General features: G+C 37.4%; 89 protein-coding genes. 38 read left to right on the top strand and 51 right to left on the bottom strand.

Translation table 11 applies throughout. The annotated features are described in order from the left end of the window. Window positions 1-178 precede the first annotated feature (178 nt). The 6 genes from AAOP42_RS23765 to AAOP42_RS07630 form a co-directional block, all read right to left on the bottom strand. A complete protein-coding gene (locus tag AAOP42_RS23765) occupies window positions 179-364 on the bottom strand; it encodes a permease prefix domain 2-containing transporter (protein ID WP_502947649.1) in 186 nt (61 codons plus the stop codon). Further along, on the bottom strand, window positions 357-3020 hold the full coding sequence (locus AAOP42_RS07650; RefSeq protein ID WP_349527894.1) for an ABC transporter permease: 2664 nt from the start codon (window positions 3018-3020) through the stop codon (window positions 357-359). The genes AAOP42_RS23765 and AAOP42_RS07650 overlap by 8 nt, the downstream gene beginning before the upstream one ends. Then, entirely contained in the window at window positions 3013-5637 is a 2625-nt protein-coding gene (locus AAOP42_RS07645) for an ABC transporter permease (RefSeq protein ID WP_349527893.1), read from the bottom strand. The genes AAOP42_RS07650 and AAOP42_RS07645 overlap by 8 nt, the downstream gene beginning before the upstream one ends. Before the next feature lie 101 nt (window positions 5638-5738). After that, window positions 5739-6167: an endonuclease domain-containing protein gene (locus AAOP42_RS07640; RefSeq protein ID WP_349527892.1), complete on the bottom strand. Its 429-nt coding sequence runs from the start codon at window positions 6165-6167 to the stop codon at window positions 5739-5741. Window positions 6168-6309: 142 nt separating this feature from the next. Then, window positions 6310-6651: a PadR family transcriptional regulator gene (locus AAOP42_RS07635; protein WP_349527891.1), complete on the bottom strand. Its 342-nt coding sequence runs from the start codon at window positions 6649-6651 to the stop codon at window positions 6310-6312. 169 nt (window positions 6652-6820) lie between these two features. Continuing rightward, entirely contained in the window at window positions 6821-7936 is a 1116-nt protein-coding gene (locus tag AAOP42_RS07630) for an ABC transporter permease (protein ID WP_349527890.1), read from the bottom strand. Window positions 7937-8342: 406 nt separating this feature from the next. Between AAOP42_RS07630 and AAOP42_RS07625 the strand changes: the two genes are divergently transcribed. Next, window positions 8343-11282 carry a glycosyltransferase family 117 protein gene (locus tag AAOP42_RS07625; RefSeq protein ID WP_349527889.1) on the top strand — a complete coding sequence of 980 codons (2940 nt, stop codon included), beginning with the start codon at window positions 8343-8345 and terminating at the stop codon, window positions 11280-11282. A 3-nt stretch (window positions 11283-11285) separates the two neighbouring features. On the opposite strand, the gene AAOP42_RS07620 is transcribed toward AAOP42_RS07625, so the two are convergent. The 20 genes from AAOP42_RS07620 to AAOP42_RS07525 form a co-directional block, all read right to left on the bottom strand. Further along, window positions 11286-11735: an RES family NAD+ phosphorylase gene (locus tag AAOP42_RS07620; RefSeq protein WP_349527888.1), complete on the bottom strand. Its 450-nt coding sequence runs from the start codon at window positions 11733-11735 to the stop codon at window positions 11286-11288. Then, complete coding sequence (locus tag AAOP42_RS07615; RefSeq protein ID WP_349527887.1) at window positions 11735-12130, bottom strand: Xre family toxin-antitoxin system antitoxin; 396 nt, start codon at window positions 12128-12130, stop codon at window positions 11735-11737. Before AAOP42_RS07615 ends, AAOP42_RS07620 begins: the two co-directional genes overlap by 1 nt. 114 nt (window positions 12131-12244) lie before the next feature. Beyond that, window positions 12245-14257 (bottom strand): alpha amylase C-terminal domain-containing protein, encoded by a 2013-nt coding sequence (locus AAOP42_RS07610; RefSeq protein ID WP_349527886.1) that lies wholly within the window; start codon window positions 14255-14257, stop codon window positions 12245-12247. 144 nt (window positions 14258-14401) lie between these two features. Then, the gene (gene ftsY / locus AAOP42_RS07605; protein ID WP_349527885.1) at window positions 14402-15358 is read right to left on the bottom strand and encodes a signal recognition particle-docking protein FtsY; all 957 of its coding nucleotides are present in this window, start codon (window positions 15356-15358) and stop codon (window positions 14402-14404) included. Window positions 15359-15433: 75 nt separating this feature from the next. Beyond that, the gene (locus AAOP42_RS07600; protein WP_349527884.1) at window positions 15434-15589 is read right to left on the bottom strand and encodes a DUF4295 domain-containing protein; all 156 of its coding nucleotides are present in this window, start codon (window positions 15587-15589) and stop codon (window positions 15434-15436) included. 3 nt (window positions 15590-15592) lie between these two features. Next, window positions 15593-15775 carry a 50S ribosomal protein L33 gene (rpmG, locus tag AAOP42_RS07595; protein ID WP_349527883.1) on the bottom strand — a complete coding sequence of 61 codons (183 nt, stop codon included), beginning with the start codon at window positions 15773-15775 and terminating at the stop codon, window positions 15593-15595. Window positions 15776-15794: 19 nt separating this feature from the next. Continuing rightward, the gene (gene rpmB, locus AAOP42_RS07590; protein ID WP_349527882.1) at window positions 15795-16034 is read right to left on the bottom strand and encodes a 50S ribosomal protein L28; all 240 of its coding nucleotides are present in this window, start codon (window positions 16032-16034) and stop codon (window positions 15795-15797) included. 204 nt (window positions 16035-16238) lie between these two features. Then, window positions 16239-19352: a PQQ-dependent sugar dehydrogenase gene (locus tag AAOP42_RS07585; protein WP_349527881.1), complete on the bottom strand. Its 3114-nt coding sequence runs from the start codon at window positions 19350-19352 to the stop codon at window positions 16239-16241. 175 nt (window positions 19353-19527) lie between these two features. Continuing rightward, the gene (locus tag AAOP42_RS07580; protein ID WP_349527880.1) at window positions 19528-20208 is read right to left on the bottom strand and encodes a TonB-dependent receptor plug domain-containing protein; all 681 of its coding nucleotides are present in this window, start codon (window positions 20206-20208) and stop codon (window positions 19528-19530) included. A gap of 133 nt (window positions 20209-20341) precedes the next feature. Further along, window positions 20342-22189 carry a SusD/RagB family nutrient-binding outer membrane lipoprotein gene (locus AAOP42_RS07575; RefSeq protein WP_349527879.1) on the bottom strand — a complete coding sequence of 616 codons (1848 nt, stop codon included), beginning with the start codon at window positions 22187-22189 and terminating at the stop codon, window positions 20342-20344. 18 nt (window positions 22190-22207) lie between these two features. Continuing rightward, entirely contained in the window at window positions 22208-25882 is a 3675-nt protein-coding gene (locus AAOP42_RS07570; protein WP_349527878.1) for a SusC/RagA family TonB-linked outer membrane protein, read from the bottom strand. A gap of 206 nt (window positions 25883-26088) precedes the next feature. Continuing rightward, entirely contained in the window at window positions 26089-27120 is a 1032-nt protein-coding gene (locus AAOP42_RS07565) for a FecR family protein (protein ID WP_349527877.1), read from the bottom strand. A 145-nt stretch (window positions 27121-27265) separates the two neighbouring features. After that, the gene (locus AAOP42_RS07560; RefSeq protein ID WP_349527876.1) at window positions 27266-27826 is read right to left on the bottom strand and encodes an RNA polymerase sigma factor; all 561 of its coding nucleotides are present in this window, start codon (window positions 27824-27826) and stop codon (window positions 27266-27268) included. 218 nt (window positions 27827-28044) lie between these two features. Then, window positions 28045-28866, bottom strand: coding sequence for a PfkB family carbohydrate kinase (locus tag AAOP42_RS07555; RefSeq protein WP_349527875.1), 822 nt, complete (start codon window positions 28864-28866; stop codon window positions 28045-28047). A gap of 100 nt (window positions 28867-28966) precedes the next feature. Beyond that, window positions 28967-31003: a protein-disulfide reductase DsbD family protein gene (locus AAOP42_RS07550; RefSeq protein ID WP_349527874.1), complete on the bottom strand. Its 2037-nt coding sequence runs from the start codon at window positions 31001-31003 to the stop codon at window positions 28967-28969. Between the two features lie 205 nt (window positions 31004-31208). After that, window positions 31209-32777 (bottom strand): SusD/RagB family nutrient-binding outer membrane lipoprotein, encoded by a 1569-nt coding sequence (locus tag AAOP42_RS07545; protein ID WP_349527873.1) that lies wholly within the window; start codon window positions 32775-32777, stop codon window positions 31209-31211. Window positions 32778-32809: 32 nt separating this feature from the next. Continuing rightward, the gene (locus AAOP42_RS07540) at window positions 32810-36433 is read right to left on the bottom strand and encodes a SusC/RagA family TonB-linked outer membrane protein (protein ID WP_349527872.1); all 3624 of its coding nucleotides are present in this window, start codon (window positions 36431-36433) and stop codon (window positions 32810-32812) included. Window positions 36434-36629: 196 nt separating this feature from the next. Further along, complete coding sequence (locus AAOP42_RS07535) at window positions 36630-37679, bottom strand: FecR family protein (RefSeq protein WP_349527871.1); 1050 nt, start codon at window positions 37677-37679, stop codon at window positions 36630-36632. Between the two features lie 203 nt (window positions 37680-37882). Further along, complete coding sequence (locus tag AAOP42_RS07530) at window positions 37883-38485, bottom strand: RNA polymerase sigma factor (RefSeq protein WP_349527870.1); 603 nt, start codon at window positions 38483-38485, stop codon at window positions 37883-37885. 558 nt (window positions 38486-39043) lie between these two features. Then, on the bottom strand, window positions 39044-40171 hold the full coding sequence (locus AAOP42_RS07525; protein WP_349527869.1) for a DUF6563 family protein: 1128 nt from the start codon (window positions 40169-40171) through the stop codon (window positions 39044-39046). Window positions 40172-40390: 219 nt separating this feature from the next. Here AAOP42_RS07525 and AAOP42_RS07520 point away from each other — a divergent pair, with 219 nt between their 5' ends. From AAOP42_RS07520 to AAOP42_RS07505, 4 genes are all read left to right on the top strand, one after another. Continuing rightward, window positions 40391-41413: a hypothetical protein gene (locus AAOP42_RS07520; RefSeq protein ID WP_349527868.1), complete on the top strand. Its 1023-nt coding sequence runs from the start codon at window positions 40391-40393 to the stop codon at window positions 41411-41413. A 277-nt stretch (window positions 41414-41690) separates the two neighbouring features. After that, on the top strand, window positions 41691-42098 hold the full coding sequence (locus AAOP42_RS07515) for a 6-pyruvoyl trahydropterin synthase family protein (protein ID WP_349527867.1): 408 nt from the start codon (window positions 41691-41693) through the stop codon (window positions 42096-42098). Then, entirely contained in the window at window positions 42061-42756 is a 696-nt protein-coding gene (gene folE / locus AAOP42_RS07510) for a GTP cyclohydrolase I FolE (RefSeq protein WP_349527866.1), read from the top strand. The genes AAOP42_RS07515 and folE overlap by 38 nt, the downstream gene beginning before the upstream one ends. Before the next feature lie 12 nt (window positions 42757-42768). Beyond that, complete coding sequence (locus tag AAOP42_RS07505) at window positions 42769-43221, top strand: DUF1572 family protein (protein ID WP_349527865.1); 453 nt, start codon at window positions 42769-42771, stop codon at window positions 43219-43221. 240 nt (window positions 43222-43461) lie between these two features. Here AAOP42_RS07505 and AAOP42_RS07500 read toward each other — a convergent pair whose 3' ends face one another. The 7 genes from AAOP42_RS07500 to AAOP42_RS07470 form a co-directional block, all read right to left on the bottom strand. Continuing rightward, on the bottom strand, window positions 43462-44172 hold the full coding sequence (locus tag AAOP42_RS07500) for a gluconate 2-dehydrogenase subunit 3 family protein (protein ID WP_349527864.1): 711 nt from the start codon (window positions 44170-44172) through the stop codon (window positions 43462-43464). Between the two features lie 21 nt (window positions 44173-44193). Continuing rightward, on the bottom strand, window positions 44194-45912 hold the full coding sequence (locus tag AAOP42_RS07495) for a GMC family oxidoreductase (RefSeq protein WP_349527863.1): 1719 nt from the start codon (window positions 45910-45912) through the stop codon (window positions 44194-44196). Between the two features lie 612 nt (window positions 45913-46524). Next, window positions 46525-48396 (bottom strand): hypothetical protein, encoded by a 1872-nt coding sequence (locus AAOP42_RS07490; RefSeq protein ID WP_349527862.1) that lies wholly within the window; start codon window positions 48394-48396, stop codon window positions 46525-46527. A 715-nt stretch (window positions 48397-49111) separates the two neighbouring features. Next, window positions 49112-50509: a TolC family protein gene (locus tag AAOP42_RS07485; protein WP_349527861.1), complete on the bottom strand. Its 1398-nt coding sequence runs from the start codon at window positions 50507-50509 to the stop codon at window positions 49112-49114. Then, complete coding sequence (locus AAOP42_RS07480; protein ID WP_349527860.1) at window positions 50506-51861, bottom strand: HlyD family secretion protein; 1356 nt, start codon at window positions 51859-51861, stop codon at window positions 50506-50508. The genes AAOP42_RS07485 and AAOP42_RS07480 overlap by 4 nt, the downstream gene beginning before the upstream one ends. A gap of 4 nt (window positions 51862-51865) precedes the next feature. Next, complete coding sequence (locus AAOP42_RS07475; RefSeq protein ID WP_349527859.1) at window positions 51866-53611, bottom strand: peptidase domain-containing ABC transporter; 1746 nt, start codon at window positions 53609-53611, stop codon at window positions 51866-51868. Between the two features lie 14 nt (window positions 53612-53625). Next, a complete protein-coding gene (locus AAOP42_RS07470) occupies window positions 53626-54309 on the bottom strand; it encodes a TetR/AcrR family transcriptional regulator (protein WP_349527858.1) in 684 nt (227 codons plus the stop codon). A 396-nt stretch (window positions 54310-54705) separates the two neighbouring features. Here AAOP42_RS07470 and AAOP42_RS07465 point away from each other — a divergent pair, with 396 nt between their 5' ends. Next, entirely contained in the window at window positions 54706-55659 is a 954-nt protein-coding gene (locus tag AAOP42_RS07465; RefSeq protein WP_349527857.1) for a CPBP family intramembrane glutamic endopeptidase, read from the top strand. Between the two features lie 67 nt (window positions 55660-55726). Continuing rightward, entirely contained in the window at window positions 55727-55945 is a 219-nt protein-coding gene (locus AAOP42_RS07460; protein WP_349527856.1) for a hypothetical protein, read from the top strand. 13 nt (window positions 55946-55958) lie between these two features. Here the strand turns inward: AAOP42_RS07460 and AAOP42_RS07455 are convergent, their stop codons facing one another. Beyond that, window positions 55959-56747, bottom strand: coding sequence for an XRE family transcriptional regulator (locus tag AAOP42_RS07455; RefSeq protein WP_349527855.1), 789 nt, complete (start codon window positions 56745-56747; stop codon window positions 55959-55961). A gap of 235 nt (window positions 56748-56982) precedes the next feature. Between AAOP42_RS07455 and AAOP42_RS07450 the strand changes: the two genes are divergently transcribed. The 12 genes from AAOP42_RS07450 to AAOP42_RS07395 all read left to right on the top strand — a co-directional run bounded on the left by AAOP42_RS07450 (window position 56983) and on the right by AAOP42_RS07395 (window position 69527). Beyond that, entirely contained in the window at window positions 56983-57378 is a 396-nt protein-coding gene (locus AAOP42_RS07450) for a CesT family type III secretion system chaperone (RefSeq protein ID WP_349527854.1), read from the top strand. Between the two features lie 13 nt (window positions 57379-57391). Beyond that, a complete protein-coding gene (locus AAOP42_RS07445) occupies window positions 57392-58108 on the top strand; it encodes a PspA/IM30 family protein (protein WP_349527853.1) in 717 nt (238 codons plus the stop codon). 220 nt (window positions 58109-58328) lie between these two features. Continuing rightward, entirely contained in the window at window positions 58329-58880 is a 552-nt protein-coding gene (locus AAOP42_RS07440; RefSeq protein WP_349527852.1) for a DUF4178 domain-containing protein, read from the top strand. Between the two features lie 130 nt (window positions 58881-59010). Next, window positions 59011-59736 carry a hypothetical protein gene (locus tag AAOP42_RS07435; protein WP_349527851.1) on the top strand — a complete coding sequence of 242 codons (726 nt, stop codon included), beginning with the start codon at window positions 59011-59013 and terminating at the stop codon, window positions 59734-59736. A 47-nt stretch (window positions 59737-59783) separates the two neighbouring features. Beyond that, window positions 59784-60647 carry a DUF350 domain-containing protein gene (locus AAOP42_RS07430; protein WP_349527850.1) on the top strand — a complete coding sequence of 288 codons (864 nt, stop codon included), beginning with the start codon at window positions 59784-59786 and terminating at the stop codon, window positions 60645-60647. 119 nt (window positions 60648-60766) lie between these two features. Further along, window positions 60767-62314, top strand: a complete 1548-nt coding sequence (locus AAOP42_RS07425; RefSeq protein ID WP_349527849.1) for a polyamine aminopropyltransferase — start codon at window positions 60767-60769, stop codon at window positions 62312-62314. Between the two features lie 64 nt (window positions 62315-62378). Beyond that, window positions 62379-62900, top strand: coding sequence for an NfeD family protein (locus AAOP42_RS07420; RefSeq protein WP_349527848.1), 522 nt, complete (start codon window positions 62379-62381; stop codon window positions 62898-62900). 1 nt (window position 62901) lies between these two features. Further along, entirely contained in the window at window positions 62902-64530 is a 1629-nt protein-coding gene (locus AAOP42_RS07415; protein ID WP_349527847.1) for a flotillin family protein, read from the top strand. 377 nt (window positions 64531-64907) lie between these two features. After that, window positions 64908-67478: a DUF5686 and carboxypeptidase-like regulatory domain-containing protein gene (locus AAOP42_RS07410; protein ID WP_349527846.1), complete on the top strand. Its 2571-nt coding sequence runs from the start codon at window positions 64908-64910 to the stop codon at window positions 67476-67478. A 20-nt stretch (window positions 67479-67498) separates the two neighbouring features. Next, window positions 67499-68212, top strand: a complete 714-nt coding sequence (locus tag AAOP42_RS07405) for a CDP-alcohol phosphatidyltransferase family protein (protein WP_349527845.1) — start codon at window positions 67499-67501, stop codon at window positions 68210-68212. Window positions 68213-68226: 14 nt separating this feature from the next. Then, window positions 68227-68802 carry a DUF4833 domain-containing protein gene (locus tag AAOP42_RS07400; protein ID WP_349527844.1) on the top strand — a complete coding sequence of 192 codons (576 nt, stop codon included), beginning with the start codon at window positions 68227-68229 and terminating at the stop codon, window positions 68800-68802. A gap of 80 nt (window positions 68803-68882) precedes the next feature. After that, window positions 68883-69527, top strand: a complete 645-nt coding sequence (locus tag AAOP42_RS07395; protein ID WP_349527843.1) for a sterol desaturase family protein — start codon at window positions 68883-68885, stop codon at window positions 69525-69527. A 349-nt stretch (window positions 69528-69876) separates the two neighbouring features. Here AAOP42_RS07395 and AAOP42_RS07390 read toward each other — a convergent pair whose 3' ends face one another. After that, a complete protein-coding gene (locus AAOP42_RS07390; RefSeq protein WP_349527842.1) occupies window positions 69877-70644 on the bottom strand; it encodes a hydroxypyruvate isomerase family protein in 768 nt (255 codons plus the stop codon). Between the two features lie 260 nt (window positions 70645-70904). Between AAOP42_RS07390 and AAOP42_RS07385 the strand changes: the two genes are divergently transcribed. Next, the gene (locus AAOP42_RS07385) at window positions 70905-71822 is read left to right on the top strand and encodes a hypothetical protein (RefSeq protein WP_349527841.1); all 918 of its coding nucleotides are present in this window, start codon (window positions 70905-70907) and stop codon (window positions 71820-71822) included. Between the two features lie 74 nt (window positions 71823-71896). Here the strand turns inward: AAOP42_RS07385 and AAOP42_RS07380 are convergent, their stop codons facing one another. Further along, a complete protein-coding gene (locus tag AAOP42_RS07380) occupies window positions 71897-72478 on the bottom strand; it encodes an FISUMP domain-containing protein (protein WP_349527840.1) in 582 nt (193 codons plus the stop codon). A 176-nt stretch (window positions 72479-72654) separates the two neighbouring features. Between AAOP42_RS07380 and AAOP42_RS07375 the strand changes: the two genes are divergently transcribed. The 9 genes from AAOP42_RS07375 to rodA all read left to right on the top strand — a co-directional run bounded on the left by AAOP42_RS07375 (window position 72655) and on the right by rodA (window position 82227). Continuing rightward, window positions 72655-73371 (top strand): hypothetical protein, encoded by a 717-nt coding sequence (locus AAOP42_RS07375; protein WP_349527839.1) that lies wholly within the window; start codon window positions 72655-72657, stop codon window positions 73369-73371. 108 nt (window positions 73372-73479) lie between these two features. After that, window positions 73480-74349, top strand: a complete 870-nt coding sequence (locus AAOP42_RS07370; protein WP_349527838.1) for a geranylgeranylglycerol-phosphate geranylgeranyltransferase — start codon at window positions 73480-73482, stop codon at window positions 74347-74349. Between the two features lie 6 nt (window positions 74350-74355). Beyond that, window positions 74356-74934 (top strand): phosphoribosylglycinamide formyltransferase, encoded by a 579-nt coding sequence (gene purN / locus AAOP42_RS07365; protein ID WP_349527837.1) that lies wholly within the window; start codon window positions 74356-74358, stop codon window positions 74932-74934. A 190-nt stretch (window positions 74935-75124) separates the two neighbouring features. Then, entirely contained in the window at window positions 75125-76645 is a 1521-nt protein-coding gene (gene purH, locus AAOP42_RS07360; protein ID WP_349527836.1) for a bifunctional phosphoribosylaminoimidazolecarboxamide formyltransferase/IMP cyclohydrolase, read from the top strand. 78 nt (window positions 76646-76723) lie between these two features. Further along, entirely contained in the window at window positions 76724-77752 is a 1029-nt protein-coding gene (locus AAOP42_RS07355) for a rod shape-determining protein (RefSeq protein ID WP_349527835.1), read from the top strand. Between the two features lie 5 nt (window positions 77753-77757). Beyond that, entirely contained in the window at window positions 77758-78591 is an 834-nt protein-coding gene (gene mreC, locus AAOP42_RS07350; RefSeq protein WP_349527834.1) for a rod shape-determining protein MreC, read from the top strand. Then, window positions 78584-79099 (top strand): Rod shape-determining protein MreD, encoded by a 516-nt coding sequence (locus AAOP42_RS07345; protein ID WP_349527833.1) that lies wholly within the window; start codon window positions 78584-78586, stop codon window positions 79097-79099. Before mreC ends, AAOP42_RS07345 begins: the two co-directional genes overlap by 8 nt. A 51-nt stretch (window positions 79100-79150) precedes the next feature. Further along, window positions 79151-80962: a peptidoglycan D,D-transpeptidase FtsI family protein gene (locus AAOP42_RS07340; RefSeq protein ID WP_349527832.1), complete on the top strand. Its 1812-nt coding sequence runs from the start codon at window positions 79151-79153 to the stop codon at window positions 80960-80962. Then, window positions 80920-82227, top strand: a complete 1308-nt coding sequence (gene rodA, locus AAOP42_RS07335) for a rod shape-determining protein RodA (RefSeq protein WP_349527831.1) — start codon at window positions 80920-80922, stop codon at window positions 82225-82227. The genes AAOP42_RS07340 and rodA overlap by 43 nt, the downstream gene beginning before the upstream one ends. A 14-nt stretch (window positions 82228-82241) precedes the next feature. On the opposite strand, the gene AAOP42_RS07330 is transcribed toward rodA, so the two are convergent. The 7 genes from AAOP42_RS07330 to AAOP42_RS07300 form a co-directional block, all read right to left on the bottom strand. Continuing rightward, the gene (locus AAOP42_RS07330) at window positions 82242-83045 is read right to left on the bottom strand and encodes an MOSC domain-containing protein (protein ID WP_349527830.1); all 804 of its coding nucleotides are present in this window, start codon (window positions 83043-83045) and stop codon (window positions 82242-82244) included. 6 nt (window positions 83046-83051) lie between these two features. After that, window positions 83052-83675 (bottom strand): lipoprotein signal peptidase, encoded by a 624-nt coding sequence (locus AAOP42_RS07325; RefSeq protein ID WP_349527829.1) that lies wholly within the window; start codon window positions 83673-83675, stop codon window positions 83052-83054. 51 nt (window positions 83676-83726) lie between these two features. Beyond that, a complete protein-coding gene (ileS, locus tag AAOP42_RS07320) occupies window positions 83727-87101 on the bottom strand; it encodes an isoleucine--tRNA ligase (protein ID WP_349527828.1) in 3375 nt (1124 codons plus the stop codon). A 37-nt stretch (window positions 87102-87138) separates the two neighbouring features. Then, the gene (locus AAOP42_RS07315; RefSeq protein WP_349527827.1) at window positions 87139-89514 is read right to left on the bottom strand and encodes an efflux RND transporter permease subunit; all 2376 of its coding nucleotides are present in this window, start codon (window positions 89512-89514) and stop codon (window positions 87139-87141) included. A gap of 220 nt (window positions 89515-89734) precedes the next feature. Then, a complete protein-coding gene (locus AAOP42_RS07310; RefSeq protein WP_349527826.1) occupies window positions 89735-90106 on the bottom strand; it encodes a TerB family tellurite resistance protein in 372 nt (123 codons plus the stop codon). Between the two features lie 69 nt (window positions 90107-90175). Beyond that, window positions 90176-90589, bottom strand: a complete 414-nt coding sequence (locus tag AAOP42_RS07305; RefSeq protein WP_349527825.1) for a tellurite resistance TerB family protein — start codon at window positions 90587-90589, stop codon at window positions 90176-90178. Between the two features lie 138 nt (window positions 90590-90727). Beyond that, the gene (locus AAOP42_RS07300; RefSeq protein WP_349527824.1) at window positions 90728-91147 is read right to left on the bottom strand and encodes a TerB family tellurite resistance protein; all 420 of its coding nucleotides are present in this window, start codon (window positions 91145-91147) and stop codon (window positions 90728-90730) included. A 453-nt stretch (window positions 91148-91600) separates the two neighbouring features. Here AAOP42_RS07300 and AAOP42_RS07295 point away from each other — a divergent pair, with 453 nt between their 5' ends. Next, window positions 91601-92812, top strand: coding sequence for a sodium:calcium antiporter (locus AAOP42_RS07295; protein WP_349527823.1), 1212 nt, complete (start codon window positions 91601-91603; stop codon window positions 92810-92812). A 60-nt stretch (window positions 92813-92872) separates the two neighbouring features. Here the strand turns inward: AAOP42_RS07295 and AAOP42_RS07290 are convergent, their stop codons facing one another. The 3 genes from AAOP42_RS07290 to AAOP42_RS07280 form a co-directional block, all read right to left on the bottom strand. Beyond that, a complete protein-coding gene (locus AAOP42_RS07290; RefSeq protein WP_349527822.1) occupies window positions 92873-93538 on the bottom strand; it encodes an energy transducer TonB in 666 nt (221 codons plus the stop codon). Between the two features lie 95 nt (window positions 93539-93633). After that, window positions 93634-93891 (bottom strand): hypothetical protein, encoded by a 258-nt coding sequence (locus AAOP42_RS07285; RefSeq protein ID WP_349527821.1) that lies wholly within the window; start codon window positions 93889-93891, stop codon window positions 93634-93636. Beyond that, window positions 93888-94460 carry an RNA polymerase sigma factor gene (locus AAOP42_RS07280; RefSeq protein WP_349527820.1) on the bottom strand — a complete coding sequence of 191 codons (573 nt, stop codon included), beginning with the start codon at window positions 94458-94460 and terminating at the stop codon, window positions 93888-93890. The genes AAOP42_RS07285 and AAOP42_RS07280 overlap by 4 nt, the downstream gene beginning before the upstream one ends. Before the next feature lie 76 nt (window positions 94461-94536). Here AAOP42_RS07280 and AAOP42_RS07275 point away from each other — a divergent pair, with 76 nt between their 5' ends. Continuing rightward, window positions 94537-95172, top strand: a complete 636-nt coding sequence (locus tag AAOP42_RS07275) for a 5-formyltetrahydrofolate cyclo-ligase (RefSeq protein WP_349527819.1) — start codon at window positions 94537-94539, stop codon at window positions 95170-95172. Between the two features lie 4 nt (window positions 95173-95176). Further along, the gene (locus AAOP42_RS07270) at window positions 95177-96142 is read left to right on the top strand and encodes a YpdA family putative bacillithiol disulfide reductase (protein ID WP_349527818.1); all 966 of its coding nucleotides are present in this window, start codon (window positions 95177-95179) and stop codon (window positions 96140-96142) included. Between the two features lie 11 nt (window positions 96143-96153). On the opposite strand, the gene AAOP42_RS07265 is transcribed toward AAOP42_RS07270, so the two are convergent. Beyond that, the gene (locus AAOP42_RS07265; RefSeq protein ID WP_349527817.1) at window positions 96154-96849 is read right to left on the bottom strand and encodes a 3-keto-disaccharide hydrolase; all 696 of its coding nucleotides are present in this window, start codon (window positions 96847-96849) and stop codon (window positions 96154-96156) included. A gap of 185 nt (window positions 96850-97034) precedes the next feature. On the opposite strand from AAOP42_RS07265, the gene AAOP42_RS07260 reads away from it, so the two are divergent. From AAOP42_RS07260 to AAOP42_RS07235, 6 genes are all read left to right on the top strand, one after another. Further along, a complete protein-coding gene (locus AAOP42_RS07260) occupies window positions 97035-98072 on the top strand; it encodes a hypothetical protein (RefSeq protein ID WP_349527816.1) in 1038 nt (345 codons plus the stop codon). A 74-nt stretch (window positions 98073-98146) separates the two neighbouring features. Continuing rightward, entirely contained in the window at window positions 98147-98650 is a 504-nt protein-coding gene (locus AAOP42_RS07255) for a metallophosphoesterase family protein (protein ID WP_349527815.1), read from the top strand. A gap of 72 nt (window positions 98651-98722) precedes the next feature. Next, window positions 98723-99511 (top strand): SDR family oxidoreductase, encoded by a 789-nt coding sequence (locus tag AAOP42_RS07250; RefSeq protein WP_349527814.1) that lies wholly within the window; start codon window positions 98723-98725, stop codon window positions 99509-99511. A 58-nt stretch (window positions 99512-99569) separates the two neighbouring features. Next, complete coding sequence (locus AAOP42_RS07245) at window positions 99570-99950, top strand: hypothetical protein (RefSeq protein WP_349527813.1); 381 nt, start codon at window positions 99570-99572, stop codon at window positions 99948-99950. An 89-nt stretch (window positions 99951-100039) separates the two neighbouring features. Beyond that, window positions 100040-100840, top strand: coding sequence for a transporter family protein (locus tag AAOP42_RS07240; protein ID WP_349527812.1), 801 nt, complete (start codon window positions 100040-100042; stop codon window positions 100838-100840). Further along, window positions 100801-101109: a hypothetical protein gene (locus tag AAOP42_RS07235; protein ID WP_349527811.1), complete on the top strand. Its 309-nt coding sequence runs from the start codon at window positions 100801-100803 to the stop codon at window positions 101107-101109. Before AAOP42_RS07240 ends, AAOP42_RS07235 begins: the two co-directional genes overlap by 40 nt. 106 nt (window positions 101110-101215) lie before the next feature. On the opposite strand, the gene porY is transcribed toward AAOP42_RS07235, so the two are convergent. The 4 genes from porY to AAOP42_RS07215 all read right to left on the bottom strand — a co-directional run. After that, window positions 101216-102478: a PorY family sensor histidine kinase gene (gene porY, locus AAOP42_RS07230; protein WP_349527810.1), complete on the bottom strand. Its 1263-nt coding sequence runs from the start codon at window positions 102476-102478 to the stop codon at window positions 101216-101218. Next, entirely contained in the window at window positions 102475-103152 is a 678-nt protein-coding gene (locus tag AAOP42_RS07225) for a response regulator transcription factor (protein WP_349527809.1), read from the bottom strand. The genes porY and AAOP42_RS07225 overlap by 4 nt, the downstream gene beginning before the upstream one ends. A gap of 51 nt (window positions 103153-103203) precedes the next feature. After that, window positions 103204-103947 (bottom strand): hypothetical protein, encoded by a 744-nt coding sequence (locus AAOP42_RS07220; RefSeq protein WP_349527808.1) that lies wholly within the window; start codon window positions 103945-103947, stop codon window positions 103204-103206. Further along, a partial coding sequence (locus AAOP42_RS07215; RefSeq protein WP_349527807.1) for a hypothetical protein occupies window positions 103931-104171 on the bottom strand: 241 nt, incomplete at its 5' end. The genes AAOP42_RS07215 and AAOP42_RS07220, both read right to left, overlap by 17 nt.

Here is a 104171-nt window from a genome sequence, read left to right as displayed (position 1 = left end):
GATAAGTTGGTAACTTTAGTCATGATGTTTTATGTTTAGTCACTTCAAACATCGTCAAATTGGAGGAGGGTAACCTCTTCCAATTGTACTTTTCTTAGATAGTACGCCTCTAACCCATTTTTAGTCGTTTACTAGTAATTTTTAAACATACCAAATTGATTTAGTCTATAACTTCCTTCTACTGGTCGTATGATAGAAGGTCTGAAAAGCTTGATAACATCCCAGAAAAAAAGCCATTTGGCTGACCGCTGGTCGCTGTGCGCTCATTAAACAGCTCCATCAGATCACCCTCGATCGAAGGCAACAAATCCGGATGGCAAAACCAACGAAAGAAGGACATTATGTACTTTGGAGGGTTATTCATCTCTGAGGGAATCTGCTGGATTGGCAGAAGCAGCTTTAAAGGTGATCAATGAAATTGATCCAACAGCGAGTGCTAAAATAATGCCTCCTGCCAGCAGAAACACTTGAGGTCCCAAGGATATACGGGAAGCAAAGCCTTCAAGGTATTGTGACATGAGTTGATACATGAGTGGCCAGGTTACTATATTGGCTATCAACAGAAGCCAGGCTGTTTCCTTGTTCAGTAGAATCAATATGCTTTCTATACTGGCACCAAAAGTTTTGCGGATTCCAATTTCTTTCACCCTAATTGTAGTATTGTGGGAAGCTAAACCAATTAACCCCAAACAGGCAATAACAATGGCAAGACCAGAAAATAGAAGAATTGTCATACCCAGTTTTTCCTCGTTTAGATATTGACGATTGTAGTGTTCGTCCAGAAAAAAGAAATCGAAAGGATCGCAAGGAAACATTTCCGCCAACAGAGCCTCTGACTTTTCTATTACCTCCATGTGACGACCCGAATAGCTAACCACGTAGTAATGAACGTAATCTGTGTCACAGTAAAAGATAAGTGGAGAAATTGGATTCCCTGATGAAAGTTGATTGAAGTTCTTTACGATTCCAATAACCTTGAGATCATACTTATCATTGAGTACCAATGTTTTGTTAAGCATCGAGTCTGGAATTTGATAACCTAAAAGTTTGACAGCTGATTCATTTAAAATAACTGAAAGGTCAATATCCGAACTCATGCTAAAAGGTCTTCCTGCAATCAATTTCATTCCAAAGGTTTTGAAAAAATTCATCCCCACGCTGATTACGTCAAAAGCCTGTCCTTCTTGATTGGCATCCCCATCTTTATTGCGAATGCCGACAGGCTCTACAACTGCTTCTCCCGGCACCTTGTTGGCGGTGGTAACACTTTTTACATACGAGTTTTTGGACATCTCATCAATGAACCTTTTGTGCTTCACTTGAAAGATTGAATCTGAATCCTCGTCAACCTGATTCGGCCCCCTGATCACCAACTTATTGTACATTTCAAAGCCAGAATCCTTAGCCCGCATAAATTCGAGTTGCCTATAAATACTAATTGATCCAATGATCAAGGCAATGGATACTGAAAACTGAAAAACAACCAAGCCCCGAAGCAACCAGCTTTTAGAACCTTTAGCTGTCACTTGAGACTTTAATCCATAGATAAGTTTGAGTTTGGCAAGTACCCAGGCAGGATAAACTCCGATGAATAAAGAAGCCACTGCAATACCAATGAAGAATTTGAAATCAACGAGAAGTCGGAGTAAAATTTCCATCGTAAACTTAAACCCAATGATGTCTTCAAGATATGGACTACCAAGAACCAGAAGTACAATTGCCATAAAAAAGGCTGTCAGATGAATAAACAGGGATTCCATCACGAATAGTCCCATTAGTTGTAGCTGGTGTGCCCCTAAAGTCTTTCTAATTTCCACCTCTGCCGAACGCCTAAAGGATCGCACTGTGGCCATGTTGATATAATTGATCCAAGCAATGGCCAAAATGAACCAGCCCACCAGCGAAATAATTTGTATTATAGATGAATTAACATTCTCAGCATTGTCGATTTCGCTCTCTAGGTTCTTGGTAAAATGAACTTCACTGATGGGTTGTAATGAAAAGTTTTCCTCAAAGTTTTTCGACCTATTGTATTCGCCTCGTTCGGTGACGTATAATTCATTGATTTTCTTTTCAACAACATCAACATCAGATCTGGGATTAAGCAATAAGTAGCTATAGAATTCATGGTTTGTCCAATGGTTTTCTGCCTCTCCTTCGTACCACCAATTGAGTGTTTTATAACTAATCAACAGATCGAATTGAAGGTGGGAATTTTTTGGAGGGTCTTGCAAAACAGCAGTGACAGTATAGGGCTCTCCTGCTCCATCAACGGCCAATGTCTGGCCGATTGGATTCTCCTCTCCAAAATATCTTTTAGCCGTGGATTCTGTCATCACCATTGTCCTCAATTCGCTGAGACAAGAAACCTTATCACCTTTGATTACAGAAAAAGAAAAAATGTTGAGAAAAGCAGGTTCAACAAAAAACACTCTTGATTCTCGGAATTTTTTGGCACCATTGGAGAGTGTTAAATCCCCATGTCCAGCACTATGGTAGTCATCTATGCGGGTATAGTTTTCTATCTCGGGAACATTAGCTGCGGCATAGGTAGCGAGTCTGGGTGGAGTGGTAGCAAGATATCTCCTAGCCTGGTCTTCTATGACGAACGAAGAAGTGATTCGGTAAATATTATCTTTCTTTTGATGAAAGCTATCGAAACTCTTTTCGTAGGTCACATATTGAAAAATAGCTAGGAATGAAGCTATTCCCAGAGCCAACCCAAAAGTGTTAATTACCGAATAAATGCGATCTTTTCTGATCACTCTTAGCGTTATCAGCATATTGTGCCTTATCATCCCATAATGATTCAATCGATATGTACCTTCAACAGGTCTAATGATCGACGGCCTGAAAAGCTTTACTACATCCCATACAAAAAGCCATTTGGCTGACCGCTGGTCGCTATTCGCTGTGCGCTCATTAAACAGCTCCATCAGATCACCCTCGATGTATTTCACCAAATCCGGATGGCAGAACCAGCGGAAGAAGGACATTATGTACTTTGGAGGGTTATTCATTGCGTAGAGTTTTAGCTGGATTTATAAGGGACACTTTGAGAGAATGAAAACCAATGGTCAGGATTGATATGGCTACAACCAACAACGAAGGAATGATCAACTCCCAAGAATTGATCGATATTCTGTTGCTATAATGATCCAGCCAGGAGTCCATCAAAAGATAAGCTATTGGGATTCCGATGACAACAGATACAAGCATTTGTCCAAGGTGTTTCTTGATGAAAAAGAAGATTACCTGAACGATAGAAGCTCCGAATACTTTTCGGATGCCTACTTCCTTTTGTTTTTTCTGTGCCATAAATAAGGATAATCCAAACAGACCCAAACACGCAATAAAAACAGAAATTCCAGTGAAAACACCGAACAATTCCCTAAACCTGATGTCACTTTGGTATTGTGTATTGAACCGCTCATCCAAAAAGAAATAGTCAAATGCTTGATCAGAATAAACCTCATTCCATACATTTTCTATCATTGCAATGGATTGTTGTAGTTCTCCTATGTTGGAGTAATTAGCAGAATCAATTTTAATAGAAATATGGCCTCTGAATTGATTGAATTCAAAAACCATAGGCTGCATTTTTTCCTTCACTGACCTTTGGTGAAAGTCATCAACTACGCCAAGTATGGTATAAGATTGATTTGTAAACGGGTTAACTATTTTTTGATTCACTGCATCCTCCAGACTTGCATATCCCATGCCCAAGGCGGTTGATTTGTTGATGAGAATACCTCTCCTGTTGTTCCAGATACGCTCAGTAGAAAAGTCTTGCCCTGCTATTATTTTGACCCCATAAAAGTGCATAAAATCAGGGTACACACTTATGAGGTTTGTGGCAACAGTTTCTTTGCTGCCGTCTATCCTAAAATTGACCTCTTGCCCATACCCCATTCCCGGTACTTGACTAGAAGAGGTTACATTCTGTACAAAAGACAGATGAGAAATTTTATTTCTCAAAGTACTAAGTCTTACCCTTTTTTCATCCCACACACCAGAGTCTTTTGGTGATTTTAATATTAGGGTTTGATTCAAGTTGATTCCCAAATCCTTATTTCTCATGTACTTCATTTGATCGGAAATAACAAATACCCCAATAATCAAAATGACAGATATACTAAATTGTACAACCACTAAAGCCTTTCGGAACGATTCACCAGTCAATTGACCCATCACCTGTCCTTTGATAGAGCTGACAGGTTGAAGGCCAGATAGTATTGCTGCCGGATAGGCAGACGATAACAGAGCTCCAAATAAAAACAGGCCAAGAAAGATCCAATTGATAGGTGTCGAATCGGCAAAAAGAGGCAAAATACGCTGATCGGCGAATACAGAAATAAAAGGATACAACATCCAAACGAGACCAACTGAAAGTACCAATGCAGTGCAATTGATCACCATGCCTTCAAAAACAAACTGCTTTACGATTTCACTTTTTCCAGAACCCAATACTTTTCGAATTCCAGTTTCTTTGCTTCTACTCAGGGATTTGGCACTAGTCAGGTTTATGAAATTGATCCAAGTAATCAGAAGTGTAAATAATCCCACCAATGCCAGCATAATTTCAGTATCAGAAATTAGTGCTTTGCTGATTGAAACAAGCTCAATGTCAACACTACGTTGATCGGATTTTAGTTCTTCCTGATTGTTTATGTCAAATGCTAGCTTAGATGTCAGTAGTTCAGGATCGGTATTTTCATCAAGTAGGAGATAGGTAATACTGGTGGGATACTCCCAGTAGTCTTCTGGTTGAAATCCAACAGATGACTTTAAAAAATCAAATTGAAATCTGGAAAAGACAGGTACATCTTCAATAACTCCGGTGATTTGAAGTATATGTTCCTCCCCCCACGAAACCCTTGTGTTCAAAAATTTTCCCAAGGCAGATTCATCTTTGAAATATTTAGCAGCAATTGACTTTGTAATGACAACAGAGTTAGGCTGAGACAATGCCGTGGCAGGGTCTCCCGATATAAAATCAAAGGAAAAGATTTCCAGAAAATCCGGATCGACCGATTTGATATTTTCTTCATTGAATTTCAGTATCTCCCCATCTTCGTTATTTACAGTAACAAGGGTTTCCACATTATAACCATAGTGGCTTGATTTCAATACTTCGGGGTAAAGCTCTTTCGCCACCGATCCACTCTGCCAGTAGGTGTTTTTTCCATTGTCTATGGCTACTCCATTTTTTTTCTCTTCCTGATGAATCATGAATATCTGCTCCTTCTTTTCATGAAACTGATCGTACTTTAAAACAAAACCGACATATTTGGCAATAATCAGGGCTGCAGCCATGCCTATAACAAGACCGGAAATATTGATTACTGAAAATGCTTTGTTTCTGATGATGTTTCTACACGCAACTTTGAAGTAATTCTTTAACATACCGAATCGATTTAGTCTATAACTTCCTTCTACTGGCCGTATGATAGAAGGTCTAAAAAGCTTGATCACATCCCAGACAAAAAGCCATTTGGCTGACCGCTGGTCGCTATTCGCTGTGCGCTCATTAAACAGCTCCATCAGATCACCCTCGATCGAAGGCAACAAATCCGGATGGCAAAACCAGCGGAAGAAGCTGAGGGGAAATCTTGGAGGGCTGGTTTTTGTTTTCATGATTCAAGTATTCTAATTACTCTTTTAGCCTATGTCAGATAAAATTTGACTTTGTAGTAGCAGATAACATGAGAAAATAGAATCAATTCTTAACCCCTACCCTAAAGGGAGGAATTGACTCTATTTTCTTCCAGTTCGTTAGCTCTATTCACACAACATTCCTTTAACCTCTTTACTACCTCACCTAATGTCAACTGAACTTCTTCGTTTTGAAATCTTATAACCTTAATCCCAAAACCTGCTAATTCAACAGTCCTTCCTATATCATATTCCTTTTGGCTTTTTTCCTTATGAACTCCTCCATCAATCTCAATTACCAACTTCAGTTTGTGACAGTAAAAATCAGCTATAAATATATCTATTGGGTGCTGAGGCTTAAATCGCAACTTTAATATTTGATTTCCTTTCAATTCATTCCATAATATTTTTTCTGTAGCTGTCATATTTTCTCTGAGCCATTTGGCTTTTTCAAATATTGCAGGTTTCGCTCCAAAGAACATGTTCATCACTTTTTCATTTTTGTGGTACATTCATGGATGAAAATTTCTTGGTTCCCTTTAGGGCTGGGGTAAAACGAGAAATTTTCAAACCCAAATCAAAAAAAAACAACTTTCCGGATGGTAAAACCAGCGGAAGAAGCTGAGGGGAAATCTTGGAGGAGAATTTTTCATTCTAATTCATGTATTTTAGATCCCATGCCATTTTGGGAATCGACTCATAAAGCTTGTTGCGTACCTCTTTGGTTTCTTCAATGGTCTTTTTCCCCAGAGCAGTGATTTCAAAATAACGCTTGGGGCGACCACCACGCTCGCTGGTAGTTTCTCCTTCTTTGGAAGAAAGATATCCCTTGTCTTCCAGCCGTTTCAGAGCAGACTGAAGTGCTCCCACACTGACCTTCCTTTTTAGTCTTTGTTCTATATCCTTTTTAATGGACACTCCATAAGCATTGCCATAGAGTACTCCGACTGTCAGCATTACAATTTCCTCAAATTCTCCTAATTGATATTTGCCCATAGTTATTTCCTAATTGTAGTTTTGTAAATAAAGGAAGAAAATTAGTATTTTCCTAATTGTAGTATTGGAAATTTATATTGACCATCTGGCTTTACTAAACTTCAAAAGTTTAGTAAAGCTGGCGCAACATTCTGACTGGGAAGAAAAATTTGTTTGAAAAGGGATAAGTTTACATCTTCAGCTTAGAAAACCTGGACTTGTGAAGTCTTTCATCTCCACTGTTTCCTTTTTTAAACTGATTTTGCTCATTTAACAGAATGGAAAAACCTATAAATAAAGCAACACTGAATGCCGAAACTATAAAGATAGTATCCAGATTCAAACCCATTCCTTTTGATGTAAGTCCACCCATCATAAAAGAGATACCCCAAATAATTAAAACTGCTACTGGCAATGAAATAGTGGTCACCAATACCAATTCTCCTATATACTGAAAGACCAGTTGCCTTCGAGACTCAAAAATCTTTTTAAGATCTGCCTCTCTCTCTCTCATAAAAGACTTTACCATAGATAAATTTATAAAGTTGATGCAGGCAATAATCACAATACATACAGCTATTGCCAGTATGATTTTTATATAATCTGGTTGTTTAACAAACTGATAACCATTGTCTGAATATGGTTTGAGAAAAAAATCTGCATCTGTCCATTTATCTTTTGACCTTATGAAATTGGAAATTTTATCATTCAGCCGACCAACATTAGCTCCTTCATTTAATACCACAAAGGTAGAAGAAGTATAGTTGCTCCAATTCAAGAGCCATTGATTCTTCTCCAGGTAATTTTCATAAGAAAACAATAAGTCTATCGGAACGGAAGGACTAGTAGGAGTGGAGAAAAAAACGCCCGAAATTGTATATTGACCACTTAACTGTTCATCTTTCCATTGCACCGTTTTTCCTAAGACATCTTCTGTAGAATTGAACAATTTCAAGGCTAGTTTTTCCGATATAAAAACTGAGTTCTTCTCAAAAATTACTGCATTTTGGAGCAGGTCATAGGGGAATACATCAAAAAAATCATCACTGACATAATGTGGTGCAACCAAAATACCATTATCTTCTCCTGTGGTAGAAACAACCCCCCGACCCCACGAGTTGTTCAAACTTGGCTCTACCGTTACGGCATATTCTACCTCTGGAAATTGAGTAACCAGCGACTCAGCCAAAAGCCCTGGAGTAGAGTGGTCAATGACAATCTCATTCCCAATGAGACCACTTCTGGTTATTTGATAAAACTGACTCTCTTTTTTGGTGAGTCCTTGATAACAAAATTTGTCTTTCATCCAGGTATAAGTCAATACGCCGCATACCATACAAGCTGAAAGTCCAATCAAATGAATGCAGAATAAATACCTATTTTGCTTGATTTGACGATAAGCCTGAAAAAAATTGAATCGCAACATATTACTCATGAATTTATTTATAGACAACTGGTAAGGGTTAAAAGTTGCACGAAATCCTATTCATTCAATAAATATGCCATGTGGGATTTTAGACTCAATTGTTAATTTTTATTTATTGATTGTTCAATAATGAACTCTTTTTGTACGAATATGTGCATCCTCATATCTTTCAATAAAGCAGAAAGTATCTACTAAATTGGTACGCCTGAAATTCTATAGTTTTAGTGAATCCTTAACCATTGCTCAAAAATCTCCGTAGATGTTGAGATCAAACCTCTCTCGCTTTATGAAAAACTACTACTCTCTGCACTCTTTGATCGGTTGGTGCCTTTTTATTATTGCCCTTATTGTTTACACACTCACCCTCGAACCCACTGTTTCCTTCTGGGATAGTGGTGAGTTTATAGCATCATCTTATAAGCTTCAAATCCCTCATCCCCCTGGTGCCCCGTTGTTTCTATTGATCGCCAGGATGTTTTCATTGCTTGCTCTGGGAAACCTCGAAAGCATTGGATTTTGGGTGAATATGGTCAGTGCTGTAAGTAGTGCTGCAACCGTTACGTTTCTATATTGGATAATAGTAATGTTAGGCCGTAAGACTATTTATTCAAAAAATGAAGCATTACTTAGCACAGCAGGTATCATTGGCTCCCTGTCATTTGCCTTTTCAGATTCATTCTGGTTTTCTGCTTCCGAAACTGAAGTATATGCTTTATCCACTTTTTTCATTTCAATAGTAGTATGGGCTATTTTGAAAATGGATAACGAAACTGATTTGAAAATTGAATCAAAATGGATTTTGCTCATAGCATATTTAATGGGTTTGTCCATTGGAGTACATCCCATGAGTTTGCTTGCTATTCCTACTTTGGTTTACACTATGTACTTCAAAAGAAAACCTTTTTCAATAAAAGGATTAGCCATCTCTTCCTGTATAGGACTCGGTTTGACCCTTTTCATGATGTATGGATTTAGACTCGGACTAATTGGTATGATCAAGAAATTTGAACTTTTGTTTATCAATGGATTTGGCCTTCCATTCTATACAGGATTTGTATTTTTCACAATAGCTTTTACACTGATCATAGGTTACGGAATAGTTTATTCGGTCAAAAGAAACAACCATAGTTTAAATGTGGCTCTGTTATCAATTTGTTTTGTTGTAATCGGATATTCCAGCTATACCACTATAGTGATACGGTCTGTTTACAATCCACCTATAGACCAAAACAACCCAGAAGATATTCCCAATCTAATCAACTATCTTGACATGCTCCAATATGGAACGAGACCTCTGGTATATGGCGAAAACTTTACTTCTAAAATAGTTGACTACAAACAAGGAGCTCCTATTTATAGAAAAACCAAAGATAAATATGAAGTGGCAGATCATGTGCTGGAGTACAAATACAACCCCTCAGACTTAGGATTTTTCCCAAGGATGTATAGCCAGTCTGCACACCATATTGAAGGATATCAGCAATGGACAGGATTGAAAAAAGGACAATCTCCAACCTTTATAGACAATATGAAATTCCTAATGGCCTATCAGGTTGGACACATGTATCTGAGGTATTTCTTCTGGAATTTTGTTGGACGAGAAGGAGATTTTCAAGATGCAGGATGGCTCTCTTTTTGGGAAGATGCTTCTATTCTTCCCAAAAGCCTAACCAAGAACAAAGCCCTCAACAATTTTCTATTTCTACCACTTCTATTGGGTATACTGGGATTTTTTTATCACTATAAAAACAACTTTAAATCGTTCACAGGTGTCTTTGCTTTATTTATAATTACCGGATTGGGTCTGGTCATTTATCTTAATTCTCCTGCACCAGAACCCAGAGAAAGAGACTATATTTTCATTGGCTCATTTTATGCGTTTAGTATCTGGGTCGGCTTGGGAGTTCTGGCTATTTTTAGTGCACTATCAAAGACACTTTCAAAAAGATATGTCCTTCCTATTACTGCTATAGTTACACTCATTGTCCCTACAATTATGATAAGCGAAGGATGGGACGATCATGACAGATCCAACAGGTTTCTTACTTCAGACATTGCCAGAAACCACCTGGCCTCATGTGCTAAAAATGCCATTTTATTTACCGGAGGAGACAATGACACTTACCCACTATGGTATGCGCAGGAAGTAGAAGGATTTAGGACTGACATTCGAGCTATCGTGCTTAGTTATTTCAATGCAGAATGGTATATCGAGCAAATGACAAGGCAAGCTTACCAATCAAAACCACTACCCTTTTCTTTGGTAAATGAAAATTTTAAACGTGGTGGGTTAAATGAATACATTCCATTTGTAGAAAGGAATAATTTAAAAAATGCATCAATTGATCTCAAACAATATCTAAAACTGATAAAGGATTCACATCCAGCCTTGCAAGTAGGAACAAAAAACGGTGAAAAAATAAATTCCCTGCCATCTAAAAAATTGACATTATCTATTGATACAGATATGATAAAAGAAAAACAAATTATTCCAGATACCATTTTACCATTCCTGACAAATCAATTAAAAATATCCGTAAAAGGTAATGCACTACATAAAAACGACCTGATGGTGTTGGATCTAATCTCCTCAAACAATTGGGAGCGCCCTGTTTACTTCACATATACAGCACTGCACAGTTTAAGTTTTGACATCAGCAATATGGTTGTACAAGAGGGCTTTACATACAGGTTACTTCCCATTCAGAATCCCAATCCTGAACAAATACTTGTGAATTCTGACGCAATGTATGAAAACCTTATCACAAATTTTCAATGGAGAGAAACTACAAACCCAAATGTATATTTCAGTGACTTTCACAAAAACATGATGACACATACCCGGTCAAATTACAATCAACTGGCTACTACGCTTATTGAAGAAGGTGAGCTTGAAAAAGCCAAAAAAACGCTTTACAGTAGCCTGGAAACCGTACCTGATGATACCATTCCATACGATGTGGCTTCTATTAATACAGCCAGGCTCCTTACTCAGGTCGGTGAAAAGGAAAAAAGCCTATCCATCACCAAAACTATGGTCGATCGTGTAGATGAAGAATTGAAGTACTACACAGAGCACAAAAAAAATGACCTGCCCAACATGCAAAGAAATTTCACTCTATTGAACATGCTGTCTCAGGTAATCAGGGAGTCAGGTTATCTGGATGAAGCAAGTAAAGCTGAGAATAAATTGAAAGTTTATTACGACAGGATAAATGAAATTTAGAAATTACTTCACCAACCTCTGATCTAAAATCAATGGGCGGACATCCACTACTTTTATTTCATGAAAATCCTTGTGCAAAGGATTGAGAAGGTAATTATGTTCTGTTGGGATAATGGCACTTGGTACTTTCAGGCATAATCCACCATTTTTAAAAAAATCTGTACCAAAAACAACACTTCCTGAAGTGTAAGGAAATGCATTCCAGCCTTCCGGAAGTTGTTGAGCTAATGTGATTTCTAAACCCTCTGCAAAATCAATTTCTATACAATACAAATTCACACCAAGCTGGCTGGAATTTATATTGGCAATAATTTCCAAAGCAGCTAAGGAAAGGCTTTCAGAAGTATAAAGCATTCGAATGCCCCTCCTATTCCACCTACCACCATACAACATGGCACCTGTTCCAGAGAGGTCATTTGCATACGCCTTGGTAGTAATCCTGTGTAAAATCATCAGGAATAAACCCCATGCTCAATTCTACCAAGCAAATCTCTTACTATAGAAATTCCAGTATCATTATTCATCAAACTGACAGGCTTCTTGCCACCCAATGCTATAAGTGAAGTATGGAGCCATGCTTGAAATGATGCAGCATCTTCAAAAACATCCGTACCATATTGAAACAACGTTCCAATTTGTAACACCCTGTCACTAACCTGTGGACTCAACAACTCCTGATCCTTCACCTTTTCTATGGTTCTTTTACTTACAGGAAGCAAAGAAGAAAACTCAGTAAGATTCATCCCGGTCATAGCAGCAATTGACAGAAAATCTGCTTTGGTAATACCATCATTGGCTTTATGATATCGAACGGCCGGTTCGTTAACTATAGAATCAAATTCATCCATGTCAAAATACTCTTTAAAATTGCGTATAATTTCGCATAAAATTACGAAATATTTCTCGTTATTAAAAATATAACTTCCAAAAGTATTTCAAACCAGACATGCCAAATAAAAAAGTTAATCAACCATTTTCAATACCAAGGCAGTTCTGCTTGTCATATAAACTCTAAGTTTGTGAGACCTATCTTCAGCTTGTCTGGTAACATAAAATACCTCTGGATCTATTCTGCCATGTCCACCATACTTGCGATCATCCGAAATCAGAATTGCTTCATATTTCCCTGGCTTAGGTACAGAAAATTCGTAATTGGGAATAGAACTATCCACATGAAAATTGAATAGAAAAAGCAAATTATTCCGTTCGAATACAATGACATTATTCTCTGTGTCCATATTCAATTGTTGGGCAGGCAAAGCACTCAGAATATGGTTTTGAGACAATATTTTGACCATAGATCCTTCAAAATCATTCAGGAATTTATACTTCAACCCTTTATTGTCAGCAAGGCTCCATTGTCTTCTCGCATATTTATAGCTCCAGTGGTTTCCTAAACGAGGAAAATCAATCCACTCCGGATGTCCAAATTCGTTTCCGATAAAGTTTAAGTACCCTTCACCTCCCAGAGAAGCTGTTAGCAATTTTATCATTTTCAATAGAGCAATTCCCCGCTCTATCACCATATTGTCATCATCAGCTGACATGTGCCAGTACATTTCTTTGTCCATCAGCCAAAAAGCCAATGTCTTATCTCCTACCAGCGCCTGATCATGTGACTCGGCATAAGCTATGGTTTTTTCCTTGTATCTTCTATTAGACAAAACTCCCCAGATTTGGTAAATGTCCCAGTCTTCATCTCTGGTGTGTTTAAGTAATTTTATCCAATAATCCGGAATACCCATACCCAATCGATAGTCGAAACCAACACCTCCATCTGTTACTTTCCGGCTAATCCCAGGCATACCACTCATGTCTTCAGCAATAGAAATAGCACCCGGTTTGATTTCATGGATTAAAGTATTTGCCAATTGTAAAAAACAAATAGCATCCCAATCCACCTGATCTTTAAAATATTTATCATAATGATCGAAAGATACATGGTCTCCGTGATGCTCGTACAACATCGAAGTAACTCCATCGAATCTAAATCCATCGAAGTGAAACTCCTCCAGCCAATACCTTACATTTGTCAGCAAAAACTGCAAAACTTCTGTTTTTCCATAATTGAACAACTTAGAATCCCACCCTGTATGGTATCCTTTTCCTCCGCCATGAAAATACTGATGACCAGAGCCATCAAATTCATTCAACCCTTCCGCCATATTTTTTACAGAATGTGAATAAACAGCATCCATGATCACTGCTATACCCATTTCGTGAGCTGTATTGATCAGTTGTTTTAAATCTTCCGGTGTGCCAAATCTGGATGAAGGTGCAAAATAGTTGGAAACATGATAACCAAATGAACCATAATACGGATGCTCTTTAATGGCCATTAACTGTATGCAGTTGAAGCCTAGCTTTTTTATTCTGGGCAGAATATTTTCAGCAAACTCTAAATAGGTACCGATACCTTCCTTTTCCTGAGCCATTCCAACATGACACTCATATATAATCGGTTCCTTTATCTTATTGACATCAAAGTCATTATCAGTCCATTTAAATTCTTTAGAAGAATTCCATATTTGGCCACTGAAATCATAAGTTTCAGGATCCTGAACTGTACGTTTAATATATGCCGGAATCCTGTCTCTGGATTCTCCATTGGCATTCACTATCACTTTAACTTTAGACTCGTGTTTTAATCTGTCTTGCTTAGGGTCTTTTAAAAACAATTCCCATACTCCATTGTCCAACTTTTTTAGGGGAATGCCTTCCTCCCATTTGTTGAAATCACCAAACAAATACAATCCATCTGCAGCAGGAGCCCACTCTCTATACCACCAACCTCCTTTTTCTTCATCAAAATTGAAGCCTAAATAGGAATCGGCGGAAGCAAACTCCTTGAGAGAAGAAAAGTCCTTTTTAATAGACTTTAATTTATCAGTAAAATAATTGAAACGTTGATTTATATCATGCTCATAAGGCTCTAACCATGGGTCGTCCTTAACCAGTCCTAACATTTTTCCCATATTTCAACAACCAGTTTAGTTCAATAAAAAGTAATATACAAAGTGAAATATTTAGAATGAAATCCCTGAGAAGGAATAAATATCAGACTAAAAATATGTCAGCAAAAACCTGGTAATAGAGGATATCAAAGAATACTAAATAAACTAGCTCTTTCTGAAAAAAGAATCAACAAATTCATACTTGTTAAAAACCTGAAGATCATCTATTTTCTCCCCAACACCTATATACTTAACAGGTATTTTAAATTGGTCTGAGATACCAATTACAACTCCACCCTTTGCGGTACCATCCAGCTTAGTGATGGCCAAAGCAGATACTTCAGTGGCTTTGGTAAACTCTTGAGCCTGAATAGATGCATTTTGACCAGTACTTCCATCCAATACCAGCAATACGTCATGTGGCGCATCGGCTATGAACTTTTTGATCACGTTTTTGATCTTGGTCAGTTCATTCATCAGGTTCACTTTGGTGTGTAATCTTCCGGCGGTATCAATGATCACTACATCGGCATTGGTTTCAACAGCTTGTTTCACCGCATCGAATGCGACAGAAGCCGGATCAGTATTCATTCCGTGCGATACAACAGGCACACCTACACGCTCACCCCAAAGTTTCAGCTGATCTACTGCTGCTGCACGAAAAGTATCCGCAGCACCAAGTACTACAGATTTTCCTTTCTTTTTGTATTGAGCAGCCAGCTTGCCTATGGTCGTAGTTTTTCCTACTCCATTGACACCTACTACTAAAATGATATAAGGCTTTTTTCCTTCAGGGATAATAAAATCTTCCAAATCGGAAGTATTGTTTTCTTCCAGTAAAGCCGCTATTTCGTCTCTCAATATTTGGTTCAATTCCGATGTTCCCAGGTATTTATCTTTGGCTACCCTTGCCTCAATTCGCTCAATTATCTTTACGGTAGTATCTACACCTACATCCGAGGTAATCAAAACCTCTTCCAATTCATCGAGTACAGTATCATCTACTGTCGATCGACCAGCAACAGCTTTTCCTAATTTAGAAAAAAAGTTGTCTTTAGATTTTTCCAAACCTTTATCAAGGGACTCCTTTTTACCCTTTGAGAAAACATTAAATAAACCCATGATCGTAAAGTAATTTAAAAACAAAAAAAGTCCCGATACTGGGACTTTTTAAAATCTTAATATTTTCATAAAGACTTATTTAGAAGACAAAACTTCTTTTACTCTATCTTCAGTTACCATCTCTTCTTTGAAAGTATAAGCACCTGTTTTTTCAGATCTTACAGCTCTTATCACTTTGGCGTATTTCACACCACCTTTTTGTTTTAGCGTTGCAACAACTTTCTTAGCCATGACTTATTTAATTTCCTTGTGAACAGTATATTTCTTTAAAATTGGATTGTATTTTTTCAATTCCAACCTATCAGGTGTGTTTTTCCTGTTTTTGGTACTAATATACCTTGAAGTGCCGGGCTTACCAGTAGTCTTGTGCTCTGTGCACTCCAGTATTACTTGTACCCTATTTCCTTTTTTTGCCATCTTATTCTGTGATAATTAATTATACAAGAACGTTTCCGTTTTGCCTAGCTTTTTTCAATACTGCATCAATACCATTTTTATTGATGGTTCTCAATGCTGTAGAAGAAACTTTCAAAGTAACCCATTTGTCTTCTTCCGGAAGATAAAATCTCTTCTTGAAAAGATTAGGATAAAATTTCCTTTTCGTCTTATTATGTGCGTGGGAAACATTGTTTCCAGATCTTGGTCTCTTTCCTGTTATTTGGCAAACTCTTGACATCTCTTTTAACCTTTATTTAGTCCCTTTTTAAGGGGATTTTGAAAATCGGAGTGCAAATATCGCCAATATTATTTTAATTACAAATATTGAGTTAAGAATAAACAACTATTCTTTCAAAGAATTTCTAAAACGATTATTCTCCTCTTCTTTTCAAAAAAATACAATTGGTTAAACTCATTTGAAACGGTACAAACTTGGTCTTCATTATTCATTTCCAAATTCTATCCAATCCAACTGCAACAACTGTTTATCTACATCTTTGTTTTCAAAATAAATAAATAGGTCATGCACCCCATTTGTAGGTTTTATTGATGATGAAATTTGATGATAGCTCTTATTATCTTTTTCCTGACCTGGTATCTCAACTTCGCTTATAATTGATCCCTTAGGACTATCAATTCTCAAAGATGTTTTTGTGCCATTTTCCATGGCTCTCACATTGTAAGTAACTGCTTTTAATCCTTCCAAATCAATTCCTCTAAACATAATATAAGAGCCTGACTTCACTCCTTGAATATAGCTAAATGCCCCTCCTCTGGGGCGAACTCTTGCCACATTGTTAAAATCGTCATAATCTTCAGCCTGGAGTCTTGGGTTTCTTATGATAAGATTTTTTTGTTTAGTTAATGATGGCATGCCGTTAGCACCCTTGTCTTTGTACTTGACCGTCAATATATAGCTTGCCTGATCATTGTCTAATGAATGTTTATCAAAAGACAACTCTCCAGATGTGGAAGCAAGGCCTGAAGAAGAATTAGTATCTTCGTCAAGAGATAATATAAACTTCACCATTTCCTGTGTTTCGGTCAAACTGTGCTGAGGATGAGCAGCCATCAAACTGTGTCCCCAGACTCCATTACCTCCATCTATTACTTTCTGCCCTAATTTTTTAATGGTTTCAGTGCCAGACGTATATCGCTCGGCTATGGCGGTGTAACTTGGCCCAATAGAGGTTTTATTCACATCATGGCATGATTTACAATCACTTTCCCTGATCATAACCTCTCCTTTTGCAAAAGGGTTAAAGGCAATATTTTTTTCACCCAAAACCGCCAAATCTTTACCTTGAGGGATGTAATGAAATTGGATTGTAACATCCTGATTACTAATGGTTCCTTTAGACAAGCTGCCATCTTCCTTATCTGACACCTCTACATTGTATTTGACAGAATTGTGCCCAAAGTAGAAAGACTGATTGCCTTCAAAGGCAATCTCAATTTCCGGTGGTGCATTGCCAACGGTTACTGTCTTCTCTACTACTGATGTAGCCCCATCCTGATCTTTTACAATCAATTTGGGGTGATAAATCCCAGGTTTGTCAAAAGTAAAAGCGACCCGATCGCCATTAGCTTTATTGTCATCCGGAAATTCCCATTCAAACTCCAAAAGATCGTTTTCATCATAATCATAAGAAGCAAGTGCTGAAAAATTAACAGTCAATGGAGCTGCTCCTACTGATTTGTCCATTTCAAACACAGCTATTGGATTTCGGTTGCCTTCAGCAAATTCTATTCTTGACAACCTGGCATCTTCATTATTGGTAAAGTAGTTGGAACCATATTCTAGCATATACATTGCCCCATCATACCCAAATTCAATATCGATCGGCTTTACAATTTTAAAATCCGGCAAGAAAGGTTCTATGTCATAAACATCACCATTGTCATCAAAGGTCACAACACTCACCCAGCTTCTCGACCACTCATAAATAAACCATTTACCATCATAGTAGGAAGGAAAATTTTTACCTGAATAGGCGTACATATCAGAATAATAAACAGGACCTCCCATGGCACTTCTTGAACCCTTTCCTAACACAGGCCAGATTTCTGAAGTGGAATATGGATAGAAAATCATTGCCGGTTGTGCCGGAGGCAGTTCTCTTGATCCCGTATTGTTTGGTGAGTCATTTATAGGTTGCTCAGGATTAAAAAACTGGCCAGGAGTATCTGTAACAAAGTCCCAATCCGGATAAGCTATATTATTAGCCTGAAAATAGGGCCAACCATAATTACCCGCTTCCTTAGCCCGATTGAATTCATCATAACTCTGCGATCCCTGAATACCATCTTTGCCCGAGTCAGGCCCTACATCACCCCAATAAACATGGTTGCGTTTGCCATCTATTGAAATCCTAAATGGATTTCTGGCTCCCATTACAAATATCTCCGGCCTTCCCTTGGAACCATCCTTTGGAAATAAGTTGCCATCAGGAATATCGTAGCTTCCATCTTTATTTACTTTGATTCTCAAAATTTTTCCGCGTAGGTCATTGGTATTGCCCGAAGATTTCTGAGCGTCAAACGGCCCACGCCCAGGCCTTTCATCAATTGGAGAATAGCCATTGGATTCTTTAGAACTGGTATTGTCTCCTGTGGATAGATACAGCAACCCATCAGGCCCAAACTCGACAGAACCTCCGGAGTGACAACAAGTTTCAATTTGAACTTCTACGTCAATTATCTTTCTTTCTGACTGCAAAAGCAATGAGTCATAAGAAAGGAAAAACCTGGACAGCCGCTGGATATTTGTATTCGGGACGGAATAATAGAAATACACCCAGCCATTCTTCTTGTGATCCGGATCTAAAGCAACCCCCTGCAAACCATCTTCATAGTTTCCTTCTGTTCTCACATCAAATTTTGCCAGAACCTTGGTTTTATTCTCTTTGGGCAAATAGATTTTAGCTAACCCAAGACGCTCAGTAAACACGATTCGCCCATCGTAGGTGATATCCAATTCCATCGGTTCATCAATTTTATCATCAAGCACTACCTGCACATATCTGTTGCTGGCGGGCCTCAGTAAAGTAGTCGCCCTTTCATAATCTAATGGGTTACTAGCTGCAAAAGCTGTGAACTGCTCATCTAAATCGGTGATTTTCTCATTCTCAATTTCTATTATCCGACCTCCGTCAAACTCATATTGCTCTCTATGTCCTGGCTTATAACTTCCGGTAAACTTGTCAAACCAAGGCCAGCGATACTCAGATTCTAAATCTGTGTTTATTAGTGCTATAAGTCCACCTGCCTGACAAAACCGTTCTAAATATGACTGTTGATCCTGAGTCAGTCTATGGTTTGATTTTCCAGCGAAAACTACAGTATTGTATTGCTTCAAGGTATCTTCATGCATTTGAGAAATGTCTGTAGATTTGTCAACAACTATGTCACCGGCTGCTGCGGCATTGATCTTGGCTTGAATCTGCTCTGATAAAGTAGCATCCGAGCTATAAATAAGGACTTTATTTTCTTTGAAAAAAGAGCTACATGAAGTGAAACAATAAAGGAGGATAAGAAAACAGAATAAATTACGCATCAAAAAGAATATTTTTCCCAAAAGACGTAGAAATTACTGCCATTGAGAGTTAGGAATATTAAACCAGCTTTTTTAGGAGGTGCAAAATGGAGTCAAAAAACTAAGATTCCAAAAAACTTACTAACGAATGATGACACTTACTGTCTGGTCAACTTTAGCAAGTTCACGGTTATAGTTATTCATTAGACTTTGTCGTAACTTCTACAACACCACCCATTCCTCTTGAACCATAAAATGAAGAAGCCGCTGCGCTTTTAATGAATTTAATTGACTTAAGCTCGATAGGCGGTATCTGAACAAAAACGGGAAATTCCACAATAGTACCATCAACTACTAATAATGCCGGTACAGGCCCTGAGTTTAAACTTGTATTCCCACGAATGACAATAGAATTCCCGGAAATGGATACTCCAGTTACTCGGCCTTGGATAGCCTCCAATATATTGGTATATCTACTGTAGTCATTACTATCATCCAAATGCTTAATGGCATAATTTAGATCGTTCTCTTTGATGTGCTGACTTTTTGTTGCTAAATCAAAGTTTTTTTTATTGTTATTAAATTTAAGATCAACAAACAAAGAATCGCCTTTTGATAAGTTTAAAATTTTTATTTTTCTTGACACAAAACCCTGAGCACTAACCGTTACTTTTTCATCTTCATCACAGATAAATGAAAAATTTCCTTTAGAATCACTGAAGACTTCTCTTTTTGTACTTTTAAGCAGAAATGACACTTTACTGAGAGGGATTTCTTGAAAAGTAGTAACATTCCCATTAATTGTTCGGTCCTGAGCGTTAGCTGTTTGAAAGAGTAAAACAAAAAAACTAAAAAGCAGAGAAAATATAAAATTCATAATTAAAGGAATTATAAGATATAATTATTCAACGTAAAATTAAGGGAGTCAAGAACGTGTAATAACATAAAAAGAAAAACCGCTGAACATAAAGATCAGCGGTTTTTTCTAATAGATTAGTTAAAATCTATTCTTATGGTTTTGGGCCAGCTCCATAATCCGGATTGTTTTTATCGAACCACAAACGTTCTGAGCTTAAAACAGAAGGAGTATTATTATTGGTAGTAAAGCCCGCAGAATTAAAATAGGTCGTATATTTTTCATACATCAAACTTGATTCATCAGGTGAATTTACCACTATCCTTCTTGGGATATTGCTCACGCCAAAATCTTCCCAGGCAAAGTAAGCACTTCCAGTTTTAGGTATTCCACCTCTTCTAACAGTTGTCCAAAGGTCTCCAGGTGTATTGATATTATGAACATACTGCTGAATGTAAACTTTTTCAAGGTCATCAGTACCATTTAACTGATAAGCTTCTTGTAGAAGTAAGTCGTCAATTTCACCTGACTTAAGTTTAGTAGCCCCTTCAGCAGGATCAGCCAACACAGGATCACCATCATAATATGGGTTCTCGTGTCTCATAGCCAGATCATCAAATCTGGAAATCGACAATCTCACTCCCTGCTGGAAATACTCATTAGCCGATTTTGTAAGATTAGCTCCCAAGAGTTTAAATTCAGCCAGGTACAAATTAGTCTCAGCTGCACTTCCTAAAAGTGTATAGAATGGAACTTCATTTCCTACAACTTGAAGAACAGCTCCTCCTGGTTTTGTTGGGTAAGTATGGGTGTAGGCAGTACGTCTGTTTTTTTCCTCCAAGACAGAAGACCATGTATAGGTTTTTCTACTTCCACCATTATCGTCGGTAGCATAGAATAGATTTGCTTGCTGAAAATATTGATTTTGTGTTTGAGCTGCTGTAGATAAGGGAACACCCCAATATCTTCCCCATGGCTCTTCATGACCTGCTTTCCAGCTATCAAATTTTCCTTCAATATTCAGGTTTATAATGTCCTGAATCTGATCAGGTAAACCACTCACACCATTGGTTTCTATAATAGCATCAATAACCTCAGGACTGTAATCATTTTTCCTGAAAATAAAGCGCAAACGAGGATCTCTATTGGTCTTAAGGAAATTAACGAGATTTTGTCCGGCATAACCAATCCATCCATCGCCAACACTGTTTCCACCACCATTGCTATTCACTCCACTATTGTAAAGAAAATCGTCAGCTAAATCATCCATGTATGTTGAAGCACCAACTTCTTCAGCAATCTGAATTGCCCTGGCTCTATTTGCATTTACCAAACGAGCAGCTATTCTTAGCTTTAAAAGGTTGCAGAACTTTAGCCACTTTTCATAATCACCCTTGTAAAAAAGATCCTGATTACCCAATGAAAATTGGTTGTCCATTCCCAACATAGTAATAGAATTATCTAACTCACTCAACCAGGTGTTAAAAAGTTCTTCCTCGGTATCAATTTTTGGAGTTAAAAGTGCTGGCGTAGTATAACGAGCCATTCCAGCTTCGGTATAAGCCATCCCTCCTCTGTAATCCAATACGGACATAGCAAGGTGAATTTGTACAGCGTAAGTTACTGCTTTCATTGCTTGACTGGAGTTCTTTTCATCTTCAGGCAATTGGTCGATTCTCATACGAGCATCTAGGCCTGGATTGAGTCCACTCATCAAACTTTGCAGTCCTGTTAATCCTCCATCATTAAATGTAGTACCATTGCCCCCGGTAGTTTCGGTAACCACCTGAGAATATGGAAACACATAATCATTGTATGTATAGAAATACAAGGTGTAATTGTTATTGTGCATATTCTGCAATGCGCTGGAAATAAGAAACCTTGAATCCGGATCTGAAACCACAGAAGGATCTGAGTTTAATTCGGCAAATTTATCATCGCAACTTTGTGTACTAAACAATATTGCAATACAAGCTGTTATTATAAATATATATTTATTCATTGTATTAACTATTTAGTTCTAAAATGTGAATTGAAGGCCCAAAGTATAAGTTCTTTGGTATGGCATTAGAGTACGGATAAATGCTGACTGAGCACTACCTGTTCCTCTACCAGATTCAGGGTGTAAATTACTTGGAGATGAGTTATGTAGGTACCCTGCATTCCTCACATTCAAACTTACATTTAGATTCTGAATATTAAGCTTGGGTAACTTTACATTATATCCTACAGAAATATTTCTTACCGAAATATAACTTAGACTGTACAGCCAGTTAGGATTGACAACACTAGTACCCCATGAACTGTGCCAGTAGGCCCATTGACCTTCATCAACTGCGTCATCTACTATTCCTGCTGCTGCAGCTTCTTTCCAAGTCATTCCACTTACATCCCTACTTACTCCATCAGGATCTGTAATAGTAGTTCCATTATCAAACACACCAGCCGGAATTACCCCATTGGTATAAACAACACCACTCTCAGAAGCACGTTTACTTGTCCAGGTAACACCTTTCTCTATCAAGTTTTCATCCGCTGTAAGTCCTGCGTTCAACGAAGTTTCCAATACACCATAAGCTGTACCATATTTCGCCGGGAAACTCACTACATCGCCACCAAAACGCATGTCAAGTAATACTCCTAAAGTGAAATTCTTATAACGGAATTCATTGTTCCATGAGCCTTCAAAGTCAGGCTGTATTTTTCCAACCTCTTCTCGTTCACCTGATCTCTTATAATATGCCGCTTTCACACCGTCATGCCATGTCATCAGGTTATTACCATTGTCATCCTGTGCAATTTTAGAATCACTATACAATACACCATATTCTCCACCTTCAAATGCAACAGCACCAACCCTATAGTTACCATAAGCAACATCACCATAGAGACTTTTATATTCACCTGTTAATTCGTGTAACTCCTCTACAGTGGTTGTATTTCTCCAGTAATTGAATGTTGAAGTCCAGTTATAATCAGTATTTTTAATAATATCCCCTGATAGAGTAAGTTCTATACCACCATTTCTCAATGTCCCTACGTTTGTAAGCATATTATTAAAGCCACTTTCCCCTGGCAATGGAATTGTTGATATCTGATTTTTTACTAAATCATCATAATATGCAACATCCACAGTCAACCTGTTTTGCATGAAACTTACATTAAGACCTACCTCAATAGAAGTTTTCTTTTCTGGTTTCAACAAAGGATCTACTACAGTAGTGGAACCACTATTGGTAATAATATTTCCATTGGCATGATCAATATTGCCAGTAGAATAACCTTTATTGATATCAAACGGGTTGGTGTCGTTACCAACCTGAGCCCAAGAAGCTCTCAGTTTACCAAAACTCAACCAAGAGGGCATGTTATCGGCAAAAGTTTCAGAGAAAACCCATGAAGAAGTAACAGATGGGTAGTAGTATGAATAATTACCAGTTCCATCGGTAAAAGTTAACGCAGAAGACCAGTCGTTACGCCCGGTAATATCAACATATAGTTGATCTTTCCATCCTACACTATACTTAAACAACAGCGAATTTATTTGTTTTGTACCATATACATTGGTAGTACTTAATGATGGCGTGTTTTTGGAGTTAGTGATAAAGTACTGACCAGGTACAATTAAGCCACCGCTAGTACTAGCACCACTCTGGGTTTTTCTTTGATCCCAAGTCTCTGCATGCAACAACAGATTATGAGAAAAATCACCCGTTTCTTTGTCCATGATAAAAGATAGTTTACCAGTTTTAGAAACATCCGTCTTATGCCCCAGGCTATATGAACCTCCCTCATTCTGATATCCCTGTCCAAGCACTTTCGATTCAGAATTTATATTATAAAAGTTCACATTACCCTCAACAGCAACCTGCAACCAATCTGTAACATTAGCAGTAAGCCTAACAACTGGCCGTACTACTGTCTCTTTTCTTATATTTTCATTCATATAAGTGCTGAACCAGGTGCCATTACCAGGTACATTTCCATACTCATCGCCTAAGTTGGTGTTTGGTGTACCCCCATGTGGTGCTTGCCATACTTCTTGTTTTCTCCACTTGTCAGCATCATACATAGGACCCCAGGTAAGATTCGTAATAAGGGATTCGCCATGGTTCACAGGAGGGTTTCCAGATTCACTTTCTGTAACTGATACCGATGAGTTGATCACCAAAAAATCAGACAGTTTCCTTGTACCTGAAAGAAAAACAGATGCTTTTTCAAAAACGTTGTTTGGGGTAGTGCCGTTACGCTTAGTATAGTTTGTAGAAAGATAGAAATTGCCATTTTCATCACCACCTCTCATTGAAATGTTAGTATTGGTTCCAACACCCAGGTCATACATTTTAACAAAGTGGTCTTCTACAGGTACATAAGGTATCATCTGTCCATCATAGTCCTGTATCATTACATTAGCATCATATTCCGGACCAAACAATCTGGTTTGCCCTCCAATTAAAGTGGGAACAGATTGTCCACCAACAGTAGTGGTAGTAAATCCCTGGCCATAAGGATCACCTGTATAAGAACGGTTACCATAATAGTTACCTGGCCCTTTTGTATAATTGAAATCAGGTTGTCCATATACATGGTCAATTGAAGTAGATTGTGAAAAAGTAACACCAAGGCCTTTGGCTCCTTTACCGTCTTTGCTTTTAATTACAATTGCTCCGTGAATACCTCTGGAGCCATAAAGTGCTGTCGCTGCAGCACCTTTTAGTACGTTAATTGACTCATAGTCATCAACATTAAGGTTTTTAAGCATGTTACCAAAGTCGTTGGCATCTCCATTCCAGTCATGGCTTCCAACACTGCCAATTGCATTTTCAAGAATTACCCCATCAACAACAAAAATAGGCTGATTGTTTTGAGAATTCAAGGATGAAACTCCACGGATTTCAATTTTAGTAGAACCAAACAGACCACCATCACTACCAGAAATACTAAGCCCTGCTGCTTTACCTTGTAAGGCTGCAATTGGGTTCACTGTATTGGCCTGAACTAAATCCTTACCTTTAACCTGAGTTGCGGCATAGCCCAATGCTCTCGAATCCCGCTCAATTCCCAAAGCTGTCACTACAATTTCTGCTAACTGAGAAGCGTCAAGTTCCATACTGAAATTGTAAGTAGTTCTGGCATCCAGAGTGATTTCCTGAGTGACGTAACCTACATAAGAGACATTGATCGTAGAATTTTCAGGAACGCTCAATTTGAAGTTGCCATCAAGATCGGTAGTAGTACCGTTAGATGTTTCCTTAACAAGTACTGAAGCACCTGGCAGACCTTGTCCATTTTCATCAGTTACCTTTCCTGAAATATCAACATCGGCTAAAGCGATTTCAACCATCTCTTGATCCTTCAATGTATTAATGTTAATACTATTGTTTATCTGCTTAAATTTCAAGCCTGATTGTTCTGAAATATCCATTAGCACAGCTGCTACAGACCTTTGAGCAGCCGGTAATTCTAACTTCACATTCTTTTTGTTCTTGTAAAGTTTATTTTGATAAACGAATTTATAATCCGTAAGCGATTCGATTCGCTTGATGACTTCTCCAAGATTGGTGTTTTCTAATCCAACCTCAACGTAGGTATCTTTTACACTCTTGAATTTTTGGGCATTGCCCTCTGAAGCGAGAAGCAAGTTAAATCCAATGCACTGTATGATCATACCGAATATAGTATACTTTCCTAGCATAAGACTTAGTCGTAGTAATTTACATTTCATATATTTGTATGTTTTAATGAAAGAATATTTTGTTAAAATGAATTGATCTCGATAATAGAGGTGAGATTTTGGCGATGACAACCTCAAAATCGAGAAATGACAAACGGACCGTTAATTATCCAATTGACGGTCTGCTTTTTTAAGAAGAATTGTGTAGTTTTTTTATCATACTTTCTTTATTTGTTTTGAAAATTTATTTTTACTTTATCTTTTGAAATTGAATAATCAAGTGGGGTAGTGAAATGAATACTGCTAAGTACGTTATCCAAAGATTCTTTTTCAAATGCTCCATTAATTCTCCAGGAAGGTTCTGGATTGCCATTCACTTCAATGTCAACCCCATACCATCTTTCTAATAATCGCTTTACTTCCTGAAAATCTGATTTCTCAAATACAATAGTTCCATGTTTCCATGCAAGCGCATTTTCCGGATTAAAATCTTCAAAGGATAAACTTTGATCATCTTTATGAAAACCAGCTCGACTTCCAGGCTCTAGTGTTAACTTGGTACATTTATCGTTTCCTAATGTTTTTACTTCTACTTTTCCTGTAGATAGATACACCTGTGTCACCATGTCTTCCGGATAAGCCCTTACATTAAATGAGGTTCCTAATGCCATGGTACTAATATTTTCAGTATAAACAGTAAAAGGTCTGGAAGCATCTCTGGAAACTTCAAAAAAAGCTTCCCCTCTCAAATAAACATTTCGTTTGTTGTCAACCTCTTCATATTTAAAATAACTGTCTGCGTTTAGTTTTACCCGAGAGCCATCTGGCAGCATCACTTTCGATTTGCGCCCTTTAGGATTGGACTTTTCCAAAACTGTAATTTCCTTTTTACCATATTCTTGCGAAGAAAAATACGACATGCCATACCCCAATCCTAAAAAGAGCAAAATACTGGCTGCCACTTTCCAGAAAAAATCCAAATTCTTAACAATAGAAATGTGTTTACTTTCTTTCTTGTCAGAAATAGCTTTTTGAAGTCTTGACAGATCATGATTGTACTTTTCAACATCTATATCTAATCCTTTAATTGAAAAGCTAAGCAATATATTTCTAGCAATTTCTGCTTCTTTTTGTTTTTGAGGGTTCTTCAACAACCAGTCTTTCCAGAACAATTCGTTTTTTGGGTCAATGTCGAAGACATAAGACTGAAAAGATTCATCATTTATAAAATCATCTACATTGTAATCTTGATAATTCATTTTTGCGACTATTGGATTGAATATTTTACTATACTCTTTTGAAAAGTAATTTTGTACTCACTTTTTTTAATATTTTTAAAAAAAATAAATTAAGTCACTGGTTACGTGACCCTTAAGGAGGGTATATTTTATTGTGATCCTGAAATCAGGACACAGCCAATAGCATTACAAGAGAGATACTCTTTCTCAATTCTTTTAGTGCTTTTGAAAATAAATTTCTAATGGATTGGTTTTTCATGGCTGTTACCTGAGATATTTCTTCATAAGTGAGCCCGCTATAGAACTTCAAATATATAATCTCCTTCTGTCGGTTGGATAAACCATCAATTGCAGCCTTAAGTTTGTTTTTATTCTCCTCTAATATCTCATGAACAATAATGTCATCTTCACCTGAGAGTATAGGGTCGTACAATTCTGTGTCACTTTTTTCTACGAATAGGCTATCATGCTTTAAGGCATCAATGATCATCCACCGAAGCATGCGAAACATGTACGGTTTGGGTTCCTTTGCCTCATTTATTTTAGAACTTCCCGACCATAGGTTGGTAAAAAGATCATGGATGCAATCCCGGGTAAGGTCGTCGTTATGCGAAATTCGCATTCCATAGTTATATAGATCGGCATAGCTCTGCTCATATATTTTAAGTAGTGCCGAACGCTTACCTTTTTTTAAGTCGGTCCAAAGATTGTTTTTTGAGTTGTCCAAGGAGGCTATACGAAACCTACTACCTCAACCAAGAATTTCCTTAATTCTTTTTAATAGTTGGATATACGGTTCACAATGATATTTCAAATGCAAAGCAAAGTAATTTTTGTGAATTATCATTATTTGCTAAATCGCTATACAGAATAAATCACCCCTCTGCTTAATGTGATTTTAACATTCATAACGATAATTAACCATGCATATAACAGAATAACCTTTTATGAAAGAAGTGCTAAAATTCCATCCGAATATCTGGGAATAGCCCCGCTCATAGAAGCAACAAAGCCACCCACATGATTGGCTATACTCGCTGATTTGATAGGATCGCCTGTTTTATAGTATGTACTAAGGAAGGCGGCACTAAATGAATCACCAGCTCCTACCGTGTCTTTTACATTTACAGCTACTCCCGGAACTGTCACTAATTGACCATCATAATACAGAACACAACCTTTCTTCCCTGTAGTAATAATTATTATTTTAATTTGGGAAAATTGCTTTATTACTTCTTTTGAAAATGCTTCAAACCCTAAATGGTTACCAAAAAGTATATCACTTAAAATACTTACTTCATCATCATTGACCTTGAGGATATTGCAATAACCAAGGGATTTTTCTATGATTGGTTTTGAGTAACAATCTTTACGGAGATTTACATCGTAAAAAATTTTGTCAAATTCGTAATTATCCAACACATAATATAGGGTTTCCCGAGACACCTTATTCCTTTGAATGATCGAGCCAAAATAAAAGGCATCATACTCTCCTATTTCACTTTCATCCAATTCTTCTTTATAAACATAATCATAAGCTACTCCGGCTAATACTTCATAATCAGGCTGCCCATTTTCTAAGGTAACCAACACGGTTCCTGTATCCCGAGATACGCTTCTTTGTATCAGAGCAGTATCAACTTTAAGCTTTTTGATCATTTCGAGTGCCTGATCTCCCAATTCATCTTGTCCCAAACTGGAAATCATTCCTGCATATTGACCGCATTGGGCACAGTGTGCAGCAAAATTCAAGGAAGCTCCTCCCAAATGTTTTTTTCCTCTATAATATCCCAGAGTATCTCACCAAATACTAATACATTCATCATACGAAATATCTTTTATTGGTCAATGGTAAAATATATTGCTTTCATCGGCTCGTCACAGATTTAAACTCCTCTTTTCCCTGATCCAGAAAATCAATAAAATTCTGAACATTAAGATCATAAGCTTTGGATGCAATCAGAGGATTTTGATTATAGTCCATCAACACATAAAAGGGTTGTGCATTGTTGTTGAAAGCAGTAATTTGAAAATCTGCATTTTGCTTGCCAATGGTTTTCTTCACCTTATTGTCGAAGGTAGAAGTGTACCACTCTGATTCAGGCAATTCGGTTTTTTCGTCCACATAAAGTGCCACGACTATATAATCATTTTTCAGCCTTTTCAATACTTCCGAATCTGACCATACTCTGGCTTCCATCTCCCGGCAATTCACACACCCATGGCCTGTAAAATCTATAAAAACCGGTTTATTCTGTTTTTTGGCACATGTCAGTCCCTGTTGTAAATCGAAGTAACCTTTGATTCCATGTGGAAAATGAAGCATATCGGCATATTTAGGTTCTTCACATAAATCGTAAATGCTTGTTTGCCGGGATACACTACTATTATTTTGCAAAATCAATTGTGGTAAATTGTAATCATGTGTCGTCATTGGGGGTAAGTAGCCTGCCAGTCCTTTCAGTGGTGCACCAAACATCCCGGGAATCAAATAAACTACAAATGAGAATGTTATAATAGATAGTAACAACCTCGGTACGCCTACTTTTTCCAACACACTGTCATGGTTTGTCCTTATTTTCCCTAACAAATAAAAACCTATCAAGGCAAAAATAACAATCCATAATGCCAGGTAGATTTCCCTGTCTAAAATACCCCAATGATATACCTGATCGGCTACACTGAGAAATTTCAAACCAAGAGCCAATTCTAAAAAACCTAAAACGACTTTTACGCTGTTGAGCCAACCTCCGGATTTGGGTAACTTATTGAGCCAATCGGGAAATATGGCGAAAAGGGTAAATGGAATGGCAAATGCCAGTGAAAATGAAAACATGCCTACAATAGGTTTCAAAATTTGCCCCCCTGCCGACTCTACCAAAATACTACCGACTATAGGCCCGGTACATGAAAAGGAAACCAATACGAGCGTAAATGCCATAAAAAACGCACCATACAACCCACCTTTATCTGCTTGCTGATCGACTTTGTTGACCCAGGAGCTGGGTAATACTATTTCGAACATGCCTAAAAAAGACAGAGCAAAAACAACGAAGACGACAAAGAAGAAAATATTTGGAATCCAGTGTGTGCTGAGCCAATTGGCAAATTCAGGGCCATTGATTTTTGCTACAATAGTACCGGCAATGGTATAAATAGCTATAATAGACAGTCCATAAACCAAAGCATTGCGAATTGCCGTACTTTTTTTATCATTATCGTGAGAAAAAAAAGTGACAGTCATTGGAATCATAGGAAAAACGCATGGTGTCAAGAGTCCAGCCAAGCCAGCCAAAAATGCCACAATCGCAAAGCCCCATAAAGACTGACTTTTAGAAGTGTCACTGGTATCAACAGAATAAGGACTATCATCTTTTGACTGCTCCACAACTGAGGCTTCTTCCTGATCTGATTTAGCACTTTTGTTTTTAGAATCACTTGCTTTAATGTCTTTGACATCAAACTCTCCGCTTCCTGATATGCACATACCATCTACAGTGGTGCATACCTGATATTCATACCTGCCTGAAATATTAAGATCGGTTGAAAGCACTTTTATTTTTTGTCTGAATTCTGCTTTGTCACTGAAGTAGGTGATGTCGGCTTCCCATATTTCATCATATACTTTATGCACTCCAAATTGCTGGATGTCACCTATTAATTCATAGCTCGGGTCAGAAGTAAATTCAAAGACTGTAGGTAGTGGCCCAATTTCCGGATCTAAATCCGCAGTGTATAAGTGCCATGTATCTTCAAGTTTTACATTGAATATCAATTCGACTTCTTCACCTACTTCGACCTGATCTTTGGAGAGTTTATAACCCCAAATTGCTGGTTGGAGTATTTCTCCAAATGACAAAAGTGACCAGAAAACCAGAACTACAGAAATAACAAAGTGTCTCATTGAAATGTGTTTTGGAATATAACCGTATTCAGCATAAAATAGTTTTGCAAAATGCAATTTATGCTAAGCATTTAAAAATTACACCAACAAACATAATTTGATTGGCTTTTCAAATCTATAACGGATATGCTTTCAGCGTATGAAATAAAAAAACCGCCTGAAAATTAATTCAGGCGGTTTTTACATGCATGTTATTTAGCAAATATTATTGCATCCACCAAACTTTTACGTCTTTGGTATCTCCACCCATTTCGTTTACCTGAGCACTATAATTGTCACCGTTTCTGTCTTGCTCATTTTGAGGATAGACTACTCTGTTAAAGATAAACTCGCTACCTCCTGTTTGAGGAGTCATTTTCGTTTGCCTCCAAAGACTCCAGGCTTGGGGAACTTGTCTGAAGTGAGAAATCCAACGTTGTGTATAGATCAACTCTAATGCATCGGCATCAACCCATGCAACTTTAGGATTAGTCAACATAGTGGTCATTGCAGCTGCGTCAGGAGTTGCAGGTACATTTCTCCAGCTATAGTCATCTCCAAAATTCTTGGAAAAATTAGCCATGTTGAACCAATAATCTATTGAAGATTTAATTCCTGCTTCATACTCTTCTCTGGCCTTTGTCATATTAGTCGCTACACCTACACCTTTAGCATAGGCTTCTGCCTTTAAGAAATGAACTTCTGCTGCAGTAATAACTAACTCAGGAACAGAAAAACGGCCTGTCAAAATCCAGTAGTTAATTGGTGAATAATTGTAATCACCTGCATTAGCCTGATCTTCCCATCTGTTTTCTGCATTTGGGTTTCCTGCTGGTTCAGCTACTGCTCCTCCACCGAATGGCATAGGAGCCCAGTTTCCACTGGAGTTGGTTTCTGAAAATAATCTAAGGCGTGGATCGAATATGTCAGCTTCATCGGTACCATCAGACATAGCATCAAACATTGTTTCACCAAATCGAACAAAACCTCCACTATACGCCCATATTCTTCCTCTCAAATCAAGGTTTAAACTAACCGGATCAATTTCTACATCTTCTCCATCCTCAATTAGAGGTAAGTTACCTCCAAGTATATCTGAAACATGGCTGGCCAAAGTATTGTCAGCATCATAAGCCCTCAATGCTTGTCTCAACCTGATAGAATTGGCGAATTTTCTCCACATGGTTTTGTCATCACCAAAAAGCACATCATACGTAGCAAGCGAAGCATAATCATCACCAGCACCAACTACCATATTGGCATCAGCATCCTTCAGCATTTGCATCATATCCATATATACCGTTTTTTGGTCACTATATTCAGGATAGAAAAACTCTGCCCCATCAGTAGCCTTAGCTCCATCATAATATGGGATATCACCAAAATAATCCACCATTTTAAACGTCTTGTAAGCGTGAATTATATTTTTCTGAGCTATTAGGTTATCCAATTTCTGAGCCTCACTATAATCTGCCACTAAACGGTCAAAAAGACGTGCATCGGACATGTACTTATAATAATTTTCCCAAATCTCATTGGATGCATTAGCTAACAGATAACCCGAATTAGCATGAGGGTTTGTAACCTGACTTGCAAGCCCCATCAACTCATATTCCAACCCTGTTTGCTCCTGCCATCCCTTTACCATCGTAGCAGTAAGGGAATTAAAAACAGGTGGTAAACTTGTTTCTGTTGGATTAAAAGGGTCTTGATTCATCTCTTCAAATCCATCATCACAACTTGTTATTATCAATGCTATTGATAATACAGTTATTATATATTTTTTGATTTTCATAATTCTATAATTAACGTTAAATCAATACTTTATTAAAATGTAACTTTTAAGTTAAGCGCAAATGACCTGGCCACTGGTATTGCTCCAGCTATTACATACTGTGCATCACCTACTCCGTTAAGTCCTTCAGGATTGATGCCATCAGGCATAGTGTCATAGAAATAAAGAAGATCTCTTCCAATCACTGAAACATCTACATTCTGGATAAAGCTTACTTTACTTGTTATCGCTGTTGGGAGTCGGTAAGAAACTGATAGCTCTCTCAACTTCACCCAAGTATTTTCAAAAACAGCATCAGGCTGAGGATTAGGATTCCAACCGTTTCCTGCGTACTTATAAAAAGCATGCACTACATTCGTGTTTTCCACATATTGATCAGTGGTTCCTTCTACCAATACTACTCCGTCCATTATCACACCGATATTATCGGTATCGCCATTAGGATAAGTATATGGCAAACCATTGCCGTTTCTTTCGGCCAAAGTAGCAGGACTCAATCCTCCATTCAATGCAGAACCGTACTGAGGACAATATACATCTCCACCCAGTTTGAAGTCTATTAAAGTAAAGAAAGAGAAGTTTTTCCAAGACAAACTAGAGTTAAGACCTCCCATCATTTTTGGTGTGGCATTACCTACTATTTCCAATTCTTCAGTTTTCTTGTAAACAGTACCAGTTACATCTCCATTGGCATCTTTAAATACGTTCAGGATAGGACGTCCATTTGAATCCTTTTGAATTCCCCAGCCATATATAGCACCAAAGTTTTGACCAACTGTAGCACGCATCTCAGTACCGTAAGTACCCCAAAGTCCACCAACAGTATAGGTATCTACCCCTTCTGTCAGACCTAATAATTTATTGGAGAATTTTGAACCTACTAATCCAATATCCCACCTAAGGTCTCCTTTATTCATAACAGTTGCACTGATATCGAATTCAAAACCGGTTAGTTCTAACTCCCCTGTATTAAATTTAATACTATTGGCTCCTGAAGACCATGGAAGGGGTGCTGACAGTATCTGGTTAAATGAGTTTTTGTTGTAATAAGTAAGATCAATATTTAACCTACCATCAAACAAAGCTACATTGGTACCTATCTCAAATTCTTTAGACCTTTGAGATTGAAGGTTCAGATTAGGCAATCCATCTTGCATAGAAACTGTTGGTATTCCTCCAAAAGCATCCGGAGTAAAAGTAGGTGTAACTAGGTACGGATCGGTATCCGATCCTGTTGTTGCATAAGCCAATCTTAACTTAGCAAAAGAAATCACTTCCCCCATGTCAATTATCTCTGACGGAACAAAGCTTAAAGAAGCTCCCGGGTAGAAATAGTTATTATTTGCAACAGGAAGTGTAGAAGACCAGTCATTTCTGGCGGTTACTTGTAAGAATATAAAACTCTTATATGAAAGGTCTGCAAACCCAAACAATGAATTTATTCTTTTTTCATATCTCTCTTCATCAGGTTTTGCATCATTTACAGTTGGATCTGTTTCATGATTGTCAAATGAATAAATATATGGGCTTTTAGAGTTTCTGTTTATGTTACCCTTAATTTGGTACCTGTTGGTTTGCCATGACTGACCACCAAATGAAATACTTCCGTTAAGTCCTTCAATAAGATTTTCTTTGTGTGCTGTAGCTAAAAAGTCAAAATTAGGAGAATAAATTCTGGCCAAACTGTGAGTATATCTGCCTCCTACTAAACCCGCTGCATCTGTAAATCCATATTGGTCTTCTCTTTCATCACTGGTAAAATCCAGTCCGGCGGTTCCTGAAAAGCTCAACCAATCAGTTGGATCAAAAAACAATTTTACAGAAGAACGCATTTGATTGGCGTACTGCATGAATTCATTTTCATGAAAATCCCAGCCATTATACTTATTTTGATCATAAGGCCATCCATTTTGGTTGTTTCTGGAGCCATCTGCATTTTTATAATTTTCCCATTCTAGTCCTTTATAACTTCTTGGAAGATTATAAAACATGTTAGTGAATGAATTATTTGTTTGACCAAGAAGGGGAGGATTTTTTTGCTCTTTTCTATTGTAAGAGGTAAATACTTCTGCTCTCAACTGCTTGTTAAAATTGAAGTTTCCTCCAATGTATATGTTTGTGGTATTAAACCCGCTGTTGTCTATAATAGCTTTATTCTCTTTTCTTGTAACAGAAGCTCTAAAATTTCCAAACTCACCACTATTCATCAAAGATAAGTTGTGAGAAATGGTAGAACCATCTTTATAATATTGCTTCATATTGTCAGGCTGAGCTGAATATGGTCTTTGTTCGCCATCCCACCACGTCACCATTTGATCATTGAATTTTGGACCCCAGGACATGTGAGAACCATACCATGAAAACAAATCATAACTGGCCGAATGGTAATTATTTCCATTGGCATCAACAGCCGGTACAGTACCGTGTCCTTTAACTGTGGGCATGGTAGTTCCTAAAACAGGCTTGCTCCATAAGATATCAGCAGGCCCACCTGCACCATATTCATTTTGAAATTCCTGATGGCGATATACTTTTGTTACTTTAGTATTCAAAGTATATTCCACTTTCATTCCTTTCGATCCTGCTCCTTTTTTTGTGGTAATAAGGATGACACCATTGGCTCCTCTTGAACCATACAATGCAGAAGCTGCAGTACCTTTCAAGATGTCCATACGTTCGATATCCATGGCTTCAATCTGATTTAAGGCAGAACCGTAATCTCTATTTGAAACTGCACTTGAGCCAACCCCTGCACCATTTACATCAGTAGTACTAAAACTATTAGAAAAAGGCATCCCATCAACAATAATCAATGGCTGATTTCCTCCTCCTAAACTTGTATTTCCACGAATGGTAATCCTGGTTGATCCACCTTCCAAAGAGTTTGGATTGGTAATAAAAACACCTGGTGCTTTTCCTGAAAGCGCATTCGCAACGTTTGGTGCTTGCGACATGGCAAAATCATCACCATCAATTTTAGTAGCAGTATATCCTAAAGATTCTTTTTCTCTTTTGATACCCAATGCTGTGACCACAACTTCATCCAGACTTTCTGCATCAACTTCAAGCTGCACATCCACAACATTCCTATTACCAACCAATACTTCCTGAGTTACATACCCCACATACGACAACACCAAAGTAGCATTTTCAGGTACGCTTAGCTTGTAGTTTCCTTCAAGGTCCGTGGTAGTTCCGGTTGCAGTGCCTTTTATTACCAAAGAGGCTCCCGGAAGGCCTTGTCCGTTTTCATCAGTGACCTTACCCGTAACACTTATATCAACAAGAACAACTTCTAATTCCTGAACACTTTCCTTCTGATTCTTGAAGGGGGTTACTGCGATGTTGTTGTTGACCTGTCGAAATTTTAACTGTGCACGTTTGGATATTTCGATCAAAACATCAGAAACCTTATAAGTTCCTGATGTTTTGTTTAATTCAGGCTTGTTTTTTAGTCGTTTCTTATCGTAGAAGAAAGTATAATTCGTTTGCTTCTGAATTTGATCAAATGCCTCTTCAATTGAAGCTTCATTTAATTCAAGATTCACATAGGTTTCTTTAACACTCTTGTATTGAGCAACTCCTTCGAAAGCCATCAAATTGACGATGAAGATAGTTTGCAGAACAACACCAAAAAATGAGTATTTAACACCCATAGTTATCAATTGTAATAGTTTAAAATTCATATCTTTGTTAAGATTAGTGAAATATTTATTTTACTGTCAGTTACTTACCCTAAATATTTGTTTTGACGAACTCGGTATTTGGGGTAAGTTTTTTTTCGGACTTCCTTGAAATCGAAAAGCACTTTTCTAGCTTGTATTTTTCATAATTTACTTTCGGTTTTTTGAGTTAAAAGCTTATGGTTACTTTATCTTCTTTTAATTGATAATCAAACTGCAAGGAGTAGCTAAGTACCCTGAGTACATTGTCCAAAGATTCATTTTTGAAATTTCCTGTACCACGAACATTGGTCATCCGTTGAGGATTCAATACCACAAACTCAACATTGTACCAGCGCTCTAGTTTAGAAATCAAATCTGTCATCTCTGTATTATTAAAATGGAGAACGTTCTCTTTCCAGGACAATACCATTTCTTTGTTGAAATCTCTGATAATTGCTCCTCTGTTATCTCCATCAACCAAATATTGTTTGCCGGGATCAAGAAATACTTCCGAATCAGAAACATTTCCATTGCCTTTGCTTACTACTTTCACTTTTCCGGTAGCCAAAGAAATTGCCGTTGATGAGTCATCGATGAAAGCTGAAATGTTAAACGAAGTACCTATTGCAGATGTAATGGTATTTTTAGCCGTTACATTAAATGGGATAGTTTCATTTTTCGCTACTTCAAAAAACGCTTCCCCTGAAAGCTCTATATCCCGATTTGAAATACCAAAATTCTTATCATAAGTGATTTTACTGTCAGAATTCAGTACAATCTTAGAACCATCTTTGAGTATAATATGGGACTTCTGGCCTCTTGCGGTAACTTTTTCAATATAAGTGGCCTCCTTCCCAAGTGAACTGCTACTCCCGGCATTCTGGTTCTGATAATAAGCATAATAACCCAAGCCAAAAGCACAAACAACGATAGCTGCGTATTTTAAGAAACTTGTCCACGTTGTTTTTGTTTTATGTGCACTTCCCAGTTTTTTCACGTCAGTATCTAGCAGTCTGATCACTTGTGCTTCAGCCACTTCATTCATAATCCGACGGTATATCGCCTCCAAATCAGTATCCGTGAGGGTTTCTGATTTATTCACAGATTCCCAATGTTTTTTCAACAAAGCATTTGCTTCATGCTCCATATTTCGACTTAGAAGCCAATTATAGACTTGTTTTTGATCTTCCTCGGTATAGTCTCCCTTGAAAAATCTTTCTATAAGGTTCTTGTTCATTACAGGTTGTTTTGATGTCCCTTACAAGTAAAGACACAAGGTTTTACAGCAGGGGTTATTCTATAGTGCAACATTTTTAGTTTTTTTTTTATTTTACATGAAATCCTTGCCTGACGGACAGGCTGGCATGAGATGATTAAAGAAAGAAATGGTCGTCAAAAACATTAAACACAACTGTCACTGAGTATCCTGATTAAACTCTATTAAGACAACCAAACAATAAAAAGAATTGAAATCCACTCAAGATAACTCTTGAGAAAGGCGAGTGCTTTACGCATCTGACCCTTGACTGTATTGATAGAAATATCAAGTTTTTCGGCTATCTCCTCATTAGACAGTCCTTCCTCTCTACTTAACCTGAATATTTCTTGTCTTTTAGGTGGCAGAGCCTCTATAGCTGTATCAAGCATTTCTTTCATTTCCTGAAAAAGCACTTCATTTTCAGTCTGATTTATGATGCTAAAATCATCCTTCAAACTATCAAACTGTTCTGGCTGGCCAGTTTTTCTGCGAATTTTATTGAGGGTAAGGTTTTTAGCTATGCGATACAAAAAACCATTAAAGGAAATGATTTCATTGTATTGATTTCTGGACTGCCATACTTTTAAGAAGATGTCTTGAACTACTTCCTGAGCATCTGCATTTGACTTTAGAATAGAAAAACAAAAATTAAAAACCTGAACTTTGTATAAGTTATACAGTTGCTCAAATGCTTGCAAATCCCCACTTTGAATCTTGGGTAGCAGTTTATTTACAAGGTCTAATTGCTTTTTTTTGTCCAGAGTATATGATGTTTTGGAGCACAAATATAGACAGAAGTTGATCGGAAGGTCACACTGGCTTTCATATTGTATAACGCTATTTCAAGATGGGATACTTAACTCCTGAACAATATGGAAAAATTAAATTGATAATCCCATTATCCTAAGATGGAAAATAACTGGATTGTTATACCGATCAGGAACAGCCAACCAAAATATATTCTTCATTTCGATGACAAAAAAATATAACTGTGCAATACAATCATTTCAGTCAGGTGCATGTAGGCGATGAAATAGACCCCCAATGCCAAGCAATCAGGTGATCTCAAAGATATCTTTAAAGGAAAAATGTCGACAGAAATCTCTCGTCAAATTAGACGATTGGTTGAGAAAAAAATGCTAATACCAGAACTAAAAGAAAGCGTAAATATGTTATCAGATTCGACAATAATTATTTGCTTAGAGGCATCATCCACATTCTCAATGAAAAGGTTTTCTGCCACTGCGTGATGAATATTAGAATACGGAAATCTACCAGACAGACCACTAATCAAAATTATAATCACCCCCTCTGGCAAAGGCTCTATTGCCAGTTTCAACCATTCACCGATTATTTTTTATGAGTTTAGCCTTGGTGTCTTCATTCTCTATCAACCCCTTAAAAAAAGTTAATATTTTTTCTCTATTTTCATTATCTATGTAGGACTCATAGGCTTCATACTGATCACCGAGAATATTTTTCATTTCCTTTTTATTGAAAGTAGTAAGTTTACCGGATTTTATTTCAATCAAACCAGGAGATTTTTTGGATGCGGTTGCTGATCCTGCTAATGCACCAACTAACCCTCCTCCAAAAGCAACAGTATTTTTTGTCGCCTGTGTATAATCGTAAACTTGATCATAAATGAAATAATATTCATCATTCAACTGATCCAACTCAACAAAATAATTTCTTGGATAATAATAACCTACATTAAGATAGGATTTTGTACCTGTGTTAAAACAGAGGACAGATTTACTGAATTTTTCATCATTTTTATCTAGAAGGTGAAATTTTGACCTTAAGTTATCCAAAGAATCACTTTTGATCTTAAAATCAAATTGATAAGTTGGTTTCTTAGATGTCAAGTCAATAAAGGAGGTATATATCCCTTTAGGTGTATTATTGATTTGAGCATCAATTAGAGAGAATGGATTTCTATATCTCTTCTGCTTATGAAAATCTTCAATCGTCACTCTAAGAAGTTTACTGAGTGGTTTTTCAATAAATTGAACTATAGGTATAAATTCAGTAGTAGAATGCTTCAATTCAAATCCTTTCTTTGGATTTTCTACATAAAAATCAATTGTCACATATAATCTTGGATTCAAAGTAGGTAATTCATTATAAAGTACCCTAATATCCTTAATATGAATTTTCATTTTTAGTGACTTAATTTTGGGATAAGCCGTTGTAATAGTCCTCTCTATTTCTTCTGCTAATCCTCTTGGCTTTGAAATCACCTCCAATTTCTCCGAGCAACCCCGAACAAAGATTAAAATAGGTTCTTTAATATCAACTTGAACCTCATGTAATTGAAAAGTTGAAAATTCCGAGTTAAACTTAATCTTGAATTTTTTAGTGTCAAGTTCATAGCTTTTACAATCAACCGTTGGGGTTTCTTTGCTATTTGGTTGAGCAAATAAGTTTGTTGATATAACTACAAGTAAAATTTGAAATATCTTTTTCATTTTTATACAATTATGAAATTTATTGTCATTAATAGGATAATGCACATTACCCCCTCCAATTTAAGTTAATAATCCGATTATTCTGAGAAGTTTTGAAAAAAACAAACTCCTTTAACAACCTTTATCTTTTGCCATGAGCAATAATAAATACCCTTGACAGGGTATTTCATGACTTGCGACGGTGAGCTAATTTCATGTTTTCAATTTAACACGACCAACATGGCATACAAAGAGAGACTAGAACCGCTAACCGATTCAGATAAAAAACAAGTCCGTAAAAACATCATAGGAGCAGGCATTTTTGCTGCTTTTTCCATCGGGCTGTGTACAGTAGTTGCTTACAATATGGACATGACCCTGAGTGGGGTAATGTTGTACTTCTTGGTAGGTTTTATGGTTTTGTTTTTCGGTGTTATCGTTTTCATTGCAGGCAGTGCCGTACTGGATCTGAGGAGTGGTTACAAAACAATTATTACTGGTACAATAACAGACAAAGAAAGGTATCAACACCGCACCAGAAACAGCAAAGGTCATAGTAAAAACAGCCAGCCTAGGTACATCCTGCATTTCGATGACAAAAAAGTAACGGTACAATACAATCATTTTAGTCAGGTACATGTAGGCGATGAAATAGACCTCCACTATGCCAAACGGTCTGGTCTTTCGCTATCTGTTGATATACTCAACAATGGGACTGAAAAAACAGTAGCAGGAGCAGATGAGGCATTGTCTTTACAAGATAAAATCAAACAAATCAGTCAGGAAAAAGCTTCAGTGGAGAAAAAAGAATATCCATTGACCAAAGAAGACCTGAAAGCACTAAGGAAATATAGAAATGGCAAACTGATCACCAACTTTATATTCTTGATCCTATTTTGCTTTTTTGCTTTGGCTTTTTTAATCCCCATGGCAGCAAGTAAGTGGTTTATCATTCCAGAAATATTTTTTATTGGAGGCATATTTTTGTGTTTCAGATGGATCGTAAAATGCATTTCTAAATACTTTAAAGACAAAAGTATGGGTATGAAAATAGTAGCCATCTCGCAAGTAAAAGACAAGCAAATCTCAAGCGGAAACGGAAAACAACAATACCGCATATCTTCTGCCTATGGCACTTACCCTGTGGACAAGCCAGTATATGATGCTCTCAAGATAGGAGATTCGGTATTCTCCTTTCATGGCAAACACTCCGATTGGCTGATAGGTATGCACACTGAAAAGTCAGGCTATATTCCCGGATAATTTCCAGTAAAACCACTGTTTTCCGGAAATAACAACCTCTTTAGGCGGCTACCAGAAAGCATCTCGTAAACTAGGGCAAACGCATTCAAAAATTCATACTGTCCCCAGACTTGTTCTGGGGTCTGTTAGAGTTGACTGTAATTTCAAGGGATACCGCAACAACTTGCCTGACGACAGTCAGGAGTGCGGTAAGGAGGTTTTTGTTTTTAAATGCGTTCGCCCTGTCTCGTAAACCCATATTCATGCTATTTTGACAAGAATGGCCTAACATTGCAGCATGAAAGTATCTGTATTCAGAAAAGAACAGTTCAACTCTGCTCACCGCCTGTTCAATCCGGAATGGAGCGATGAAAAAAATGACCGCATATTCGGCAAGTGCAACAACCCTAACTTTCATGGGCACAATTACGAATTGGTGGTTAGGTTGACAGGAGAAGTAGATACAGAAACCGGATATGTCTATGACATGAAGATTCTTAGTGACATCATCAATGAGCATATCATCGACAGATTTGACCATAAAAATCTCAATCTGGATGTGAAAGAATTCAAAAACCTGAACCCTACCGCCGAAAATATAGTTATAGTAATTTACCGAATTCTCAGAGATCAAATCGACAGCAGATATGATCTTAAAATACAGTTATATGAAACAAAAAGAAACTTTGTTGAGTACCCCGCTTAAACCTGACCTGGACATTGAGGACTTTGGCGATGACCACCTGGTGTCTTCGTTCAATACGCCACTCAGAGATGACGCTTTTGAAATGGACAATGACCTCAAAATAGAATTGATTGCCAAACATTTCAAAGAGATCATGCAAGTACTGGGACTTGATCTGACTGATGACAGCCTCAGGGGTACACCTATGCGGGTAGCCAAAATGTATGTAAAGGAGGTATTTAGCGGACTAGATCCGAAAAACAAACCACACGCAAGATTGTTTGAGAATAAGTTTGGCTATGGTGAAATGCTGGTGGAAAAAGACATCACATTTTACTCTCACTGCGAGCACCATTTTGTACCGATATACGGCAAAGCCCATGTAGCGTACATTTCCAGTGGTAAGGTAATCGGTTTATCCAAAATCAACAGGATTGTCCAGTACTTTGCCAAAAGACCACAAGTGCAGGAACGCATGACTGTGCAAATCGCCAATGAATTGAAGACCGTGTTGAAAACTGAAGATGTGGGAGTAGTAATAGATGCCAACCACATGTGCGTATCGTCGAGAGGTGTAGGAGATACCAATAGCAAAACCGGAACGGCTCATTTCAGTGGAAAGTTCAGCGAAGAAAACACCAAAAGAGAATTCTTGAATTACATCAATACTCCGGCTTAATCATCTACGCCCATGAATGAAACAATAAAATCCATTCACGATCTATTGCTACGAGATCTCAATAGACTGACCAATGAAATCGAGAGTTATACCAATGAAGCTGACCTTTGGAAGCTTGCTGGAGATATCAACAATACAGCTGGGAATTTATGCCTTCATCTATGTGGCAACCTCCAACATTTTATAGGTGCTATCATTGGAAAAAACGGATACATCCGAAAAAGAGATGATGAGTTTACATTAAAAAATGTTCCACGAGCGGAATTGCTCCAACAAATAAAAGACACGAAATTGTCTGTGGCAGATACCCTTGAAGCTTTTAATGGCAAGCTGATGGAAGAAGCTTATCCCATAGAAGTATTCAAAAAACCCATGTCCCACATATCATTCCTGATCCACCTCAGTGGACATTTAAACTACCACCTCGGACAGATCAATTACCATCGAAGAATATTAGAGCTATGAGATGTGGGACTTAAGTCAACCTGAGATTAATTTCAAAGATCAATAAGCAAAAAACCTGTCTTTCCTCTATCTTGGAAAGACAGCAGAGCAAACGCATTTAAAATACTACCTGACAAGTCAGGGGTCTCTTAGGATTGACTGTGTCTCTAATAGATACCGCAACAAGTGCGGTAAGGAGGTATTGGTTTTTAAATGTGTTTGACCCTGGTGTGTAACCCAGAGTTTTATATTGAACTCTGCTTAGGTCAACAGGTTTCCATCATCATCCCATTGTGCTATTTCATTCCTTGTCTCAGGATCAAGACATTTTGCAAGCCATTCTTCTTCGTATTTCATGCCATGCTTGTCCAATACGTCTTGCGGCACACCATCCCATACATTGGGCGTATTGCCCTTATATCCAAGGTCTTTGAAACCCTCTTGCGTGGTATAATATCCGGAAAGTGTCAAATCTCTCATTAACGAAAAGAATTTCACTCCTTGCTGTACCTCAGGTGCAGCTTTGTCCGGATAAGCAATTTCATCCAGAAGACTTTTTTGCTGATCATCCGTGCAAGATTTGAACTCCAATCCAAATTTGTTATTTGACCTATTGTCAAGCCACATCAATCCTCCTCTTAAAGGAAGTTGGTGTCTTGGCATGTCTTTAGACATAAATTCTATGAATTCATGAACACCTGCATCTGTTGCCGATCCAAACTCGTCGTTGGCAGGCAATATGATATCGCACAATACGGCTACAGTAGCCAATTCATGCTCAGAAAAGAACTTATCAGACATCAGGTCTGTATCCCTTTTCTTTTCTTTCGGTGTTCTTCCGTAATGTTTCTCTTCTCCTGCTTTTTCCGGAGTTGTAGAAACAACCTCCTCAGCAGGTGTACATCCATTGATAAGGAGTCCGCCGGCCAATGATCCTACCAGCAATGATTTTAAAGAGTCTCTTCGATCCATGTGTATGTTGCTAAGGTTTTATTAAATGTTCTTTTTCTTAAGTTGATCTAAAATATAATCTGAAGTTCTCCAAGACAGAGCCAGAATTGTCCAGGTAGGGTTCTTATCTGCCTGAGATACAAAAGGGCCTCCATCTACTATAAATACATTGTTTGCATCATGCAGTTGCTCATATTTATTTACGACAGAAGTTTTTGGGTCATCTCCCATTCTGGTAGTACCTACCTCATGTATAATTTCTCCCGGGGCGTTAAGACCATATTCTTTGTCTTTTCCCGGTTTGTCTCCAAGAAGAGTACCTCCCATGCCACCTAACAATTCTTCGAATGTTTCATGCATGTGTTTGGCTTGCAGCCTTTCATCATCAGACCATGTATAGTTGAATCTCAATACAGGAATCCCAAATTCATCCACTACATTAGGGTCTATTTCACAATAGTTGTCTTCTCTCGCAATACACTCTCCTCTGCCCGAAATACCAACCACTGAACCATAATATTTTTTCACCTCATCCCGAAGTTTAGGCCCATATCCACCAACCGTACCACCAAAAAATTTGTTGAATTCCGTAACGCCAAAGCCAAAGCCATAAGAAGGCATGCCAAGACCACCCCAGATTTCCAAATGATAACCTCTGGCAAAATCAAGTTTTTTATTGTCGAGCCACCACGGAGTATATACGTGCATCCCTCCGGTACCGTCTTCGTTGTAGGTTTTTCTATCCATCAAAGCAGGAATAAATGCAGACCTGCTCGCTCCTGTAGAATCATGCAGGTATTTCCCAACCACGCCACTGCTATTGCCAAGGCCATTTGGATGTTGCTTACTCTTAGAGTTCAATAATATCCTTGCAGAACTACAAGCAGAGGCTGCCAACACTACAATTTTTCCTTTTAACTTATATTCCTTGCGATCGTCTTTGCTGATATAAGATACTCCAGTTGCCTTACCTTCATCATTGGTAGTGACTTCACGCACCATAGCATTCACAAACAAATCAATCTTACCACCTGATTTCTGAGCAGGGAAAATCAAACAAGTACCTGCAGAAAAATCTGCATAAACCGAACACCCACGATTACACTGGCTACAATAAAAACAAACTCCACGGTCGTTGTTGATACGTTTAGTCAGCATTGACAATCTGGATGGGATAACAGGAATGTTAGCCTTCCTCGCAGATTTTATATAGTACATTTCATGCAATCTTGGCTTTGGTGCAGGCAAGAAGAAACCATCAGGTTCATTAGGAATATTTTCCTTACTCCCATATACTCCTATAAGTTTATCTACCTTGTCATAGTAAGGCTTAACATCTTCATAGCCAATTGGCCAGTTGTCACCCAGACCATCTATACTTTTCTTTTTGAAATCATCCGGTCCGAAACGCAAAGAAATTCTTCCCCAGTGATTGGTTCTTCCACCCAACATTCTGGATCTAAACCAGTTAAATTTGGTTTCTCCTTTGGTGGTATAAGGTTCACCTTCTATATCCCAACCTCCATAGGCACTATCAAAATCACCAAAAGGTCGAACCGTTCCTGCACCTCTTCTGGGAGATTCCCACGGCCATTTTAGTTGTGTCCTTTGTTCAGGATCTGCCGGGTCAAAATGTGGGCCTGCTTCAACTACAGCTACATCTAAACCTGCTTCAGACAGTATCTTTGTGGCCATTCCTCCTCCTGCGCCTGATCCTACAATGATTACATCGTACTCCTTGGGTGATTCTTTTATTTGCATAATTCCTTATTAATAAAACATAGGCTAATATAATAAAACCGATAAGTATCTATCTAATAAATTGATTTATTTCCTGATTGACAATTTACAAACTGGTTTTTAATTGATACTATTCATTGAAAAACAGGGATCAAAAAAGGCCGAAAGAAAATACTTCCGGCCACCCTTTTCCCATAGCTGTATGTCTTTGTTTGGACTACATGTGAGATTTTGCCTAAAACTAGTTTAAATTTTGAAAACTGTAATAAACACTAAGAAAAAATGTTGCTCCTACGCAAAGACATGCTATTAATATGTGGCTATTTTCTCTTTCTCCGACAGGTAAGAGGATTTCAGATGTCTTGCGCTAAAATAGTCTGATTTTCAAATTGGAAGGTTATTCTACAGCATGGGAAAAAACAACAAAGCGGAATCGCTAAAGTTACCAGAAAAAGCGTAAAGGATTATTGACTTGTATGCAGATCAAAAAGACGAAAGTGAATTTGTTGTTTCCTGGGTTGAAAAAAGTTGAGCCAACCAATGTGAAAGCAGTTATGAAAGCTATCAACAATACGGACAAGAAATTCAGCAAACACTAAAGAGCGGGCAAAGATTCCATGTAAGTGGAACCAATCATTCATTGATTACTTCCACGTTATCAATCCAAAATGAAGACTCCTTAACGGATTCGTCGGCACCTTCCAGTGGTTCCGACTCTACCTCATTAGGCGTTTTTCTGGTTGGTAAGATTCGGTATTCTCCGGTACGAAAAGATAGCCGCTCCACAGATTTCACAGCTTCACAAAGCTGCAACCCGGAGATCTTTTCCTTGCCATTTACAGCAAGGCTATAACTCCCATGCGGTGTGGCATCAATGGATAGTTCAAAGTCATACCACTGATTTGCATCAAATTTCCGGATTACTACTTCCTTGCTCCCGTCAAAAGCCACCAACTGACCATCGGGTTTAAAATGGATTCTAACAGGCCGGTTGCCATATCTGTCAACAACATCTATTTCCAGAATTCCCGAATCATTTTGCTTTGGCTTCACACGATACTTAATATTCACCTGTTTGCTTTCTTCAAATACCCTGATAGCACGAGAGTAATCGTAAGGGTCTTTATCCACCAACTGCAAAACATTGTTTTCTTTGGATTCCTCTACAATCTTGGCAGATGCCCATTTTGGAGAATAAATATTCCAATCCGATATAGAACCATCCGGCGAAAGTTGGTTAAAATTTTCACGTATCTCTCCTTCCACTTTGTATCTAATAGGAAGAGACATTTTACTGACCCAGATATCTTCTTTGTTCATGCTATAGGTCAGCCACATCTCCTCGCCCGGAGGATTTCCATTTCCCTCCACAATACCACGTGTGTAGCAAGGGCCAAAATCTTTCCAAATACCATAAAATCTTCTGGGAGGCACCTCTCCCTGAACCAAAATCATATCATCAAAGACAATTCCATCATCGCTGGTGATGACCGTAAGAGGGTAACGATACTCCTGTATCTCGATCGGGTTATACACCATAGCATATCGGCCATCGTCTGTTTTTTGTCCCCAATTTTTACCGCCAGCCATCAGCAAAGTAGAAATCTTCACAGGGTCAGAAAAGGTCTGACCCTCATCTTCAGAAGTAGCAGCTGCCGAAAATTTCCACAAGCCGACCACTTTTCCATCCTTGCGGTGAAAATAAGAAAATGCCTGAAGCGAATCCGCAATTCTTCCTTCTCCATAAAAGTCATCTTTGCCGTAATCTTCATCCAGCCATTGCAGCGTCTTTAGCCGATCTCCTAAGAGGGCTTCACAGGCTTTTATAAATTCTTTATCCTTTGATTTTTTATAGAATGGATAGCTGGTATTCTTTTCATTAAAATCAGTAAAACTGCTGTACCTAATAAAATATATAGGCCCAAAACTTCCGTCTTTTTTCACTTCCCTGACTACCCGGCCGATACCACCTTTGCCGAAGGGATCTCTGGTGTGTCCATAAAAACCAAGTACCAACAAACGACCATTAGGAGCAACATAAAACCCCATTCGTTGGTGCATCATGTACCCTTCGTACCCTTCAGGGATGGTCACTCCCTCTGGTGCTTTGTAGTGAGGAAAAACCACTTTGGGTTTTTCCCAATGACGGCCATCAGTGGAAGTAGTCAACAAGGTATGACCTGGAGCTACATGTTCGTCCTGCGGATTGCTAAGGTATTGCAGGAAAAATGTTTCGTTCCAATATGCCATGTTTGGAGCATGATTGTATGTCCAGCCATAATCCTCCGCTTGTTCTGGATAGGTTCTGTTTGCCCTCAAAACCTGTATGCTTTCAGTTCCGATAGCATACCGCAACCGCCCTTCATGCACATTGGGGTCTATGGTTACTCCACCGATATAGCGCACCGGTTCACTAGCCGATCCTGTTTGTGCTGAAGTCTGGTAAACTGACGTAAATGCCAGTATTGGTACAATGAGAAGCTTTAATATGGATTTTGTTTTCATACTTTAAATTATATGGAATCCATAAAATAAATACACATACTTCATCAAACCTAAGGCAAACGCAATTAAAATTCTTACTATCCCCTACTTATTCGGGGTTCTGAATGAGTTACGTGCTATTTGCAAATTATATTGCGATTTGTTCGTGTTAGTAAGGTAGGTTCTGCAAAGTAGTCGCATCCGGCTTTTATTAAAGATCGGGGTGGTATACTCGCTGCACAGGTCAAATAAATACTCACAATGTGGGCAGTCTATTGATCGGTTTTATTTTCTACCAAATCTTCTAAACGCAGCAATGGTTTGATAAACCAAGAATCCAATGCATATTCGTCCAAATATGTCTAGAATGTTTGACCACCCCTTTGTTTTAGTTGTGGGTATAAATTCGAATGGATGGGTAGGTAGAAGAAATTCTATATAATATTTCAAATGAAAGGTAACGTTCTCACAGTTGAAATGTAAGCTACAAATTGAGATGGAAAAATGAAATGCAAATGATTATTATGATTTTACCGAATGCGCTACATTTTATTGGACAATATTTTAAGCTGACGAAAGATAATATATTATTGAATCGGTACTATTTACAAGCTGAATCCTTATGCTCTAAAAGCAATTTTATAATCTATTTAAATCTGGAATTATTTGAAAAATAGGATTAACAAAGACAATCAAAAAGTGCCTGTTGTGTCTTGATTAAATATTTATTACGCAATCATTCTGGAAATGTATCATCATACAATTTTCCTGTCGCCCATTTAAGCTCTCCTACCGATTGGCTAAATTTTGACTGAAGCTCGATTAATTTGATTTGTCCCAAAAGCTTTTTGTTTTCCCGGCTATTGAGTAAAAACACGGAACTCTCTCCATTTTCAAACTTGGTCTGCTCTGCCTGAAGCATTCGCTCATAGTTTACCTGGATTTGTTCCTGTTTTTGAATCATCTCCTGCAAAATATACACCTTATTATAACTCTGCTGAATTTTGTTAATCACTTCACGATTTTTCTGATTGATCTTAAGGTCGTATTCCTGTTGCTTTACCTTCACGATTTTAAGTTTGGCCCTCTCTTTTCTAATCAGTAATGGAAAAACAAATTGGACTCCCAGTTTGTAGTTATTAGAATAAATGGGCGCATATTCTGTTTCCTGCCCTGAGAGTAGCAAGTTATAATTTACATCAATGATTGGCTTTAATTGTTCACTAGCCCATTTCCGATCCATTTCAAGAAGATTGCTCTCAATTGTTAGTTTTTTTAGATCAGGATGATTTTTCAACGCCCAATCTAAATGAGAATCCAAATTGATAGTAAATGCACTGTCCTCATAATACGGTGATAAAGTATTGAAATCCAAACCATCTGTCCATATAAAATTTTGAAGCAAGAGCATACTGTTTTGTGAATTCAGCTCGGTTTCTTTCAACTTGTTGGACCATTGCTGCACCTGAATGAGCATTTCCACACTATCAATAGAAGCCTTATCACCATTGGCAATTGACTGTTTTATTCCTTCAAATCTTTGCTCAATCAGTTCTAAGTTGGTTGCAACAGTTTCTCTTTTTTGATGGTTTTCATACCACAACCAATAGGCGAAATTGGCATCAAAAAACAAATTATTGAGTACATTTTGTGCCTGGTTTTCAAAAGATTGTTTCTCAAATTTACTTTTTTCTAAATTGATGTTTCGTTCACTTTTTAGAAGCCCCTGACCAAATGGCACTGAAATGCCGGCATAATATAATCCATCTGTTGGTACAGTGTTTTCCGCATTTAAATATGTCCCCTTATTTCTTTCGTACCCAGCTTTCAAATCGACATTGAGCAGAGTGGGTATTTGAACATAAGTATCCCATAGATCAAAGTAGGTCTTTCCATCGAATTGTTTTTGATTATAATCCGAAACAATTTTAGGGTCAAACGAACCCCTTGCCTGACTCACTATAAGATTACCACGAGTCTTAAGTAAGACAGCTTGTTTTGCTATAGGATGGTGTAGGTGAATCTGCTGATAAAACTGCTCTAAAGTTAAAACACTGCTGTTCCCTGATTGTGACCAAGTAGCGAAATGGCCAAGCAATAGTATCAATATGGTCAATAATTGAATCTGTCTCATTTTGCTTTTTGACTGGTTTTAACACCCAATTCTTCCATATAAAAATCAGGAGGAAATCCATTTAGATTTCTCCATATCTCGTACCAAACGGGCACTTTCTTAAGCAATCCTATTCCATAAGCACCTGATCCAAGCCGGAGCAAGGTTGGCCAATCTGCAGCATTGGGATCTGGAGCTACCAATATCCGAAATTCTCCCTTAGGACTGGCTGCTTTATCAAAAGCTACCACCCTGCCACTGTATGTTCCAAAAGACATACCGGGCCAACCACTAAAAACCAATGCTGGCCAGCCATCGAACTGGAGCTGTACCTTTCGCCCTTCCTGAATAAGGGGAAGATCAATCGGACGTACATACATTTCTACAGCTAAATCATAGCTGGCAGGAATAAAACTAAATACTGACTGACCTTCTTTTACTGATTCACCAATGCCAGTGATGATCGCTTTGGTGACATAGCCATCCTGAGGGGCGGTAATGTAGTAAAATCCTGATCGCCTGACATAATTGGATTGTTGTATCGATAGTTTGTTGAAATCCCCTTCTGCTTGCAATGCACCGGATAGGGCAGACATTCTTTCGGACTTAGCTTTTGCTATTTTCTCCGAAAATTCATTTTGAACAATCGTTAGATTAAGTTTAGCATTGATGAATTCATTTTTAGTTGACAGCCATTTATTTTCAATAGAAATTTTTTTATAAAGTGATTCCTGAAGTTTTTGTTTTCTTTGTTCCAGTTCTGTCAGGGATTTCAGTCCTTGCTGATAAAGCTTTTGTTGACGCTCAAATTGCTTTTGCGCTATTTCATAATTAATCGAAGCGGTTTGAAAGTCGATGCTGTCAGATACTACCTTAAGCCTGGACTGTCTGTAATAATTCTCAGCCTGTTCAATTTTTAATTTCTTATTTCTTTGCAAAGCATCTATTTGATCTGCCAGTGCATCTGCTTTATCTTTGTAAGCACTTATAGATGCTTTTTTGGCATCCGTTTGATTAGCCGATCGTTCTATGAGTTTTGGATCCAGATATTCGGATTTCACTTCAGAGATAAATACTATAGTATCACCCTTATTTACCAATTGACCTTCACTCACATACCATTTTTCTACCCTACCGGATATCATTGAATGAATGTTTTGTTCTCTATTTTCCGGATGCAAAGTGGTGAGCTTGCCTCTGGCACGTATGTTTTGAGTCCAGGGCAAAAACAGTATAACAAAACCAATCAGAAAAACTCCCGAGAGTAGAAAAACCAATCTACGAGAAGCAGAGGTTCCCATGACATCCTTATAAGCCGATTGATCCTTTAATACCTCATCCCTGTCGATTGGATTTTCTGAAATATTCAGCATTACTTTATGTTGTTTTGGGTTTATTTATCTTTTTTCTTAGATCAATATCTACTATGGTACCATGCTCCATAGTAACTATTTTATCGCATTTTGAAAGCATCAATGGATCGTTAGTAACTGCTAACAAAGTCCAATTTGACTTAGGGTCAAGTAAAATTGAGCTAATATGTTTTCTATCCTCATAGTCCAGGCCCTGCAATGTGTGATCCATCACTATAAGTTTGGGTTTTTCGGCAAGCGTACGTGCAAGTAAAATTTTTCGCTTAATACTAGTAGATAAGCCCTGACCTTCGGGTTGAATCATGGTATTTAGTCCTTTTGGTAGGGATTTGAAAAAACTACTCAACCTAACTTGCTCTATTGCCCAAAGTATGTCTTCTATCTTTATATCTTCTTTTCCTACTGTAATGTTCTCTTCCAAAGTGCCATAGAATAAATCTTGTAATCCAAGATTGTCACCGATTACAGATCGAAAGCTCATTATATTAATGTCTCCCAATGGAATACCGTTATAGTGAATGGATCCTTCATAATCATTATATAATCCAGAGATAAGAGCAAGTAGGGTAGATTTCCCGGATTGATTCACTCCTGTAATACATATTTTCTCGCCAACCCCTACCACCAGATTTACATTGTTTATAGTGGGTTTATTATTGTTTGCAAACTTGTATGTCAGCCCGGTTAGTTCAAGTGAAATACCTTTTCCCTGAGTTATTTCATTAAGATCAATCCCTTCATCACTTTCTATAGTTATATCCGTTACCTGTCCAAGTTTTTCCAGCCCGGTCAATACATCATAAATGGTTTCCATACTCAAAATCAGTTTTTCAGATGAGTTTAAAACCAATAGAATAATGATCTCAGATGCAACAAATTGGCCAAGATTGATTTCCTGATTGATGACCAAAATACTACCCAATACTAAGAGGCCGCCAGTAACTATGGTTTTAAAAGCCACAATGTTGGAAAACTGAAGAATTAAGATGTTAAAGTGTTCTTTTCTGAATTTCAGGTAGTTAGTCAAATAGTGGTTCATTTTATCAAGAGGCAAGTTGGTTTGCCCTGCGAGTTTGAATGTTGCCATTACCCTAGCCAACTCCTCAAGCCAATGTGCTACCTGATATTTGTATTTTGACTCCATAATACTTGTTTTGAGCCCTTTAGGGCCTGTTATTAAAAATATCAGGGATATTAGACCTACGAGAACAATTCCAAAAAAGACAAAAAACGAGTGATAAAAGGAAAGCAAAACCAATCCAAATAAAATTTGAAGAACAGAGGTAGAAGCATCTATCAGTATTTTCGACAACCCTTTCTGAACGTTAAGTGTATCAAAAAACCGATTCATTAACTCAGGAGCATAAAAACCAGAAATCGCTTCCATCTTGAATCTTGGTATCCTAAATGCAAACTCAAATGAAGCTCGGGTAAAAATCCTGCGTTGAAGCAATTCTGTCAACGACAACTGAAGAATCTGAATGATACCTGAAGTAGCCACACCCAAAACAACGATAAAAATTAAAAGCCCCCATGAAGAAGAAAACTCTGCGCTGATAACAAATCCAATAATAGCCTGTACTCCCAAAGGAAGTGAAAGATTGATCAAACCATTAAAAATAGCATAGGCATAGATTATAAATATCTCCCTTCTATCCAGAGAAAGCATTTTAAAAAGGCGCCTTATAGGTGTAAACCCAGTATCACTATAGACATTCATACTTTCGCTATTAATAGTATTACTATTCATTTTAGGTAAAAAAATTATTTGAGTACTTTAAAAATCAATGCATCTATAAAAAGGTAAACCTGCTGCTCAACAGTCCTTGCACTTTCTTTTTTTATTTCTGTCAACGATGGCAGGTGCATAGCAAAAAAAGCTTGCTGATGAGAGGCCTCCAATATAGTACTTACAAAAGCATGAGGATATGGATACGCCGGATTAACATCTGAAATAATAGTTGCTATTTTATGACATAACCCCTTAAAACCCTTGAATAACCCTTGATTGTTGATCTCATCGACTTTTTTTGTCAAATACGTTTTGTCAGACTCGCTAACAACCACCCTTCGCAGCGAAGATGTATTGACACCTGGCAAATCCATACTCAAATGACCCTGATCTACATGACAAAGAATTTTGATAACTTCTTTTAATTTCAACTCTTTATCCTGAATATGATGTGTTTTATGATCTATCATATATTCCATCCAAGCCCAATACCATGAAGTGAGATAGACTAACATCTTTAATTTATTCTCAAAATAGCGATAAACTGATGCTTCGGTCGATCCTATCTTTTCTGCCAATTTTTTAAAAGTAAACTCTTCAAACCCCAATTGATCCAACATTTCAATTCCGGCATAAACGATTTTTCTACCAAGCTCAGTTGATAAGGGGTCTTTGCTATAATACTTTTCTCCGATTTGAATAGTAACTGTTGCCATGATGTAAAAGTAAATATACCTTATATAATAGTAATACTATTACGACTATAAATGTAAAAGGTTTACTTTGTTTACAAATAAGATAAATCTTCTATAAATGAGGCAATATCAGTTCCTATCAAACAATGAAACACGAAATTGAATGTGACAAAAGTAGATGTGAATGAACAAAACGGCCAAGCGATTGGATTTTATCATCATTGTGGTTTCAAGACAATAAAGCGTTCTGAGTTGGATGCATTAGGAAAACCCTATCCAACCCTGCACATGCAATTAGAAAAATAAAAACCACTCCTTAAACCAGAATTTTAAGTAAAATTTAACTTGTTTTATTATTTGATTCTTAAGGAAGAGATTTATCATTGAACTGGCAACCAAATCAGACCGACACTTCCAATGAATACCATTCTTAGCTACTTAAAAAAATACCTGAAAGACCATTTTCATCTAAAATTGTACTTGTCAGTTGCTGTCTTTCTATCTATATGCACCTACTTCAATTACAAATATGATTTTGAGGATTCTATACTGGATTCTTACACCGGATCAGAACTCAAGTGGTTGTTTATGTTTCTGCACATGTCATTTCCATTTTTGGTTACCTGCATGTTCTTATATCTGTACAAAATCGAAACTGGTTGGGTAAAATCAAAAGAGTTTTGGATCAAGTTTTTTGTAGGTTTTGCAATCATAAGCTTCGACAGACAGTTTTATTATTTTTATGATGTTATCAAATCATTACCAAAAGCAGACTATTACTTTGCTTTTAAAAATATATCGTGGGGAGACAGCCTTCTGGCCACAGTAATACCCATCCTTGTTTTTTACTTTTTCTACGAAAAAAACAGAGATAGTGAAAATCATTGGTATGGTTTAACATTGAAAAAATTTGACTTAAAACCTTACGCATTATTGGTAGCACTGGTTTTTGGAGGAATGGCTGTGGCCTCTTTTATAGCAGAATTAAACACCTACTACCCTAGATATAAACACTCCGGGGGAACTGACTTTGCCACATTTCATCAAATTCCGGAATTTGTCTCAGTATTAATTTATGAGCTTGTCTATGGATCATACTATATCAGTGTAGAACTGTTTTTCCGTGGCTTTCTGGTAATTGCTTTTGCAAGAACTTTAGGAGGTCATGCCGTACTCGCTATGGTAGGCAGTTATGTGTTTCTGCATTTTGGTAAGCCTCTGCCCGAAACCATCAGTTCCGCATTTGGTGGTTATCTTATAGGGATTTTGGCTTTTTATACCAACCGAATCTGGGGAGGAGTCATCCTACATGTAGCCCTGGCATGGAGCATGGAGTTGTTTGCCTGGCTACAGAATGCATATGACCGATAAAACGCAACCATTACTTTGTTCGTTCACCAAATTGAAAGTACATTTATAGTAACAAACTGGCAGGACAATGAGTGACAACATCAAAAATTTAATCCAGCGATTCGACAGGCACAAAAATGTAACAGAAGCAAAATTTTCGTTTATGCTTGAACGACAAAAAAGCATCGAAAATGCTCTTATCGAATTACAAGAAGAATCATCAGATTTTTATTCCTTCGTAGCAGAATCATTGGGTGAGCCGGACAAAGAGATTAGTTCAATCAAGAAGAAAATCAAAAATTTATAGGTTAAAAGCTTTTCTACTTCTTTAAATTCCTTAACTGCTTCGAAAACTCTTCCATTTGTCTTTCAAGAATCATCACTTTTTCTTCAAGCATTTTAGGTGGATTCAGATAAGTACTGTACACACCCTTCACTTCCCAAAGCTCCTGAATGACATCAGGCAACAATTCCAGTTGTTCATAGTTTGGGTCATCACTGATCCAGACCAGTTTGCTTCCGCTCATTTCTTTCCACCTTCTGGTAATGATTTTACCATCGGCAATCAATACATATACCTTACCTTCTTCCGGTTTTTTGGCTGCTAAACTACACTGAAGGCATAGCAAAATATCACCATGATGCAACCCATTTTGGTGATATTCCATTTCATTTCCTTTGAGCTCAAACGCACGAGTGACTCCCTTAAAGTTAACAGGAAGCTCTATGAATGGCAGTTTGTTGATGTAATCCTTGTTTCCAAAATTGACAACATACTCCAGTTGGCTGTCAATTTTCACCAGCCCGATTCCACCTCGCCTATAAGCAACTTCAGGTTCCTTTTTGAACTGGTGCGCTTCATTGAGTTTTTCATTTACAATGTCCAAACTGTAAAGATCTGTAACAGTGAGTTCTCTGTTTACCAGTGCGTCTATAGATAAGCCAAAATAATTAGCTAATTGAATAATCGTTTCTAATTTCGGTTCAGCCCTTTCTTCTTCATAGGCACCAATACTACCTCTTGTCAAAGAAAAAATCTCTGCAAATTCAGTTTGATTGATCTTTTTGAGCGATCTTATCTTTTTTATATTTTTCCCTATCCTTGACATAATTTAAAATAATAAGCTAATTATATTTGCATAACTAAAACTATTTGCATTAAGTTTACGTAAACATAGCCAAATTAATCAAAACAACACAAGCAAATATGAAATTAAGACCTCCCCCTGATAAGGAAACCATTTTTTAACAATCAATATTGAATAAGCTATCAATTAGTAATTAAATTTGAAAATACAACAATACCATTCAACATTTAATTACGCACATAAAACAATTTTAATAATGGACAATTACTTTCAAAAAGTAAACGAATATTTATTGGATCTGGGATACGCAGTAAGCTATGAAAATCAGGAAGATGGATTAATTGTAATAGAAAACGAATCTCAGGGGATCAAAAATCTTGTGTTAGTTATAGCGGATCCTTTGCTAATAGTAGAACAATTTATTGTTGAATTGAAAAATCCAACAGCTGACACTTACAGGCAATTGATGCAAAAAAGCAGGGACATCATACATGGAGCTTTTGTGCTGGACGAGTCGGGCAAAAAAGTACTTTTCAGAAATACACATGAGCTTGAAAACCTCGACTTAAACGAAATCGAAGCAACATTCAATTCATTGGCAATGCTTCTGGGAGAATACTCCAATGAAATACTAAAATTATCAAAAAACTAAAATAGAAAGAATCATGAACATGTTTAAAAGACTTTTCAAAATAGGAGAAGCAGAAGCACATTCTGCGATTGACAAATTAGAAGATCCGATTAAATTAACAGAGCAAGGTATCAGAGACTTGAAGAAGGATCTTGACAAAAGCCTACAGGCATTAGCTGAAGTGAAGGCCATGGCCATCAGGGCAAAGAATGACGTGGAAACCTACAAAAACAAAGCTAGCGACTATGAAAGTAAGGCCATGCTTTTGTTGAAAAAAGGTGCCGATGGTCAAATAGATTCGGCAGAAGCCGACAGACTGGCAAGTGAGGCTTTGGTGAAAAAAGAAGAGGCTACCGGACAAATGAACAGGTCGAAAGAAGAGCAGGAAAGATTCGAGACCAGTGTGGCTCAACTGGACGTGAACGTGAAAAAAATCCGTTCAACAGTAAGCCAGTATGAAAATGAACTGAAAACCCTGAAAGCAAGAGTGAAGGTAAGTGCCGCTACCAAAAACCTCAACAAACAGCTATCGCAGGTTGATGCGTCAGGTACTGTTGCTATGCTGGAAAAAATGAAAGACAAGGTAGCTCAGGATGAAGCTTTGGCTCAATCTTATGGTGAAATTGCCAATGAGAGCAAAAGTATTGATGACGAAATCAATAAGGTATTGGAAGGTGATTCTTCTCAAATAAAAGCTGCCGATAGCCTTGCTGCCATGAAAGCCAAAATGGGACTGGACAAAAAAGACTAATCCAAAGACCGACTGTCAGTCATAGGTTGTCAGTCGATCCAATAAGTAAAAAAGATATGTTTGATTTAGCAAAAATATTGCTGGTTGTAGCCGTGGTATTGTTCCTCGCAGGGTTCATCTTCGGTATCCTTTTCAAGATTGGATTAATGGTTTTAATCATTTTAGCTGGGCTATATCTATTCCAAAGAGTATTTGGTAATCAGTGAATGGAATTATTATTATGGGAGTATTTGATTTTTTAAAGAAAAAAGAAAAAGAACCTGAGTATGACATTACCAATATGTCTGTCAAAGACTTAGATCAAGGGTTCATTCTGGATTATGACATGAAATCATGGCAGGTGAAGGAGGTATATGAATATGACTGGGGAAATAACAACTTCTCGAAAGAATACATGATTGACTCTGGTGACGAAGTGCTTTATCTAAGTGTGGAAGATCAGGGAGAGTTGTTCCTTACTGTGAGTAAAAACATCAAGATGAGGAAACTGGATGAAGACATTATCGACAAAACCATTAAAAAGGAACGACCTCCAAAGAAACTGGAACTTGACGGAATACAGTACTACCTGGATACAGATGTTGCGGGCTATTTTAATGATAAAACCAAAGGAACTGACGACTGGGAGGAGCTTGTTTGCTGGGAATATTACAATGATGAGGAAACTCTCATTATTAGCATTACTCAATGGGGAGAGCGGGAATTTGACGCATCAGCAGGAAAAGTGATCAAGGAATATGAGATTTCAAACATCATTCCGTCAGGAAAATAATAAACTCTCTTATGCCTGGTTTTTTCACTTTTTATAGGGTAAAAAATAAATGACTTTGCTCCTTATAGGCAAAAGGTTAAATTAGTAAAAAATAAAAAACTGAAGTTTAAATTCAAAGTAAACAGATACAATGAAAGCTTACAAAAGCATAATCATTCTGATGATTTTAGCCCTGCTCTATGGATGTGGCGGAAAAAAATTCCAGAAAAACCCCGTTGATCTCCTTATTAAGGATATGCCCGCTGATCGGGTATTTTCCATAGTCCTCAATGACATGGATGTTGAAGGTAGCTTTTTCGAAACCTATAAACACCAATATAAAATAATTGAGGAAAGGGAAGAAGGCAAGCCAGAGGAATATATTTCAGGATGGTATGAAGTGGATGAGCTTTTTTTCAACCAACATGTTGATGATATGGGAATGGAAATAGCTTCACGTGGTGAAGATGGCAAACTGCACAAATCCGCCAGCCCCCCAGGCTACAACAACTATGTAGGCAACCCAAAATACGGGCAATGGGAAAACAGAAATGGCGGTAGTTTTTGGGCTTTTTACGGGCAATACGCTTTTATGAGCAGCATGTTTCGTATGGCTACCTATCCTGTCAGTAGATCTTATTACAACGACTATCGTGGCAACTATTACGGAACCGGACGTTCTTACTACGGCCCTACCACAGGAGGCAGGTCATACTACGGAACCAATAGCAGCTATACCAGTAGCTCCCGACCTAATTCTTCGTGGAGCAGAAACAATTCCAGCTTCAAACAAAGAGTGGCAGGCAGAACCTCAAGATCAGGATCGAGATATAGTAGCTCTACATCTCGCTCTAGAGGAGGGGGCTTTGGAAAATAACCTTCTTATTTCAAAAAAATGACCATAAACCATAAACCTTCATAACCATGTTACCAATCTTAGACGGCATATTGACAACCATCATATACCTGGCTGTTTCTTTCTTTTTATTTTTTGTAGGAAAAGTAACCTATCAACTTTTTCACCCGGGTATAAAGGTTAATTATGAATTGGTTGAAAATGACAATTTCGCTTTTTCTGTAGCCTATGTTGGGTACTTTATAGGATTGCTACTGGCAATTGGCAGTGCCCTATTGGGAGAGTCCGACGGACTGATAAACGACCTGATGGACATAGGCATTTACGGAGGGCTTTCTATCATTCTTCTCAATCTTTCCATCATTATCAACGATAAAGTAATCCTGAATAAGTTTAATGTAAAAAAAGAAATTGTTGATCAAAAAAATACTGGTACAGGAATAGTAGAAGGTGCTATGGCTGTTTCCACAGGATTAATTATCCTGGGAGCTATTCATGGCGAAGGGCATGGAGCGGGAGGGCCAATTATCACAGCACTTTTATATTGGGCTTTAGGACAAGCCTTGATGTTTGTTACTTCTCTGGTATATAATCTAATCACTCCTTATGACATTCATGATCATATCGAAAAGGGAAATATTGCTGTAGGAATTGGATTTGCAGGAGCGATTATTGCCATAGCCAATCTGATCCGTTTTGCCCTGATGCACGACTTTGAAAGTTGGACAATTACCCTTACCGATGTAGGAGTGGATGTGGGAATCGGACTGGTATTTTTACCTATAGTGAGATTCCTGACTGATAAAATTCTTTTGCCGGGTCAAAACTTGACAGATGAAATTGTGAATCAGCAGCACCCCAACTGCGGTGCTGCTTTGGTAGAAGCATTTGCTTATATAGGTGGCTCTGTATTGATCAGTTGGTCGCTATAGTTTTCAAAAGCCCCAGTTTACTTTAGATTTTTAGGCGTATCCTTTTTCTATAAAAAGGAAAAATAGTGTTAGAGTGAAATAATGCCGATTGCACATGAGTAATTGTTAATTGACTATACATGAAACTACAATCCAACATACTAAAGCTTGCTCTGTTTGCCACAGGCTTGTCTGGAATTGTAGCAGAATATGTACTCTCTACTCTTGCCACTTACTTTTTGGGAGACTCAGTCTTCCAGTGGACCATGATCGTGTCTATCATGTTGTTTTCAATGGGTCTTGGTAGCCGTATTAGTAAGTATTTTTCAAAAAACCTCCTACAGAGATTTATTTTAATAGAATTTACACTTTCAGTGCTAACAGCCTATGTTTCGGTTATCACCTATTCTGCTTCAGCCTATTATGGTAATTCCTATTTAATTATCTATTCCCTCAGTATCATTGTAGGCCTGCTCATTGGCATGGAAATCCCCATTGTAATCAGGCTAAATGATCAATTTGAAAAACTACATGTAAATGTCTCCTCTGTAATGGAAAACGACTACTATGGAAGTCTGGTAGGAGGAGTTTTTTTTGCCTTTATCGGTTTGCCATATTTAGGCTTGACCTATACGCCCATCATCTTAGGTAGCATCAATTTTTCGGTAGCGATTGGGCTCTATTTTATGCTAAAGTCCGCACTCGGAGAAAGGCAAATTGTCAAGATCAATATATTGTCCTTATGTGTGTTTCTTCTATTGATTTCAGGATATCTGTTTGCAGAACCCATTATCAGCTATGGGGAAGAAAGACGATATAAAGACAAGGTCGTTTTTGAACAACAAAGTAAATACCAAAAAATAATCATAACTCAATCAAAAGAGGACTTTTGGTTGTTTATAAACGGAAACCAACAGTTGAGTTCTATAGACGAGGTGATGTACCATGAACCTTTAGTGCATCCCGCTATGAGACTTTCGAAAATGCCTGCCGATATACTCGTGATGGGTGGTGGTGACGGAGGTGCCGTCAGGGAAATTTTGAAGTATGAATCTGTACAAAACATTACATTAGTTGATCTTGATCCAGCCATGACTACACTTGGCCAGCAAAATGACTTGCTGGTAGAGATGAATCAAAACTCTATGAACCACGAAAAGCTGACCATCATCAATGAAGATGGCTATAATTTTCTGGAAGACCACAACAGCTATTATGATGTGATTATCATAGACTTACCAGATCCTAAAACCGTAGAAATCGGCAGGTTGTATTCTTACGAATTTTACAAGCTATGCTACAAAAGACTTAGGCCGTATGGATTGGTAATCACTCAGGCTGGTAGTCCCTACTATGCCGCCAGAGCCTTTAATTGCATTGACAAAACCATGAAAACTGCCGGATTTACCACCGTTCCGCTTCACAATCAGGTGATGACATTAGGAGAATGGGGGTGGGTATTGGGGGGGAAAGACAGCAGTCCTGAACAGCTAGTTGCTGCTTTGCAGGCTCTTGATTTTGAAAATCCAAAAATTCAAACCCGATGGATCAATCATGATGCGATGACATTGATTACTTCTTTTGGCAAAGAGTTGTTTGAAAATGACACATTGAATATAGAAATAAACAAAATCCATAACCCGATTTTGTATAAATATTACCTCGATGGGAAATGGGATGTGTATTGATGCTTTAAAAAATATGAGTTGAATTGTAAGATGAAATAACACTTTATACCTAAATACAACAACTATGAGTGTAGAAATATATTGGAACATTGCCATCTATTCGAGTGGTTTTTTGGGAGTCTTCGTACTGCTCAATTTACTCGGAATGGATATAGACAGCATAGACATTGATTTTTTAGGCGATCATTTTTCATTCAGCTCAATCATAGCCTTCATTTGTGTTGGAAGTTGGACAGGATTTCTTGCTCATAATATGACTTCCATGTCCGATTTACAAGTGCTCATAAGTTCCATAATGATGGGTCTTGTTGCTCTTGTTGGAAGCATCTTTTTTCTAAAAAAACTTAAAGGATGGGAAGAAAAAGGAAATATTGATATTAATAATGCAATTGGAAAAACAGGCAAAGTGTACTTAGGTATTCCAGCCAAAGGAGAGGGGTCAGGACAAGTGCAGGTCATCATTCAGGGTAGATTGAAAACTTTTCATGCCAAAACAAATCAAGAAAAAATTGAAACCGGAACGGAAATAATCATATACGACGTGAAGGAAAATGTACTATATGTAGAACCTTATAAACACAATTGAAATGGAGTTTTTATTTAGTGTCTTCGGAATAGTTTCCGTAGTATTTATCTTTTTGATATTGCTCTTTATCGCCAGATATAAGAGGTGCCCATCAAATAAAATATTGGTAGTTTATGGGAAAGTCGGAGGATCAGAAAGCGCCAAATGTATTCATGGAGGCGGAGCATTTATCCTGCCTATTATTCAAGAGTACGAATTCCTGGATTTGAAACCAATTCCTATTGACATAGATCTTAAAGGAGCATTATCCAAACAAAACATTCGAATCAATACTCCAAGTACTTTCACAGTTGGTATTTCCACTGCGGAAGGAATCATGCTCAACGCAGCTGAAAGGTTACTTGGCTTAAGCCAAGATGAAATAGAGACTCAGGCTACAGATATCATCATTGGCCAGTTGAGGCTTGTCATAGCAACATTGTCTATTGAAGAAATCAATAAGGACAGGGAACAGTTTCTGCAACTGATCAACAAACATGTCGCTTCTGAACTAAATAAAGTTGGACTCGAACTCATCAATGTAAACATCAAGGACATAACTGATGAATCCGGCTACATAGAAGCGATTGGTAAAAAAGCAGCAGCAGAAGCTATCAACAAAGCAAAAGTAGAAGTGGCAGATCAAGATGCTTCCGGTGCTACCGGAGAAGCCAGGGCTATGCGCGAAAAAGATGTTAATGTAGCAAAAGAGTTGGCACAAAACGAAGAAGGTGTGAAGGAAGCTGAAGCCAGAAAAAGAGTTGCAATCGCCAACTTTGAAACCGAAGCAAGTCTGGGAGAAGCAAAAGCCGGAAGGGAAAGGGAGGTGCAAATTGCTTTGGAAAACGCTCGTGCAACAGAGGGAAGAAAAGAAGCTGACACTGAACAAAGGATAAAAGTGGCTACATTGGAAGCAGAGGCCATTTCCGGAGAAAACCATTCAAAAGCCAAAGAAGCATTGTCAAATGCTGAACTTGCTGAACGCATGGCAGAAGCTCAGCAACGTAGCGAGGTGGCTCGTGCGCATGCAATGAAAGAAATTTTAGAGGCAGAAAAAATTTCCGAACAAATCCGACTTGAAAAGGAAGAAGTGGTCAGAAATGAAATAGAAAAGAAAAAGACAACTATCGATGCAGAAGCCAAAGCCCAACAATTGATCAACATTGCCCGCGGAGAAGCTGACTCTACACTGTTGAAGTATCAAGCAGAAGCCAAGGGTATGCAAGAGTTGTTGAATGCCAAAGCCAATGGATATAAAGAAATAATTGAAGCTTGTGGAGGAGATAGCAAAGCAGCTTCAACACTGCTGCTATTAGAACAATTAGATACATTGGTAAGCAGACAAACAGAAGCCCTTGCCAATTTGAAAATAGATAAAATAACAGTTTGGGATTCCGGTTCCAACGGCAATGCAAACGGTCAAAATGCCACTTCCTCTTTTATCCGAAATTATATCAGCGCACTGCCACCAATTCATGACCTGGCTAAGCAAGTTGGAATTGATTTGCCAGACTATTTAGGCAGTATGAATGTAGATGGGGAAATTGAACTACCCGAAGCAGAAGAGATCAAAGAAACCAATGATCCGGAAACAAAAACAAGTAGAACACCTCCACGTAAAAGAGCTATTCCAAAGAAAGCACTGAAATAATCAAACATAGAACCTTTCCAGTACTTTTCTTTCAATTTGACTTTACAGAATTGATGAAATCTGTAAAGTCAAATTTTTGAGCCATGTTTTCATTAAAGTAACAAATACTTTAATTTTGCGCTTTATTTGATTTCTGACAGAAATTAAATACACAGAAGGCTGTTTATGAGAGGTTTACAATATTATTTTCTTAAATAATTGCAATTTTAGAAACATCAATCTCAAAAATGAGTATTAAACAGTTTATAATATAGAATTAATTTAAAATGGGTTGGGGGATATATCAATGATAATTGACATTTAACCAAACCATTATTTTATCACTAACTACCGAAAACCAATACAAACAACTCCTTTATTAGACCTCTAATCATAAAATGATAATTCAAAAACACCTTAAATTCTTACTGCTATCAACATTATTACTATTCCAAACTTCCTTATTAGTACACGCCCAGAGTATAACTCGTATCTGGGGAACAGTAGAAGACGCTGACACAGGGGAACCTCTTCCTTTTGTTAACATTTCATTTGCGGGAACTACACTAGGAACTGTATCAAGCAGTGAAGGTAAATTTTACATTGAAACGGAAAATGCAACATCAAACCTAAAAGCTTCTTTCATAGGGTATGAGCCTCAGATTATAGCCATCACAGTTGGGGAATCTCACAGACTAACTTTCAAATTGAAAGAAACCAGTATGGAACTGGAAGATGTAGTGGTAGAGGGAACAAAACTCAGGTATAGAAACAAAGGCAACCCGGCTGTCGCTTTAATGAAAAAAGTAATAGAGCACAGAGAGGAAAACAGGACTGAAAACCTTGACTTTTTAGAGTATGACAAGTATGAAAAAGTAGAGTTTGATTTTAACAATATCACTGAAAAATTCAGACAAAAGAAAATCATGAAGAATTTTCAGTTGGTATTCGATTATGTAGATACCTCTGAAGTGAATGGAAAAACATACCTTCCAATATTCATTAGAGAAACCAGTTCGAAAGTTTACTATAGAAAGTCTCCTCAAAAAGAAATAGAATATCGAAAAGGTCAGAAAATGACAGGTTTTCATGACTACCTGAACAATCAGGGAATCTCCATGCTGATTGATAAGATGTATCAGGAAGTAGATATCTATGACAACAATATCAATGTGCTGACCCAAAAATTTGTCAGCCCAATCTCAGGATTAGCACCAGTAACATACAAATACTACATAGCCGATACTCTGGATATAGATGGAGAGAAATTATACAAATTGGCTTTCCAACCCAGAAATGAAAACAACCTTGCTTTTGTAGGAAACCTGTTCATTACGACCGATTCTGCTTATGCGGTACGAAAAGTGTCGATGAGAATATCTCATAAAATTAATTTGAACTATGTAAACGACCTGTTCATCGATCAGGAGTTTGAAAAAACAGAAGCCGGCTCTTATATCATCAAAGTAGATAAAATCAGTATTGATTTTGATATCCCGGGCAAACTGGATATGTATGGCAAAAGAACTGTTTCGTTCAAAGACAGAGTCTATAACCAGCCTCGTGAAGACAGTATTTATGCCGATCTTCAAAACATTATAGAGGAACCTGATGTCCGCAAAAAAGACGATCAATTCTGGGAAGAAGCCAGGCACATGGAATTGTCCAAATCAGAAAAAGGCGTTTATGAAATGGTGGAAGAAGTAAAAGAACTTCCCGCCTTTAAACGAATGATGGACATCCTATTTCTGGTGGCAGTCGGATACAAAGACTTTGGACCAATATCAGTAGGGCCGGTGAATACCTTTTATAGCTGGAACAACGTAGAAGGATTCAGAGCAAGGATTGGAGGACAAACCAACAATAATTTCAGTGAGAAATTTCAGATCAAAGCCTACGGAGCTTATGGTTTTAAGGATGAAGAATGGAAATACTCCACCGAATTTTTATACTTCAGAAATAAAAATCCGCTTGATGCTTTTAAACTGACCTATCAGGATGAAATCAGAAATCCGGGGGAAGAATTAATGTTCGTTCAGGAAGATAACTTTTTACTCTCATTTAAGCGGGGGGTCAACAACAAACAGATTTACAATAAGAAAATACAATTTGAGTACATGAAAGAACTCAAAAATGGCATTTCTTATACTGTTGGCATAAAAAAGCTTGATATGCGTCCAGGTGGAATCTTAAGTTTTGCACCCGGGGTAAGAAATATTGATGACGAGTTTGATTTTATTTCAAAAGAAGAAAGAGATGCTCAGGTACTAAAAACATCAGAAGTAAACCTGACCTTAAGAATAGCGCCAAATGAGCAATATTATGAAGGGATACAGTTTAGAGTACCTATTTACAACAAGTATCCAATATTCACTTTTAAATACGATAAGGGATTCGAAAACGTATTTGACAGCCCGTATTCTTATGACAAGTTTTCCTTGGGAATATTCAAACGTACTTATGTTCCTCCATTCGGATATTTTGACACTGAAGTGGAAGGAAATAAAATTTGGGGACAAGTGCCGTATGCTTTGCTAAATGTACCACGTGCCAACCAGACATATTCTTATCAAATACGATCATACAACCTGATGAACTTTTTGGAGTTTACCAGTGACAGGTTTGTAAGCTTACAATATGCTCATTATTTCAATGGATACATTCTGAACAAAATTCCTGTTATCAAAAAATTGAAATGGAGGTCCATTATAACTTTCAAAGGACTAATTGGAGATGTAAGTGATTTGAACAACCCTGACTTACACCCGGATATACTCCCAGGTTATCCGGTTGATCCTGATGGAAATCCCGTTACTTCAGCTTTGGATCACTATCTAGAAACGAGTATTGGAATAGGAAATATATTTAAAATATTTCGGGTAGATTTAGTAAAACGTTGGACACAACTAGATCAACCTGGGATAGCTTCAGGATACAATATCCGTGGAAGATTTAAGATTGAATTTTAGTTTGTTAAAAAGTATTAATTTTGCCCGACTATACAGCCATTATGCTTAAAAAATACGGTCAACCCCTGGTTTACAAAGCGATTAATCCTCTGATTAATCTTTTGGTAAAATTAAAAATTTCACCAAACACTATTACTACAATAGGTTTGGTAATAAATGTAGGAGCGGCTATAGTGTTTATTGTTGGTGCTGAAACTGCACCCAGAGAAAACCTCAGCTATGTAGGATGGGCAGGCGCATTGATCTTGCTGGGCGGGTTATTTGACATGATAGATGGTCGCCTGGCCAGAGTAGCAGGAATGTCATCCACTTACGGGGCTCTGTACGACTCGGTACTGGATAGATGGAGTGAAATTATCATGTTCTTCGGTGTTTCTTACTTTCTCATTTCCCACCATTATTTTCTCAGTTCTATGTTTGTGTTTTTTGCGCTTACAGGATCTGTTATGGTGAGCTACACCCGAGCCCGTGCTGAAGGGCTGGGTATTGACTGTAGTGTGGGCATTATGCAAAGGCCGGAAAGAGTAATAATAGTTGGTGTATCAGCCACTATATGCGGTATGGTATCAGGAAAAATTGGTGGAGACTATAAATTCTATTCAGAAACATTGGACATGGTGTTGTTTGAAACCATTTCCATCCTCACCACCCCCATATTGATAGTAGCGATTTTAGCCAACTATACCGCCATAGAGCGCTTAAGTCACAGCAGAAAAGTATTAAAAGGAAAATAGATTGAAAAAATAAAATGAAGTCAATTTTTTTAACTTGTTTTTTTCTTATTGCTATAGAATCCAACGGGCAATTTGTAGCAGTAAAGTCAACCAATGATGGCAGCAGTGCCATTCACAAAAGGCACACTTACCCTACCCCACCTCGCACCAATAATTCTTTGTTCTACATACAAAGATCCAATAATGCCAGTGCAATTGTCTATGATGGGAAAAGAGACAAACAAGGAAAGCTAAACCCTGAAAATCCCGTTCATGTGTACTGGCTAAGCTATAGTGAAGACAGCACAAAAAACGAACTCAACTATATACAGAAAAAACTGGCTTACGGGGTACATGTCTATTCCTCAACGAAAAAAGACGAATACGATATTTCCTTGGTGTCATACAAAAAGAAAAAAATTCATGTCTTTGAAAATGAGAAGGGAGAAATGCAAGCCAATATGATAATCAATGGCAAAATGGCTCGATTTAGAAATGTATATGTTGAAATAGCTAAGAATTTCTTTATCCCTGAAATATCTTATGTTGAGGTCTTTGGAGAAGATTTGGTGACTGGCCAAGAGGTATATGAAAAGATTATCCCCGAATAATCAGTTTAAAAGGTGAGGAATCTCATGTTTCAGACTTCATCCATCCACATAGTTTATTAATTTTGCTAAAAAACCAGTTTATGGAAAAGTTATTTGTATCAAATAAAAACGAATCAGCCAGAATGTTTAAAAGTGACTTTCTGGAATTTTTCTCCAAAGTACATTTCACCACTCCATTATATTTTTTTCTTCCTTGCATAGGATATCTTTATTACATAACATTCGCTGAACGATCTTACTCTGTATGGCAATTCATAGGGTTAACGCTGGCTGGTATTTTTTTATGGACAGTGTCAGAATACCTGCTTCATCGTTTCCTCTTTCACTATCACCCAAAATCAAAACTTGGAAAACGATTTTTCTTCATCATACACGGCGTTCATCATGACTACCCTAACGATGCAAAAAGATTGGTTCTGCCGCCTGCTATTAGCCTTCCTTTGGCCACTATGTTCTATTTCATTTTCAAAAATGCGGCAGGAGAATTCTACCCTCCAATGTTTGCTTCCTTTCTTTTAGGTTATTTGTTCTATGATATGGGGCACTATGCCATGCATCATTTCAAGTTGAAAGGTAAATTTTGGGGAGCAATAAAAGACCATCACATGAAGCACCACTATGTAGATCCTGAAAATGGCTTTGGAGTAAGCACCCCGCTATGGGATATCATTTTACGATCTGGATATGATGACAAGAAAAAGGTAAAAGAACCATCAAGAGACTGATCTTTCGTTTACTATTTAGTTAAGTATTGTATCCAGGGTCCTCTCTGTCATGTCAATGGTAGTGCTCAATATAGCACCTGTTTTAATCTTCCTGTTATTTCATTGGCTGTGTTAAAACTTCTTTGAATTCTTTACTGAATAAAGAACGATTGGTTTGACTGATATGCTTGTTGGGTTTCTTTGAAAGTGTAAGATGACTAAGTAGAACGTGCTTTTATATAAATCATCGATACAGACTACTGGTTAATAACTATCAAGGGAATTTGGTGAGCCAAATAAAAAACAGAGGGCTATGTTCTGCTTTGTGTGGAGTATCCTATGACAAATGTTGTTGTTGAAATTGGTTAACTCATATATCACATAAGTTTACTGCCTTCCGTAATGATTCTATAGGATTTTCTCCTTTAGGAACAAATTCCTGTGCTACAAATCCGGTATATCCTGTTGCTAATATTGCCTTCATAATTGCCGGATAATTCAACTCTTGTATTTCATCTATTTCGGCACGTCCAGGTACCCCTCCTGTATGATAATGGTTAATGTATTGATGGTGTTTTTGGATGGTGGCGATTATATCACCTTCCATAATTTGCATGTGGTAGATATCGTAAAGCAATTTAAAGTTTTCTGATCCTAACTTTTCTGCTAATGTTACGCCCCATTCTGTATGGTCACATTGGTAGTCAGGATGATCCAGTTTGCTGTTGAGTAGTTCCATAGACAATACAATGCCATATTTTTCTGCCAGTTTTATCACTGGTTCCAATCCTTTTGCACAGTTTTCAAGCCCTTCTTTCTCAGATAGTCCATTGCGGTTACCTGAAAAACAAATGATTGTATTCAATCCATGATCAGCTGCCATCGGAATTCTTTCTGTATAGTCTTTCAACAGTTGCTCGTGGAGTTGTGGGTTATTGAAGCCTCTTTCTATCATCAAGGGGCTTCCGTTTGGCATAGCACAGGTCAATCCATATTTCTGAGCTATTTTCCATTCTTCAGGCTCAAGCAGGTCGATAGAGGTAATTCCGATTTCATTTGCTGCTTCGCACAATTGTTCTAGTGGTATGTCTTCATAACACCATCGACAAACCGAATGATTGATATTTCCCTTCAACATAATTTCAATTTTTTTCAACTGTTTTTTATATCCAATATAACGATTTAAAACAATGATTCATTGGAGTTTCGAATCTAGCCAAGTATATAATCAATACCGAAATATAATCAGGCTTTTTCGAGAGTTATTAAATTAAAATATCTCAATAAAGTCTTATTTATTATAAAATAAAGCCAATAATTTTGGATTAAACTAAAGTTTCGTGAATATTGTAAGGGCTATGGTTATCATAAATTGTTAAACCAATCAAAGAATAAAAAATGCGAGATTTTTTAAATGTATGGAACCAGGCTATGTTCATGCTTGCCCCCGTAATGCTAGGGTTATCAGTCCTTATTTATATTTTTTATAAGATTAGACTTTCCTCCCTCAAAACACCTAAAGAAAAATACGATTATATCAGTAATAAGGAATCTAAATTCTTTATGGCTTCTCATATTGCTATTGCGTTGGCTATAGTATTTCTATTCAATACTTATAAGGACGATGCTGTTGCACTTAGTGTTGTTTGGTTTTTCATACGCCTTTTTATAGCAGTATGTATAGGTACGTTGCATGTGTATGTGGCTCATTTAGTGCTAAAATATTATTACCCTGCCAAACAGCATAAAAAATTGGAAATTCTCAGGTATATGCCAAGAATTAATCCTAAAAATGGAAATAAAATGAAGTTGCTGGGAGAAGATGAAGAAGATGCTTATCTGGATGAAGGGATGCAGGCAGAAGAGGATGTTTTTTCTGTAGATTATGATGTATGGATAGATGTAGAAACAGGTGATACCCAGATAGAAAAGTACGAAGGAAGACTTCATGCCATGAAATGTGATCGTTGTGGTTTTCATACTTTGAAGCTTGATAAGGAAGAGATATTAAAAGAAGCCACCGAACACGAAAATGGCGAAATCCAAAAAGAGTATAAATGTACTTATTGTAAAAGAATCAAAAGAAAAACTGTTAAGCTTTCGAAGAAAAAATCGGAAAGTGATTTTGCGGTAAGTGATAAAACGAGATTTGTAGATGATCCTCTTGGGTTAGATATAAGAGTGGCTTTGGTGAAAATGGAAATTCATAGTAACAAGGGTGAAAAAAGAGAATTTGAATTCAACAACCTCAAAAATGCTCAGAACTTTCTAAAGGAATTCGATTTTGCCAAATTGAAAAAAGAAGAGGATAGCTAATCGAAAGTTAGAGAAACGATCATAAAAAATCCGGTTGAATAATATTCAACCGGATTTTTTATGATCGTTATTTTTTAGTAATTAGCAACACACCTGCAACTATTGTAGTTTGTTTTTCTGATTTGTACTTCTGACAGTTCATTGTGTGTACTATGAATTGAAATCATCGGAGCGGTATTTTTGCCTTCCTCACCTTGCTCCCAGTAGTTGGCACTTTTGCCTACATCGCTAAATACATTGGCAACATCACCAAATCCTCCCATTATCATACTGAGGTTGCTGCTTCCATCTTTTTTGAGAGCCTTGCCAGCTTCGTACATGCCTCCAAATGTGGAAATCACCTCTTTCCATTCTTTTGCAGTTGCCAAGTGCCACCCTTCGGGACACACAGTTTGAACATCTGCCCAGTTATATAGTCTTCCAAAAGCATCACAATACGCTGGTTCGCTCTTGTAGCAAACAGAATTCTCAGAGGCATAGTTGAGGTTACTAGCCATCCATACGCGATGAACGTAAATGCCACCTTCGAGTGTGATTTTGAGGTCAATAGTATTGTATATTTTTCCATCTCTTGTGTCAGTCATTTTACTCATTTCCTGAGCCAGAATATTTAGAGAAAGCAAACAAAGAAACAGTAAGGTAAAAGTGGTTTTCATGTCAAGGAATTTTAATATGATTAAAAGTTTGTGACTACTATATTTTACTATTATCTATCAAATTACTGATTTTTTCTAAAAAATCATCTCAAAACATCTATTATTTACTCTATTATCCGTTTCATTTTGTTGGGAGACATCAAATTGCTAGATTTAAATAATCAAAAAAAATGGAAATGGAAGATACAGAAAAACCGGAGTGGTCAGCACTGGGATATTTTTTCTTTGTGGCTTTAGTGGTAGCACTGGTTGCCTTCATAAATACCTATATGGAACACGATCGACCACAAAAAAAATATGTAGAAAGATCGTATAGGCATGGGGGATCGGCTAAAGATCAGAAAGAGAACCATAAACTGGTAGAAGAGCACGATAAGGTTGTGAATAGTCATAACAAAAAAGAAGAGCCAGCTAAAGTTGAATTGAAATCAACTGTTTCCAAAAAGGATGAAACTGATTCTAAGGGCGACAAATCAGACGAAGAGTATTTTGCAGACTTAATTGACAATTATAAATCTTCTGTTCTTTCTAAATTGAATAAACCAGAATCAAGAAGTGATGTTGTAGTTAGATATTATACAAAACCCAAGGATAAAGACAGGGTATATTCTTTGAGGAAATATGGTTTCTATATCCATGAAAGGAAAACCGATAGTGTTTTTGCGGACTTTCCGTCTAATTCTCTTTACTATGGTGATGACATTAGCAATGATGATATACAGTTGATAGCTTATACACTGATTCAGGCCGGAGTTGATTTGAAAAGGATAGTGCCTTCAAAGTTGCACGATGATTGGAAAGCCAATTCGGTAGAAATTGGATCGGATTCTCTGGCGTTAAAAATGCCATCGTTAGAAATATCAGATCTTCGTAAGAACTGGAAAACTAAATAGGTGAGCGATTTTAAGCTCAAAAGTTTCGCCTACTACTTTGGTGAATAGCAGCATATTCGTTTCCAGGTAGGTGGTTGTTAATAGGATATGTAGGCTTATCTTTGATTTATGTTTAAGATTTTGTCTTTTTCTTCTCTTCTCCAAGTACTCAAATTATCCCGTACTCCCAATCTTATCATTATCTTTTTCACTCAATATTGTGCTGCATTTTTTTTGGTAGAGTTGGGGCAATCCAAATGGGATATAATTCTGGATTTTAATTTTTTTCTTCTAGTATTAAGTACAACTATTATTGCTGCTGCCGGATATTATATCAATGATTATTATGACATAAAAATTGATATGATCAATAAGCCTGGTAAAGTTATTGTTGGAAACAAATTAAACAGACGGCCTGTGCTTATATGGCATCAAATATTCAATGCTATAGGGATAGTTGTAGGTGTATATGTTTCAATATGGGTTGGATTGATTAATTTGGTAGCTGCATTTCTATTGTGGTTTTATTCGAATCAACTAAAAAGACTTCCTTTACTGGGAAACATAACAGTAGCATTTCTTACTGCGCTTTCATTATTAATAGTCGCCGTGTATTTTAGATCAGGAGAGTTCAAGATTTTCATTTATGCTTTTTTTGCCTTTGGTATTACCCTGATCAGAGAAATAATAAAAGACATGGAGGATATGAAAGGAGATGAAGCATTCGGATGTAAATCTCTTCCCATAGTTTTAGGAATTAGGAAAACAAAATGGATACTTTACATATTGATTTTGGGATTTACTATTTCTCTTTTTTATTTCGCATCAAAAATTGGGAATATAGCTGTTACGGGTTATTTTCTGATTTTGCTGATTCCATCATTATTCCTGATTTATAAATTGGTAAAGGCTGATGCCAAACACCACTTTTATCAATTGAGCCAATATTGCAAGTGGTTGATGATAGGAGGAGTTTTAAGTATGACAATAATTAATTGATTCAATTTGAAAAAGAAACTGGCAATTTTCGCTTCGGGAAGTGGCACCAATGCAGAAAAGTTTTTTGAATATTTTCAAGATTCAGATGAAGTTGAAATATCACTTTTGCTAAGTAATAAAGCAGATGCCTATGCCTTGCAAAGGGCTAAAAATCATAATGTGGCATCACATGTTTTTAGCAAAGAAGACATGTACAAGTCTGAGAATCTCTTAGAACTACTAAAGCAAAATGAGATTGATTTTATTGTACTGGCTGGTTTTTTATGGCTCATTCCCAAAAATCTGATAGCAGCTTATCCTGATAAAATCATCAACATTCATCCTGCCCTGCTACCCAGATATGGCGGCAAAGGAATGTATGGCATGAGAGTACATGAAAAAGTCAGGGAAAATGGGGATTTTGAAAGTGGTATTACCATTCATTTGGTCAACGAAAAATATGACGAAGGAGAATATTTGATTCAAAAAAGCACACCTATTGATAAGTCGGATTCTCCGGAAGACATTGCCAATAAAATTCATCAATTGGAATACCGGTATTTTGCTCAGGTAGTAGATGATTACATCCGAAGATTTGATAATTAGGGGAATATTTTCTTAAATGTTTAGTTACTCTTAAAATCACAGATTTACCCTGAATCTTTCAATCTTTTTTCTGTGATTTCCCCACAATAAAAAAGTACTTTTGCACCTTATTTTTATCAGTCTGACTCAAAACTGAAAGATTACAACAATCAATTCTGGCGATTTACGCTTTAGCTTGAAAAACCATCAAATGAAAAAAATTAATTCAGCTTTAATATCTGTTTACCATAAAGACAACTTAGAAGGAATAGTTAAGACCTTGCACGCAAATGATGTGCAACTCATTTCTACAGGAGGCACTCAAACCTTCATTGAAGAATTGGGAGTACCCGTAACCGCTGTAGAAAGTCTAACGGAATATCCTTCGATATTTGGAGGGCGTGTAAAGACATTACATCCTAAAGTATTTGGTGGAATTTTGAACAGACGAGACAATGAAAGTGACATTGCTGAAAAGGCTTCTTTCAACATCCCTGATATCGATTTAGTCATTGTTGACCTTTATCCGTTTGAAGAAACAGTTGCTTCCGGGGCGAGTGAGGCAGATATTATAGAAAAAATAGACATAGGAGGAATTTCCTTGATAAGAGGAGCCGCTAAAAATTTCAAAGATGTGCTGATTGTTTCTTCTATGGAACAGTATGGAGAAGCACTTAGCATATTGGAAACTCAGGAATGTTCTACTTCATTGGATCAAAGGAAAAAATTTGCAGGGAAGGCATTTGATATTTCTTCGCATTATGATTCAGCTATCTTTTCATATTTCAATACTGGAGAAGACGAGCCGTCTGTCAAGGTGAGCAAGCGAAACGGTAAGGTATTGAGATACGGAGAAAACCCTCATCAGAAGGGAAGATTTTTTGGTGATTTAGACGAATTGTTTGAACAATTAAATGGTAAAGAACTCTCTTACAATAACCTGGTAGATGTTGATGCAGCTATTTCTTTGATCAATGAGTTTGAAGGCCAAAATGCCTTTGCTATTATTAAACACACCAATGCCTGTGGAGTGGCAGTGGCTGATACAACATGCGAAGCGTATCTAAAAGCTCTTGAGGCAGACAATATTTCGGCTTTTGGAGGTGTATTGGTTTCAAATTCTAATATAGATGCTGAAGCAGCAAATGAATTGAATAAATTGTTTTTTGAAATCCTGATTGCACCTTCTTTTGACGAAGAAGCACTTAATGTTTTAAAATCTAAGAAGAACAGAATTCTTTTGAAAGAAAAGAAAAAGTGCGATATTAAAAAACAATTCAAAACATTGCTAAATGGAGTAATAGAGCAGGATGTTGATCACATCACTGATTCAATTTCAGATTTAAAAACTGTTACGAAAGTTGCCCCAAGTGAAGAAGAAACTGTAGCACTGATCTTTGCTTCAAAACTATCGAAGCATACTAAATCCAATACCATTGTTTTTGCCAAAGCAGATCGGTTGGTAGCAAGTGGTACAGGTCAGACATCCAGAGTGGATTCATTAAAACAAGCGGTAGAAAAAGCGGCCAATTTTGGACTAAGTCTTGATGGAGCAGTTATGGCTTCTGATGCATTTTTCCCATTTCCTGATTGTGTTGAGTTAGCGAAAAATGCGGGTATAAAGTCTGTCATTCAACCAGGTGGCTCTATCAAAGATCAATTATCCATAGACTACTGTGATAAACATGGTATGTCAATGGTCTTTACCGGAATCAGGCATTTCAAACATTAATTATGTATCTGATTCTGAATTAATTAAAAACATTTTTGTAAATTTCCGTCGATTCATATATAAAGAATTTCATACAGCATGGGCATATTCGATTTTTTCTCAAGTGACATAGCAATTGACCTTGGTACAGCAAATACACTTATAATTCATAAAGGACAGGTTGTGGTTGATGAGCCATCGATTATTGCGATTGATAAGGCAAAAAACAAGGTGCTGGCAATTGGGAAGGAAGCGATGCAAATGCATGAAAAAACCCATGATAACATTAAGACCATTCGTCCTTTAAAAGATGGTGTAATAGCAGATTTTCAAGCAGCTGAGTTTATGATCAGGGGTATGATCAATATGATAGACCCCCACAAAAAAAAGTGGTTTCCGTCATCTCATAGAATGATTATTTGTATTCCATCCGGGATTACTGAAGTTGAAAAAAGGGCAGTAAGGGACTCTGCTGAACATGCTGGTGCCAAGGAAGTTTTCATGATATCAGAACCTATAGCCGCAGCTATAGGTATCGGAATAGAAATTAACCGTCCGGTGGGAAGTATGATAGTGGATATCGGAGGAGGTACTACAGAAATTGCTGTAATTGCACTTTCAGGTATTGTATGTGATCAATCGATAAGGGTTGCCGGAGATGCTTTTAATAAGGATATTCTTGACTATATGCGTAGGCAACACAACCTCCTCATCGGTGAGAGAACAGCCGAAAAGGTAAAGATTACTATTGGATCCGCACTTACAGAACTGGAAGATCCGCCGGAAGATTTTGATATCAGAGGCAGGGATTTGATGACGGGTATTCCAAAAGTGATCCAATTGTCTTATTCAGAAGTTGCTTTTGCTATCGACAAATCAGTATCCAAAATAGAAGAAGCAGTACTTAAGGCTTTGGAGATTGCTCCTCCTGAACTTTCAGCTGATATTTATGACAATGGTATTTACCTTACAGGTGGAGGTGCTTTGCTTAGAGGGTTGGATAAAAGACTTGCAACTAAGACCAAACTGCCTATCCATGTAGCGGAAGATCCTTTGCTGGCAGTGGTAAAAGGAACAGGAGCAGCACTTAAAGACATAGAAAAATATAGAGCAGTTCTAATGCAATGATATAAATGCGTCGACTTCTCCAGTTTCTTTATCAATACCGGTCATTTCTTTTGTTTTTACTGCTGGAGATTCTTAGTTTTTGGTTAATAGTGCAGAACAATAATTACCAAGGGGCAAAGTACTTTAATTCTGCAAATGCACTTTCTGCCACAATAAGCGAAGCTTCAAAAGCTACTTTCGGTTTTTTCGACCTTCCTGATCAGAATAGGTTATTGGCAAAGGAAAATGCAAGGCTAAAAAAAATGCTATTGGCATTGCCGGATACTATTTCACAAAAACCGGATACATTATTAAGCAAAGACTCTTCAGTCTGGAAATTTATTGCTTCCAAGGTAATTAACAATTCAGTTTTTCTCCACAATAATCACATAACGGTGAATAAAGGAAGCAAAGATGGAGTGTATAAAGGTATGGGAGTGATAGGTTCTGCCGGAGCAGTTGGGCAGGTTGTTGCGGTTTCGGATCATTTTGCATCTGTAGCTTCTATATTAAATGGATCAATATTGGTCTCATCGCTTCATAAATCCTCTGGTTCATTGTGTACCACATCTTGGGAGGGTAAAGATCCGTTGCATGTAAATATAGAATATTTACCGAGACATCTTTCCTTATATCAGGGAGATACGATCGTTACATCTGGTTACAATACTTTGTTTCCACCAAACACAATGATTGGTATTCTGGATCAGATTTCGATAGCTGAAGATGCTACTTTTTATGAAGCCAAGGCCAAACTGGCAACAGATTTTTATCGTTTATCTTATGTCTATTTGGTAGATTTTAAATTGAAAGAACAAAAAGATTCTTTGGAAAATACTCAAGTATTTAGATATGAATAAGTACGGTACAGCTGGTTTTTTCGTATTGTCGTTGATTATCATATTGGCACAGGTATTTATTTTCAAAGACCTGATACTCTTTGGTTCAGCTTTTTGCTTCTTTTATGTACTTATATTCTTCCTATTACCTATCGACACCAACCCTTTGATGCAAATATTTTTTGGATTTGTAGTAGGGCTATTGATCGATACCTTTTACAATACACAAGGAGTGCATGCATCAGCAGCAACATTCTTAATGTTTGTCAGGCCCTTTTGGCTAAATATACTGAGTCCCGGTTCGGGTTATGGAGCTGCCGACAGAATTAACATCAGAACTCAGGGGTTTCAATGGTTTTTAACCTTTACGTACCCATTGATATTAATTCACTGCATTTTATTATTTTTTGTCGAAGCTTACAGTTTTACTAACTTTTGGACTACTCTGGCTAAGGGATTTTATAGTTCACTGTTTACCCTGATTGTGGTATTAATCATCCACTATTTATTTATAAATAAAGAAAAATGATTTTACAAAAACTTTGAATGACAACAATAAAGAACAAAAAGAAATTAAAGAATGAATGACAGCAGAAAATATATTATTAGAAGCCTGATACTAATAGTAGCTGTCGTTTTTGTGTCCAAACTTTTCTTTATTCAGGTACTAGATGACAGTTATACATTGGCTGCTGAAAGCAATATTGTACAGGAAATAATAGAGTATCCATACCGGGGACTCATATTCGATAGGAACAAGGAACTGCTGGTGTACAACGATCCAAGCTATGACTTGATGGTAGTGCCTAAAGAAGTACAAAACCTAGATACTACTTCTTTTTGCTTGGCTTTTAATTTGGATAAAGCCGAATTTGAAGAAAAAATGCTAAAGGCCAAACGCTATTCATACATTAAACCTTCACAATTTATCAAGCAAATCCAAAATGAGGATTTTGCCAAAGTTCAAGACCAGTTGATTGATTTTCAAGGGTTTTATCCAAAAGCAAGAACAGTGAGGAAATATTCTCATAATGGACTGGCAAATGTATTTGGATATATTGGTGAAATCAGCTCTGGTCAACTCAAACGAGATACCAGCAATTATTACCGATCAGGAGATTATATCGGTATTACCGGGATAGAATCTTCTTATGAGAAGCAGTTGAGAGGTCGTAGGGGAGTCAAATTTAAAATGGTAAATGTAAGGGGAATTGAAAAGGGAGCTTTCAAAGATGGAAGCCTCGATACATTGGCAATTCCGGGAGAAAATATCACCCTGTCTATTGACATTGACTTACAGCGCTATGCCGAAAAGCTTATGAAGGGAAAAATCGGTAGTGTGGTAGCCATTGAGCCTTCTACAGGTGAAATTTTGGCTTTTGTTTCTAGCCCCAGTTATGACCCCAACTTATTTGCAGGTAAAAATTTTGGCGAAAACTTCTCCCGAATTGCCAATGATAGTTTAGTGCCACTATTCAATCGTCCACTGATGGCGATGTATCCTCCGGGATCAATTTTTAAGATAATTCAGGGATTGGTCGCTCTTGAGGAAGGGGTTTTGGGTTCGGAGGAAGAAATTTATTGTGATAATAGCCTAATTGCTGATCACGCCCCTACTGGATATCTTGACGTGCAAAAAGCCGTAAAATATTCTTCAAACAACTTTTTTGTTAAAGTGTTTAAAAGAATAATTAACCGGGATGCTGCCAGTGATGCCAAAAGTCAATTTAGACAAGCCCCAATTGGACTGAGTAGGTGGAGAGATATGGTTTCTCAGTTTGGATTGGGAAGCCCGTTAGGCATTGACCTGCCGAATGAAGGAGCTGGTTCTATTCCTGGACCCGAGATGTATGATCAGATATACAAAGGGAGAGGGACATGGAAATTTTCAAATATCTATTCCCTAGGTATTGGTCAGGGTGAAATATTAATGAACCCAATCCAAATGGCTAACCTGGCTGCAATTATGGCCAACAGAGGGTATTATTATATTCCTCATATTGCTAAAGGAATAGGATCTACCAATTATCTGGATCCAAAATATAAAGAGCGTAAGGGAGTTGGTATTTCCCCTGAGCATTTTCCTGTAATCATCAATGGAATGGAAGAAGTGGTCAATTCTACAGCTACCAGAGCTAAGATACCTGATATTTCTATTTGTGGAAAAACCGGAACAGCACAAAATCCTCATGGAGAGGATCATTCTGTTTTCATGGCATTTGCACCAAAAGAGAACCCTCAGATTGCCATATCAGTGTTTGTTGAAAATGCTGGTTGGGGAGGCCGTGCAGCGGCCACTATTGCTGGTTTGTTAATAGAAAAGCAAATTCGTGGACACATCACTCGCCCATGGTGGGAGGAATTTGTACTGAAAGGAGACTTTTTGTATTGATTAGCCGGGGTAGCATAGCGGACAGGATAGATTGGATAACAGTATTGTTATACCTGATACTCGTATTTTGGGGTTGGTTCAATATTTATGCGGCTGTGTATGATGAAGAACAGGCTGTTTCTATTTTTTCTTTATCTACCAATTCAGGAAAACAATTAATATGGATAGGCACGTCATTTCTCTTGATTTTGGGAGTAATGATGCTTGACTTCAAGTTTTATGATTCTTTTGGGTACATATTTTATGGCTTGGTTATTCTCCTGTTGATTGCAGTTTTGAGTACCGGGACAATAGTGGCCGGGTCAAAATCCTGGTTTCAGATTGGGGGATTTCGATTGCAACCATCGGAGTTTACAAAGTTTGCTACCGCTCTGGCAATTGCTAAATTTCTGGGAACGGTAAATATCAAACTGGACAACACAAAAAACCAACTTATAGCGGGTGGTTTAATAGGTTTGCCAATTGCTTTGATCATGTTGCAGGGAGATTTGGGGTCTGCTATGGTTTTTGGGGCATTCGCCATCGTTTATTTCCGTGAGGGGCTTTCTCCCATGTTATTCGTGGCTGGACTAGGTGTTGTTGTCCTTTTTATCGTTTCTCTATTGGTTGATCAATCCATAATTTATATTGTAACCGGAACGATCGGATTGATTATCATAGGTCTTTCTATAAAAAATTATAAAAGGATACTGTTGGTGATTGGAGTTATGGTGTTTGTAGTTGGTATGGTCAAGAGTGTGGATTTTATCATGACAGATGTGCTAAAACCCCATCAACGAAACAGAGTAGTGTCATTGTTCAATCCGGATGCTGATCCTCTGGGGGTAGGTTGGAATGTGACCCAATCTAAAATTGCAATAGGATCAGGCGGAGTATTTGGTAAAGGTTTTTTAAATGGAACTCAGACCAAATTTGACTTTGTTCCTGAACAGAGTACAGATTTTATTTTTTGTACACTCGGAGAAGAGCAAGGCTGGGTAGGAAGCCTGATATTGATTGGGTTGTTTACTATTTTACTTATTCGGATTTCCTTTATTGCAGAGCGTCAAAAGTCCCGGTTTGCACGGGTATATGGATATGGTGTATTGTCGGTGTTGTTCTTTCATTTCATGGTGAATATTGCTATGACTATCGGGCTTTTTCCCGTAATAGGTATTCCTCTTCCATTCTTTAGCTATGGAGGTTCTTCTCTTTGGTCTTTTACCATTCTATTGTTTATCCTATTAAATCTGGATGCTCACAGAATGCAGGTTTTGATGCACTAAAATCTGATTAGCTGCTAGTTTAGCACTTCTATCTTATCATTCATTTTAACTGTTCCCAATTTCTCAGGGATCATGTGGACACCAAAAGCCACTCCACCACTTGAAGTTTTACGGTATTTAGCCAGGGTTTTAAGTGGCTCCCCTGTTTTGTTTTTTTCCAATGTATCAGGGTTGATTGTGGTGAATACACATCTTTCACATTGTTGAGCAATTCTAAATTCACATTCACCTATCCTGATTTTTTTCCAGATATCTTCTTCAAAAGCTGCACACCCTTCAATCACTATGTTAGGTCTGAAATTCCTCATAGATACAGGGAAATCGAGCTTGGTATTCAAATCATTCAGTGATGCTTCAGAAATCAAAAGAATTGGATTCATGTCGGCAAACTTTACTACTTCACCAGCAAATCCTCCATGTTTTTCCTGAATGTACCGATTTTTATCAGGATCAAAAACAACCAACCTGCAATACTGACCAAGTTTTTGAGAAAACCAACTGTTCAGGTCTTCAGATACTTCTAACCCATACCCTATGCTGCTAAAGATTTTTACGTCTATGGATGAGCCTTTGTGAGAATCAAATGGAATTTTAATAGATTCTGTTCCGCTGTGAGATACGACCAGATGATCAGAAAAAACTTCAGAATGAAATGCGAGCATTTGAGCATTTTGTCTGCCGGTTATTACTTTACCTTCCTGATCTATTAGAGTCCAATTTCTGTCAAAATGTAAACCTGATTTGGTCAGGTCAAACTGATTCGCATAAAAACCCGTGGAGGACTTAATAGGATATATAGTGAGTCCGGTAACTTTCACTTGAGTTTAAGCCTTAATTGTTTCCTGTTCTATTGTTGTTTCAGGTTCGTCCGAATGTTTGAAAAATTTCTTCTGAAAAATAAGAATGGTAAATACACCTATAAAAATGGATGAATCTGCAACATTAAAAACCGGCCATAAGGACATATAGTTGCCACCCAAAATCGGAATCCAATCAGGTAGCTTTCCTTCCCAAATGTCAATATAAAACATGTCAATTACCTGACCATAAAACCATGGAAGTGGGGCATCATAAGGAGCATTGTCAAGTAACACACCATAAAAAGTACTATCTATTACATTGCCAACGGCTCCTCCCAAAATCAGTGCTACACAGAGTAGCAAACCGGGGTGAACATTTTTTTTGATCAGCATATACAAATAATACCCTATGCCTACCATGGCAAATAGCCTAAATATTGTTAAGATTAGTTTGCCATATACAGTGCCTAGCTTCATTCCAAAAGCCATACCGGGATTGGTAAGGTAATGTAGTTTGAAAAATTCCCCAATTAACTGAATTTGTCCCTGTACACCCATATCCATATTGAAATGTACCAACATTTTCACTACCTGATCCAGAACGATTACTGCAATGCTTATTAAAAAATACTTCTGATATTTTGTCACTTTATTATCTTTTATGCCCACAAAGTAGTTGAAAGAAAGTTTTACCTTCAACTATACCACTTCTAATTTTACTTTGATATCCAATTCATCCATATCCAAAGGTTTTCCGTCAGTAAGGTCTTCAGAAATATTTAACCCCCTGGCTTGAGTTTCCTCACAGATATACGACTTGTTCGATTCCATAGATGCCTTTACTTCTTCAGAAGTTGTTCCGACATGAATTAAAATTTTATCCTGAACATCCAGCCCCATATCTTTTCTGAGGTTTTGAATCCTATTTACCATATCTCTGGCAATCCCTTCTTGTCTCAACGCTTCTGAAATAGTTACATCTAATGCTACGGTAAGTCCTCCTTCGCTGGCTACCAACCATCCAGGTATATCTTCCGAACTGATTTCCACATCTTCCAGGGTCAGATTAATTGTTGAATCAGCGATAGTCAATTCAAAGCTGTTATTCTTTTCGAATGTTACAATATCTTCCTGCTCAAGCTTGGCTATTGCTTGAGAAATTTCTTTCATTTTAGATCCGTGTTCACGACCTAACTTTTTGAAATTGGGTTTGATTTTTTTAATAAGGATACCAGAAGTGTCGTCAATGAATTCAATGGCTTTAACATTTATTTCTCCAAGGATCAATTCTTCTACAGCCGAAATGTGATCCTGTGTTTCTTTATTTAATACAGGTATCAATATTTTTGACAAAGGTTGTCTCACTTTGATCATCTCTTTTTTCCTGAGAGAATGGATCAGTGAGGAAACCCTTTGTGCCAAATTCATTTTGATTTCTAAATCTTTATCCACCAGGCTATCGTCCTTTAAGGGAAAATCAGTGAGGTGAACAGATTCTGCGTCGAACTGACCAGAAACCATATTCAAATCCAAAAATAACCTGTCCATATAAAATGGCGCAATAGGAGCACTTATCTGAGCTACTTTTACCAAACAGGTGTACAGGGTTTGATATGCGGCAATTTTGTCATCATTGTATTCCCCTTTCCAAAAGCGCTTTCGATTGAGTCGCACATACCAATTGCTCAAATCGTCTATGACAAACTCCTGTATTTCTCTGGCCGCTTTTGTGGGTTCATATTCGTTGAATGCTTCATCTACATTGGACATCAAGGTATTCAACTTGCTGATAATCCAACGGTCACTTTCAGTTCTTTTTTTAAGAGGAATTTCAGCTTCTTCAAACTTGAAGCCATCCAGATTGGCATAAAGGCTGAAAAATGAATAAGTATTGTATAAAGTGCCAAAAAATCTTCTTTGGACTTCAGCTACACCTTCAGAGTCAAATTTTAAATTGTCCCATGGATTGGCATTGGCGATCATGTACCACCTGGTGGCATCCGGCCCATATTGACCAATGGTCTTAAAAGGATCAATAGCATTTCCTAGCCTTTTGGACATCTTATTGCCAGCCTTGTCCAGCACCAAACCGTTGGCCATCACATTTTTAAATGCCACGCTATCAAAAAGCATCACGGCAATGGCATGTAGTGTAAAAAACCAGCCACGAGTTTGATCTACTCCCTCTGCAATAAAATCTGCAGGATATACATCCTTGAGACCGCCTTCAGCCTGATTCTTTGCTTTGGGATCATCTCCCATAAAATGAAACTGTGCATAGGGCATAGCTCCCGAATCGAACCAAACGTCGATCAAATCCTGCTCACGAAACATTTTTTGACCACTGCCGCTCACCAGATAAATATCATCCACATAAGGTCTATGCAAGTCAAAATCGTCTGAAATCTGTTCGGCCATAAATCCAGCCTTCACCGATTTGGCTACTTCTTCTTTCAACTCTGCTATAGAACCAATACACTTTTGTTCTTTTTTATCTTCAGAAACCCAAATTGGCAATGGAGTACCCCAATACCTCGATCGGCTCAGGTTCCAATCCACCAAATTTTCTAGCCAATTGCCAAAGCGACCGCTACCTGTGGATTTTGGTTTCCAATTGATCGTATTGTTTAATTCGACTAGCCGATCTTTGTATGCTGTGGTTTTTATAAACCAGGAATCCAGAGGATAGTAGAGTACAGGTTTATCCGTTCTCCAGCAGTGTGGGTAGGAGTGTTCGTATTTTTCTACTTTAAAGGCTTTATTTTCTTCTTTAAGTTTGATAGCAATCAATACATCGGTCGCCCTAAAATCAGAATTTGCCAATTCTTGATCAGAGTAGTATTCGGCCTTTACAAACTTTCCTGCGAAATCCTTAACCTCAGCTACAAATCTGCCCTGTTTGTCCACAAGAGGCATCTGATTGCCTTCTCCATCATTCACCAATATCCCCGGAACGCCAGCCATTTTAGCGACTCTAAAGTCATCTGCTCCAAAAGTGGGTGCTATGTGTACGATTCCGGTTCCGTCTTCGGTAGATACGAAATCTCCTGAAATCACCTTAAATGCTTTTTCTATTAATTCATCGTTGGTAACATAAGGCATCAACTGCTCGAATTGCACCTCAATCAAGTCTTCTCCTGAAAATTCAGAAATGATTTTCCAGGGGATTAATTTGTCTCCTTCTTTGAAATCATTCAATTCAAGATCCTTAGCTTTTTCATTGAAATACTTTGTTACCAGATCTTTGGCTAAGACTACAGAAACGGGCTTGAAAGTATAGGCATTAAAGGTTTTAACCTTTACATATTTGATTTTTTTACCAACAGCCAAAGCTGTATTGGAAGGCAAGGTCCAGGGAGTGGTAGTCCATGCCAGTATAAAGACAGGTTCTCCATTTTCATCAAATAGAAAATTAGACCTTTCGTTTTCAATTACTTTAAATTGAGCAACAATGGAAGTGTCCTTTACATCTTTATAAGTACCTGGTTGATTGAGTTCGTGTGAACTTAATCCGGTACCGGCAGCTGGTGAATACGGCTGGATAGTATATCCTTTGTATAGCAGACCTTTGTCATAAAATTTCTTAAGTAGAAACCAAAGACTCTCCATATAATCCCTGTCAAAAGTGATATATGGATTGTCGAGATCAACCCAATAGCCCATTTTTTCAGTGAGGTCGTCCCACTGGTCTTTGAACTTCATCACGGCTTCACGGCATTTGGTGTTGTATTCCGCTACTGTTATTTTTTTGCCAATATCTTCTTTGGTGATTCCTAATTCTTTTTCTACCTGCAGTTCAACTGGCAGCCCGTGTGTGTCCCATCCACCTTTTCTTTTTACCTGATAACCTTTTAAGGTTTTGTATCTGCAAAATATATCTTTGACCGCACGAGCCATCACGTGGTGGATGCCGGGAGTACCATTGGCAGACGGTGGCCCTTCATAAAACACGAAAGATTCGGCACCTTCTTTATCATCTACAGATTTTCGAAAAATATCTTTCTCCTTCCAGCTATTAAGCACTTCATCTGCAATGCCTGGAAAATCCACTTTTTTATATTCTCTGTACTTCAACTTCTTAAAACTTTCTTTGACTAATTCTTTTAATATTTCATCCCTTATTTACTTCTATTTTATCAAGGTCGATTTCTTCATCGTCGTGCTCATGATAAAATTCAGGAAAGGTTTCTATCAATGGATGGCTTTGAACATCTCTTTTTCCTGTATCAAACCTTAATAAAAGGGCTGGCAACACAATCAGGTTGGTAAACATTGCCATCAATAGTGTAGTTGATGTCAAAGCACCAAGTGCTACTGTTCCGCCAAATTCAGATGCTGCAAAAATGACAAACCCAAAAAACAAAATTATGGAAGTGTATATCATGCTGGCTCCCGTTTCTCTCAAACTTTTACTTACTGCTACTGGAACAAAAAATCGATTTAAAAACAATTCTTGCCTGTATTTAGCAAGAAAATGAATAGAGTCATCCACTGATATCCCAAATGCTATACTAAATATTAAAGCTGTGCTTGGTTTTAAAGGAATTCCAGCAAATCCCATCATACCTCCCGTTATAAGCAATGGGATGATGTTGGGAATGAGAGAAATAACTATCATTTTAAAATTACGGAACAATAAGCCCATTATTACGGCTATGATAAAAAAAGCAATAGCCATACTGGTGATAAGGTTCTCTATTAAAAATTTGTTCCCTTTGATGAAAAGAAGGGTAGTACCGGTTACCATTACTTTCAATTTACCATCAGCAAATATCTCAGCTACTTTTGGTTTAATTACATCATTGACCAGAGAGTCTAATTTTTTGGAACCAATGTCCGCTATTTTTAATGAAACACGTAACCTCTGACCTGTGGAATCAACAAAAGAAGTAGAAATACCGGATTCATCGGTTTCTTCTGATAAATATCGTAAGATGAACGCCTTATCCCTGTTGTTGGGTAGTTCATATTGATCGGGGTTATTATTGTAGAAAGCCTGTCGGGTGGCCTTGATAAAACTCACCACCGAAATTGGTTGAGAAACGTGTTCAAGAGAATCAAGAAATTTTTCAAACTCATCAATTTTCCTTAAATTTTTTAAATTTTGTACACCCTTTTTTGTGCCAGTGTCCACAATAATTTCCAGTGGCATTACACCACTGAAGTTTTGTTCAAAAAAATATAAATCCTGCTTTACAGGACTGTCTTCTGGTAGATCATCTACCATATAAGATACTGCCTCAATTTTGCTCACTCCATAAAGTGAAATAGCACTAATGACCCCTGCTACAAAGAAAATGATATACTTGTGCCTGTGAACTGCCAAGTCAAAGGCCGTAAGCACTTTGTCCAGTGGTTTGAATTCCAGATGTTTTGTGTGCTTTTTAGAAGGTGCGGGTAAGTATGAAAATACTACCGGAATCATTATAAGGCTGACTATGAATGTAGCCAGAATATTAATTCCTGCAACAATTCCAAACTCACGTAAAATAACGATATCCGTAAACCCAAGCACCAGAAACCCAACTGCAGTAGTGAAATTGGTGATAAGTGTTACAATTCCTATTCTGCGAATTATATTGCCAAGTGCCCTGTTTTTATCTCCATGAGATATGTATTCCTGATGATATTTGTTGAGCATGTACACACTATTTGGAATACCAATAACCACAATAATGGGCGGAATAAGGCCTGTGAGCAGTGTGATTTTATATTCAAAAAGTGAGAGTGTGCCTATTACCCAAATGACTATGACTCCAATGATAATTAGAGGAAACAATACAGCCTGCCATGAGCGAAAGAACAGAAACAATATAAATCCTGTAACGATCAGTGAGAGAACGAGAAACAGGTTTAATTCCTTTTTTACCTTCACGGTATTGGTGTACCTGACATAGGGTAAGCCTGCGTAGTGTAACTTTATATTTGTATCGTTGACAAAAGCATCACTTACCTGTAAAATATCTGCTATGACTACATTTCTGACTTTAGAATTAAGCACAGATTTATCTATGGATACCAAAATCATATTGGCACCATTTTGAATATTAATAAGTTGACCACTGTAAACCCTGAGGTTCATAGCTTCCTGAAGCATGCTATCGAGCTTTACCTTCGATTCCGGGATTTCTGGGAATATTGGCTGTAGCTTGAATTTTTTCTTTTCCTTCCCGTTTTCTATAACGGTGGTTTTCATTAACATTTGCAGGTTCGTCAGTCCTAACACATTGCTCACTCCTTTTATTTTTTCGAGTTCACTAGTGAGGTAACTGAGTTTACGAAAATTGGTTTCTTGATAGACAGAGCTGTCTTTGATTCCAATAGCAAGAATGTTTCCGTCTTCTCCAAACGTTTGTTGAAAATCTTTGAAGTGTACCATCTCCGGATCATCCGCCGGAACAATGTTTGCAAGGTTAAATGACCAGTTAACGAATTGAGCCTGATATCCCATAAAGGCAGTAATAACTACCAAAATGACAAGCAACAAAAACCTTGATTTAAGAATAAAACGTGAGAGCTTAGACCACATGCTGAAAAATAAAAGGCAAAGTTAAGTAAATTAGTATTGAATATATGGAAATTCTTTGTGGCTATTATCTCCAGCCTTAAATGGGTACTCAAATACCTTACCAAGGTAGAAAGATACTATGGAGCGGTTAATAAAAAAGGGGGCAAATACCCCCTTAATAATTTTTCTTTTAAAAATATTAATTCTGATATTTCATTACCGCCTTTCTCAAAGAGTCCTTATTGGAAGTGATTGAAGGATCTGAATAAATTTTGGAAGACAATTCTGCAATGACGGCTTTTTTAAAGCCCAGCTTTTCAGCTACGTCTTCACAATATTTGATTTCACTTAAATATATTTCTTTGTCAATTTTCATCAATTGAACTACATTATACAGGTATTCAAATTTTTCATCATCCGACATCTCCAATACTGGAGGAAGTGGTTCAGGATTGTCCAGTAGTCCATCGATTTCCGCTTCCGGAACTCCATTGGCTTTTCCCACCATATAAATCATATTTTTTTCATCGTCAGCAAAATCGTTATCGATATTTGCTAATTTAATGAGCATACTTAATTGAGATTTTATAGGCATTTTGTAATTTTTCTAGGATTTGAAATTTTGATTAACTCGTCAGTCTTATGAGATCCGGTATTTACTTACTATTTCTTTTAAGTAATCTAAATCTGCATTTACCATTCCATCACTAAAAACCTTGGAAGATAACTCCCCCACTACTTTTTTCTTAAAGCCCAGTTTATCAGCAATATTCTCGCAAAATTTTATCTCTGTTAAATAAACTTCCTTATCGGCCTTCATCAAGCGGATGATATTATACAAATACATAATCTTATCATCTTCTGTGAGGTTTGACATGTCGGGCAATTCATGTCTGGAATTACGAAGGTGATGATGAAGTATTTTTTCAATTTCACTATCGGGCATATCATTGCTCCTTCCTATTCCATAGATCATGTCTTGTTCTTTGTCGGACATATCTCCGTCAATTAATGATAGCTGTATCAACAAACTAAGTTGCGTGCTGAAATCCATATTTTACTGGTTTTAAGTTTTATAAAAAATAAATATAATCAAATTTAAGATTCAATTATAAAAAAAAGTATTTAGCTCTCCCCTGATTACATTTTAAATATAGGAAGTTTTGATTATGTAAGTATTCAAGAATACCGTTTATATTCTATATTTCATGATTTGTTCTTTCAAGCCTTCCTTGTCAATTGTCAGAGTAGGGTCGCTAAATATTCTCGCTGATAATTCTTTTACTACATTTTTTTTGAACCCAAGTTTTTCTGCCAGGTTCTGACAAAATTTAATCTCACTCAAATAAACCTGCTCATCTACTTTCATTAACTGTACAATATTGAATAAGTAATCAAACTTATCTTCATCACTTAAATTGGTTATCGTTGGCATTTCATGTCTGGCATGCCTTAGGTGATAGTTGAATACTTCTTCAATCTCTTTTTCCGGAATTTTGTTCGCTTTTCCCAAAGCGTAGATCATTCTTTGTTCTTTTGGAGACAGGTTATTGTCGATCAGAGACAATTGGATTAAAAGACTTAACTGTGGATTAAAATCAACGCTACCCATATTTTATATTATTAAAAATTAAATATAATCATTTTTTAAAGATTAGGAATTGAATCTGATTTTAAGTTTGTATGAAGATAAAATCGCATATAATATTTTTCTGTTTTCCGGTTTTTTGTTGATCCAGTATCTTATTTATGAGCTTCTATCAAAAATCTTTTGAACATCAATTCTACCTCAATCTTTTTTGTTATTTTTCAAAAATAGCATAAAATTTCAACGCATTTTGAATTGTTTTAAACAAAGTAATGAGGTTTTAAAAAGATTATTAAAAAAGGTATAATTAAGTGAAGAATAATATAATTTAGAATAGTGTTGGCTGATATTTAAAAATTCACTTAATTTAGGTTTCCAATCAGCTATGACAAAAATTAGGAAGTGAAGGATTTTTCTTATAATTTTCCAATTTTAGTATCTTGTAGATATATTTAACCTTAACCTCTTGCACAAATTATGGGCATTTTAATTCCATTACTTTTAATTTCCTTTGCTTGTCTCGTTATTTGGAGAGCCGGAGATGGGTTCATGGCAGCATCAGAGTACATTGGTAGAAATTTATCAGAAGGAGTCAGAGGTGCTTCTATAAATGCTGTGGCCAGCTCAATGCCTGAAGTATTTACCTCCTTATTCTTCTTATTTGTGCTCATGGATGCTTCAGGTTTTTCCGGTGGAATTGGTACTACAGCAGGTAGTGCTATTTTTAATGGGATGGTTATACCTGCAGTTTCGATTTTGGCAGTAATTGGTATAGGACTGACTAAAAGAATTGAAGTTTCTAAAAAGGTATTGATGAGGGATGGGATTGCATTGATTCTTACTGAAACGATTTTTCTTGTATTGATAAGTGGCTCAAGCCTAGACTGGTGGCATGGCCTGATACTTATGCTGGTTTACTTAGCTTATATTTCATATATGTTTATTTCTATGAGTATGTCTCAAAAAAAGGCAGTTTTGGCGGCAGAGAAAAATGGGGAATCGATTATAGAAGAGGAGGAAGAAGAGGAAGAAAGAGAAGAGCAAGGGTCTTTTTTAAAAGGCCTTATAACGTTTGATCTGGAAAGAGTATTTATAGGATCCAATAAAATGAACGATCTGAGGGCATGGGCACTTTTGCTATTTGCTACAGTATCTATTGCCTTGGTATGTTATTTACTGGTTATCGCCTGTGAATGGATGGGAGCTGATGTTTATCAAGTTCCGTTTCTTGGTGAATTTCATGGATTAAACATTCCTTTGATGTTCGTAGCATTAGTATTAGCCTCAGCGGCATCTAGCTTCCCAGATACCATTATCTCCATTAAAGACGCACAAAGAGGTAAGTATGATGATGCAATATCTAATGCTCTGGGAAGTAATATCTTTGATGTTTGTTTTGCACTGGGTTTTCCATTGTTTTTGTTTACCATATTACATGGGCCAATACAAATGCCAGAAGAGTTAATTAATCTTAGTGCTGAGCTTCGATTTTTGTTATTGTTGCTTACTGTCATTGCGGTGGTAGTTTATACCACAGGAAAATATATGGGCAAAGGAAAAGCTCTTTTGCTCTTAGCGATTTACTTCCTGTTTATACTCTATATAGTAGGTAGAAGTGCCGGTAATGAGTTTGCTGCTTCAATAGCCAATGTTTTATTATCTGTTTTAGAATTTGTAGGAATTAGATAGATTCCTTCGAAATAATATAGAAAAAGCCTTATCCACTTAATTGGGATAAGGCTTTTTTGATTATTGAAGGTTGAAATATACTGGAAGAACCATTCTTACATTTACACTTCTTGCACCTTGCTTTCCGGGTTTCCATTTAGGAGATAGAGATATTACCCGTTCGGCCTCTTCGTCGCACCCGCCACCAATTCCTTTCATGGTCTTCACATGGGTAACTTCCCCTTCTTTGCTGACAATAAATTGTACAAATACTTTTCCTTCTATACCCATCCGGCGTGCCTGGTTCGGATATTTCATGTTCTTGGAGATAAATCGGTAGTACTCTTTAATGCCCATAAGCGGAATTGGCATGTGCTCTGCGAAATCAATATATTCTTCGGCCTTCTCAGCAATTGGCTCATCAAATGAAATATCTTCCAAAATCAACTCCTCAGTAAACTCCTGATCTATAATAATATCATCCACTTCTTCTATTATTTCTTCATTGGATACTTCTTGTATTACAGGTTGCTGCACAGGAGGGGGCGGAGGTGGGATTTGGGTAAGGGGCACCTCCATTAGTATCTCAAATTCTTCGTTTTGATCCTCGAAAACAACTAGTGGACTTTCCGCCGATTTCCATTCAAATGCGGTAAGTACGAGGGCAAGGCTTATAGCCAATCCAATGTTAAAAAACATTCCTCTTTTTCGATCCAAATCCAATTTGGTCATCTTTCTTAATTCCATGATTATAAATTTTTAGTTAAAAAAATAGATTATAGTTCAGCATCTGTGTGATGCCGTAAAATGGAAATAAGGATGTCCCGGGAAGTACCTTATTTTTAATGGTTAAACTCTTCGAAGATTTCCATGTCACTGCCAGATTCCGGCAATGGTTTTTCTTCTTTTATTCTAATTATTCCAAGTATTGTCATACCAATAAATAATACCAGAGCTATAATAATCAACACTATTCTGACCATACCACTTGATTTGTCCTCAGAGTCCTTAAAATTCCTTAAGCTCCTGAAATCTTTGTGTCTGGCGATTTGCCCTTGCGAAAGAGCCCTTCTCTTTATTCTAATATCATACTTGGTCATTTATCTAAAGGGTCAATCTTATCATACATGCTTTTTAGTTTGTTCAGTGCCCTGTACATTTTCATTTTTACAGCACTTTCTTTTTTGTTTAGCAACAAAGCAATTTCCTTAAAATTTTTATCCTCAAAATATTTCAATTGTAAAATAACAATCTCTTCTTCATTCAGATGTTCAATCAATTTTTCTATTATTCGAACTTTATCTGATTCGTCCTCTACCTGTCCACAATTCCATAACTCTGCTAATTTTTGTTCGTCAATACAGAGCACCATTGTTTTACTTCCTCTGAAATATTTCTTTGTTTCGTTTGATGCGATTCTAAAAAGCCATGCACCAAACGGTAGCCCTCTGCATTCGTATTTGTCTAAGGCATTCATGGCATTGATGAATACTTTCGAAACTATATCTGCCGTTTCATCCTCATCTCCGGTTCTGTGGTACACATATCTAAATATCGATTCATAGTACTTGTTATACAAATATTCAAATTGCCCAAGATCCTTTTTTGAAGCTTCAATCAGTTGTTCTTCTTTTAGGATTTCCTCGTCGATATTTTCCCTTTTACTCAAAGAATGGGCTTTTTTTATATAATAACTCTTCAAGTTCGGTAAAGTCACAGATAAAGATATTATATTTTTGTTTTTAATGGTGAATACTCAAAAAGCCGGTTCAATGGGTGATGGACACAAAAAATCTATTTCGGGAAAGGCGTTACTTAGAGCGACTTATTTAGAGGAAAGGAGACTTCTGCCTCAAAGTCAGATAGAGCAGACAAGTAAATATCTTTTAAAAATATTTGAAAGGTCATTTGATTTGAATCGACACAAATACATCCATGTTTTTTTACCAATAGAAAAACAAAATGAAGTAAATACCTGGCATATTGTTGAGTATTTAGAAAGGAATAATCAGTATGTAGTGATTTCTAAAAGTGATTTGTCTTCTAATAACCTGGAGCATTTTATTTATGACAAATCTGTAGAACTGAAGTCAAACAAATGGGGAATTCCTGAACCAGAATCCGGGGTACAGGTTTCAGAATCACAAATAGATATGGTATTGATTCCTCTTTTAATCTTTGATAAAACAGGGCACAGAGTGGGTTACGGAAAAGGGTATTATGATCTTTTTTTGTCAAAATGCAGAACCGGCTGTGTCAAGGTTGGATTGAGTCTGATGCCTCCGGTAGATTTAATTCCAGAAACGGAACCAACTGATGTCAGAATGGATTATTGTATTTCTCCTCTGGGATTACATACTTTTGAGACAGTGAAAAAATGACTGAATGAAAAGATACGATATCGTAATAATAGGTGCCGGACCAATAGGTCTGGCATGTGGAATAGAAGCCGAAAAGGCTGGGTTGTCCTATGCGATAATGGAAAAGGGTTGTCTGGTGAATTCACTTTACAATTATCCTTACAATATGACTTTTTTTTCTACATCAGAAAAACTGGAAATTGGAGGAGTGCCATTTATTTCGCACAATAATAAACCTACCCGGTCAGAAGCACTGGAATACTATCGACGGGTGGCAGTTTCCTGGAAACTGAACATTCAGCTTTATGAACCTGTAGAAAGTGTAGCAAAAGAAGGTGGATTTGTAATTAAAACCACAAAAGGAAGCTACATAGCCGAAAACATCATACTATCTACCGGCTTTTATGATTTGCCATTTTTACTCAATGTAAAAGGTGAAGAGCTTCCCAAAGTAAAACATTACTATGATGAACCACATCCTTATTTCGGTCAAAAAGTAGTAGTGATAGGAGCGGCAAATTCAGCAGTGGATGTAGCATTGGAAACATACAGGAAAGGAGCAGAAGTAACCATGGTTGTCAGAGAACCGGAAATCAATCCCAGAGTGAAGTATTGGGTGTTGCCTGATATTGAAAACAGAATCAAAGAATCTTCGATTAAAGCTTACTTCAATTCCAGCGTTGTTGAAATTCGGGAAACCGAAGTTGACATTCAAACACCTGCAGGAAAACTGACTATTAAAAATGATTTTGTTTTGGCTATGACAGGCTATCAGCCCAATTTTTCTTTGCTTGAATCTATGGGAATAGAAATTGGCAGAGACAGTATGAAAACGCCATCACACAGTCCCGAAACAATGGAAACCAACGTTGACAATATTTTTCTGGCTGGCGTGATATGTGGTGGTTTACAAACCAACAAATGGTTTATTGAAAACTCAAGGGTGCATGCCGAGGTGATTGTAAAAACAATCACTGAAAGAAAAGCTTAATTCATATACAACTATGGTGCGGTATCGCTCAACTTAGTAATTGGTGTAAAGTCAACCTTCCTGAATTCCACTTCTGCCCCTTCAGACTGTAGTGCTATTTGCCCTTCACTCACTGTGGCGTTATAGCCATAATTGACAAGGTCTCCGTTGACCCAAACCTTTATTTTGTCTTTGAGACATTCTATGGTAAGGCTGTTCCATTCTCCTAAGGGTTTTTCTGATCCGTCAGTAAGATTCTTTATTCTGCGTTTTTTATCACCATCAATGCCCCACTCTTCTTTAGGCCCACGACGTACGACCATATCATCTGAAGTGATGTCCTGTACGATGCACCAAAAATCTCCGGCATTTTCGTGCATCATTTGAACCTCTATAGATTTTGGAAACATGTCATACAATGCCCTTGGTGTCGAAACGTGAACCAAAGCACCACAATTACCCGGTTTTCCCGCAAAACGGTATTCTATTTCCAGTCTGTAATCCTGGTATTTTGCATCAGTAATGAGGTGCCCTCCCGGAGTTCCCAAGCTCACGAACATTCCATTTCTAATAATAAATGGATTGATGGCATCAGGGTTGTTATCCATTTGTGGTACATCTATGTGCCAGCCTCTCAGGTCTTTACCATTGAAAAGGCTAATGGTTTTTTGAGACTGACAGTTCATTGCCATAGTAAGGATGACAAAGCTGAGGATGATATTTTTCATGTATAATAATAGGTTTACATAGTTGATTTTAGAGTTTTCTAAGTTAAGTATTTATTCCTGAAAGCAGTAAAACGTTAAGACGTGTTTGTATGAGGAAGAAAAATATAAGTTTACTCACCGTAATTATTGATGATAATTTTTGGAGATTGCTGTAAATTATGGACAGAACCTGAGAGAATAGTCAGATGGCAATAATCAGTAAGAAGAAAATTCCTTTTAAGATAAGTGCAGGACTTAGAGAATACCTTAAAAAATATAAGAGGGCGGTCAAAGTACCCATAGAATACAATGACTTATTAAGGTATGACAACAGCATACCATTATATGACAATACGGGTAAAGATACCCTTTGGGAAACGGTATTTTATCCTCAGGATGAAATGAAAGACATTCACCTTGCATTGAAAAAGGTTTACTCTGAAATAAGATCGGCAGGTGATGTAAGTGTGATGAAACACCTAAATGTTGATCGTGTGGATCTTTGTGTTTATGGTAATACCAGGCCTTTCAGGGTTAGGATTGTCAATAAGATTAATGACAATTTTGACTACTTCTATATAAAGAACGCAGATGCCTCCAGAGTTTATGGATTGGAGTTGGAACATCTTCTTTCTCCTAACAGGATCAATTATGTTGTGCATAAAGATTCCCTGGTGGAAGAGCATATTGTAGGAATTCCCGGTGACAAATTCATTCAACATAATATGCACGACAAAGGAGTGAATAAAATCCGGTTGGCCAAAGAGTTTGTTAAATTCAACGAAAGGTGTTTTGTTCGTTTGCTTGGAGACATGCATTCCAGCAATTTTGTAGTCAATATTATTCCGGATTTTGAAGAGATCACCTACAGGATAAGATCCATAGATTTCGATCAACAATCTTATGAAGGGAGAAAAAATATCTATTTGCCTCAGTATTTCAAACAAAACAATCCACTAATAGAATTGGGAGTAAAATTGATGACTCCTGAGACTGCTCGTCAGTATCAAAAAGAAGAAAGGTCGTTGATTGCAGGTCGCCTCAAAATAGCTCGAAAAAGAGTTGTAGATTTGATGAAAACCATGATGACCGACACCATATCGTTTCCTAAAAATGTGAACACACTCAAAAGAGATTTAGCAGATTATTATGGGGAACCACGATTTCTAAAATGCAAAAACATGGGTGAAATCGTGAAAATGAGTCTGTGGATGGTAATCATTAGACCGGATTTACATGCCTGAAATGTTTTTTGAAATTTCACAGCTTAAATAGGAGTTTCAACATTTAGAAATAATAATTTCGCTAAAAAGGCTAAATGAAAATAGGACTAATCTCTGATACCCATAGTTACCTGGATCCTAAGGTATTTGATTATTTCAAAGAAGTGGATGAAATTTGGCATGCCGGAGATGTCGGATCTTTTGATGTGATAGAGCAATTGGAAAGCTTCAAACCATTGTATGGGGTCTATGGAAATATTGACAGTCATCAGGTGAGAACCGTTTTCCCGGAAGATCAAAAACTACTGAGGGAAGGGGTGAAAGTTTGGATGACACATATTGGAGGGAAGCCTCCCAGCTACAATACACGAACCAGACCTCTGATAGAATCACTTCAACCGGACGTTTTTATCTGTGGACATTCACACATTTGTGCTGTGATGCATGATCCTAAACGCAAAAACGTATTGTATATAAATCCCGGAGCAGCTGGCATCCATGGATTTCATAGAATGAGAACCGTGATGAGGTTTGATCTGGAAAATGGAAAGATTAAAAATTTACAGGTAATTGAATTGGGATTGAGGGCAAAAGGGTAATGTCGTTTAGTTAAGCCCGAACGTCATCGCAAGGAATGAAACGATCTCAATGAAAACAAACAGAAATACAAAATGAACATCAATTTATCAGGAAAACAGGCGATAGTATGTGGCAGTACACAAGGAATAGGCAAAGCGATTGCAGAAGAATTGGCTGAGCTTGGGGCATCAGTAGTTCTGGTAGCCAGAAACGAAGAAAGCCTGAAAGCAGCACTCAGCACACTTTCTCAAAATGAGCATCAACTTCATGAGTACATTGTGGCAGATTTTGGTGAACCATTAATATTGAAACAAAGGATTGAAGATTTTATAAACAGAGGAAACCAGCCCGAAATTTTGATCAACAATACCGGAGGGCCTTCCGGAGGTCAAATTTTGGACGAGCAATACGAAAAATTTTCTGATACGCTCTCAGCACATTTGCAATGCAACCATTTGCTGGTACAGGAACTATCTCCTTGTATGATGGCGAAAGGGTATGGACGAATTATAAATATTATTTCTACTTCTGTCAAACAACCCATCCCCGGATTGGGAGTGTCAAATACCGTAAGAGGTGCAGTAGCCAGTTGGGCAAAAACATTGTCGTATGAATTGGCTCCATTTGGCATTACGGTAAATAATGTACTGCCTGGGTTTACCGCTACGACGAGACTCGACTATGTAATCGAAAATTTGATGCAGAAAACCGGAAAATCAAGAGAGGAAGTAGTTGCTGGTTTGGAAGCGGATATTCCGGCCAGAAGAATCGGAGCAGCTCATGAAGTGGCATCATTGGCGGCTTTTCTTTCAACTCCTGCAGCTGCATATATCAATGGCACGAGTATTCCGGTAGATGGAGGAAAAACAACTGCCATTTGATTAATATTCTTTGTTATTGAGTTTTTTGTTAATAAAAATATTTTCTTTTGTTGCCTAAATGTATCGTCTTAAGAAATATATCACTCTATTTTTTATTCCGGTGATTTTGGCAAGTTCTGTTAGCTTTCCTCTGATCTATCTGGAATTTGAGTTGAATAAGAATTATATACGAGATGTACTTTGCGTAAACCGGAACAAGCCCATCACAATTTGTGGAGGGGCATGTTATCTGAAAAATCGCCTGGAAAAAAAACAGTCTGAAAAAACCTCCTCTACTTCAGATACCAAACGTATGGCATTGGCTTTGTATTTTGAAGAGATTTCCAAGGTTTTTGTACCATTGGATTCACCTAAAGTTTTGTTAGAGGGCTTTCAGTTAGAATATTCTTTTTCCTACATAAAGGGAATCTTCCATCCTCCCAGCTCCAATTTGATTTAATTCAAATTGTACTTTTTTATCCTCAATTTCAGTATTTCAATGAATGAAAAGTCTGTCCGAGGTATCTATTATTTTTAATCTAATCAATAATGAAATTTTTAATAACAGCATTGCTTTGCTGCATATCAGCTGTTCTGTATGCGCAGGAAAGCAAATCTACAGTTTCATCTCCCAATAGTCATGCTCCTATAGGTGTGATGGGAGATCATTTGCATAATAAAGGAGAGGTGATGTTTTCCTATCGCCTTATGAGGATGAACATGAAAGACAACTTAATTGGTAGCAATGAAGTGTCGCCCGTGACGATTGCCACTACAGTACCAAATATGTTTGCCGGAATGACAGGAATGCCCCCTACCCTAAGGGTAGTTCCTGCTAATATGACTATGAATATGCACATGCTGGGCATGATGTATGCACCATCTGACTGGATCACCCTGATGGGCATGGGCATGTATATTCAAAACGACATGGACTTGGTGACTTTTCAAGGCGGATCAGGCACAACTGAACTGGGTACTTTTTCTACCAGCACATCTGGTATAGGAGACATTAAATTGTCTGCTTTGATCAAGTTGGTTAAAAAGGAAGCAAATTCTATTCACTTAAATGTTGGTGTCAGTTTGCCTACAGGGTCGATCACAGAGACAAGTGAAGTTCTCACTCCAATGAACATGAGGCCAACTGTTCGTGCGCCTTATCCGATGCAGTTAGGATCTGGATCATTTGATTTTCTTCCAGGTATTACTTTTAACAGAAGGGCAGAAAATTTTGGATGGGGAGGACAATTGAGTGGTACTTTGAGGCTTTCTGATAACAAGCAAGATACAGATTTGGCAATAAGTTGGATATGTCTGCTTGGGCAAGTTACAGGATCAATTCTTGGTTGAGTAGCTCTATTCGACCATCTTTTTCTACTATAGGTGAGATCAGAGGTCAGGATGATGACATCATGCTTCCGGTGCAAACGGCACATCCGGCATTTCAGGGTGGCGAAAAAGTAAACCTTGCATTGGGGATCAACATGATCGGTCAATCAGGATTTCTGAAAAATCAACGGGTAGCATTGGAATACGGGGTGCCTGTTTATCAAAACCTGAATGGCCCTCAGATGAAGACTACTTCTGTACTGATTTTAGGATGGCAGTATGCTTTTTAATATGAGTTAGTTCTGCTTAAGTTCAGATTAAACGGAATAGAGTCGTGGCAATATTTTCGAACGGAAATATGTCACGACTTTTATTATTCAGGCATTGTAGATCAAATTAAAACTGAATAGCTATCCTGTGTTTGGCTTCATTCACAGTGTAGCTTATTCTCATGTCATAGATGTCACATATTTTTTTGATAAGGGCCAAGCCCAATCCTGAAGAATCTGACTGAGCACTTCCTTTTTTAAATCTATTAAAATAATTTTCAGGATCATCGCTCAATGGCTGTCCCGGATTTTCAATGATCAGTTCATCATTATTCAATATTATATTGATGCTTCCTTGCTTTAGGTTGTGCTTTATGGCATTGTTGATCAGGTTGGTTACCAACACATAGGCCAATGTGTTGTTCAATACCAGAGTAGGGCTGCTATTGTATGTTTTTGTTAGACTAATCTCTTTCATGGCAATTAGCTCTTCATAATTTTCCAGGCTACTTGTTATTAATTCTGCTACTTCTATTGGTTCTACTTCTTCAAACTGGTTGTTGTCCATTTTTGCCAGCATAGTCAGCCCTTGCTTCAGGCGAGACAGCCTGTTTGCTGCTTCATATATCTTGCCTACATCTTCCAGATTTTCCTGATCCAGGTTGCCATTTTGCAATAAGAGTTCTGCTTTAGATTTAATAATCGCCAATGGGGTTTGAATTTCATGTGAAGCATTCTCTGTAAATTCTTTCAGGCTCACATAGTCTTTCCTGCTTTTATCGATCATGTGGATCAATACCCGGTTTAATTCTTTAAATTCATCTATTGTAGTTTTGTCAAAATTAATATTTGCGGGTGTTGCTATCTGGTAGTTTTTCAAAGAAAAAATAGTGTTGTTAAATGGTGTCCATATTTTTTTAGAAATAGCCCTGCTTACAAACCCAAGGCTTAATACAAGCCCTGCTATCAGTATTAGGATTATTTGTCCGACTCCCTGAATTAAATCTTCGGTTGGGAGCATGGATTTGGTAATGGTAACAAGATAAAACCGATCATCAAACTTATGTGAAAATTTTAGTAACCTATAAGGCAGTTCTTTTTTTTCGAAGCTGTCGTACATGATTGTATCAGAGAGAATTGATCCTATTTCAGGATCATACTCAACCGCTTTTACTTCAATTTTATCTCCCACATTCAGATAGAGAGTTTCCCTCAAATTTTTATATGTGTGCCATTCATGAATAAATTGCTTTTTTTCGGCGAAGAGTTTTTCATTGAATTCATGGTTGATTATTCCTCTTAAAATGATGTATGCCAAAAAACCTCCTACCAGTAAAATGGGTAGAATTGATGCCAGATAGTACCTGTTGGTGAGAGAGAGTAATTTCAAAATCTGGTAAATTTATATCCTACTCCGTATATCGTTTGAATGTAATCACCACCCTTTTTTTCAAGGATTTTTTTTCTGAGATTTTTCAAATGGGCATATATAAAATCGAAGGAATCAGCCATATCCATGTGATCGCCCCATAAATGTTCTGCGATAGATTCTTTGGTTATCACCCGATTTGGGTTGGATACAAAATAGAGAAGCAAATCGTATTCTTTCTTGGTGAGTTTTATAGGCTCACCATGAATGGTTACCAACCTTTCTTGTGGCAAGATCGTGATCTCCTTGAATAAGATTTCGTTGTTTCCGTCAAAATTCCTTCTTCTTATAAGCGATTTTACCCGTGCGTTGAGTTCGGAAAGGTGGAAGGGTTTTGTAAGGTAATCATCAGCACCAATCTCTAAACCAATAATTTTGTCCTCAACGGAATCTCTGGCTGAGATAATAATTATACCTGACTCGGATTTAACACGTTTGAGCCTTTCTATTACTTTAATGCCACTTCCATCGGGCAAATTGATGTCAACGAGAATACAGTCATAAGTGTGTAAATGTATTTTTTCAGAAGCTTCACGAAAACTATTGGCCCATTCACAATGGTATCCTTCCTGTGACAAATATTTTATTATGGACTCGGCTAAGTCATGTTCATCTTCTACTATGAGAATATTCATAGGTTAAAGATAATCGGTATGAATGATCCCAAGCTAAGGGTCATTCAAAATTTATTGTGCATTAGCCTGTAATTTTGAAATTTCAGAGACTTTTTCTTCTAAATGTCCACAGTAGGAGCATTTATAATATTTGACAATAGAGTCAGGTTCACCGCTTACCAGTGAGGATTCTACCTCTTCTTTGTACTCTTTCAGGGTTCTAAACCTGCATTTGTCACAGATAAGAGCATGCAGGTTTCCTTCGTACTTTTCTATCAGCTTGTAACCGGTTTCGTCATCTATCCAAACATCATAATCGTAAGCAAATGCATTTTCTTCAGCAATCATCATTTCTGAAAGGTGGATGTCTTCCTGATCTTCATTGAGCAGGCGCATCTCTTTTTTCGACTCTGGAGATATTCTTTTTTTGAAACGCAGTGCAGATAGTTTTTTCTCCAGTGTAAATGGATAATATACATTGAGGTAGGTATTGATCACATAGCCTATTAAAAAGCCTATTCCCAAAGAGAGGATGGTCTTAACTGTTAAATCAAAATTGTGAGCTGTACTGTGCTTTTTCACCATAATGGCATTGAGAAAGAAAGTAAAACTTATGGTCAGGCTCAGGGCAGTGTACCAGAAATATTTTATTTCGTTGAGGCTGATAAATTTATATTTCTCCGCTATTGAGTTTCGAGTGGTAAAAATCAGTAAATAATAGGCCAGAATAATACCAGCAAAGGCAAGTGCAATTTGTGACCAAATTATAGCAATTTGATGCCAGTGTTCTACGAAAATATCAAAGTTTGAATCCATTTTCTTTTTTTGATACCAATACTAAAAATGAAATCTGTAGAAAATATGAATATTTTCTATTGGTGTCCGAGAAAAGATTTTGGCATCTAAGAAAATTCATCAAAATCACCCCTAAATCCCCTAAAGGGGACTTTTTGATCACCCCTTCAGGGGACGGGGGTAGTTTTAGGAAATCGAAAAAATCTTTTCTCATTTCGTTTAAACGTACTTTTTCAGGGTATTTA

Source organism: Reichenbachiella sp. MALMAid0571, from assembly GCF_040151475.1.
Lineage (GTDB): Bacteria > Bacteroidota > Bacteroidia > Cytophagales > Cyclobacteriaceae > CAXBNB01.
This window is presented reverse-complemented; position numbering and strand designations above follow the sequence as displayed.

Bases quoted from the DNA above. Each gene is read 5' to 3' on its own strand.
- AAOP42_RS23765 (WP_502947649.1), bottom strand. From the start codon at position 364: ATGAATAACCCTCCAAAGTACATAATGTCCTTCTTTCGTTGGTTTTGC.
- AAOP42_RS07650 (WP_349527894.1), bottom strand. From the start codon at position 3,020: ATGAATAACCCTCCAAAGTACATAATGTCCTTCTTCCGCTGGTTCTGC.
- AAOP42_RS07645 (WP_349527893.1), bottom strand. From the start codon at position 5,637: ATGAAAACAAAAACCAGCCCTCCAAGATTTCCCCTCAGCTTCTTCCGC.
- AAOP42_RS07640 (WP_349527892.1), bottom strand. From the start codon at position 6,167: ATGTACCACAAAAATGAAAAAGTGATGAACATGTTCTTTGGAGCGAAA.
- AAOP42_RS07635 (WP_349527891.1), bottom strand. From the start codon at position 6,651: ATGGGCAAATATCAATTAGGAGAATTTGAGGAAATTGTAATGCTGACA.
- AAOP42_RS07630 (WP_349527890.1), bottom strand. From the start codon at position 7,936: ATGAAAGACAAATTTTGTTATCAAGGACTCACCAAAAAAGAGAGTCAG.
- AAOP42_RS07625 (WP_349527889.1), top strand. From the start codon at position 8,343: ATGAAAAACTACTACTCTCTGCACTCTTTGATCGGTTGGTGCCTTTTT.
- AAOP42_RS07620 (WP_349527888.1), bottom strand. From the start codon at position 11,735: ATGATTTTACACAGGATTACTACCAAGGCGTATGCAAATGACCTCTCT.
- AAOP42_RS07615 (WP_349527887.1), bottom strand. From the start codon at position 12,130: ATGGATGAATTTGATTCTATAGTTAACGAACCGGCCGTTCGATATCAT.
- AAOP42_RS07610 (WP_349527886.1), bottom strand. From the start codon at position 14,257: ATGGGAAAAATGTTAGGACTGGTTAAGGACGACCCATGGTTAGAGCCT.
- ftsY (WP_349527885.1), bottom strand. From the start codon at position 15,358: ATGGGTTTATTTAATGTTTTCTCAAAGGGTAAAAAGGAGTCCCTTGAT.
- AAOP42_RS07600 (WP_349527884.1), bottom strand. From the start codon at position 15,589: ATGGCTAAGAAAGTTGTTGCAACGCTAAAACAAAAAGGTGGTGTGAAA.
- rpmG (WP_349527883.1), bottom strand. From the start codon at position 15,775: ATGGCAAAAAAAGGAAATAGGGTACAAGTAATACTGGAGTGCACAGAG.
- rpmB (WP_349527882.1), bottom strand. From the start codon at position 16,034: ATGTCAAGAGTTTGCCAAATAACAGGAAAGAGACCAAGATCTGGAAAC.
- AAOP42_RS07585 (WP_349527881.1), bottom strand. From the start codon at position 19,352: ATGCGTAATTTATTCTGTTTTCTTATCCTCCTTTATTGTTTCACTTCA.
- AAOP42_RS07580 (WP_349527880.1), bottom strand. From the start codon at position 20,208: ATGAATTTTATATTTTCTCTGCTTTTTAGTTTTTTTGTTTTACTCTTT.
- AAOP42_RS07575 (WP_349527879.1), bottom strand. From the start codon at position 22,189: ATGAATAAATATATATTTATAATAACAGCTTGTATTGCAATATTGTTT.
- AAOP42_RS07570 (WP_349527878.1), bottom strand. From the start codon at position 25,882: ATGCTAGGAAAGTATACTATATTCGGTATGATCATACAGTGCATTGGA.
- AAOP42_RS07565 (WP_349527877.1), bottom strand. From the start codon at position 27,120: ATGAATTATCAAGATTACAATGTAGATGATTTTATAAATGATGAATCT.
- AAOP42_RS07550 (WP_349527874.1), bottom strand. From the start codon at position 31,003: ATGAGACACTTTGTTATTTCTGTAGTTCTGGTTTTCTGGTCACTTTTG.
- AAOP42_RS07545 (WP_349527873.1), bottom strand. From the start codon at position 32,777: ATGAAAATCAAAAAATATATAATAACTGTATTATCAATAGCATTGATA.
- AAOP42_RS07540 (WP_349527872.1), bottom strand. From the start codon at position 36,433: ATGGGTGTTAAATACTCATTTTTTGGTGTTGTTCTGCAAACTATCTTC.
- AAOP42_RS07535 (WP_349527871.1), bottom strand. From the start codon at position 37,679: ATGAACAAGAACCTTATAGAAAGATTTTTCAAGGGAGACTATACCGAG.
- AAOP42_RS07525 (WP_349527869.1), bottom strand. From the start codon at position 40,171: ATGAAAAAGATATTTCAAATTTTACTTGTAGTTATATCAACAAACTTA.
- AAOP42_RS07520 (WP_349527868.1), top strand. From the start codon at position 40,391: ATGGCATACAAAGAGAGACTAGAACCGCTAACCGATTCAGATAAAAAA.
- AAOP42_RS07515 (WP_349527867.1), top strand. From the start codon at position 41,691: ATGAAAGTATCTGTATTCAGAAAAGAACAGTTCAACTCTGCTCACCGC.
- folE (WP_349527866.1), top strand. From the start codon at position 42,061: ATGAAACAAAAAGAAACTTTGTTGAGTACCCCGCTTAAACCTGACCTG.
- AAOP42_RS07505 (WP_349527865.1), top strand. From the start codon at position 42,769: ATGAATGAAACAATAAAATCCATTCACGATCTATTGCTACGAGATCTC.
- AAOP42_RS07500 (WP_349527864.1), bottom strand. From the start codon at position 44,172: ATGGATCGAAGAGACTCTTTAAAATCATTGCTGGTAGGATCATTGGCC.
- AAOP42_RS07495 (WP_349527863.1), bottom strand. From the start codon at position 45,912: ATGCAAATAAAAGAATCACCCAAGGAGTACGATGTAATCATTGTAGGA.
- AAOP42_RS07490 (WP_349527862.1), bottom strand. From the start codon at position 48,396: ATGAAAACAAAATCCATATTAAAGCTTCTCATTGTACCAATACTGGCA.
- AAOP42_RS07485 (WP_349527861.1), bottom strand. From the start codon at position 50,509: ATGAGACAGATTCAATTATTGACCATATTGATACTATTGCTTGGCCAT.
- AAOP42_RS07480 (WP_349527860.1), bottom strand. From the start codon at position 51,861: ATGCTGAATATTTCAGAAAATCCAATCGACAGGGATGAGGTATTAAAG.
- AAOP42_RS07475 (WP_349527859.1), bottom strand. From the start codon at position 53,611: ATGAATAGTAATACTATTAATAGCGAAAGTATGAATGTCTATAGTGAT.
- AAOP42_RS07470 (WP_349527858.1), bottom strand. From the start codon at position 54,309: ATGGCAACAGTTACTATTCAAATCGGAGAAAAGTATTATAGCAAAGAC.
- AAOP42_RS07465 (WP_349527857.1), top strand. From the start codon at position 54,706: ATGAATACCATTCTTAGCTACTTAAAAAAATACCTGAAAGACCATTTT.
- AAOP42_RS07460 (WP_349527856.1), top strand. From the start codon at position 55,727: ATGAGTGACAACATCAAAAATTTAATCCAGCGATTCGACAGGCACAAA.
- AAOP42_RS07455 (WP_349527855.1), bottom strand. From the start codon at position 56,747: ATGTCAAGGATAGGGAAAAATATAAAAAAGATAAGATCGCTCAAAAAG.
- AAOP42_RS07450 (WP_349527854.1), top strand. From the start codon at position 56,983: ATGGACAATTACTTTCAAAAAGTAAACGAATATTTATTGGATCTGGGA.
- AAOP42_RS07445 (WP_349527853.1), top strand. From the start codon at position 57,392: ATGAACATGTTTAAAAGACTTTTCAAAATAGGAGAAGCAGAAGCACAT.
- AAOP42_RS07440 (WP_349527852.1), top strand. From the start codon at position 58,329: ATGGGAGTATTTGATTTTTTAAAGAAAAAAGAAAAAGAACCTGAGTAT.
- AAOP42_RS07435 (WP_349527851.1), top strand. From the start codon at position 59,011: ATGAAAGCTTACAAAAGCATAATCATTCTGATGATTTTAGCCCTGCTC.
- AAOP42_RS07430 (WP_349527850.1), top strand. From the start codon at position 59,784: ATGTTACCAATCTTAGACGGCATATTGACAACCATCATATACCTGGCT.
- AAOP42_RS07425 (WP_349527849.1), top strand. From the start codon at position 60,767: ATGAAACTACAATCCAACATACTAAAGCTTGCTCTGTTTGCCACAGGC.
- AAOP42_RS07420 (WP_349527848.1), top strand. From the start codon at position 62,379: ATGAGTGTAGAAATATATTGGAACATTGCCATCTATTCGAGTGGTTTT.
- AAOP42_RS07415 (WP_349527847.1), top strand. From the start codon at position 62,902: ATGGAGTTTTTATTTAGTGTCTTCGGAATAGTTTCCGTAGTATTTATC.
- AAOP42_RS07410 (WP_349527846.1), top strand. From the start codon at position 64,908: ATGATAATTCAAAAACACCTTAAATTCTTACTGCTATCAACATTATTA.
- AAOP42_RS07400 (WP_349527844.1), top strand. From the start codon at position 68,227: ATGAAGTCAATTTTTTTAACTTGTTTTTTTCTTATTGCTATAGAATCC.
- AAOP42_RS07395 (WP_349527843.1), top strand. From the start codon at position 68,883: ATGGAAAAGTTATTTGTATCAAATAAAAACGAATCAGCCAGAATGTTT.
- AAOP42_RS07390 (WP_349527842.1), bottom strand. From the start codon at position 70,644: ATGTTGAAGGGAAATATCAATCATTCGGTTTGTCGATGGTGTTATGAA.
- AAOP42_RS07385 (WP_349527841.1), top strand. From the start codon at position 70,905: ATGCGAGATTTTTTAAATGTATGGAACCAGGCTATGTTCATGCTTGCC.
- AAOP42_RS07380 (WP_349527840.1), bottom strand. From the start codon at position 72,478: ATGAAAACCACTTTTACCTTACTGTTTCTTTGTTTGCTTTCTCTAAAT.
- AAOP42_RS07375 (WP_349527839.1), top strand. From the start codon at position 72,655: ATGGAAGATACAGAAAAACCGGAGTGGTCAGCACTGGGATATTTTTTC.
- AAOP42_RS07370 (WP_349527838.1), top strand. From the start codon at position 73,480: ATGTTTAAGATTTTGTCTTTTTCTTCTCTTCTCCAAGTACTCAAATTA.
- purH (WP_349527836.1), top strand. From the start codon at position 75,125: ATGAAAAAAATTAATTCAGCTTTAATATCTGTTTACCATAAAGACAAC.
- AAOP42_RS07355 (WP_349527835.1), top strand. From the start codon at position 76,724: ATGGGCATATTCGATTTTTTCTCAAGTGACATAGCAATTGACCTTGGT.
- mreC (WP_349527834.1), top strand. From the start codon at position 77,758: ATGCGTCGACTTCTCCAGTTTCTTTATCAATACCGGTCATTTCTTTTG.
- AAOP42_RS07345 (WP_349527833.1), top strand. From the start codon at position 78,584: ATGAATAAGTACGGTACAGCTGGTTTTTTCGTATTGTCGTTGATTATC.
- AAOP42_RS07340 (WP_349527832.1), top strand. From the start codon at position 79,151: ATGAATGACAGCAGAAAATATATTATTAGAAGCCTGATACTAATAGTA.
- rodA (WP_349527831.1), top strand. From the start codon at position 80,920: ATGGTGGGAGGAATTTGTACTGAAAGGAGACTTTTTGTATTGATTAGC.
- AAOP42_RS07310 (WP_349527826.1), bottom strand. From the start codon at position 90,106: ATGCTCATTAAATTAGCAAATATCGATAACGATTTTGCTGACGATGAA.
- AAOP42_RS07305 (WP_349527825.1), bottom strand. From the start codon at position 90,589: ATGGATTTCAGCACGCAACTTAGTTTGTTGATACAGCTATCATTAATT.
- AAOP42_RS07300 (WP_349527824.1), bottom strand. From the start codon at position 91,147: ATGGGTAGCGTTGATTTTAATCCACAGTTAAGTCTTTTAATCCAATTG.
- AAOP42_RS07295 (WP_349527823.1), top strand. From the start codon at position 91,601: ATGGGCATTTTAATTCCATTACTTTTAATTTCCTTTGCTTGTCTCGTT.
- AAOP42_RS07290 (WP_349527822.1), bottom strand. From the start codon at position 93,538: ATGGAATTAAGAAAGATGACCAAATTGGATTTGGATCGAAAAAGAGGA.
- AAOP42_RS07285 (WP_349527821.1), bottom strand. From the start codon at position 93,891: ATGACCAAGTATGATATTAGAATAAAGAGAAGGGCTCTTTCGCAAGGG.
- AAOP42_RS07275 (WP_349527819.1), top strand. From the start codon at position 94,537: ATGGTGAATACTCAAAAAGCCGGTTCAATGGGTGATGGACACAAAAAA.
- AAOP42_RS07270 (WP_349527818.1), top strand. From the start codon at position 95,177: ATGAAAAGATACGATATCGTAATAATAGGTGCCGGACCAATAGGTCTG.
- AAOP42_RS07265 (WP_349527817.1), bottom strand. From the start codon at position 96,849: ATGAAAAATATCATCCTCAGCTTTGTCATCCTTACTATGGCAATGAAC.
- AAOP42_RS07260 (WP_349527816.1), top strand. From the start codon at position 97,035: ATGGCAATAATCAGTAAGAAGAAAATTCCTTTTAAGATAAGTGCAGGA.
- AAOP42_RS07255 (WP_349527815.1), top strand. From the start codon at position 98,147: ATGAAAATAGGACTAATCTCTGATACCCATAGTTACCTGGATCCTAAG.
- AAOP42_RS07250 (WP_349527814.1), top strand. From the start codon at position 98,723: ATGAACATCAATTTATCAGGAAAACAGGCGATAGTATGTGGCAGTACA.
- AAOP42_RS07245 (WP_349527813.1), top strand. From the start codon at position 99,570: ATGTATCGTCTTAAGAAATATATCACTCTATTTTTTATTCCGGTGATT.
- AAOP42_RS07240 (WP_349527812.1), top strand. From the start codon at position 100,040: ATGAAATTTTTAATAACAGCATTGCTTTGCTGCATATCAGCTGTTCTG.
- AAOP42_RS07235 (WP_349527811.1), top strand. From the start codon at position 100,801: ATGTCTGCTTGGGCAAGTTACAGGATCAATTCTTGGTTGAGTAGCTCT.
- AAOP42_RS07225 (WP_349527809.1), bottom strand. From the start codon at position 103,152: ATGAATATTCTCATAGTAGAAGATGAACATGACTTAGCCGAGTCCATA.
- AAOP42_RS07220 (WP_349527808.1), bottom strand. From the start codon at position 103,947: ATGGATTCAAACTTTGATATTTTCGTAGAACACTGGCATCAAATTGCT.